102 protein-coding genes (1 of these 102 only partly in view) are annotated in these 113,848 nt (G+C 72.4%); 38 read left to right on the forward strand and 64 right to left on the reverse strand.

All coding sequences use genetic code 11. The features are described 5' to 3' along the window. Positions 1-25 precede the first annotated feature (25 nt). The gene (locus ACQEVJ_RS30140; RefSeq protein WP_433106845.1) at positions 26-1,582 is read left to right on the forward strand and encodes a bis-aminopropyl spermidine synthase family protein; all 1,557 of its coding nucleotides are present in this window, start codon (positions 26-28) and stop codon (positions 1,580-1,582) included. An 85-nt stretch (positions 1,583-1,667) separates the two neighbouring features. On the opposite strand, the gene ACQEVJ_RS30145 is transcribed toward ACQEVJ_RS30140, so the two are convergent. The 17 genes from ACQEVJ_RS30145 to ACQEVJ_RS30225 all read right to left on the reverse strand — a co-directional run bounded on the left by ACQEVJ_RS30145 (position 1,668) and on the right by ACQEVJ_RS30225 (position 15,279). Then, positions 1,668-2,597, reverse strand: coding sequence for a hypothetical protein (locus ACQEVJ_RS30145; RefSeq protein WP_433106847.1), 930 nt, complete (start codon positions 2,595-2,597; stop codon positions 1,668-1,670). Next, positions 2,594-3,313, reverse strand: a complete 720-nt coding sequence (locus ACQEVJ_RS30150) for a VIT1/CCC1 transporter family protein (RefSeq protein WP_433106849.1) — start codon at positions 3,311-3,313, stop codon at positions 2,594-2,596. Before ACQEVJ_RS30150 ends, ACQEVJ_RS30145 begins: the two co-directional genes overlap by 4 nt. Then, positions 3,310-4,353 carry a prolipoprotein diacylglyceryl transferase gene (gene lgt, locus ACQEVJ_RS30155; protein WP_433106851.1) on the reverse strand — a complete coding sequence of 348 codons (1,044 nt, stop codon included), beginning with the start codon at positions 4,351-4,353 and terminating at the stop codon, positions 3,310-3,312. Before lgt ends, ACQEVJ_RS30150 begins: the two co-directional genes overlap by 4 nt. 90 nt (positions 4,354-4,443) lie before the next feature. Continuing rightward, the gene (locus ACQEVJ_RS30160; protein ID WP_433106853.1) at positions 4,444-5,400 is read right to left on the reverse strand and encodes an ADP-ribosylglycohydrolase family protein; all 957 of its coding nucleotides are present in this window, start codon (positions 5,398-5,400) and stop codon (positions 4,444-4,446) included. 70 nt (positions 5,401-5,470) lie between these two features. After that, positions 5,471-6,166 (reverse strand): hypothetical protein, encoded by a 696-nt coding sequence (locus ACQEVJ_RS30165; protein WP_433106855.1) that lies wholly within the window; start codon positions 6,164-6,166, stop codon positions 5,471-5,473. Positions 6,167-6,206: 40 nt separating this feature from the next. Then, on the reverse strand, positions 6,207-6,368 hold the full coding sequence (locus tag ACQEVJ_RS30170) for an alpha helical protein (protein WP_030509970.1): 162 nt from the start codon (positions 6,366-6,368) through the stop codon (positions 6,207-6,209). Positions 6,369-6,578: 210 nt separating this feature from the next. Further along, positions 6,579-7,325: a DsbA family protein gene (locus ACQEVJ_RS30175; protein WP_433106857.1), complete on the reverse strand. Its 747-nt coding sequence runs from the start codon at positions 7,323-7,325 to the stop codon at positions 6,579-6,581. 50 nt (positions 7,326-7,375) lie between these two features. Then, positions 7,376-7,945: a DoxX family protein gene (locus ACQEVJ_RS30180; protein WP_433106859.1), complete on the reverse strand. Its 570-nt coding sequence runs from the start codon at positions 7,943-7,945 to the stop codon at positions 7,376-7,378. A gap of 137 nt (positions 7,946-8,082) precedes the next feature. Beyond that, positions 8,083-8,877, reverse strand: coding sequence for a tryptophan synthase subunit alpha (trpA, locus tag ACQEVJ_RS30185; protein ID WP_433106861.1), 795 nt, complete (start codon positions 8,875-8,877; stop codon positions 8,083-8,085). 22 nt (positions 8,878-8,899) lie between these two features. Next, complete coding sequence (trpB, locus tag ACQEVJ_RS30190) at positions 8,900-10,120, reverse strand: tryptophan synthase subunit beta (RefSeq protein WP_433113047.1); 1,221 nt, start codon at positions 10,118-10,120, stop codon at positions 8,900-8,902. Between the two features lie 50 nt (positions 10,121-10,170). After that, entirely contained in the window at positions 10,171-10,995 is an 825-nt protein-coding gene (trpC, locus tag ACQEVJ_RS30195; protein ID WP_433106863.1) for an indole-3-glycerol phosphate synthase TrpC, read from the reverse strand. Positions 10,996-11,139: 144 nt separating this feature from the next. After that, positions 11,140-11,565, reverse strand: coding sequence for a DUF2752 domain-containing protein (locus tag ACQEVJ_RS30200; RefSeq protein WP_433106865.1), 426 nt, complete (start codon positions 11,563-11,565; stop codon positions 11,140-11,142). A 10-nt stretch (positions 11,566-11,575) separates the two neighbouring features. Next, positions 11,576-12,262, reverse strand: a complete 687-nt coding sequence (locus ACQEVJ_RS30205; protein WP_433106867.1) for an RDD family protein — start codon at positions 12,260-12,262, stop codon at positions 11,576-11,578. 439 nt (positions 12,263-12,701) lie between these two features. After that, positions 12,702-13,328, reverse strand: a complete 627-nt coding sequence (locus tag ACQEVJ_RS30210; RefSeq protein ID WP_433106869.1) for a Trp biosynthesis-associated membrane protein — start codon at positions 13,326-13,328, stop codon at positions 12,702-12,704. After that, positions 13,325-13,675 (reverse strand): phosphoribosyl-AMP cyclohydrolase, encoded by a 351-nt coding sequence (gene hisI, locus ACQEVJ_RS30215; protein WP_433106871.1) that lies wholly within the window; start codon positions 13,673-13,675, stop codon positions 13,325-13,327. Before hisI ends, ACQEVJ_RS30210 begins: the two co-directional genes overlap by 4 nt. A gap of 63 nt (positions 13,676-13,738) precedes the next feature. Further along, positions 13,739-14,527, reverse strand: coding sequence for a PDC sensor domain-containing protein (locus ACQEVJ_RS30220; RefSeq protein ID WP_433106873.1), 789 nt, complete (start codon positions 14,525-14,527; stop codon positions 13,739-13,741). Between the two features lie 5 nt (positions 14,528-14,532). Continuing rightward, complete coding sequence (locus ACQEVJ_RS30225; RefSeq protein WP_433113049.1) at positions 14,533-15,279, reverse strand: FadR/GntR family transcriptional regulator; 747 nt, start codon at positions 15,277-15,279, stop codon at positions 14,533-14,535. Positions 15,280-15,425: 146 nt separating this feature from the next. On the opposite strand from ACQEVJ_RS30225, the gene ACQEVJ_RS30230 reads away from it, so the two are divergent. From ACQEVJ_RS30230 to ACQEVJ_RS30245, 4 genes are all read left to right on the forward strand, one after another. After that, a complete protein-coding gene (locus ACQEVJ_RS30230; RefSeq protein WP_433106875.1) occupies positions 15,426-16,478 on the forward strand; it encodes an ABC transporter ATP-binding protein in 1,053 nt (350 codons plus the stop codon). Between the two features lie 46 nt (positions 16,479-16,524). Then, positions 16,525-17,757 (forward strand): ABC transporter substrate-binding protein, encoded by a 1,233-nt coding sequence (locus ACQEVJ_RS30235; RefSeq protein ID WP_433106877.1) that lies wholly within the window; start codon positions 16,525-16,527, stop codon positions 17,755-17,757. A 73-nt stretch (positions 17,758-17,830) separates the two neighbouring features. Next, positions 17,831-18,700, forward strand: coding sequence for an ABC transporter permease (locus tag ACQEVJ_RS30240; RefSeq protein WP_433106879.1), 870 nt, complete (start codon positions 17,831-17,833; stop codon positions 18,698-18,700). 10 nt (positions 18,701-18,710) lie between these two features. Then, positions 18,711-19,511 carry an ABC transporter permease gene (locus tag ACQEVJ_RS30245; RefSeq protein ID WP_433106881.1) on the forward strand — a complete coding sequence of 267 codons (801 nt, stop codon included), beginning with the start codon at positions 18,711-18,713 and terminating at the stop codon, positions 19,509-19,511. Between the two features lie 19 nt (positions 19,512-19,530). Here ACQEVJ_RS30245 and ACQEVJ_RS30250 read toward each other — a convergent pair whose 3' ends face one another. Together ACQEVJ_RS30250 and ACQEVJ_RS30255 are read right to left on the reverse strand one after the other, a co-directional pair. Beyond that, entirely contained in the window at positions 19,531-20,016 is a 486-nt protein-coding gene (locus ACQEVJ_RS30250) for a RidA family protein (protein WP_433106883.1), read from the reverse strand. Between the two features lie 49 nt (positions 20,017-20,065). Beyond that, positions 20,066-20,635, reverse strand: a complete 570-nt coding sequence (locus tag ACQEVJ_RS30255) for a TetR/AcrR family transcriptional regulator (protein WP_433106885.1) — start codon at positions 20,633-20,635, stop codon at positions 20,066-20,068. A gap of 86 nt (positions 20,636-20,721) precedes the next feature. On the opposite strand from ACQEVJ_RS30255, the gene ACQEVJ_RS30260 reads away from it, so the two are divergent. Further along, complete coding sequence (locus ACQEVJ_RS30260; RefSeq protein WP_433106887.1) at positions 20,722-21,129, forward strand: nuclear transport factor 2 family protein; 408 nt, start codon at positions 20,722-20,724, stop codon at positions 21,127-21,129. A gap of 90 nt (positions 21,130-21,219) precedes the next feature. On the opposite strand, the gene ACQEVJ_RS30265 is transcribed toward ACQEVJ_RS30260, so the two are convergent. After that, positions 21,220-23,082, reverse strand: a complete 1,863-nt coding sequence (locus ACQEVJ_RS30265) for an ABC transporter ATP-binding protein (protein WP_433106889.1) — start codon at positions 23,080-23,082, stop codon at positions 21,220-21,222. Further along, positions 23,063-24,841, reverse strand: coding sequence for an ABC transporter ATP-binding protein (locus ACQEVJ_RS30270; RefSeq protein WP_433113052.1), 1,779 nt, complete (start codon positions 24,839-24,841; stop codon positions 23,063-23,065). The genes ACQEVJ_RS30265 and ACQEVJ_RS30270 overlap by 20 nt, the downstream gene beginning before the upstream one ends. A gap of 297 nt (positions 24,842-25,138) precedes the next feature. Here ACQEVJ_RS30270 and ACQEVJ_RS30275 point away from each other — a divergent pair, with 297 nt between their 5' ends. The 3 genes from ACQEVJ_RS30275 to ACQEVJ_RS30285 all read left to right on the forward strand — a co-directional run bounded on the left by ACQEVJ_RS30275 (position 25,139) and on the right by ACQEVJ_RS30285 (position 26,414). After that, a complete protein-coding gene (locus ACQEVJ_RS30275; protein WP_433106891.1) occupies positions 25,139-25,774 on the forward strand; it encodes a TIGR03085 family metal-binding protein in 636 nt (211 codons plus the stop codon). Positions 25,775-25,876: 102 nt separating this feature from the next. Beyond that, positions 25,877-26,041, forward strand: coding sequence for a hypothetical protein (locus tag ACQEVJ_RS30280; protein ID WP_433106893.1), 165 nt, complete (start codon positions 25,877-25,879; stop codon positions 26,039-26,041). Positions 26,042-26,252: 211 nt separating this feature from the next. After that, positions 26,253-26,414: a hypothetical protein gene (locus ACQEVJ_RS30285; protein WP_357051924.1), complete on the forward strand. Its 162-nt coding sequence runs from the start codon at positions 26,253-26,255 to the stop codon at positions 26,412-26,414. 291 nt (positions 26,415-26,705) lie between these two features. Here the strand turns inward: ACQEVJ_RS30285 and ACQEVJ_RS30290 are convergent, their stop codons facing one another. Beyond that, complete coding sequence (locus ACQEVJ_RS30290; protein ID WP_433106895.1) at positions 26,706-26,993, reverse strand: chorismate mutase; 288 nt, start codon at positions 26,991-26,993, stop codon at positions 26,706-26,708. A gap of 212 nt (positions 26,994-27,205) precedes the next feature. Between ACQEVJ_RS30290 and ACQEVJ_RS30295 the strand changes: the two genes are divergently transcribed. Next, a complete protein-coding gene (locus tag ACQEVJ_RS30295) occupies positions 27,206-27,436 on the forward strand; it encodes a hypothetical protein (RefSeq protein ID WP_433106897.1) in 231 nt (76 codons plus the stop codon). Between the two features lie 43 nt (positions 27,437-27,479). On the opposite strand, the gene hisF is transcribed toward ACQEVJ_RS30295, so the two are convergent. The 9 genes from hisF to hisD all read right to left on the reverse strand — a co-directional run bounded on the left by hisF (position 27,480) and on the right by hisD (position 33,709). After that, entirely contained in the window at positions 27,480-28,250 is a 771-nt protein-coding gene (hisF, locus tag ACQEVJ_RS30300; RefSeq protein WP_433106899.1) for an imidazole glycerol phosphate synthase subunit HisF, read from the reverse strand. A gap of 3 nt (positions 28,251-28,253) precedes the next feature. Next, a complete protein-coding gene (locus ACQEVJ_RS30305; protein ID WP_433106901.1) occupies positions 28,254-28,673 on the reverse strand; it encodes a RidA family protein in 420 nt (139 codons plus the stop codon). Then, complete coding sequence (gene priA / locus ACQEVJ_RS30310) at positions 28,670-29,395, reverse strand: bifunctional 1-(5-phosphoribosyl)-5-((5-phosphoribosylamino)methylideneamino)imidazole-4-carboxamide isomerase/phosphoribosylanthranilate isomerase PriA (protein WP_433106903.1); 726 nt, start codon at positions 29,393-29,395, stop codon at positions 28,670-28,672. The genes ACQEVJ_RS30305 and priA overlap by 4 nt, the downstream gene beginning before the upstream one ends. A gap of 4 nt (positions 29,396-29,399) precedes the next feature. After that, complete coding sequence (locus ACQEVJ_RS30315) at positions 29,400-29,771, reverse strand: hypothetical protein (RefSeq protein WP_139574375.1); 372 nt, start codon at positions 29,769-29,771, stop codon at positions 29,400-29,402. Positions 29,772-29,945: 174 nt separating this feature from the next. After that, entirely contained in the window at positions 29,946-30,578 is a 633-nt protein-coding gene (hisH, locus tag ACQEVJ_RS30320) for an imidazole glycerol phosphate synthase subunit HisH (protein ID WP_433106905.1), read from the reverse strand. Further along, positions 30,575-30,727: a hypothetical protein gene (locus tag ACQEVJ_RS30325; protein WP_433106907.1), complete on the reverse strand. Its 153-nt coding sequence runs from the start codon at positions 30,725-30,727 to the stop codon at positions 30,575-30,577. Before ACQEVJ_RS30325 ends, hisH begins: the two co-directional genes overlap by 4 nt. Then, positions 30,727-31,332, reverse strand: a complete 606-nt coding sequence (gene hisB, locus ACQEVJ_RS30330; RefSeq protein WP_433106909.1) for an imidazoleglycerol-phosphate dehydratase HisB — start codon at positions 31,330-31,332, stop codon at positions 30,727-30,729. Before hisB ends, ACQEVJ_RS30325 begins: the two co-directional genes overlap by 1 nt. Continuing rightward, positions 31,329-32,405 (reverse strand): histidinol-phosphate transaminase, encoded by a 1,077-nt coding sequence (locus ACQEVJ_RS30335; RefSeq protein ID WP_433106911.1) that lies wholly within the window; start codon positions 32,403-32,405, stop codon positions 31,329-31,331. The genes hisB and ACQEVJ_RS30335 overlap by 4 nt, the downstream gene beginning before the upstream one ends. Beyond that, complete coding sequence (hisD, locus tag ACQEVJ_RS30340) at positions 32,402-33,709, reverse strand: histidinol dehydrogenase (protein ID WP_433106913.1); 1,308 nt, start codon at positions 33,707-33,709, stop codon at positions 32,402-32,404. The genes ACQEVJ_RS30335 and hisD overlap by 4 nt, the downstream gene beginning before the upstream one ends. 198 nt (positions 33,710-33,907) lie before the next feature. Between hisD and ACQEVJ_RS30345 the strand changes: the two genes are divergently transcribed. The 9 genes from ACQEVJ_RS30345 (at position 33,908) to ACQEVJ_RS30385 (ending at position 43,483) form a co-directional block, all read left to right on the forward strand. Further along, positions 33,908-34,672: a DeoR/GlpR family DNA-binding transcription regulator gene (locus ACQEVJ_RS30345; RefSeq protein ID WP_433106915.1), complete on the forward strand. Its 765-nt coding sequence runs from the start codon at positions 33,908-33,910 to the stop codon at positions 34,670-34,672. A gap of 75 nt (positions 34,673-34,747) precedes the next feature. Beyond that, on the forward strand, positions 34,748-36,226 hold the full coding sequence (locus ACQEVJ_RS30350) for an amino acid permease (protein ID WP_433106917.1): 1,479 nt from the start codon (positions 34,748-34,750) through the stop codon (positions 36,224-36,226). Beyond that, complete coding sequence (locus ACQEVJ_RS30355; RefSeq protein ID WP_433106919.1) at positions 36,223-37,662, forward strand: FGGY family carbohydrate kinase; 1,440 nt, start codon at positions 36,223-36,225, stop codon at positions 37,660-37,662. Before ACQEVJ_RS30350 ends, ACQEVJ_RS30355 begins: the two co-directional genes overlap by 4 nt. Next, entirely contained in the window at positions 37,659-39,116 is a 1,458-nt protein-coding gene (locus ACQEVJ_RS30360) for an NAD(P)/FAD-dependent oxidoreductase (protein ID WP_433106921.1), read from the forward strand. Before ACQEVJ_RS30355 ends, ACQEVJ_RS30360 begins: the two co-directional genes overlap by 4 nt. Next, on the forward strand, positions 39,113-40,372 hold the full coding sequence (locus ACQEVJ_RS30365; protein ID WP_433106923.1) for an NAD(P)/FAD-dependent oxidoreductase: 1,260 nt from the start codon (positions 39,113-39,115) through the stop codon (positions 40,370-40,372). The genes ACQEVJ_RS30360 and ACQEVJ_RS30365 overlap by 4 nt, the downstream gene beginning before the upstream one ends. A 108-nt stretch (positions 40,373-40,480) precedes the next feature. Further along, positions 40,481-40,780: a hypothetical protein gene (locus ACQEVJ_RS30370; RefSeq protein ID WP_433106925.1), complete on the forward strand. Its 300-nt coding sequence runs from the start codon at positions 40,481-40,483 to the stop codon at positions 40,778-40,780. A gap of 321 nt (positions 40,781-41,101) precedes the next feature. Then, positions 41,102-41,458, forward strand: a complete 357-nt coding sequence (locus tag ACQEVJ_RS30375) for an arsenate reductase family protein (RefSeq protein ID WP_433106927.1) — start codon at positions 41,102-41,104, stop codon at positions 41,456-41,458. 55 nt (positions 41,459-41,513) lie between these two features. Beyond that, the gene (gene ybaK, locus ACQEVJ_RS30380; protein ID WP_433106929.1) at positions 41,514-42,011 is read left to right on the forward strand and encodes a Cys-tRNA(Pro) deacylase; all 498 of its coding nucleotides are present in this window, start codon (positions 41,514-41,516) and stop codon (positions 42,009-42,011) included. Positions 42,012-42,088: 77 nt separating this feature from the next. Then, on the forward strand, positions 42,089-43,483 hold the full coding sequence (locus ACQEVJ_RS30385) for an amidase (protein WP_433106931.1): 1,395 nt from the start codon (positions 42,089-42,091) through the stop codon (positions 43,481-43,483). Between the two features lie 60 nt (positions 43,484-43,543). Here the strand turns inward: ACQEVJ_RS30385 and ACQEVJ_RS30390 are convergent, their stop codons facing one another. Together ACQEVJ_RS30390 and ACQEVJ_RS30395 are read right to left on the reverse strand one after the other, a co-directional pair. Continuing rightward, complete coding sequence (locus tag ACQEVJ_RS30390; protein ID WP_433106933.1) at positions 43,544-44,515, reverse strand: ArsR/SmtB family transcription factor; 972 nt, start codon at positions 44,513-44,515, stop codon at positions 43,544-43,546. A gap of 431 nt (positions 44,516-44,946) precedes the next feature. Continuing rightward, positions 44,947-45,432, reverse strand: a complete 486-nt coding sequence (locus tag ACQEVJ_RS30395; protein WP_433106935.1) for a hypothetical protein — start codon at positions 45,430-45,432, stop codon at positions 44,947-44,949. A 97-nt stretch (positions 45,433-45,529) separates the two neighbouring features. Here ACQEVJ_RS30395 and murA point away from each other — a divergent pair, with 97 nt between their 5' ends. From murA to ACQEVJ_RS30415, 4 genes are all read left to right on the forward strand, one after another. Beyond that, positions 45,530-46,834 carry a UDP-N-acetylglucosamine 1-carboxyvinyltransferase gene (gene murA, locus ACQEVJ_RS30400; protein WP_433106937.1) on the forward strand — a complete coding sequence of 435 codons (1,305 nt, stop codon included), beginning with the start codon at positions 45,530-45,532 and terminating at the stop codon, positions 46,832-46,834. Between the two features lie 52 nt (positions 46,835-46,886). Next, positions 46,887-49,694: a transglycosylase domain-containing protein gene (locus tag ACQEVJ_RS30405; protein WP_433106939.1), complete on the forward strand. Its 2,808-nt coding sequence runs from the start codon at positions 46,887-46,889 to the stop codon at positions 49,692-49,694. Between the two features lie 75 nt (positions 49,695-49,769). Then, the gene (locus ACQEVJ_RS30410; RefSeq protein ID WP_433106941.1) at positions 49,770-50,147 is read left to right on the forward strand and encodes a hypothetical protein; all 378 of its coding nucleotides are present in this window, start codon (positions 49,770-49,772) and stop codon (positions 50,145-50,147) included. 4 nt (positions 50,148-50,151) lie between these two features. Continuing rightward, entirely contained in the window at positions 50,152-52,614 is a 2,463-nt protein-coding gene (locus tag ACQEVJ_RS30415; protein WP_433106943.1) for an ATP-binding protein, read from the forward strand. A 22-nt stretch (positions 52,615-52,636) separates the two neighbouring features. Here ACQEVJ_RS30415 and dnaE read toward each other — a convergent pair whose 3' ends face one another. Further along, positions 52,637-56,158 (reverse strand): DNA polymerase III subunit alpha, encoded by a 3,522-nt coding sequence (gene dnaE, locus ACQEVJ_RS30420; protein WP_433106945.1) that lies wholly within the window; start codon positions 56,156-56,158, stop codon positions 52,637-52,639. A gap of 81 nt (positions 56,159-56,239) precedes the next feature. Further along, on the reverse strand, positions 56,240-57,214 hold the full coding sequence (locus ACQEVJ_RS30425) for a chorismate mutase (protein ID WP_433106947.1): 975 nt from the start codon (positions 57,212-57,214) through the stop codon (positions 56,240-56,242). Between the two features lie 363 nt (positions 57,215-57,577). Here ACQEVJ_RS30425 and ACQEVJ_RS30430 point away from each other — a divergent pair, with 363 nt between their 5' ends. Next, positions 57,578-60,001: a protein kinase domain-containing protein gene (locus ACQEVJ_RS30430; protein ID WP_433113055.1), complete on the forward strand. Its 2,424-nt coding sequence runs from the start codon at positions 57,578-57,580 to the stop codon at positions 59,999-60,001. Positions 60,002-60,032: 31 nt separating this feature from the next. Here the strand turns inward: ACQEVJ_RS30430 and ACQEVJ_RS30435 are convergent, their stop codons facing one another. Next, entirely contained in the window at positions 60,033-60,806 is a 774-nt protein-coding gene (locus tag ACQEVJ_RS30435) for a MerR family transcriptional regulator (RefSeq protein ID WP_433106949.1), read from the reverse strand. 346 nt (positions 60,807-61,152) lie between these two features. Here ACQEVJ_RS30435 and ACQEVJ_RS30440 point away from each other — a divergent pair, with 346 nt between their 5' ends. After that, the gene (locus ACQEVJ_RS30440; RefSeq protein ID WP_433106951.1) at positions 61,153-61,857 is read left to right on the forward strand and encodes a GNAT family N-acetyltransferase; all 705 of its coding nucleotides are present in this window, start codon (positions 61,153-61,155) and stop codon (positions 61,855-61,857) included. A gap of 63 nt (positions 61,858-61,920) precedes the next feature. Here ACQEVJ_RS30440 and ACQEVJ_RS30445 read toward each other — a convergent pair whose 3' ends face one another. Further along, positions 61,921-62,481 (reverse strand): RICIN domain-containing protein, encoded by a 561-nt coding sequence (locus ACQEVJ_RS30445; protein ID WP_433106953.1) that lies wholly within the window; start codon positions 62,479-62,481, stop codon positions 61,921-61,923. A gap of 417 nt (positions 62,482-62,898) precedes the next feature. On the opposite strand from ACQEVJ_RS30445, the gene ACQEVJ_RS30450 reads away from it, so the two are divergent. From ACQEVJ_RS30450 to ACQEVJ_RS30460, 3 genes are read left to right on the forward strand one after another with little or no spacing between them, the layout of a single operon-like run. Further along, positions 62,899-63,399 (forward strand): hypothetical protein, encoded by a 501-nt coding sequence (locus tag ACQEVJ_RS30450; RefSeq protein WP_433106955.1) that lies wholly within the window; start codon positions 62,899-62,901, stop codon positions 63,397-63,399. A gap of 5 nt (positions 63,400-63,404) precedes the next feature. After that, positions 63,405-64,325 (forward strand): hypothetical protein, encoded by a 921-nt coding sequence (locus ACQEVJ_RS30455; RefSeq protein ID WP_433106957.1) that lies wholly within the window; start codon positions 63,405-63,407, stop codon positions 64,323-64,325. A 21-nt stretch (positions 64,326-64,346) separates the two neighbouring features. Further along, positions 64,347-65,723 (forward strand): hypothetical protein, encoded by a 1,377-nt coding sequence (locus ACQEVJ_RS30460; protein ID WP_433106959.1) that lies wholly within the window; start codon positions 64,347-64,349, stop codon positions 65,721-65,723. A gap of 49 nt (positions 65,724-65,772) precedes the next feature. Here ACQEVJ_RS30460 and rpsD read toward each other — a convergent pair whose 3' ends face one another. Next, positions 65,773-66,387, reverse strand: a complete 615-nt coding sequence (rpsD, locus tag ACQEVJ_RS30465; protein WP_433106961.1) for a 30S ribosomal protein S4 — start codon at positions 66,385-66,387, stop codon at positions 65,773-65,775. Between the two features lie 68 nt (positions 66,388-66,455). Between rpsD and ACQEVJ_RS30470 the strand changes: the two genes are divergently transcribed. The 4 genes from ACQEVJ_RS30470 (at position 66,456) to ACQEVJ_RS30485 (ending at position 71,115) form a co-directional block, all read left to right on the forward strand. Beyond that, on the forward strand, positions 66,456-67,172 hold the full coding sequence (locus tag ACQEVJ_RS30470) for a DUF2470 domain-containing protein (protein ID WP_433106963.1): 717 nt from the start codon (positions 66,456-66,458) through the stop codon (positions 67,170-67,172). Positions 67,173-67,338: 166 nt separating this feature from the next. Next, the gene (locus ACQEVJ_RS30475) at positions 67,339-69,168 is read left to right on the forward strand and encodes a cellulose binding domain-containing protein (RefSeq protein ID WP_433106965.1); all 1,830 of its coding nucleotides are present in this window, start codon (positions 67,339-67,341) and stop codon (positions 69,166-69,168) included. 154 nt (positions 69,169-69,322) lie between these two features. Then, positions 69,323-70,468 carry a sensor histidine kinase gene (locus tag ACQEVJ_RS30480; RefSeq protein WP_433106967.1) on the forward strand — a complete coding sequence of 382 codons (1,146 nt, stop codon included), beginning with the start codon at positions 69,323-69,325 and terminating at the stop codon, positions 70,466-70,468. Beyond that, positions 70,465-71,115 carry a response regulator gene (locus ACQEVJ_RS30485; protein WP_433106969.1) on the forward strand — a complete coding sequence of 217 codons (651 nt, stop codon included), beginning with the start codon at positions 70,465-70,467 and terminating at the stop codon, positions 71,113-71,115. Before ACQEVJ_RS30480 ends, ACQEVJ_RS30485 begins: the two co-directional genes overlap by 4 nt. Before the next feature lie 38 nt (positions 71,116-71,153). Here ACQEVJ_RS30485 and ACQEVJ_RS30490 read toward each other — a convergent pair whose 3' ends face one another. Together ACQEVJ_RS30490 and ACQEVJ_RS30495 are read right to left on the reverse strand one after the other, a co-directional pair. Further along, entirely contained in the window at positions 71,154-72,584 is a 1,431-nt protein-coding gene (locus ACQEVJ_RS30490; protein WP_433106971.1) for a M1 family metallopeptidase, read from the reverse strand. Between the two features lie 60 nt (positions 72,585-72,644). After that, positions 72,645-75,467 (reverse strand): M14 family zinc carboxypeptidase, encoded by a 2,823-nt coding sequence (locus ACQEVJ_RS30495; RefSeq protein WP_433106973.1) that lies wholly within the window; start codon positions 75,465-75,467, stop codon positions 72,645-72,647. A 362-nt stretch (positions 75,468-75,829) separates the two neighbouring features. Here ACQEVJ_RS30495 and ACQEVJ_RS30500 point away from each other — a divergent pair, with 362 nt between their 5' ends. Together ACQEVJ_RS30500 and ACQEVJ_RS30505 are read left to right on the forward strand one after the other, a co-directional pair. Further along, positions 75,830-77,797, forward strand: coding sequence for a protein kinase domain-containing protein (locus tag ACQEVJ_RS30500; protein WP_433106975.1), 1,968 nt, complete (start codon positions 75,830-75,832; stop codon positions 77,795-77,797). Between the two features lie 96 nt (positions 77,798-77,893). Beyond that, positions 77,894-79,486 (forward strand): serine/threonine-protein kinase, encoded by a 1,593-nt coding sequence (locus ACQEVJ_RS30505; RefSeq protein WP_433106977.1) that lies wholly within the window; start codon positions 77,894-77,896, stop codon positions 79,484-79,486. 138 nt (positions 79,487-79,624) lie between these two features. On the opposite strand, the gene ACQEVJ_RS30510 is transcribed toward ACQEVJ_RS30505, so the two are convergent. From ACQEVJ_RS30510 to ACQEVJ_RS30520, 3 genes are read right to left on the reverse strand one after another with little or no spacing between them, the layout of a single operon-like run. Then, the gene (locus ACQEVJ_RS30510; protein WP_433106979.1) at positions 79,625-80,554 is read right to left on the reverse strand and encodes an RluA family pseudouridine synthase; all 930 of its coding nucleotides are present in this window, start codon (positions 80,552-80,554) and stop codon (positions 79,625-79,627) included. After that, positions 80,547-81,188, reverse strand: coding sequence for a signal peptidase II (lspA, locus tag ACQEVJ_RS30515; protein WP_433106981.1), 642 nt, complete (start codon positions 81,186-81,188; stop codon positions 80,547-80,549). Before lspA ends, ACQEVJ_RS30510 begins: the two co-directional genes overlap by 8 nt. Further along, a complete protein-coding gene (locus ACQEVJ_RS30520) occupies positions 81,152-81,547 on the reverse strand; it encodes a TraR/DksA family transcriptional regulator (RefSeq protein ID WP_433106983.1) in 396 nt (131 codons plus the stop codon). The genes lspA and ACQEVJ_RS30520 overlap by 37 nt, the downstream gene beginning before the upstream one ends. A 702-nt stretch (positions 81,548-82,249) precedes the next feature. Here ACQEVJ_RS30520 and ileS point away from each other — a divergent pair. Continuing rightward, positions 82,250-85,408 (forward strand): isoleucine--tRNA ligase, encoded by a 3,159-nt coding sequence (ileS, locus tag ACQEVJ_RS30525; protein WP_433106985.1) that lies wholly within the window; start codon positions 82,250-82,252, stop codon positions 85,406-85,408. Positions 85,409-85,430: 22 nt separating this feature from the next. Here ileS and ACQEVJ_RS30530 read toward each other — a convergent pair whose 3' ends face one another. The 19 genes from ACQEVJ_RS30530 to mraZ form a co-directional block, all read right to left on the reverse strand. Next, entirely contained in the window at positions 85,431-85,727 is a 297-nt protein-coding gene (locus ACQEVJ_RS30530; RefSeq protein WP_433106987.1) for a hypothetical protein, read from the reverse strand. 92 nt (positions 85,728-85,819) lie between these two features. Further along, positions 85,820-87,847 carry a hypothetical protein gene (locus ACQEVJ_RS30535; protein ID WP_433106989.1) on the reverse strand — a complete coding sequence of 676 codons (2,028 nt, stop codon included), beginning with the start codon at positions 87,845-87,847 and terminating at the stop codon, positions 85,820-85,822. A gap of 45 nt (positions 87,848-87,892) precedes the next feature. After that, positions 87,893-88,753, reverse strand: a complete 861-nt coding sequence (locus ACQEVJ_RS30540) for a DivIVA domain-containing protein (protein WP_433106991.1) — start codon at positions 88,751-88,753, stop codon at positions 87,893-87,895. Positions 88,754-88,802: 49 nt separating this feature from the next. After that, complete coding sequence (locus ACQEVJ_RS30545; protein ID WP_205829672.1) at positions 88,803-89,069, reverse strand: YggT family protein; 267 nt, start codon at positions 89,067-89,069, stop codon at positions 88,803-88,805. 104 nt (positions 89,070-89,173) lie between these two features. After that, positions 89,174-89,701 carry a cell division protein SepF gene (locus ACQEVJ_RS30550; RefSeq protein WP_079318306.1) on the reverse strand — a complete coding sequence of 176 codons (528 nt, stop codon included), beginning with the start codon at positions 89,699-89,701 and terminating at the stop codon, positions 89,174-89,176. A gap of 134 nt (positions 89,702-89,835) precedes the next feature. Continuing rightward, positions 89,836-90,549, reverse strand: coding sequence for a YggS family pyridoxal phosphate-dependent enzyme (locus tag ACQEVJ_RS30555; protein WP_433106993.1), 714 nt, complete (start codon positions 90,547-90,549; stop codon positions 89,836-89,838). A 48-nt stretch (positions 90,550-90,597) separates the two neighbouring features. Further along, complete coding sequence (gene ftsZ / locus ACQEVJ_RS30560; RefSeq protein WP_433106995.1) at positions 90,598-92,058, reverse strand: cell division protein FtsZ; 1,461 nt, start codon at positions 92,056-92,058, stop codon at positions 90,598-90,600. 247 nt (positions 92,059-92,305) lie between these two features. Further along, positions 92,306-92,977 carry a cell division protein FtsQ/DivIB gene (locus ACQEVJ_RS30565; RefSeq protein WP_433106997.1) on the reverse strand — a complete coding sequence of 224 codons (672 nt, stop codon included), beginning with the start codon at positions 92,975-92,977 and terminating at the stop codon, positions 92,306-92,308. Between the two features lie 31 nt (positions 92,978-93,008). Then, a complete protein-coding gene (murC, locus tag ACQEVJ_RS30570) occupies positions 93,009-94,433 on the reverse strand; it encodes a UDP-N-acetylmuramate--L-alanine ligase (protein WP_433106999.1) in 1,425 nt (474 codons plus the stop codon). After that, complete coding sequence (gene murG, locus ACQEVJ_RS30575; protein WP_433107001.1) at positions 94,430-95,509, reverse strand: undecaprenyldiphospho-muramoylpentapeptide beta-N-acetylglucosaminyltransferase; 1,080 nt, start codon at positions 95,507-95,509, stop codon at positions 94,430-94,432. The genes murC and murG overlap by 4 nt, the downstream gene beginning before the upstream one ends. 1 nt (position 95,510) lies before the next feature. Beyond that, positions 95,511-96,938 (reverse strand): putative lipid II flippase FtsW, encoded by a 1,428-nt coding sequence (gene ftsW / locus ACQEVJ_RS30580; protein ID WP_433107003.1) that lies wholly within the window; start codon positions 96,936-96,938, stop codon positions 95,511-95,513. Then, positions 96,935-98,311, reverse strand: coding sequence for a UDP-N-acetylmuramoyl-L-alanine--D-glutamate ligase (murD, locus tag ACQEVJ_RS30585; protein WP_433107005.1), 1,377 nt, complete (start codon positions 98,309-98,311; stop codon positions 96,935-96,937). The genes ftsW and murD overlap by 4 nt, the downstream gene beginning before the upstream one ends. After that, entirely contained in the window at positions 98,293-99,369 is a 1,077-nt protein-coding gene (gene mraY, locus ACQEVJ_RS30590; RefSeq protein WP_433107007.1) for a phospho-N-acetylmuramoyl-pentapeptide-transferase, read from the reverse strand. The genes murD and mraY overlap by 19 nt, the downstream gene beginning before the upstream one ends. After that, the gene (locus ACQEVJ_RS30595) at positions 99,366-100,733 is read right to left on the reverse strand and encodes a UDP-N-acetylmuramoyl-tripeptide--D-alanyl-D-alanine ligase (protein WP_433107009.1); all 1,368 of its coding nucleotides are present in this window, start codon (positions 100,731-100,733) and stop codon (positions 99,366-99,368) included. The genes mraY and ACQEVJ_RS30595 overlap by 4 nt, the downstream gene beginning before the upstream one ends. Before the next feature lie 63 nt (positions 100,734-100,796). Next, complete coding sequence (locus tag ACQEVJ_RS30600) at positions 100,797-102,368, reverse strand: UDP-N-acetylmuramoyl-L-alanyl-D-glutamate--2,6-diaminopimelate ligase (RefSeq protein WP_433113058.1); 1,572 nt, start codon at positions 102,366-102,368, stop codon at positions 100,797-100,799. A gap of 94 nt (positions 102,369-102,462) precedes the next feature. Further along, complete coding sequence (locus ACQEVJ_RS30605) at positions 102,463-104,193, reverse strand: peptidoglycan D,D-transpeptidase FtsI family protein (RefSeq protein WP_433107011.1); 1,731 nt, start codon at positions 104,191-104,193, stop codon at positions 102,463-102,465. Between the two features lie 854 nt (positions 104,194-105,047). Beyond that, a complete protein-coding gene (locus ACQEVJ_RS30610; protein ID WP_433107013.1) occupies positions 105,048-105,944 on the reverse strand; it encodes a hypothetical protein in 897 nt (298 codons plus the stop codon). After that, positions 105,941-106,864, reverse strand: coding sequence for a 16S rRNA (cytosine(1402)-N(4))-methyltransferase RsmH (gene rsmH, locus ACQEVJ_RS30615; protein ID WP_433107015.1), 924 nt, complete (start codon positions 106,862-106,864; stop codon positions 105,941-105,943). Before rsmH ends, ACQEVJ_RS30610 begins: the two co-directional genes overlap by 4 nt. Positions 106,865-107,147: 283 nt before the next feature. After that, positions 107,148-107,579: a division/cell wall cluster transcriptional repressor MraZ gene (gene mraZ, locus ACQEVJ_RS30620; RefSeq protein ID WP_079318531.1), complete on the reverse strand. Its 432-nt coding sequence runs from the start codon at positions 107,577-107,579 to the stop codon at positions 107,148-107,150. 491 nt (positions 107,580-108,070) lie between these two features. Here mraZ and ACQEVJ_RS30625 point away from each other — a divergent pair, with 491 nt between their 5' ends. From ACQEVJ_RS30625 to ACQEVJ_RS30635, 3 genes are all read left to right on the forward strand, one after another. Then, entirely contained in the window at positions 108,071-109,051 is a 981-nt protein-coding gene (locus ACQEVJ_RS30625; protein WP_433107017.1) for an AAA family ATPase, read from the forward strand. Positions 109,052-109,113: 62 nt separating this feature from the next. Beyond that, positions 109,114-110,355, forward strand: a complete 1,242-nt coding sequence (locus ACQEVJ_RS30630; protein WP_433107019.1) for a DUF58 domain-containing protein — start codon at positions 109,114-109,116, stop codon at positions 110,353-110,355. Positions 110,356-110,390: 35 nt separating this feature from the next. Next, entirely contained in the window at positions 110,391-112,832 is a 2,442-nt protein-coding gene (locus tag ACQEVJ_RS30635; protein WP_433107021.1) for a transglutaminase TgpA family protein, read from the forward strand. Positions 112,833-112,993: 161 nt separating this feature from the next. On the opposite strand, the gene ACQEVJ_RS30640 is transcribed toward ACQEVJ_RS30635, so the two are convergent. Then, complete coding sequence (locus tag ACQEVJ_RS30640) at positions 112,994-113,371, reverse strand: DUF3040 domain-containing protein (protein ID WP_433107023.1); 378 nt, start codon at positions 113,369-113,371, stop codon at positions 112,994-112,996. 147 nt (positions 113,372-113,518) lie between these two features. Further along, a protein-coding gene (locus ACQEVJ_RS30645; protein ID WP_433107025.1) for a DNA polymerase IV crosses the window boundary here: on the reverse strand, positions 113,519-113,848 show its 3' portion. Its footprint extends 915 nt past the window's final position; only the last 330 of its 1,245 coding nucleotides appear in the window; its start codon lies beyond the right edge, outside the window; it ends in the stop codon at positions 113,519-113,521.

The raw sequence follows: 113,848 nt of genomic DNA on the forward strand, positions 1-113,848 counted from the left end.
TCAGCGCCGTGGATATGGTTTGCGCATGGGTGGTCATGAGGCGATCGACGAACTGCTGGCGGAAGCCGGCGTGGACGGCCTGCGCCTGCGCGGAGCGCTGGCGCTCCTGTCCGGAGGCCGCTGGTGGACCTTGTCCGACCTGGTCAGGGAGACCGCGACGTCGCGGCGGACGATGGAGTCGCTGCTGCGGGTGCTCCCCCTTGAGCACAGCGGCGACCGGGTCCGTATTCCTATTGATCAGGTCAACCGCTACAACGTCGGGATTGATACGGATATTTCCGGTCTTGGGAATCCGGTCGCCGGAATGGTCGCGGCGCACGCCGAGACGCTCGAACATCTGGAGACGCTGATCGCCGGGGCCCCCCGGGGACGGCACGCGCTCGACCACGTCTCCGCGACCGCCGAGACCGTGCTCCGCCGCGCCCTCCTGCTGGGGCGGCGGTTCTGGCTGCCCGGCGCCCGCCTGTTGTGCGTCGGCGACCACGACCTGACCTCGCTGGCCGTGCGGATGATCCACCCCGAGGTCGAGGTCGCCGTGGCCGACATCGACGACCGCATCCTGGAGTACATCGACGCCCAGGACCTGGGGGTGCGCACCCGCTGGGCCGACCTGCGCCTCGGCCTGCCGCCGTCGCTGCGCGGCTGGGCCGACCTCGCGATCACCGACCCGCCGTACACACCCGAGGGGATCGGGCTGTTCGCCGCCCGCGCCGCCGAGGGACTGCGCGACCGCGACCAGGGACGGATCCTCGTGGCGTACGGTGCCTCGGAGCGCACCCCGATGCTCGCGCTGAAGGTGCAGAAGGCCCTCTTCGACCTCAACCTGCTGAACGAGGCGATATTTCCGCACTTCAACCGGTATCACGGGGCGGAGGCGATCGGCAGCGCGGCGGACCTGTACGTGCTGCGCCCCACCACGAAGACGTGGCCGGCGATCGCCGCCCGGCTCGACCGCCTCGCCACGGCCATCTACACGCAGGGCCCCCAGGCCGTCGAGTCCGCTCCGGCGGCGCCGCCGGACGAGGCGGCCGTGACCGCGTTCGGGCCGGACCTGCTCGCCGGCGACTGGCCGCGCGGCCTGCTGCCGCAGGTGCCGCGCACCCGGCTCGCCACCCTGCTGGCCAAGCCGTACGCCGCCGATCCCGAGCGGGTGGCGATCGCCGTGCCGGCCGGGCTGGAGGCGGCGCTGCCCCGCCTGCTGCTCGCGACGCGCGCCCGGCACGTGCGCGTGCTCACCGCGGGCCCTGTGGTGGACACGGTGGCGGACCTGCCCGCGCTGGCCGCGCTGCTGGCTCCCGTCTATCGCCTGGCCGCCGAGGGCCACGTCCTCGACGCCGTACGGCTCGCGCCGCCGGACAGCGGCCAGGACCGGGCGGTGCACAGGATCTTGGACAGCGCCCACGGGAAGGTCGCCAACGCCTGGCGCGAGGCGTTGACCGAGACGGCCGGGCTCACCAAGCGGCAGGCCAGGGCGGCCGTCGAGGAGGCCGCGCCGTGGGCCCTCGACGCCACCCCGCTGGAACTCCCCCTCCACCGCCTCGCCCAGATGAGGGCGCGGATCGGCGCTCCCACCACGGCCTGACGAGGACCGGCCCGGGTCTGTCGCGCCGGATCTATCGCACCGGTCTGCCGCGCTGGTCTGCCGCGCCGGATCTACCGCGCCGGATCTACCGCGCGGCGGGGACGGACGGCTGCGCGGACGTGCTCGCGCCGGGCGCGGACACCGCAGGAGAGGCGCCGGGATCGGAGGGAGGCTCCTCGGAGGGCTGGGCGGTGTCGGCCGGGCCCGGCGGTTGCGCGGGGTCCGACGGCACCCCGGCCACCTTGACCACGCGCCGGAAGACCGCCTTCTCGGTCTCCCGCACGGCCAGGCCGAGCATGATGAAGTCGTCCTTCTCCCCCGGTTCCGCGCCGTCGGCCCGGCCGATCCATGCCACCCCGAGGTAGTGCCCCAGGACGTAGGCGTTTCCCTCGCTGTAGGCGCCGAACTTCGCCCGCGGCGACTCGAGCGGCTGCACCCAGGCGCCCCGGTAGAGCGACGCCAGCGACTTCGCCAGCGACTCGGCCGCCGCGACGTCCGCGAGGTTGAACAGGGTGTACTGCGCGACGTACACCCCGTCGGCGGTGGCGTACAGGCCGCGGACGGCCTGGCCGCATCCGGCCTCGGCCAGGGCGTCGGCGAGGTCGGCCCCCCACACGGCGCCCGCGCAGGCCTGGTCAAGGCGGGTGGCCAGCCTGCGCAGCGTGACCTTCCCGGCCGTGAGCGTCCGCGTGCCGAACACCTCCTGGACGGTCAGCGGCGCGGTGTCGGCCTTCCTGCCGGCGATCGGGGCCAGTTCCTTCAGCGACGGCCAGGACTGGAAGGACGCGGGCAGGCCCTCCCCGGACACGTCGCCCGACGCCTGCGCCGGCGGCGACTGCCCGCCGCCGATCGCGTTGACCACCAGCGTCAGCACCAGGGCGATCGCCAGCACCCCCACAGCGGTGACCGACCACACGAACACACGCTGCTGCCGGTCGTCCAGCCCCAGCTCGGCGAGGGCGGCCCCGGTCCGCCCCTCGGCCTGCGCGGACGACCGGCGCTTGCGCTTGGTCATAGACCGCCGGTTCCAATCAGCGAGCCCAGGCCCCAGGTCAGCGCCGCCGCCACGGCCCCCACCACGAGCTGGCGCAGGCCGCTGAACCACCAGCTGCGGGCCGTCACCCGGGAGACCACGGCGCCCGCGACGAACAGCGCCGCCATCGACACCGCGGCGGAGACCCACAGCCCCCGCACGCCCAGCAGGTAGGGCAGGAGCGGGACCAGCGCGCCGAGGCTGAACGACAGGAACGACGACACGGCGGCCAGCACGGGCGAGGGCAGGTCGCCGGGGTCCACGCCCAGCTCGGCCCGCGTGTGGACCGCCAGGGCCTCCTCCGGGTTCCGGGAGATCTGCCGGGCGACCTCCCTGGCGGTCTCCGGGTCCACGCCCCGCTGCTCGTACATCCGGGCGAGCTCGGCCTCCTCGGCCTCGGGGTGCCGCTCCAGCTCCCGGCGCTCGACGTCGATCTCCGCCTGGGCGAGCTCACGCTGGCTGGCGACCGACACGTACTCACCGCCCGCCATGGAGAACGCTCCGGCGGCCAGGCCGGCGATGCCGGCGAGGGCGACGATCCTGGTCTCCGCTGTGCCGCCGGCGACGCCCGCGATCAGCGCGAAGTTGGAGACCAGTCCGTCCATCGCACCGAAGACGGCGGGGCGTAACCAGCCGCCGTTGACGTCCCTGTGCTCATGGTGGATCTCGGCCCGCGCCCCCGTCGTGGCCTTGGTCATCGCTGGCCGGCCTCCGGTTCCGCCGCGGTGCCGTCGCTCGCGGCGCCCGCTCCCGCGGCCGCCGTCTCCTTGCCTGAGCCCGCGCCGCCCGGCGATGGCGGGTCCTCGGCCTCGCCTCGGGCTTCCTCGTCCCGTTCGTCGTCACGCAGGAGTTCCGGCTCGTCGGCCTGGTCCCGCCCGTGGGCGGGGTCGGCGTGGTCTCCGCCGTTGTCGCCGATCTGCGCGCCCAGCGGCTCCTCGCCCGTACGGTTGCGGGCGAGCCACAGGTACGCCAGCGCGCACAGGAAGATGACGATCGAGGTCCACTGGTTCAGCCGCAGGCCGAGGACGTGGTGGGCGGGGTCCACCCGCAGCCCCTCGATCCAGAACCGGCCGAGCGTGTAACCCGCGACGTACAGTGCGAACACCCGGCCGTGCCGCAGGCTGAACCGGCGGGCGGCCAGGATCAGCACGACGGCGAGCGCGAGGTCCCACAGCGACTCGTACAGGAACGTCGGGTGGTAGGTGGTCGCGCCGGGGACGGTGCCCGGGCGGCCCGGCTCGATCTCCAGGCCCCACGGCAGGTCGGTGGGGCCGCCGAACAGTTCCTGGTTGAAGTAGTTGCCCCACCGGCCGATGGCCTGCGCCACGGCGACGCCGGGGGCGAGGGTGTCGGCGACGGCGGTGAAGGAGATGCCGCGCCGGCGGCAGGCGATCCAGACGCCGAGCGCGCCGAGGGCGATCGCGCCCCAGATGCCGAGGCCGCCCTCCCAGATGAACAGGGCGTCGATCGGCCGCTTGGGCGCTTCCGAGCCGAAGTAGATCTGCCAGTCGGTGATGACGTGATAGAGGCGTCCGCCGACGAGGCCGAACGGCACCGCCCAGACCGCGAGGTCGGTGATCGTCCCCGGGGCGCCGCCACGGGCGCGCCAGCGGCGTTCGCCGATCCAGACCGCGACGATGACGCCGAGCACGATGCACAGCGCGTACGCGCGGATCGGGATCGGTCCGAGATTCCAGACCCCCTGTGACGGGCTGGGAATCGAGGCGAGGAGGGGCATGTAACGTGACGTTACCGCAAGAGTGGACGGGTCCGGAGCGAGGCGCGGGCATCCGTCCCGCGACCTGCGCCGACCATCCGCCGCACCCGATCAGAGCCCGGCGTCCGGCGTCTCGCGGAGGGCGGCCAGGCGCGCGGCGAGGTCCCCCAGGCCCGGGTATTCGCCGAGATCCACCAGCTCCAGCCAGCCGAGAGCGGCGACCCCCTCGGGGTCCCGGGCGCCGAGGACGCCGCCGACGAGCGCCGCGACCGTGTCGGTGTCCCCGCCGAGCGACACGGCGTACGGGAGCGCCGCGACCAGGTCCTGAGCCTCGCGGATCACGTGGACCACCGCGGCGGCCGTCTCCACGGCGTCCAGGGAGACGCCCTCGGGCGGGGGCGACCACCGGCCTCGGGCGGCGTCCGCCACGGCGTCCATCGGCGCGTAGTGCGCACCCGCCCAGCGGGCCTCGGCCGCCGCAGCGTCCAGCAGATCGGCCGCGCCCGCGCCCTCCACCGCGTACGACGCCATGGCCGCGATCACGCAGGCCGCCGCCACGGCCGCCGGCGCGCGGTGCGTCGCGGCGGACAGCGCCTCGCACAGGCTCCGGCGGCGCTCCTGCCGATGGGGCGGCACGGCCCAGCCGACCGGGGCGATGCGCATCGCCGCGCCGTTGGTGGGCAGGTCGCCGGCCGAGGGCGCCGGGAGCTCCCCCGTGGCGTGAAAGTGCGCGAGGGCCCGCCGAGTCGTCGGACCGAGGCCGCGCACCCCAGGCGCCGCGTCGGCCAGACGGGCCAGGAAGTCCATGGAGGCGGGCCGTCCGTCCGTGTCGGCCAGGCACCGGGCGACCAGCACCATCTGCGCGGTGTCGTCGGAGGTCGAACCGCGCGGCCACCCCCGGTCCGGAGCCGGCAGCCGGACGACCCCGGCCGCGTCGACGCTCTCCGGCGGGCGTCCCTCCCAGGGCACGCCGAGCGCGTCGCCCGCCGCGAATGCGATCATCGCCCCGTGGATCCGCCTCGCGGCGCCCGCGGGTTCGGTGAGGGGAGACCGGTCGTCGTACGGCATGCGGGCATGCTAACCACGGCTCCGGAGGCGAAACCCGGCGTACGCGGCCGTCCCGGCGGTTCGTGGAGCGTCAGAGCTGCTCGCGCACGCCCGCCTCGCGCGCCAGCCCCTTCGTCTGGTCGTGCAGGTCGCCCCGGACCGCCGTACGGGCCCGGCCCCGGCGGGCCACGGGGAGGAGCGCGCGCCCGTGCGCGTCCTCCAGTTCGAACGCCAGGGCGGCGTAGTAGGCGACGACCGCGAGCACCAGACCGGCGACGCCCGACGTGGTCCTCCACCCCGCGGACGCGGTGAGCTCGTAGACGCCGGTGATCGCGAACCTCGTGGCGGACATCGCCATCACGGCGGCGGCCACCAGCTTGGGCAGGCCCGCGAGGGCCGGGACGAGCATCGACGCGGCGGCCGTGAGCAGGACGACGCCGAGCGCCGCGCTCGTCGAGCCGGGCGCGGAGGTGAGCGTGACGCCGCCGATCACCGCCCACGTGCCGGAAAGGACGCCCATCGCGGTTCCGGCGGCCGGATCGCGGGCGAGGAAGCCGAGGACCGAGACGAGGAACTGCAGCGGCGCGGTGAACAGCAGTGCGGCCAGGGCGACGGCGCGCCCCTGCGCGGCGGGCACCCAGCCGAGCTCCATCGCGGCGAAGGCGGTCGTGGCCAGGGCGAGACCGAGGAACCCCAGCGGCAGCGGGCTTCCCATGGGCCGCAGGACGACACGGGCGACACCGGCCTGTCCGCCGGCCTGCTCGCCGGGGAGGTCGCGCCCGCTCATCGGCCCGGCGGCACCACTCCGCTGCGGCCTCGCCGTACCGTCACGACCGGTTGTCCGGCTCTTGGGTGCGGCTGTCGAACTCGGTGTGGCCGTTCGGGCACTTCGGGATCGTGTCGCCCTCGTGGACCGACACCTTCTCCCCGCACACGGCGCAGTGGAAAACGCCGGTCTTGCGGGCCTTCTCACCGGTGTGGGCCGGCACGGCGCCCCCTCGCTCAGCTCATCGCGGCGGATTCGCTCGTGGCAGGCGCGGGCGGGACTCCGGTCGGACCGGCCTCTCCCCCGCCCTGTGCGGAGCTTGTGACATCGCGCTCGATACCCCCGTCGCGGGAGAACCACGCGGTCCTTGCCCGATTCTTGGCGGCGGCCGGGCCGCGGGACGGCCCGCGTGGGGGGCCGTCCCTGCGGGAGGTCACTTGCCGGCGCTCTCCACCGCGTCACGCAGCGAGCTCGGCACGAAGGCGACGTTGGTCTCGAGCTCCTTGCCGTCGAGCTTGATGGTCGGCGTGCCGGTCAGCTTCTGCGTGCTCATGGTCTGCTCGGAGAACTGCTGGTGCGCGGCGACGTTGCGCTGCTGCCGTACGCAGTTGTCGAAGTCTTCGGCGGTGACGCCGGCCTGCTTGCCCCACTTGATCAGCTCGTCGACGGTGAAGCCGGTCACGGTCTCACTCGGCTGGTTCTTGTAGAGCTCGTCGTGGAACGCCAGCCACTGCCGGCCGTCGGTGATGCAGCGGGCCGCGGAGGCCGCGCGCAGCGAGTTCCCCTTGGTCGGCTCCTGCGTGAAGATCGTGATCGGGTGGTACACGACCTTGGCCTTGCCCTCGGAGGCGAGGTTCTTCAGCGTGGAGCCGCTGGTCTCCTCGAACTGCTTGCACGCCGGGCACTGGAAGTCCTCGTACACGTCGACCACGGGCTTGGTCACGCCGGACTTGGCCATCACGACCGTCCCGTCCTTCTCCACGGTGACGGGAGCGACGCCCCCGGAGGCCTCCTCCGCGGTTCCCTGCCGCACCGACCACACCGTGAAGGCGGCGGCGATCACGACGATCACCGCGATGGTGACGATCATCGTGATGCGCTTGCGCTGATCCTGCTTGCGCAAGGCCTCCCGCTGGGCCGCGATCCGGGCCCTGGCCGCCTCGCTCGTCCGCTTGCTCACGAACCTTCCCCCCTGGCTTTCCTCACGGTGACGTCCGCGGTCGTCCGCGGTCACGCACCGTCGTCCTCGCCGCCGTCCGAGTCGTCCTCGTCCGCCGTTTCCCGCTCCCCCGTGAAGCCCAGCGCGGAGTCCAGCGACAGGCGGCTCGCCGGCCTGGCCACGATCCACGCCGCGCAGACCAGCAGCCCGAGGTCGCGCATCAGCTCCCAGAAGTAGTTGGGGTCCTGTCCCGTGGCGAGCGTGCCGTCGCCGCCGAAGCAGCCGCAGTCGATGCGCAGCCCCCTGGCCCAGGCCGACGCGATGCCGATGACGAACGCCACCATCAGCACCCCGCCGACGGCCGCCACCGCCCGCGTGAACAGGCCGACGAGCAGCAACAGGCCCGCGATGATCTCCAGGACGGGCAGGCCGTATCCCACGACCTGCGCGACGGAGTCAGGCAGGAGCTGATAGGCCCGCACCGCCTGCACCGACAACGCGGGCGCTCCGATCTTGAGCGCCCCGGCGACGATCAGTACGCCGGCGAGCACGACCCGTGCGGCGGTCGTGACCCAGGAGAGTACGGGTTTCGCGGGCTGTAACCGTTCGGACACCGAGGCGCCGGATGCCAACTGAACCATGAGTCTCCTCGCCCGGTAGGCAACACCGACTGAACAGTACCGGGACCCAACCTCACCATGTGCTGGATAAGAGCATGGTAAGCCGTCTTATCTCGGCTGGTCGCGGCGCATGTGCAGGAAGGAAACCCCGGGGCGGCTCAGCGCCGGACGCCCCGGGCGAGTTCGGACGCGAGCTCGCGTACCGCCGCAAGACCAGACTTCTCGTCCGGCGCGTCGAGCAGGCGCCGGATGAAGGCGGACCCGACGATGACGCCGTCGGCGTACGCCGCGACCTCGGCTGCCTGGGCGCCGTTCCCGACGCCGAGCCCGACGCAGACGGGCAGCGACGTGTTCGCCTTGGTCCGCTTGACCAGGCCCTCCGCCGCCGAGCCTACGCTCTCTCTGGCACCGGTCACGCCCATCAGCGAGGCCGCGTACACGAAGCCCGTGCAGCAGGCGGCGACCCGGGCGATGCGCTCGTCCGGCGAGCTGGGCGCGACGAGGAAGACCGTGTCGATGCCGGCCTCCTTGCTCGCGGCGAGCCAGGGCTCGGACTCCTCGGGCGTCAGGTCCGGCGTGATGGTCCCGACGCCGCCCGCCGAGGCGAGGTCGCGCGCGAAGCGCTCGGCGCCGTAGCGGTCGATCGGGTTCCAGTACGTCATGACCAGCGTCGCGGCCCCCGACTTCGCCACACCCTCGACGGTGCGCATCACGTCGGCGATGCGGGTGCCGTTGGTCAGCGACCGGTGCACCGCGTCCTGGATGGTCGGGCCGTCCATGAGCGGATCGGAGTACGGCAGGCCGATCTCGATCACGTCGCAGCCGGCCTCGACCATCGCGGTCGCCGCGGCGACCGCGCCGTCCTTGGTCGGGAAGCCCGCCGGCAGGTAGCCGACCAGCGCGGCCCTGTCCTCGGCGCGGGCCTTGTCGAACACCGCTTGGAGTGTCGTCATCGGGATGCCCTATCGATGCTGATCAGAGGTTGAAGTACTTCATGGCGGTGCCCATGTCCTTGTCACCGCGGCCCGACAGGTTCACCAGGATGACGGCACCGGGGCCGAGCTCGCGGCCCAGCCGCAGCGCGCCCGCGAGCGCGTGCGAGGACTCAATGGCCGGGATGATGCCCTCGGTGCGGGCGAGCAGGGCGAAGGCCTCCATGGCCTCCTCGTCGGTCACGCCCTCATAGGTGGCCCGGCCGGTGTCCTTGAGCCACGCGTGCTCGGGGCCGACGCCGGGGTAGTCGAGACCGGCCGAGATCGAGTGCGACTCGATCGTCTGGCCCTCCTCGTCCTGCAGGACGTAGGTGCGGGCGCCGTGCAGCACGCCGACGCTGCCCTCGGTCAGGGTCAGCGCGTGCTCGCCGGTCTCCACGCCCCGGCCGCCGGCCTCGTAGCCGTACAGCCGGACGCCCTCGTCCTCGATGAAGGCGTGGAAGACGCCGATGGCGTTCGACCCGCCGCCGACGGCGGCGCAGACCGCGTCCGGCAGCTCGCCGGTGAGCTCCAGCACCTGGCGGCGCGCCTCGACCCCGATGATCCGGGCGAAGTCCCTGACGATCTCGGGGAACGGGTGCGGCCCGGCGACCGTGCCGAACAGGTAGTGGGTGTGGTCGACGTTGGTGACCCAGTCGCGGAACGCCTCGTTGATGGCGTCCTTGAGGGTCTGGCTGCCGTTGGTCACCGGCACGACCGTCGCGCCGAGGAGCTTCATCCTGGCGACGTTGAGCGCCTGGCGCTCGCAGTCGACGGCGCCCATGTAGATGACGCACTCCAGGCCCATCAGCGCCGCGGCGGTGGCGGTGGCGACGCCGTGCTGACCCGCGCCGGTCTCCGCGATGACGCGCCGCTTGCCGAGCCGCTTGGTCAGCAGGGCCTGGCCGAGCACGTTGTTGATCTTGTGGGCGCCGGTGTGGGTGAGGTCCTCGCGCTTGAGCAGGATCCGCGCGCCGCCCGCGTGCTCGGCGAAGCGCGGCACCTCGGTCAGCGTCGTGGGACGGCCGGCGTACGTGCGCAGCAGGTGGTCGAACTCGCGCAGGAAGTCCAGGTCGGTCTTGGCCTTCTCGTACTCCGCGGCGACCTCGTCGAGGGCCGGGATGAGCGCCTCCGGCACATACCTGCCGCCGAACCTGCCGAACTTGCCGTGGACGTCCGGGTCGTCGCCGCGGACCCCGTTGCCGGCCAGATCGGCGGGGGTGATGATGGTCCCTTCCGTCGGGGTCACGCGGCCTCCCTCTGCAGCGCTGTCGTTCACGAGTGCCTCTCGGAGCCGCTGTCCTGCCGCGAGGCAGGGTGGGCGCCCGCGGTCACCAGGTCGTTGACCGCCGCCTTGGGGTCCCTGCCGGTGACCAGGCTCTCGCCCACCAGCACGGCGTCCGCGCCCGCCCGCGCGTACGCGAGCAGGTCGTGCGGGCCGCGCACCCCGGACTCGGCGATCTTGATGACGCCGTCCGGCACCTTGGGCGCGAGCTTGGCGAACACCTCGCGGTCCACCTCGAGCGTCTTGAGGTCGCGGGCGTTGACACCGATGATCTTCGCGCCGGCCTCGACCGCGCGGCCCAGCTCCTCCTCGGTGTGCACCTCGACGAGCGGGGCGAGCCCGATCGACTCGGCCCGCTCGATCAGCGAGACGAGCGCCGGCTGGTCGAGGGCCGCCACGATGAGCAGGGCGAGGTCCGCGCCGTGCGCCCTGGCCTCCCACAGCTGGTAGGAGGTGACGATGAAGTCCTTGCGCAGGACGGGGATGTCCACGGTCGCGCGCACGGCCGCGAGGTCGTCGAGCGTCCCGCCGAACCTGCGCCGCTCCGTCAGCACGCTGATGACGTGGGCGCCGCCCTCCTCGTAGTCCGCCGCGAGGGCGGCGGGGTCGGCGATGGCGGCGAGCGCGCCCTTCGAGGGGCTCGACCGCTTCACCTCCGCGATGACCGACACCCGGTCGCCGCCGAGCGCGGCGTAGGCGTCCCGGGGCTCGGAAGCGCGGGCGGCGAGCCGCTTGAGCTCCTCGATCGGCACGTTGCGCTGCCGCTCCTCGAGGTCCTCCCGCACGCCCAGGATGATGTCCTCAAGAACACTCACGCGTCCTCCTCGCCTTCGGCTCGGAGCTCGCGCGATTTGCCTGTCCGCTCGCTCACGCGTAAGGGTCCCTCCGGTCGGCTGCTCTGCGTGTCCTGCCCTGCGATGGTATCGGCCCGTCTCGCGTCGATCCGCCACCGGGTCGATTCACGGTGCGAGGAATTGCCCGAAAGGCGTATTACGCACCACCCAGAAGACGGCCGCGACGGCGAGGAGTCCCCAGAGGTACGCGGGGCGCGCGATGTCTAGGCGCACGGGCCGTCCCTGCCATGATCGTAACGCCCAACGGGCCCACAAGGTGATTACGACAGGGACGCAGAAGACAAAGAGCAGGTTCATCCGCGCCGCCCCGGCGAGGTCGGCGTGGGCGAGGTCGTGCACGGCGCGCAGCGCGCCGCACCCGGGGCAGTACAGGCCGGTCAGGTAATAGAACGGGCAGACGGGGTAATGACCCGGCTCGTGCGGGTCGACCACCGCCAGGTACGTCACCGCCGCGGCCAGAACGGCCGCGGCGCCGAACGGCGCGCGCAGCGACCACACCCGGTCCCGCGCGCGCCGTCCGGTCACGTCCATACGGGTCAGCCTAACGCGGGGCGCGCACGACCACGGTGCCGACGATCTTGTCGGCGAAGGTCTGCCGCTTGGCGTCCCAGAGCGGCCACAGGTAGCCGATGTAGCAGGGCAGGCCGTCCACGATGTGGCAGATGTACCGGACGACGGCCATGCCGAATCCGATGTACTCGCCGGTCTGCTCCTTGACCGTCTGGATGCCGACGACCTTCTTGCCCACCGTCTGGCCGGTCGTGCCCTCCTTGTGCTTCAGCCACAGGCCGAGGCCGAGGCCGACGACGATGGCCACGAGGGAGAGCACCAGGCCGATCCCGAAGCCGGAGCTGACCTGACCGGTCTCCTGGTCCACCGAGCCCGCGCTCAGGGCGCTGCCGATAATGCTCAGGATCCAGGTGGGGACGCCGACGATGAGGCCGTCGATCAGCGTGGCGCCGACGCGCAGACCCCAGTGCGCGAGCTCGGGGGCCGGGTAGCCGCCGGCAGGCGGGCCGTACGCGCCGCCGTACTGGCCGCCGTACTGGTCACCGGCGGGCGGGGCCGGGTACGAGCCCTGCGGCGGCGGGTAACCGCCCTGCTGCGGGTAGCCGCCCTGGGAAGGCGGCGGGTAGCCGCCCTGCGGCGGCGGATACCCGCCCTGCGGGCCGGGCTGGTTCTGGGGGTTACCACCCGGGTTGTAGCCCGGGTCGTTGCCGTACGTCATGTGGTGCTCCTGCGTGAGTGGGGGAAAAGGAGTCTCGAATCTTCTTCAGCGCGACGAGACCGGAGACGACCACGAAGATCCGCGGAGCACCGCATGGGGACGGGCCGGGGATGCCGGGGAGGAGCGACGCGACGGCCGTGCCGTTCCCACTGGCGCCGGAGGGTGGCCGGCGCCGGTGCGGACCGGCAGGAGCGGACGGCGATGGCCGCCGGAGGTCGGCGGCCGGTCACCCCGGCCGGACGAGCAGCCATGGCCGCCCGTGCCGCCCGGCCGACTCCCGTGGCTCATGCGGTCTCCTGCTCGGTGATCAGAGGTCGGCGCGAAGCCTATCGGCAGCGGGGCACCCGGTCCGGGCAGTAATCAGGTTTGTGGACAATTTGTAACCTGAGGTGGGAACGATCCAAAGCGCGGGGAGGACGCTCCCCCGCCGGCGAACCGGCTACGCGGTGGGATCCTCGCCCTCGTCGATCGCGTCCCACATCGCCCTGTCGGCGTCCTTCACCCGGGCGGCTCCGCCCGTGCCCGCACTCCCGGCCCCCCGCTCGTACCTGCTCGACATGCCGGGCCAGCGCGCGCTCAGGACCGCCGCCGCCGCGCCCGCCCCGGCCAGGACGAGCCCGCCCACGGCGGCCAGCACCGGCCAGACCCAGGCGCGCGACTCCACGGAGATGTGACCGGCGGACGTCACCGCGGTCGTCATGTGCCCGGCGGCCGCGGCGGCGATCGTCCCGCCGCGCGTGCCGTCCCACGCCCCGGCCGCGACCGCCACGCCCAGGAGGGCGACGACCACGCTCGTCGCCCGCCGCGCGACCCCCCGGGTCGCCAGTACGGCCAGCACGGCGGCGAGCGCGGCCAGCGCCGCTGGGGTGAGCCAGGCGACCAGGTCGTCGCCGGTGAGGGAGCCGCCGCCCGCTCCGGCGGGGCTTCCCGCCGTGCCGAGCGTGACCCACACGCGGCCCGCGGCCAGCAGCGCGAGCCCGCCGCCCACGACGCAGGCGGCCAGCCAGGCGAGCAGCGGGCGCCGCGCCGTACGCGCCTCGTCGCGGGCGGGCGCGGGGGCGGTCACGGAGCGCCGATCACGTCGAGGACGTCGGCGTCGAAACAGGTGCGGTCGCCCGTGTGGCAGGCGGCCCCCACCTGGTCGACCTTGAGCAGGATCGTGTCGCCGTCGCAGTCGAGCGCCACGTGCTTGACCCACTGCACGTGGCCCGAGGTGTCGCCCTTCACCCAGTACTCCCCCCGGCTGCGGGACCAGTAGGTCGCCCGGCCGGTGGTGAGCGTGCGGTGCAGCGCCTCGTCGTCCATCCAGGCGAGCATGAGCACCTCGCCGGTGTCGTGCTGCTGGACGATCGCGGGCACCAGGCCGTCCGGCGTGCGCTTGAGCCGGTCGGCGATCTTCGGGTCGAGGGCCATAGGGCCAATTGTGCCGCAGGGCCCGGCCGCCCCCGCCGCCGCGCCCTGCCTCCCCCCGCTGCGCTATCCGGCCCCGCCGGCCGTCGTGGTCACCAGCGACAGCGGCAGGTCGCCCACCCGGCGTACGGCGTGGTCCCCGTCGCGCGGGCCGCCCCGGTAGACCGATCCCGCGACCCAGCTCGCGGTGTTGGACGCGATGACCCGGCCCTCGGCGTTGACCAGGAACGCCGGACCCGGGATCTCCCGCAGCGCCGGGAGCACCGCGGCCTCGAACCGCCGGACGAACACGTCGGCCGCCGCCACCCCGGCGAAGCTTCCCCCGGCCAGCACGGGCACCGACAGCGTGAGGCTGTACTCGTCGGTGCACAGATAGTCGACGTACGGGCCGCAGATCGTGCGCTCGGCGCCGGAGAACGGGCCGGCGTACCAGTCCCAGTGGGTGTAGTCGTAGAAGGCGCTGCTCGCCGGGTCCATGTCCCGCAGCAGTTGCACGGGGTCGCCGGAGGGGTTCTCCTGCCACCATTCGAGATACCACGGCGCGTCGGCCAGCAGACCGGGCGCGGCGATGAAGCCGATCCCCGCGATCAGCGCCGGCAGATGGGCCGGCAGATGGGCGGGCAGGCGGGCGGACAGCGCGCCGCCGCGCAGCCGGGCCCACAGCAGCGGGCGCAGCGCCGCGAGGTCGGCCACGACCGGGTGGCGCGTGCCGCCCGCGGGCAGGACGCAGGCGACGGCGGCGTCGCGGACCTCGCGCAGCGCCTCGAAGACGCCCTCGGCCGTCTCGCGCACCCGCGCCGTCGCCGCGGCGGCGTGGTCGTGCCCGGCCTGCACAAGTGACGCCGGTGTGCTCATGCTTGTTACTCCCGCAGCCGCAGCCGAAGCTCGATGAGGTGTCGTGTCGCGTCGAGCACATGCCGCTCGGCGACGGCCCTGGCCTGCTCGCCGTCGCCGCGCTCGACGGCCCCGGCGATGGCGCGATGCTGTGCCGCCGTCTCATCGTGCCCGCTCAGGCCCTCATGCGGAAGCCAGAGCAACGGTCCGATGTCAGCCTGTAACCGGATCTCCTCCTGAGTGAGGCGGGCCGACTGCGAGGCCGCCGCCACCTCGATGTGGAAGCGGCCGTCGAGCCTGCGCAGCCGCGCGCACGCCTCACCGGGAGACCCGGCGGCATCCGGCGCGGCGGCGACGATGTCCATCTCGTCCAGGGTGCGCCACAGGGGCGCGACGTCCGAGGGCAGCGAGCGCTCGGCGGCGAGCCGGGCCGCCGTCCCGGCGATGGCCGCGTAGTGGTCGCCGAAGTCGCGCAGTTCGTCGGCCGCGAACCCGCGCAGCCGCGCCAGGGGGTCGAGCTCGGCGGGCAGGCGTACGAAGCTGCCGCCGCCCCGGCCGCGCCGCGTCTCGACCATCCCCCGCTGCCGCAGCGCCATGAGCGCCTCCCGCAGGGTCACGGTGGAGACGCCGAGCCGGCCGGCGAGCTCCGCCTCGCTGGGCAGTTGCTCGCCGTCCGCGAGCAGGCCGACCGCGATCGCGTCGGCGAGCCGCCGGACGACGGCGTCCACCCTGGCGGTGCTGTCCACCGGCGAGAAGACGGCCAGGCGGGCCATGTTCACGGTCGCACTCCTGTTCGCCCAGGCCGTCCGCGACGGTTGACTCCGCGACGGCTCCGCGAAGGTGGACTCCGCGAAAGTTGACAACAGTGATACCGGATCGGGTCTTTACGCGAAACATTTAACTCCATATGTTTCAGGTCATGCCAGACCAAGCAGTCAGTCTCCGCGGCCTGCGCAAGAGCTTCGGGCCGGTCGAGGCGGTGGCCGGGATCGACCTCGACGTCGCCGACGGGGAGTTCTTCGCGATGCTCGGGCCGTCCGGCTCGGGGAAGACCACCGTGCTGCGCATGATCGCGGGGTTCGAGTCGCCCACCGCGGGGACGGTGGAGCTGGGCGGGCGCGACGTCACGCGGCTCGCGCCGTTCGAGCGGGACGTGAACACGGTCTTCCAGGACTACGCGCTGTTCCCCCATATGAGCGTGCTGGACAACGTCGAGTACGGCCTGCGGGTGAAGAAGGTGCCCAGAGCCGAGCGGCGCGAGCGGGCGCTCGCCGCGCTGCGCTCGGTGCGGCTCGAGGGCTTCGAGAAGCGGCGCCCGGCCCAGCTGTCCGGCGGCCAGCGCCAGCGGGTCGCCCTGGCCCGCGCGCTGGTCAACCGGCCCCGCGTGCTGCTGCTCGACGAGCCGCTCGGCGCGCTCGACCTCAAGCTCCGCGAGGAGATGCAGGTCGAGCTGAAGGCGATCCAGCGGGAGGTCGGCATCACGTTCCTGTTCGTGACCCACGACCAGGAGGAGGCGCTGACGATGAGCGACCGGATCGCGGTGTTCAACCAGGGCAGAATCGAGCAGGTCGGCACCCCCGCCGAGGTGTACGAGCGCCCGGCCACCGCCTTCGTCGCAGGGTTCGTCGGCACCTCCAACCTCATCTCCGGCGAGGCCGCGCGGGCCGTGCTGGGCAGGGAGGGGACCTTCAGCGTCCGGCCAGAGAAGCTGCGCGTCGTGCTCGGCGAGGAGGAGACCGGCCCCGACGAGCACGAGGCCGCCGGCGTGGTCCGCGAGGTCGTGTACGCCGGTCCGGCGACCCGGTTCGTCGTGGACCTCGACGCGGGCGGGCGCCTGATCGCCCTCCAGCAGAACCTGCAGTCGTCGTCCATGGACGTGACGGGCCTGCGCGGCGCACGCGTCCGCCTCGTGTGGCACCGCCGGCACGAGTTCCTCATCGACGCCCCCGCCGAGCCGGTCGCCGCCGGCTGACCCCGCCACCGCGCCCACAGCACCACTCACAGCAAGGAGAACCACGATGCGGTCCCCCCGTCCGCGTTTCGCCAGGCCTTCTCTCGTCGTCACCGCCGCGCTGGCGCTCGCCGCCGTCGCGGGCTGCGGCGGCGGGTCGTCCACCGCCACCGGCGGCTCGGGCGCGGCCCCCGGCGGCGGCGCGTTCACGCCGCCGAAGATCGAGGCCCTGAAGTCCCTCGGCTCCGGCGAGGGACAGGTCAACCTCGTCGCCTGGGCCGGGTACGCGGAGGACGGCTCCAACGACCCCAAGGTCGACTGGGTCCACCCGTTCGAGAAGGCCACGGGCTGCACGGTCAACACCAAGACGGCCGGCACCTCCGACGAGATGGTCAACCTGATGAAGACCGGCGAGTACGACGCCGTGTCGGCCTCGGGCGACGCCTCGCTGCGCCTGATCGCCTCGGGCACGGTCGCGCCGGTCAACACCGACCTCGTGCCCAACTACAAGGACGTGTTCGACGGGCTGAAGCTCAAGCCGTGGAACTCGGTCAACGGGGTCGCGTACGGCATCCCGCACGGCCGCGGCGCGAACCTGCTCATGTGGCGCACGGACACGGTGAAGCAGGCCCCCGACTCCTGGGGCGTCGTGTTCGATCCCGGCTCGCCGTACAAGGGCAAGATAACGGCGTACGACTCGCCCATCTACATCGCCGACGCCGCGCTCTACCTGATGTCGGCCAAGCCGGAGCTGGGCATCAAGGACCCGTACGCGCTGGACGACAAGCAGCTCCAGGCCGCGGTCGACCTGCTCAAGCAGCAGAAGCAGAACATCGGCGAGTACTGGTCCGACTACACCAAGGCGGTGCAGTCGTTCAAGTCCGGCGACACGGTCGTGGGCACGACCTGGCAGGTGATCGCCAACCTGGTGGAGGCCGACAAGGCGCCGGTCGAGACGACGCTGCCGAAGGAGGGCTCCACCGGCTGGTCGGACACCTGGATGGTCGCCGCCAAGGCCAAGCACCCCGACTGCGCCTACAAGTGGCTCGACTGGATCATCTCCCCCACGGCCAACGCGCAGGTGGCCGAGTGGTTCGGCGAGGCGCCGTCCAACGCCAAGGCGTGCGAGCAGACCTCCGACAAGTCGTTCTGCGACACCTACCACGCGACCGACGAGGAGTACTTCTCCAAGGTCCACTACTGGACCACGCCGATCGCGCAGTGCCTCGACGGCCGCACCGACGTCACGTGCACCGACTACTCCGAGTGGACCCGGGCCTGGACCGAGATCAAGGGCTGAGCGCACCCCCGGGGGACGGCCGCCCGGCCGTCCCCCTCGGCCGCACGGAGACAAGCCGCACGGAGAGAAGACGATGACGACCATCACGACGACGGCCGCCCCCGCCGGGGTGCGGAGGCGGGCCGCCTCATTCCTGCACCGGCACGCCGGGTTGCGGCTGTCGCTGCTGCTGTCGGCGCCCCTGGCCTGGCTGGGGCTCGCCTACCTGGGCGCGCTCGCGGCCCTTCTCGTCACCGCGTTCTGGTCGACGGACGTGTTCACCGGCGACGTGGTCAAGGTGTTCACCTGGGCCAACTTCACCGACCTGGTCACCGGCGAGGTCTACCGCACGGTCGCCCTGCGCTCGCTCGGGGTGGCGGCGGCGGTCACGCTGATCGACCTGGTGGTGGCCTTCCCCATGGCGTTCGCGATGGCCAAGCTGGCCTCGCCGCGGGCCCAGCGCTGGCTGGTGATCGCCGTACTCACCCCGCTGTGGGCGTCCTACCTGGTCAAGGCGTACGCGTGGCGGGTGATGCTGTCCTCGGACGGCGTGCTCGGCTGGGGCTACGGCCTGACCGCCACGGTGTTGACCTTGTCCTACCTGTGGCTGCCGTACATGATCCTGCCGATCTACGCGGGGCTCGAACGGCTGCCGAACTCGCTGCTGGACGCGGCCGGCGACCTCGGCGCGCGCGGGTGGCGGACCTTCCGCACCGTCGTCTGGCCGCTGACCTTCCCCGCCGCCGTGGCGGGATCGATCTTCACGTTCTCGCTCTCACTGGGCGACTACATCACTGTGAAGATCGTCGGCGGCAAGACCCAGCTCATCGGCAACGTGGTCTACGACAACATCGGCGCGGCCAACAACCTGCCCTTCGCGGCCGCCGTCGCCACCGTGCCCGTCGTGATCATGCTGGTCTACCTCGCGGCCGTACGCCGCACCGGCGCGCTGGAGAACCTGTGAAGGGGGCACCGTGAACCTCTCTCGTACGTCCCGCACGCTGCTGCGGGCGGCGCTGGTGGCCGGCCTGGCCGTCATCTACGTGCCGCTGGCCGTGGTGCTGCTCAACTCGTTCAACTCCGACCGGACCTTCTCCTGGCCGCCCGCCGGGTTCACACTGCGGTGGTGGAGCGCCGCCTGGGACTCGGCCGGCCTGCGCGACGCGCTGTGGACCTCGGTCCAGGCGGGTCTCGGCGCGACCGCGATCGCGCTCGTGCTCGGCACGATGGCCGCCTTCGCCGTGCAGCGCTACCGGTTCTTCGGCCGGGAGACGGTCTCGCTGGTGATCGTGCTCCCGATCGCCCTGCCCGGCATCGTGACCGGCATCGCGCTGAGCAACACCTTCCACACGGTGCTCGGCCTCCCCCTCGGGCTGCTGACCGTGATCGTCGGCCACGCGACGTTCTGCGTGGTCACCGTCTACAACAACGTGCTGGCCCGGCTGCGCCGCATGGGCCTGAACCTGGAGGAGGCGTCGGCCGACCTCGGGGCGGACACGTTCACCACGTTCCGCCTGGTGACGTTCCCGATGATGCGCTCGGCGCTGCTCGCGGGCGGGCTGCTCGCCTTCGCGCTGTCGTTCGACGAGATCATCGTCACGACGTTCACCGCCGGGGCCGGCGTCCGCACGCTGCCGATCTGGATCTTCGAGAACCTGTTCCGGCCCAACCAGGCGCCGGTGGTCAACGTGGTCGCCGCCGCGCTGATCCTGCTGTCGGTGATCCCGATCTACCTGGCCCAGCGCCTGTCCGGCGGCGACCCGCAGACCCACTGAGCACGCGGGAAACCCGGCGTCATCCCGGCACCACCGCCACCGAGGCTATCTCGACCAGCAGGTCCTCGCGGGCGAGCCCGGCCACCACGCACAACGAGTTGATCGGATAGTCCCCCTCCGGGAACCACTCGGCGAAGACCTCGCCGATGCCGCGGCGCACGCCGGGAAGCGCCTCCCGGCTCGCGACCATCGTGAACAGCGAGACCAGCCCCTCCGCCGGGGTGCCTCCGGCGTCCTCGACGACCGCGGCGATGTTGCGCAACGCCTGGACGGTCTGCCCGCACGCGTCCGGGGCGACCGTCCCGTCGGGGGCGTTGCCGACCTGTCCCGCGATGTGCAGGACGACGCCCTCCGGTGAGACGCGCGCCGCATGGCTGTACGCACCGAGGGGCGGGGCGATCCTGTCCGTACTACGCCGCTCGACCAGCACCCGCTTCCCCACGACGTCCTCCATGTCCCGCTCGCTCCCGCCCGTGCCGCCGCCCTGGCGGCGATCTTCTCTCATGAAGTCTGTCAAGATACGCAACGCCTCGCCGAGTACGTCGCGGCGTGGATCAGCCGTCCGCGCCCGTCAGGGACCGCAGGCAGGGTCGCAGCAGTTCGGCGATCTGCTCGGGAGGCGCGTCGCGCAGCTCTTCGAGCTTCAGCAGGTGCCGCCCGAGGACCACGCCGATGAGCACCGCGCTGATCACCGAAGCCCGTACGCCCGCGTCGGCGGCGGGGATGGCCTCGGCGAGCTGCGCCCGGTATCGGGCCGCCCCCTCGGAGGCGGCCTCGGAGGCTCCCGGATGGGTGAGCATCGAGCGCAGGACGGCCAGCGACTCGACCGGCTCGTCGGCCATCGAGGCGGCGAGCCGGTCGAGCAGTTCCTCGACGACCTGTTCCGGCTCGCCTCCGAGAGGCCCGGACGGCCGGGCCCGGGCGACGCTCAGGAAGAGCTCCTCCTTGGAGCCGAAGTAGTGCATGACGAGCCCGGGATTCACCCCGGCGGCCGCGGCGACGGCCCGGATCGTCGTGTCGGCGTATCCCGACTCGGCGAACAGGCGAGCCGCCGCCGCGAGGATCCGCGCCTCGGTCCTGCGGCGTCGCTCCGCCCGCGTCGGGCGGTCTCCGGCCTCGGTCACCGGTCGATTCTACGGCGTGATTGATCTCTTCCTGAATTTCGTTGTACGGTCGTTTAGTAAACGTCCGTTCAACGAATGGAGGGGCCATGGACCGGCCGACCCCGCGAGACGTCCTCGCCCGCAGACGCGCCCTGATCCTCGACGGCGACCTGGACGGCTTCGCCGCGCTGTTCGCCCCCGACGGGGTGATCGAGCTGCCGTTCGCCCCGCCGGGGATGCCCGTGCGCGTCGAGGGCCGCGAGGCCATCCGCGCCTTCTCCTCCGGGCAGGCGGCCGCGGCGATGCGGATCGAGGACATGTGGACCACGAGCGTCTACGAGACGACGGATCCGGAGGTGCTCGTCGTCGAACTCGAGACCAGGACCGTGGTGACCGCGACGGGCGCCCCCTATCAGGCCCGGTCCGTGCAGGTGTTCCGCATCCGCGACGGGCGGATCCTCCTCCTGCGCGACTACTGGAACCCGCTTACCCTCACCGCCGCGATGCGGGCCTGATCAGAGCCGGGGCACTCCAGCCCCACCCGCGAGGCGCTCCTTGAGACCGTCGTCTCGTTCCCCCGCCGAAGGCGCGGCCGCCGATACGCGTCAGCGGGCGGTGGTGGCGGTGGTCCAGGAGGCGTAGAGGTCGGCGTACACGCCGGGCTGCTCGACCAGGACCGCGTGCGGGCCGCGCTGGACGATCCGGCCGTGCTCGAACACCAGCACCTCGTCGGCCGCCTGGGCGGTGGAAAGGCGATGGGCGATCGAGATGGCCGTACGACCGCGGGTGACGCCGTCGAGGGCGCGGGCGAGGCGCACCTCGGTGGCGGGGTCCACGGCGGAGGTGGCCTCGTCGAGCAGCAGCAGGTCGGGGTCGGCGAGGTAGGCGCGGGCGAGCGCGACGAGCTGCCGCTCTCCGGCCGACAGGGACTCGCCCCGCTGGCCGACCGGGGTGTCCAGGCCGGCGGGCAGGCCGTCGAGCCAGTCGGCCAGGCCGAGCTCGGTCAGGGCCCGGGTGATCTCCTCCCGGGTCGCCGAAGGACGCCCGAAGCGGATGTTGTCGGCGAGCGTCGAGTCGAACAGGAACCCGTCCTGCGGGACCATGACGATCCGCTCCCTGAGCGAGGAGAAGCTGACCGTGCGCAGGTCGGTCCCGTCCACGAGGATCCGGCCGGAGGTCGGGTCCATGAGCCGGGTGAGCAGCTTGGCGAAGGTCGTCTTGCCCGAGCCGGTCTCCCCCACCACCGCGAGCCGCGTGCGCGGCGGGATCTCGACCGACACGTCGTGGAGCACCGGCGGTCCGCCCGGGTAGGCGAAGCCCACGCCGTCGAAGCGGACCGAGATCGGGCCGCGCGGCAGCGTCGCGCCGTTCTCCGGGTCGGCCACGTCGGCCGGGGTGTCGAGCACACCGAGGATGCGCCGCCATCCGGCGATCGCGTTCTGCGCCTCGTTCAGCACCTCGGTCGCGGTCTGCAGCGGGCTGATGAACAACGTGATCAGGAACAGGAACGCGATGAGCCGCCCCGCCGTGATCGACTCGGCGACGCCCAGCCAGACCCCGGCCACGACCACCAGCGCGACCGAGATCGAGGCGACCAGCTCGGTGGTCGGGAACGTGAACCCGACGATCTTCTGGGCCCGGGTCTGCGCCGCGCGCATCCCGTCCACCGCCGTGTCGATCCGCTCGGCCGTTCGCTCCTCCGAGCCGTACGCCCGGATCACCGCGCTGCCGACGACCGACTCGCTGACGGCGGCGAGGACGTCGCCGGCGCGCTCGCGCACGCGGGTGTAGGCCCCGGCCACCAGGCGCTGGAACCGGGGCAGAGCCAGCACCAGCGGCAGGAAGCAGGCCCACACGAGCAGCGTGAGCTGCCAGGAGTAGACGGCCATGAGCACGGTCGCCACCACCAGCTGGCCGACGGCCATGATGACCATGAGCCCGCCCCACTGCATGAACGTGCTGATCTGGTCGACGTCGCCGGTCACCCGGGAGACCAGGCCGCCGCGCCGCTCGGTGTTCTGCGTCAGCACCGACAGGTCGTGCACGTGCCGGAAGCCCTTGCCGCGCAGCGTCGCCAGGCCCGACTCGGTGGAGTGGTAGAGACGGACGTTCATCAGATAGCCGCACAGCGCGGTCAGCACCACGGCGAGCGCGCACAGGACTACCGCGTTCCGGATGAACGGCACGTCGGGCACGCCCGACCGCAGGCCGCGGTCGATCACCTGCTGGACCGCGATCGGCACGACGACCTTGCCCAGTGTGGCCAGCACGGCCAGCACGAGCGTCCCGGCGAGGCCGCGGCGGAACTCCGGCGACAGCCGCAGGCCCTGCCTGAGCGTCTCCAGGGCGCCCCGGTCGGCCGACCGGAGGGAGGAACTCTCCCCCGTGGGGGCGTCGGTCACGGCGGTCACCTGACCACACTCCTCGTCAAGGGCTTCGGACCGTGCGTCATGCGACGACCTCCTCATCGGTGTCGAGCTCGGCCCGCTCGGCCTCCTCGCGCTCGTAGGCGGTGACGAGGTCGCGGTAGCCCGCGCAGCGGGCCAGCAACTCCTCGTGCGTGCCGTGGTCGGCGACCACGCCCTGCTCCAGGTAGACGACCTCGTCGGCCAGCGCGATCGTCGCCATCCGGTAGGCGACCACGATCACCGTGGCCTCGGCGGCGCCGTCGCGCAGGCCGTACAGGATGCGCTTTTCGACCTGCGGGTCGACGCTGGAGGTGGCGTCGTCGAGGATCAGCAGCCGGGGCTCGCGCACGACCGCGCGGGCCAGTGCGAGGCGCTGGCGCTGACCGCCCGAAAGCGTCGCGCCGCGCTCGCCGATCCGGGTGTCCAGGCCGGACGGCAGCGCGCTGACGAAGCCGTCGGCCTGCGCGAGCCGCAGCGCGGCCCAGACCCGCTCGTCCGGCACCTGCCCGGCGAGCGCGATGTTGCCGCGCACGGTGTCGTCGAACAGGAACGTCTGCTGCGGGACGAGCGCCACCGAGGCGCTGACCTCGCCCCTTGCCACCTCGCGCAGGTCGACGCCGTCGACGCGGACCGCGCCCTCGGCGGGGTCGATCAGGCGCGCGAGCAGCTGGGTGAGCGTCGACTTGCCCGCCCCGGTCGGCCCGACGACCGCGATCGTACGGCCCGGCGCGACGGCGAAGCTCACGTCCCTCAGCACCGGGTTTCCCGGCACGTACGCGTAGGAGACGCCCTCGGCCTCCACCCGGGCCGGGCCGGAGGCGTCCAGACGGGCGGCGCCGTACTCCATGGAGCCGGAGGCGTCGAGGACGTCCTTGACGCGCGTCCAGCCGACGACGCTGCGCGGCAGCTCGGCGAGCACCCAGCCGAGCGCCCGGATGGGGAAGGCGAGGAGGGTGAACAGGTAGGCGACCTGGATCAGGTCGCCGGCCGCGACGCCGCCGGACTCCAGCCGCAGCGCCCCGACGAGCAGCACGGCCAGCACGCCCAGCGTGGGCAGCGCCTCGAGCATGGGGTCGAACAGCCCGCGGACCCGGCCGACGGCGACGTTCGCGTCCCGCAGCGCGTCGGCCTTCGCCTGGAACCGGGCGGCCTCCGCGTCCTCCCGGCCGAGGGTCTTGACGACGAGCGCGCCGTCGAAGCTCTCGTGCGCGACCTCGCTCACCTCGGCCCGCAGCTGCTGGGCCCGCATCGCGAGCGGTGAGAGCCTGCGCTGGTAGACCAGGTTGAGCACGGCCACGGCCGGGAAGATCAGGAAACCGACCACGGCGAGCACCGGGTCGACCAGCACGATCGCCGCGGCGGCCGTGACGAGCATCACGACCACGCCCACCGCCATCGGCAACGGGGCGAGCGGCGCCCAGGCCGCCTCGACGTCGGAGTTGGCGTTGGACAGCAGCTGCCCGGTCGGGTGGCGGTGGTGCCAGGCGAGGGGCAGCCGCAGGTACTGCCGGGTGACGGCGCGGCGGGAGTGGGCCTGCATGCGGTACTGGTGGATCCCGGCCATGATGCGCCGGCCCATGATCCCCGCGGCCTTGAGCACCGCGACGCCCACGATCAGCAGGGCCGCCGTGACCAGCGTGCCGGTGCTCGCCGCGCCGTCCCGGAACGCCGGCAGCACCGCGTTGTCGGTCGCCCAGCCGAGCGCCCAGGAGGAGGCGACGGTCATCGCGCCGTAGACGGCGCTGGCGAGGACCGCGCCGGTGAAGATCCTCGGCTCGGTTCTGATCGCCACGCCGATGACCTTGAGACCCTGGAGCATGACTGAGCTGCCGGGCCGCGCGGGGGGCTCCTTCGTCGGCACGCGGTGCGTTCCTTCCGATCGGGGGACCAGCCGGGGCCGCTCCCTGTGAGCGTCCCGGAGGGGGACGTTACTCACTTGGGGACGCCACCGGATCGGTCACCGGACCGACGCCACCCAAGCCCTTGGTCCTAGTCGTGTCTCGCAGATCAAGCCAGACACTCCTAGTTACTCCCTATCATCCTGATCAATCCGTTTATTCCTCGGACATGCTCGGCCGCCCGTCCGGACGGGACGGCGGACGCATAGGCTGATCACGTGACACACGCCCAGACGGAGCGCGCGGCGCTCTGCGACCTGCTCGACCGCCTCGGTCCTGAGGCGCCCACGCTGTGCGAGGGGTGGGCGACCGAGGACCTCGCGGCGCACCTCGTCCTGCGCGAGCGCCGGCTCGACGCCGCGCCCGGCATCGCGCTGCCGTTCCTGGCGGGCTACACCGCCGCCGTGCAGGACCGCGTCAAGCGGCGCCACCCCTATCCCGAGCTGGTCGGGCTCGTCCGGCACGGCCCGCCGCGCTGGACGCCGTACGGTCTGGTCCCTCGCCTGGACGAGATCGTCAACACCATCGAGCTGTTCGTCCATCACGAGGACGTGCGCCGGGCCCAGGCCGAGTGGGAGCCTCGCGTCATCCCGAGGGACCTGCAGGAGGCGTTCTGGAACCGGCTGCGCGGCGCCGCCCGGCTCTTCCTGCGCAAGGCTCCGGTGGGGATCGTGCTCCGCCGTCCCGACGGGGCCAAGGCCGCCGGGCGGAGAGCCGAGCCGGCGGTCGTGGTCACCGGCGAGCCGTCGGAGCTGCTGCTGTTCGCGTTCGGCCGGCAGGCGCACGCCCGGGTGACCTACGACGGGGACGCCGCGGCGGTCGCCCGGCTCAAGGAGGCCCGATTGGGGCCATGAGGAGGAAGTCGCGGGACTTGTCCGGAATCCCCCACGTAAACGTCGGGCAATGGGGCAGCATGGGACCAGCGCACGATGTGTGGGAGCGTTTGGGAGCCCCGGATGAACCTCAAAAAGGTCCTGACCTACCTGGCCATCGCGTTCGTGATCTTCTATTTGTTCACGCAGCCCGCGAACGCCGCCGGTGCGGTCAGGAACCTGTTCGGGGGCATCTCCACGGGAGCCGAACGCCTGTCCGCGTTCATCTCCTCGCTCGTCTCAGGTTGAGCCCCCCTCTTCTCAAGCTGAGTCCCGCTCTTTTCAAGCTGAGCCGGGGGCCCGGGCGGGCCCGCGAGGAGTCCGGACCACGCCGCGACGAGGCCGCCGATTCCGCCGTCTCACTATGAGGGCGGAACGGCCTCATGTCCTCTCGGCTAGTTATGATCATTACTGCCGCCGGGTACAAACGACCGGGATACCGACTGCAGGAGGCCCCCCGATGAAGGTGAAGAAGGTTCTTACGTACGCGGCCATCGCGTTCGTGGTCTTCTACCTCTACAGCCAGCCGCAAGCGGCGGCAGGCGCCGTGCGAGGCGTGTTCGACACGGTCAACACCGGAGCCAGCCGACTGGCGACCTTCTTCACCTCGGTCCTGAGTTGAGGCCGCGGACCGCCCGCCCCCGCTCTCCCTCAGGTAACCCCGACCACGACCACAGGCAGCGACAAGCGACAACCGAAACGTAACAACAGTCAGAGCCGCGAGGCTCTCCGCGCACAGGGCCGGCAGGGCATCCGCCCTTGCTCCGCCGGCCTCTCCTTTCGCATCCCCTCATGACCGGCGAGCGGCTCATCCCGGGGCCAATGCCTCTGCCCCCACATCCCGTTCTCACACCCGCCCGTTTCCCAAGGCTCCAGGGAACGGGAGCGGCCGGAGGCGCCGAGCGGCGACATGTTACCCGCGCTGCCGGTGCTCCGTGAGCTCGTACTCCACGAACGCTCCGATCATCGCCCGCCAGACGGCCTCGGCGACCTCCGGAGACAGCCCCTCGCGCTCCGCGCGCTCCCGCGCGGCCGTCACGACCCGCTCCACCCGGTCGGGGGCCCGCACGGCCTGCTCGTCCGTCTTGAAGGCGGCCGCCGCGCGTACGAGCCGCTGCCGCTCCGCCAGCAACGTCGTCAGACGGGCGTCGAGCTCGTCGATCCCGCGGCGGACGTCGTCGAGCGAGGTGGGGCCGGACACATGTTCCTCCTGGAGCGGCGTGATGATCACTGCCAACTCTAGGGGATCATCGGACACAACCGATAAAGGCCACATAATCGCCCATGCCGGTTTTCGCCCACTATCGCCCTATTTGCGGTGATTGGTGTGGACGGTTGCGCGATGTCCGGCTGACCATGGAGGAGGGCGGACTCCGGAGCGCCGCATGATCCCTCGACGGACAGGAGACAGCTATGCGTGCGAAGCGTTTCCCGAGCCTGCTGGGTCTGGCGTTCCTCGCCGCCGTCGGTCTCGCGGCGGCCCAGCCGACCCACGAGGCGTCCGCCGCCACGACCTGCTGGGGCGACCACGGGTGCGGCTCCGGCGGCGCCTTCCAGGGACAGTGGCAGTACCAGTCGATGGCGTCCTCCTCGCTCGGCACCGGCCCGGACGCCTACCCCACCGCGATCGTCGACATCGACTGAGGACCCACCGACCGGGGGCCGGATCCCGGCCCCCGGTGGCGTTCTAGCGGACCGGGTGACCGGCCTCGCGCAGCGCGTCCTTGACCTCGTGGATCTTGAGCTGGCCGAAGTGGAAGACCGAGGCGGCCAGCACGGCGTCCGCTCCGGCGTCCACCGCGGGCGGGAAGTCCTCCAGCCGCCCGGCGCCGCCCGAGGCGATCAGAGGGACGCTCACCGCCGCCCGTACGGCCCGCAGCATCTCCAGGTCGTATCCCGACTTGGTGCCGTCGCCGTCCATCGAGTTGAGCAGGATCTCGCCGACGCCGAGCTCCTCCCCGCGCCGGGCCCACTCCACCGCGTCGATGCCGGTCCCCCGGCGCCCGCCGTGGGTGGTCACCTCGAACCCGGAGGGCGTGGGCGGCCCGTCGACCACCCGGCGCGCGTCCACGGACAGCACGATGCACTGCGACCCGAACCGGCGCGAGGTCTCGGTCAGCAGTTCCGGCCGGGCGATGGCGGCGGTGTTGATGCCGACCTTGTCGGCGCCCGCGCGCAGCAGCCGGTCCACGTCGTCGGCCGACCGCACGCCTCCGCCGACCGTCAGCGGAATGAACACCTGCTCGGCCGTGCGGCGCACCACGTCGAGCATGGTCTCGCGCTCACCCGAGGAGGCGGTGATGTCGAGGAAGGTCAGCTCGTCGGCCCCCTCGGCGTCGTAGCGCGCGGCCAGCTCGACGGGGTCGCCGGCGTCCCTGAGGTTCGCGAAGTTGACCCCCTTGACGACGCGGCCCGCGTCGACGTCCAGGCAGGGGATCACCCGCACCGCTACGGTCATCGCTCAGCCCTCATCGTTGCCGCGTTCCACCGGCCGATACGCCTCGATCTCGACCTCGACCAGCATGCGCTCGTCGACGAGCCCGGCGACCTGCACGCTCGTGCAGGCGGGCCGTACGTCGCCGAAGATCTCGCCATGCGCCTTGCCGACGGCGTCGAAGTCGTCGGCGTTCACCACGTACAGACGGGTGCGCACCACGTCGGCCCGGGTGGTGCCGGCCTTCTCCACGGCGTCCAGCGCGATGGAGAAGGCGGTGAGCGTCTGCTGGTAGGCGTCACCCTCGTGCTGGACCTCGCCGCCCACGGTGGCGGTGCAGCCGGACACGAGCACGTGCGGCCCGGCGACGACCGCGCGGGCGTAGCCGTAACGGTCCTCCCAGGGGCCGCCGGAGGAGATCCGCCCCTCGGGCATTTGGGTACTCATGCGGTCTTCACCGCCGCGAGCGCCTCTTCCAGGGTGAACGCCTGGGCGTACAGCGCCTTGCCCACGATGGCGCCCTCGACGCCGTCCGGCACGAGCGTCGCGATCGCCCGCAGGTCGTCGAGCGAGGACACCCCGCCGCTGGCGACGACCGGGCGGTCGGTCCGCGCGCAGACCTCGCGCAGCAGGTTGAGGTTGGGACCGCGCAGCGTGCCGTCCTTGGTGACGTCGGTGACGACGTAGCGGGGGCAGCCCTCCGACTCCAGCCGGTCGAGCACCTCCCACAGGTCGCCGCCCTCCTGGGTCCAGCCGCGGGCGGCCAGCGTGGTGCCGCGCACGTCCAGTCCCACCGCGATGCGGTCGCCGTGCTCGGCGATCGCCTTGGCGCACCACGCGGGGTCCTCCAGCGCGGCGGTGCCGATGTTGACCCGGCGGCAGCCGGTGCTCAGCGCGGCCTCGAGCGAGGCGTCGTCGCGGATCCCGCCGGACAGCTCCACGTGCACGTCGAGCGCGCCGACGACGGAGGCGAGCAGCTCGCGGTTGCTCCCCCGGCCGAACGCCGCGTCGAGGTCGACCAGGTGGATCCACTCCGCGCCGGCCTTCTGCCAGGCCAGGGCGGCGGCGAGCGGATCCCCGTACGAGGTCTCCGTCCCCGCCTCGCCCTGCACGAGGCGGACGGCTTGGCCGTCGGCGACGTCGACGGCTGGGAGCAATACGAGCGACATGTGGTCATGACCTCCGGTCGAAGACGATGGTGACGAGCACCGGGAGCAGCAGGATCGAGCCGAGGAACACGCCCAGCCGGGCCATCCACGAGTCGAGCAGGATCCAGGCGAGCACCTGGACGAGGAACCACAGCACGACGACGACGGCGTTCTCGGTGCGGCGGCGACGGGCGAGATACCCGCGCTGCCGCGCCACCCGCACCGGCCTGGCCGGCCGCGGCAGCACCGCGGCCACGGCTCCGGCGACGGGCCCGACGAGCCGCTCGCGCATCTCGCGCCGCCTGGCGGCCCTCGCCTCGCGCTCGGCCCGGGCCGCCGCGAGGCGTTCGCGCTCGGCTTCGCGCTCCGCCCTCCGGCGGGCCCGTTCCTTGCTCATCGGGCCTCCCGCTCAGGTCCGGTCACGGCCTGGCCGGCCGTACGCGCCGCGGCCCCGACTCTGGAGACACCGTGTCCACGCACGGGGAACACCGTGTCCTCGGATGGGAGCTGTCGCGTGCCGTCGCCCCCCAGTGTCGCACCGCTGCCTCGAGATTTCGCGTGCCGGACACGCTCACAACGTGCTCAGCCAGTTGGACAGCAGCACGGCCCCCGCGTCCCCGGACTTCTCCGGGTGGAACTGCGTGGCCATGAGGGGACCGTTCTCGACGGCGGCCACGAACGGCACGCCGTGCTCGGCCCAGGCGACCAACGGCTGGCGGAAGCCGTCGCCGGCCTCCAGCCGCCAGTCGCGCACGCCGTAGGAGTGGACGAAGTAGAAGCGCGTCCCCTCCTCCAGGCCGCGGAACAGCACGCTGCCCTCGGGCACGGTCACGGTGTTCCACCCCATGTGGGGCAGCACGGGCGCGTCGAGCCGCTCGACCGTGCCGGGCCACTCGCCGCAGCCCTCCGTGTGGACGCCGTGCTCGACGCCCTTCTCGAACAGGATCTGCATGCCGACGCAGATCCCGAGCACCGGGCGCCCGCCGGCCAGGCGGCGGGCGACGATCTGGTCGCCGCGCACGCCCTTCAGCCCCTCCATGCACGCGGCGAACGCCCCGACGCCGGGGACGACGAGCCCTTCCGCATCGAGGGCCGCGTCGAAGTCGGCGGTGACGGTGACGTCCGCCCCCGCGCGGGCCAGCGCCCGCTCGGCCGAGCGGAGGTTGCCCGAGCCGTAGTCGAGCACGACCACGCGCTTGCTCACTGCCACCACATCACCCCCGCGGTGATCGCCAGGGCCGCGCCGACGCCGGTGAGCGCCGCCAGCAGCTTGGAACCCTGCCGGATGCCCGAGATGACCCCGCCGATCAGGAAGAGGCCGATGAAGATCATTCCTCCGGACGCGAAGGTCATCAGAGGATGCCCTTGGTGCTGGGCACGCCGGTCGCCCGCGGGTCCCGCTCCGACGCCTCGCGCAGCGCCCGCGCGAGCGCCTTGAACTGCGCCTCCACGATGTGGTGGGCGTTGCGCCCGTACGGCACGTGCACGTGGAGGCAGACCGCCGCCTGCGCGACGAACGACTCCAGGATGTGCCGGGTCATGGTGGTGTCGTAGTCGGGCCCGATCATCGGGGCCATGCCCTCGGGCTCGGTGTGGATGAGGTAGGGCCGGCCGGACAGGTCCACCGTGACCTGCGCGAGCGCCTCGTCCAACGGGCAGGAGGCGTTGCCGAACCGCCGGATGCCCGACTTGTCGCCGAGCGCCTCACGGAACGCCGCGCCGAGCGCGATCGAGGTGTCCTCGATCGTGTGGTGGGCGTCGATGTGCAGGTCGCCCTCGGTCTTCACGGTCAGGTCGAACAGGCCGTGCTTGCCGAGCTGGGCGAGCATGTGGTCGTAGAACCCGACGCCGGTGGACACGTCGACGATCCCGGTGCCGTCGAGGCACACCTCGACCAGCACCGACGTCTCCTTGGTCGTACGCTCGACCCGGCCGCGGCGCTCGTTGAGCTCGGTCATGAGAGGACCCCCTCCAGCGCGGCGCGGAACGCCGCCATCTCTTCCGGCGTGCCGATCGACACGCGCAGCCAGCCCGCGGGACCGGTCTCCCGGATCAGCACCCCGCGATCGAGCAGTCCCTCCCAGACGGACCGCCGATCCGCAAACCTACCGAACAGCACGAAGTTGGCGTCCGAGTCGGCGGCCACCAGGCCACGCCCGCGCAGCCATTCCACGGTGGCGTCCCGCTCGGCGCGCAGCGCGTCGACCGTGCCCAGCAGCTCCTCGCGGTGCGCCAGCGCCACCCGGGCCGCCGCCTGGGTCAGCGTGGACAGGTGGTAGGGCAGGCGGACCAGCAGCATGGCGTCGACCACCGCCGGGTCGGCGGCGAGGTAGCCGAGCCGGGTGCCGGCCATCGCGAACGCCTTGGACATGGTGCGCGTCACGATCAGCCGCGGGTTGCCGGGCAGCAGGGTCAGCGCCGACGGCGTGCCGGTGCGGGCGAACTCGGCGTACGCCTCGTCCACCACGACCATGCCGGGCGCGGCGGCGAGGATCCGCTCGATCACCTCCAGCCTCAGGGCCGTGCCGGTCGGGTTGTTCGGCGAGGTCAGGAACACCACGTCGGGGCGGTGCTCCTCGATCGCGGCCACGGCGGCGTCGGGGTCGATCGCGAAGTCCTCCTCGCGCAGGCCCTCGATCCAGCGGGTGTTCGTGCCGCCCGCGATGATCGGGTGCATCGAGTACGACGGCTCGAACCCGATGGCCGAGCGGCCGGGGCCGCCGAACGCCTGGAGGATCTGCTGGATGATCTCGTTGGAGCCGTTGGCCGCCCACAGCTGGCGGGCCGTCAGCCCGTGGCCGAGGTAGTCGGCGAGGTCCTTGCGCAGCTCGACGGCGTCCCTGTCGGGGTAGCGGTTCAGCGTCGCCGCGCCCTGCCGTACGGCACGGGCGAGGTCGTCGATCAGCGCCGCCGACGGGGGGTAGGGGTTCTCGTTGGTGTTGAGCTGGACCGGCACGTCGAGCTGCGGCGCGCCATAGGGCTGCTTGCCGCGCAGGTCGTCGCGGATCGGCAGGTCGTCGAGGGTCGTCATGCGGGCACTTCCCAGTCGAAGCGGGCGCGGACGGCGGCGCCGTGGGCGGGCAGGTCCTCTGCGTCGGCGAGCGCGCACACATGCGCCGCGGCGCCGGCCAGCGCCTCGCGGCTGTAGTCCACCACGTGGATGCCGCGCAGGAACGTCTGCACCGACAGCCCCGAGGAGTGGCAGGCGCAGCCGCCGGTCGGCAGCACGTGGTTGGAGCCCGCCATGTAGTCGCCGAGCGACACCGGCGCGTACGGCCCGACGAAGATCGCGCCGGCGTTGCGCACGCGGGCGGCGACCGCGCGCGCGTCGGCCGTCTGGATCTCCAGGTGCTCGGCGGCGTAGGCGTCCACGACCTTCAGCCCGTCGTCGATGCCCGAGACGAGCACGATGCCCGACTGGCGGCCGGAGAGCGCCTCGGTGATCCGCTCGCTGTGCCGGGTCGCGGCCACCTGGCCGGGCAGTTCCTTCTCCACCGCGTCGGCCAGCTCCACACTGGTGGTGACCAGCACGGAGGCGGCGATGACGTCGTGCTCGGCCTGGCTGATCAGGTCGGCCGCGACGTGCACGGGGTCGGCGGTCTCGTCGGCGAGGATCGCGATCTCGGTGGGCCCGGCCTCGGAGTCGATGCCGATGCGGCCCTTGAGCAGGCGCTTGGCCGCGGCCACCCAGATGTTGCCGGGACCGGTCACCATCGTGGCCGGGGGGCACTCCTCGGTGCCGTAGGCGAACATCGCGACGGCCTGGGCGCCGCCCACGGCGTACACCTCGTCGACGCCGAGCAGCGCGCAGGCGGCGAGGATGGTGGGGTGCGGGAGCCCGCCGAACTCCTTCTGCGCGGGCGAGGTGACGGCCAGCGATGGCACGCCCGCCTCCTGGGCGGGGACCACGTTCATGACCACGCTGGAGGGGTAGACGGCCCGGCCGCCGGGGACGTACAGCCCCACGCGGTCGACCGGCACCCAGCGCTCGGTGACCGTGCCGCCCGGCACGACCTGCGTGGTGGTGTCGGTGCGCCGCTGGTCGCGGTGGACCAGGCGGGTGCGGCGGATCGACTCCTCCAGCGCCGCGCGCACGGCCGGGTCCAGCTCCTCCAGGGCGCGCGTGAGGGCCTCGGCGGGCACCCGGGCGGACTCCAGCTCGACGCCGTCGAATCTCGCGGTCAGCTCCCGTACGGCTGCCGCGCCGCGATGGCGTACGTCCTCACAGATGGGCCGCACCTTCTCCAGGGCGGCCTCGACGTCGAGTTCGGCGCGGGGCAGCACGTCGCGCAGGTCGGCAGGAAGGGACCCGCGCAGGTCGATACGGGAAATCACCGTCCCAGTCTACGGATGACCAGGGACGGATCCGTGTGTGTCCAGCATTCGGGACGGGCGTTTCACCCGCGCGCGTACCGCTCGGGAGCTGGGAATCCTCTCCGCCGCACGTTTTACCGGCCCGACCCTTGACAGGTTTTCGGGCACTAATCCACACTCTCGGGCAATACCAGTCACATTCGGTCAAAGGCGGATCTCTTGCTTCCGGCACAGCGCCACCAGCGGATCATCGAAGCCCTCGGGCGTAAGGGGACCGTGCGCACCGAGGATCTGGCCGCGCTGCTCGGCGTCTCCCACGAGACCGTCCGGCGCGACCTGGCGATCCTGGAGCGCCGCGCGCTGCTCGTCCGCGTGCACGGCGGGGCGACCTCGGCGCCGTCCGGCACCGGCGAGGAGCTGTCCTACCTGGAACGCTCGACCAGCCAGTCGGAGGCGAAGGCCGTGATCGGCGAGCTCGCGGCGCAGCTCCTGCGGCCGGGCCAGACCGTGATCATCGACGTCGGCACCACGGCCGTCCACGTCGCCAGGGCCGTCCCCCCCTCCTTCCGGGGGGTGATCGCCACCTGCTCGCTGCTGGTGGCGGCCGAGCTCGCGGGCCGTCCGGGCGTCGAGGTGCTGGTGGCGGGAGGGCGCGTCCGGCAGGGCGACCTCGCCGTCTCCAACGCCCACACGCTGGGGTTCTTCCAGGACCTTCGCGCCGACGTGGCGTTCCTCGGCTCGGGCGGGGTGGATGCGGAAACCGGGCTCACCGACTACTTCCTGGACGAGGTCGCGACCAAGCGCGTGATCCTCGCCGACACCGCCCGGACGTACGTGCTCGCCGACAGCTCGAAGCACGGCAGGGTCGCCGCCTACCGGGTGTGCCCCCTGGACGGCCTGTCCGGTCTCATCACCAACGCGGAACCCCCGCAACCACTCGCGTCCGCCCTGGTCAGGGCGGGTGCCGAGGTAATCAACCCGTAGGGTGGCCCGGCGGCGCGGCCACGCCGCCAGGCCCGGACCGTTGCAATCTCCCCAGCTCCAGCCAGGAGACGATCCATGACCCATCCTTCCACGCGCCCGGCATCGCATGATCAGGCCGACGCGGCCATCTCCCACGCCGGGTACGCCCAGCAGTTCTCGCGCACGCTGAAGTCGTTCGAGTCCTTCGCCGTCGCGTTCTCCTTCATCTCGATCACCACGGGCCTGTTCACGACGTACGGCACCGTGCTCAACTCGGGCGGGCCCGCGGGCATCTGGACCTGGCCGATCGTCGGCGCGGGCACGGTCGCGGTCGCCCTCCTGTACGGCGCGCTGGCCAGCCGCATCCCGCTGTCGGGCTACAGCTACCAGTGGGCGAGCAGGCTCGCCTCGCCGGTGCTGGGCTGGTGGTTCGGCTGGGTGTCGTTCGCGTTCCTCGCGATCGTCGCGGTGGCGGTCGACTACGGCCTCGCCCAGGTGGCGCTGTTCCCGCTGTTCGGCTGGGAGTACACGCCCATGGCCGGCGCGCTGACCACGCTCGTCGTGCTGGTCGTCCAGATGGTTTTGATCATCTGGTCCACCCCGATCACCACGAAGATCAACAACCTCGCGGTGAGCGCCGAGGTGATCGCGATGATCGGGCTGACGCTGCTGATCGCCGGATTCGCGATCTTCGGCGGGCACGCCGAGTGGTCCAACCTCACCTCCACCGGCGCCGTCTCCGGCGACGGCTACTTCGGCTGGCTCGGGCCGTTCATGCTGTCGGCCCTGCTCGGCGCGTTCACGCTGGTCGGCTGGGAGTCGGCGGCCAACCTCGCCGAGGAGACGATCAACCCCAAGCGGGTGGTGCCCCGGGCGATGGTCCGTGCGATCCTGCTCAGCGTCGCCCTCGGCATGCTGTTCCTCGTCGTGGTCACCGCCGCCCTCGGGAACGACGTGGCGTCGATCACCGCCTCCTCCGCGCCCGTCGCCCAGGTGGTCGAGAACGTGCTCGGCGCCGGAGTGGCGCGGGCCTTCCTCGTCGTCGTGAGCCTCGCGATCTTCGCCTGCGGCCTGGTCATCATGGTGAGCTGCAGCCGCCTGGTCCACTCGATGGCCCGCGACGGCCGGCTGCCGTTCTCCGGGGCGCTGAGCCGGGTGCCGCGCGCCACCGGCGGCCCGACCTGGGCCACCGTGCTCGCGGCCGGCGCGTCGATCGCCATCGTGCTCGCCTTCTCCGGCAACGCCGACGCCCTGTCGCAGCTCCTCGGGGCCGGCACGCTCATGCCGGCCCTGCTCTACGCAGGCACGGTCGCGCTCTACCTCGGCACCCGCCGGCGGCACCGGCCGCGGCCCGACGACTTCCGCCTCGGGAAGTGGGAGCCGCTGGTCGTCGCGGGCGCGGTGATCTGGCTGGTGATCGAGCTGGCCATCTTCCTCATCCCGTCGGACTTCCGCACCGCGCAGGTGTACGCCCTGGGCTCGCTAGTGCTCGGCGCCGTCGTGTTCGCCGTCGTGTGGGTGCGCGGGCGGGACCGCCTGACCCGCGAGACCGGCGACTCCGCGGAGCTCCTGTGAGCGCGCCGGCCGTACTGGCGATCGACCAGGGCACCTCGGGCACGAAGGCGATCGTGGTGGGCGGCGACGGCGCCGTCCTCGCGCTGGCGGAGGCGCCGGTCCGCCCCGCGTACCTGCCGGGCGGGCGAGTGGAGCAGGATCCGCGGGAACTGCTCGGCTCGGTGCTGGCGGCGGGGCGGGAGGCCGTCGCGGCGGCGGGTGTGCCCGTGGGCGCGGTCACGCTGGCCAACCAGGGCGAGACCGTGCTGGCCTGGGACCCGGCGACCGGCGAACCGCTGACCACCGCGCTGGTGTGGCAGGACCGGCGGGCCGAGGAGGTGTGCGCCGGTCTCTCCGGGCACGCCGAGAGGATCGCCGAGCTGACCGGGCTCGTGCTCGACCCGTACTTCTCCGCGCCCAAGATGGCCTGGATCCGCCGCAACCTCACCCGCGAGGGAGTGGTGACGACCAGCGACACCTGGCTCGTCCACCACCTGACCGGGGAGTTCGTCACCGACGCCGCGACCGCGAGCAGGTCGGCGCTGCTCGACCTCGACGCGGTCGAGTGGAGCGGGGAGCTGCTCGGCCTGTTCGGCCTGGACGGCGAGCGGCTGCCCGCGATCGTCGCCTGCGACGAGGTCGTCGGGACGACCGGGGCCTTCGGCGGGGAGATCCCGGTCGGCGGCCTGGTCGTCGACCAGCAGGCCGCGCTGCTGGCGGAGGGCTGCCTGTCGGCCGGCGAGGCCAAGTGCACGTACGGCACCGGGGCGTTCCTGCTCGCCAACACCGGCGAGCGGGCCGTGCGCTCGGCCTCCGGCCTGACCACGTCGGTGGCATGGCGGGCCAGGGGGGCCACGCCGTACTGCGTGGACGGGCAGGTCTACACGGCGGCCTCCGCGGTGCGGTGGCTGAGCGAACTCGGCCTCGTCGGCGCCGCGTCCGAGCTGGACGCGCTGGCCGCGCCCGACGCCGAGGGCGCGCTGTTCGTCCCCGGACTGGCCGGGCTGGCCGCGCCCTGGTGGCGGCCGGACGCGACCGGCGCGTTCCTCGGCATGACGCTGTCCACCCGGCCCGGGCACCTGATCCGCGCCGTCCTGGAGGGCATCGCCGCCCAGGTGGCCGATCTGGCCGCGGTCGTCGCGGCCGACCTCGGCCGCCCGCTAGCCCGCCTGCGGGTGGACGGCGGGCTCACCCGGTCGGCCGCTCTCATGCAGGCCCAGGCGGACCTGCTGCAGGCGCCGGTGGACGTCTACCCGTCGCCGCACGCGACCGCCCTCGGCGCCGCCGCGCTGGCCCGCCTCGCCGTGACCCCCTCGCTCACGGTGGCGGACGCCGTGCCCGCGTGGGCCCCGGCGACGACGTACGAGCCGCGCTGGCCGGCGGAGCGGGCGGAGGAGTTCATGGCGCGCTGGCGGCGGGGCGTCCGCGCGGCGATCGAGACGGGGAGGGACACGTGAGCGCACGGGTGACAGGGGTGAGCAGGTCCGGGCCGCTGCCCGACGGGACGGTCGACGTGGCGGTGGTCGGCGGCGGCGTCGTGGGCGCCGCCGTGGCCCGCGAGCTGGCGGGGCGGCAGGTGACAGGGCGCGAATCGGATGGCCGCGCCCTGTCGGTCGCGCTGGTCGAGGCGCGTTCGGACGTCGGCGACGGCACCAGCAAGGCCAACACCGCGATCCTGCACACCGGCTTCGACGCGACGCCGGGCACGCTGGAGTCGCGCCTGGTGCGGCGGGGGTACGAACTGCTCGGCGGGTACGCCGAGCGCGCCGGGATCCCGGTCGAGCGGACCGGCGCGGTGCTGGTCGCGTGGACCGAGGAGGAGCTGGCCGCGCTCCCCGGGCTGGCGGACAAGGCGGTGAAGAACGGCTACCGGGAGAGCGAGATCGTCGGCGCGGACGAGGTCTACCGGCTGATCCCGGCCCTCGGCCCCGGCGCGCTCGGCGGGCTGACCGTGCCCGGAGAGTCGATCATCTGCCCGTGGACCACCACGCTGGCGTTCGCCACCGAGGCGCTGGCGCGGGGCGCCACCGTGCTGCCGAACACGCGGGTCGAGGGCGTCCAGCGCGACGGCGACGAGGAGATTGTGCTGCTGACGAGCAGGGGCCCGCTGCGGGCCCGCTGGGTCGTCAACGCGGCGGGGCTGGGCTCCGACGCCGTCGACGGGCTGTTCGGGCACGAGCGGTTCACGGTCACGCCGCGCCGGGGCGAGCTGCTGGTCTTCGACAAGATGGCCAGGCCGCTGGCGAACCGCATCGTGCTGCCGGTGCCCAGCTCGCGCGGCAAGGGCGTGCTGATCAGCCCGACGATCTACGGCAACGTGATGCTCGGCCCGACCGCGGAGGACCTGCGCGACCGCGCCGACACCTCCACCTCCGAGGAGGGGTTCGCGTTCCTGGTGGACAAGGGCCTCGCGCTCATGCCGGCGCTGCTGAAGGAGGAGGTCACCGCCTCCTACGCCGGGCTGCGGGCGGCCACCGAGCACGGCGACTACCAGGTGCACCTCGACGCCGGGCAGCGATACCTCGTGCTCGGCGGCATCCGTTCCACCGGGCTGACCTCGTCCATGGCGCTCGCCGAGCACGCCGCCGGGCTGCTGGCCGAGGCGGGCCTCGTCACCTCCGTACGCGAGGAGCTGCCCGAGCCGCCCCGGATGCCCAACATCGGCGAGGCGTTCCCCCGGCCGTACATGTGCGACGACCTCATCTCCGGGGACCCGGCGTACGGGACCGTGGTCTGCTTCTGCGAGCGGGTCACCGCCGGGGAGATCAGGGACGCCCTGGCCTCCCCGCTCCCCCCGGCCGACATCGACGGCCTGCGCCGCCGCACCCGGGCCATGATGGGCCGCTGCCAGGGCTTCTTCTGCGGAGCCGAGATCGGCCAACGCCTCGCTGCCATGGAGGAGTCGCGATGAACCTCACCACCGACGTCGCCGTCGTGGGCGGCGGCCCCTCCGGGCTGACCGCCGCCGCCGGTCTCGCCTCCGCCGGCCTGCGGGTCGTGGTGCTCGACCGGGAGCGCGAGGCCGGGGGCATCCCCCGGCACAGCGACCACACCGGCTACGGCCTGCGCGACCTGCGCACGGTGATGACCGGCCCGGCGTACGCCCGCCTGCTGGCCAACCGCGCGCTTGAGGCCGGGGCGCAAGTGCGCACCTCGGCCATGGTCACCGGCTGGGCTGGAGAGCACGCCCTCGACGTCACCACCCCGGAGGGCCGCCTGCGGGTGGACGCCCGCGCCGTCGTGCTGGCGACCGGCGCCAGGGAACGTCCCCGTACGGCCAGGATGGTGCCGGGCGACCGCCCGCCGGGTGTGCTGACGACCGGGCAGCTCCAGAACGTGGTGCACCTGCACCACGGCAGGGTCGGCACGCGGGCCGTCATCGTCGGGGCCGAGCTGGTGAGCTGGTCGGCCGTGCTCACGCTGCGCGAGGCGGGCTGCCGCACGGTGCTGATGACCAGCGAGCACGCCCGCGCCGAGTCGTACGCGGCGTTCAGCGTGCCGGGACGCGCCGTGCTGCGCGTGCCGGTCGCCACGGGCACCAGGGTCGTGCGGATCAACGGCCGCGACGCCGTGGAGTCGGTCGAGGTCGAGGACCTGCGCACGGGCGAACGCCGCACGGTGCCCTGCGACACGGTGGTGTTCACGGGCGACTGGGTTCCCGACCACGAGCTGGCCCGGGCGGCCGGACTGGCGATGGACCCGGGCAGCAGGAGCCCGGTCGTGGACAACACCCTGGCCACCAGCCGCCCCGGCGTGTTCGCCGTCGGCAACCTGGTCCACCCCGTGGACACCGCCGACGTGGCCGCCCTCGACGGCCGCCACGTGGTGCGGCACGTCCTGGCACACCTGTCCGGGCCTTCCGGCAATACGGGCTCGGGCGCGGACGGGAGCGCCGCGGGGATTGCGCTGCGCGCCGAGGCGCCGTTCCGATGGGTCTCCCCCGGCCTGGTCAGGCCCGGCGCGGGCGCGCCGCCACGCCGCCGGATCCTGCTGTGGCCGGACGAGCACCGCGCCGTCGCCAGGGTGGTGGTGACGCAGGACGGCCGCGAGATCGCCCGCCGCACCCTGCCGTGGCCGGTCTCCCCCGGCCGCGTGTTCCGGGTGCCGTCGTCCCTGCTGTCCGGCGCGGACCCGCGCGGCGGTCCGATCACCATTTCCCTGGGCTGACCACCGCCGCCCGCGGCCGGGGGCGGCGCGGCGATCGGGGGCGCGACCAGCGGGAGCGTCCTGGCCAGCACGAGGGCGAATCCGAGCTGGAACGTCGCCTCGCCGTGGATGAGGAGCCCCTCGGTCTGGAGCACGTACACCGCGGCGAGGACGCCACCGCCGAGCTGGACCAGGAGGAACGCGACGCCGGCGACGTCACCGTGGGCCCACGCGACGAGCCGCCCGGCCAGCAGGAGCTGGAGCACGAACAGGGCCGCGCCCAACCCCCGATGCGCCCAGTCGACCACCCCGCCCAGTGTGTACGGCGTCAGCACGATCCCGGCCAGCAGCACGACGAACGAGTCGGCCATCCGCCGCAGGCGGGCCGGGGACGGCGTGCGGGCCGCCGCGTCGCGCAGCGCCCGGTGAGTGAACAGCGCGGCCCCGGCGAGACCCGCCGCGTACGGCAGCACGGTCTGCCAGTGGACGCCGTAGTAGCTCATGCCGTGGTTGACCGCCAGGCCCTCCGGCCGCAGGGTGACGCACACCCCCAGTCCGCCGAACAGGCATGCCTGTCCCTTCGCGACGTCACCCGCGACCACACCTACCGTCTCCATCGCTGCCCTTCCGCGCCCGGCCACTCCCATCGACAAAGGCCACGTAAAGAGATTGTCCCCTTTAGATCGTTTTGCCATACGCCGGGTGGGCATGAGGAATGGTTTACGCGCAGCCGGGCGGGACAATGAGCGCATGGAGATCTGGATCAACCCGGCCTGTTCGAAGTGCCGGTCGGCCCTGTCGCTGCTCGACGCCGAGGGCGCCGGATACACGGTCCGGCACTACCTGGAGGACCCGCCGAGCGCGGAGGAGCTCGCCGAGGTGCTGCGCCGCCTCGGGCTGGAGCCCTGGGACGTCGCCCGGCTCGGCGAGCCCGTCGCGGCCGAGCTGGACATGGAGTCGTGGCCGCGCGACCGGGCGTCCCGTGAGCGGTGGATCGAGGCCATGGCCGCCCACCCGATCCTGATCCAGCGGCCGATCATCACCGCCGACGACGGCACCGCCGTGGTGGCCCGCTCCCCCGAGGCCGTGCGCTCCGTCCTGCCCTGACGGGTCGTCCGCAGCGGGCGGATCGGGGAGGAGCGTCCGCACTAGGCTTGCCGTCGTGAGCAAGACCAAGAGCAAGGGCGGCCAGAGCACTCCGGCGACGGTCGCCCTCACGCAGGCGAAGGCGGAGTTCACCCTTCACCCCTATGACCACGACCCGAACGCCCAGGCGTACGGTGAGGAGGCGGCCGACGCGCTCGGCCTGCCGTACGAGCGGATCTTCAAGACGCTGGTGGCGGAGACGGAGGCGGGCCTGGCGGTCGCGGTCGTGCCAGTGGCGGGCAAGCTCGACCTCAAGGCGTTCGCGGCGGCGCTGAAGGGCAAGCGGGCGGCGATGGCCGACGCGGCCAAGGTGGAGCGGGTCACCGGCTACGTGGTCGGCGGCATCAGCCCACTCGGGCAGCGCAAGCGGCTGCCGACCGTGGTGGACGAGTCCGCGCTCGGCTTCGAGACGATCTACTTCTCCGCCGGGCGGCGCGGCCTGCAGATCGAGACCGCGCCGGGCAACCTCGTCCGGCTCGCCCAGGCCGTGACCGCCCCCATCGCCAAGGTCTGAACCTGTCGAGTGTTGCCATCGCCCGTACGGCTCACAGGTCATAGAACTGGCCGGGAACCGCACCGAACGGGGGAAATGTGAACGAACTGGTCGACCTCACCGCGACGGAGATGGCCGCGCTGCTGCGGGCGCGCGAGGTGAGCGCGGTCGAGCTGACCGAGGCGTGCCTGCGGCGCGTCGAGGAGGCGAACCCGCGGGTCAACGCCGTCGTGACGCTGACCGCCGAGCGGGCGCTCGACCAGGCCGCACGCGCCGACGAGGACCTGCGGCGCGGCCTGGTGCGCGGCCCGCTGCACGGCATCCCGGTCGCGCACAAGGACCTCGCCGACACCGCGGGCGTGCGGACCACGTACGGCTCGCGGGCGTTCGCGGACCACGTCCCCACCGAGGACGACCCGCTCGTGCGGCGCATCCGCGAGGCGGGCGGGATCGCGCTGGGCAAGACGAACACCCCGGAGTTCGGCACCGGCTCGCACACGGTCAACGAGGTGTTCGGGGCGACCCGCAACCCCTACGACCTGTCGAAGAGCGCGGGCGGCAGCAGCGGCGGCGCGGCGGCGGCGCTGGCGTGCCGGATGGTGCCGCTCGCCGACGGCTCCGACATGGGCGGGTCGCTGCGCAACCCCGCGTCGTTCTGCAACGTGGCGGGCCTGCGGCCCACCCCGGGGCGGGTGCCGGCGAAGTCGGCGACGGCGGCCTGGTTCACGCTCAGCGTGCCAGGACCGATGGCCCGCACGGCCGGCGACCTGGCGCTGTTCATGTCGGCCGTCGCCGGGTTCGACCCGGTCTCGCCGTTCTCGATCCGCGAGGACGGCACGGCGTTCGCGGCGCCTCTCGACATGGACCTCGCCGCGGTCCGCGTCGCCTTCAGTCCCGACCTCGGCGGTCTCCCGGTCGACCCGCACACGGCCGCCGCGACGGCGCGGGCCGCCGAGACGCTGGCCGCGCTGGGAGTCAAGGTCGAGCAGGTGGACCTGGACCTGTCCGACGCCGAGGAGGCGTTCCGCGTCTACCGGTCGTGGTACTACGCGCTGAACTTCGGCGACCTCCCTGAGGCGGGTCCCAACGTGGCCTGGAACGTGGAGCAGGGGCGGAAGGTCACCGGGGCCGACCTCGCCCGGGCCGAGCGGCTGCGCACCGGGCTGTTCCACCGCATGCGGGAGTTCTTCGGCCGATACGACTTCCTGGTGGCGCCCGTCAGCCAGGTGCCGCCGTTCCCGGTCGAGCAGCCGTACGTCACGGAGGTGGCCGGGGTGGAGATGCCCGACTACCTGGCGTGGATGCGGTCGTGTTACTGGATCAGCGTGCTGCACGCACCCGCGATGTCGGTGCCGTGCGGTTTCACGCCCGACGGTCTCCCGGTCGGCCTGCAGATCGTGGGCAGGCCGTGGGCCGACATGGACGTCCTGCGCCTCGGGCACGCCTTCGAGCGGGCCACCGGCCTCTGGCGGACCGAGCCCCGGCTCTGCTGAGAGCACTTCCGCCGGAACCCGGGCGCGATTCCCCACCGGCCGTGCTCACCGGCCGCCGGCTCAACCGGCCACCGCGTCCCCCCGCAGGAGGGCCGCGCCCAAGGGGGTCAGCGCATGCAGGACGGCTCCGCCGATCCGGGTCGTGGAGACCAGCCCGGCATTCCGCAGGACTGTGGCGTGCTGGCTGGCGGAGGCGAGGGACACCCCGACCCGTTCGGACAGGGCGGTCGTCGTCGCCGGATCGCGCAGGGCGGCCAGGACGGCCGCCCGGGTGCGGCCGAGCAGAGGGCCGAGTGCGTCGGCGGAGCCGACCCGGTCGTCGTCGTGGCAGATCGGGTAGACCAGCACGGTGGACTGGCCGGGCCGCCAGGTCAGCAGGGACGTCGGCGCGAAGTACGAGGGGATCAGCAGCAGCCCTCGCCCGCACAGCGGGACGTCGTAGCTGAGACGTGACGGGATGTGCAGCACGGGAGGCTGCCAGTGCCAGCGGGTGTTGAGGGTGGCGAGCAGCGCGTCGACCCCGCCGCGAAGCAGGGTCTCGGCACGCAGGGAGCGGTCGGCGGCCGCGGCGGCCTGAACCGTCTGCCACACGGGCGCCAGTGACGAGCTGAAGTAGGTGCGGAGGTCGTCGGCGAGCGTCCGCCGCGCCGCGACGGCCCCGGACGCCAGCTCCCGGAACCAGCGGCTCGGCGTGGGGCACGGGGGCAGCTCGGACAAGTCGGCGGCGAACTGCGCCGCGGGCACCTGAGCCATCAGCTCCACTCCGGTGGCGAGGTCGCGGGCCGCCGGCTGCAGCAGGAAGTCCGGGAGGAAACCCTCCGACTGGACCACCTCGAGGAGCACCCCCGCCCGGGCCGCCAAGCTTCCGTTCACCAGGTGGTGCAGCTGCCGCAGACCCGGGAGTGACCGGCTCCCGCCGCGCGGCCCGGTGCGCAGCCGGCGCACGCTGAGGGCCGTCTCGAGCACCGCGTCCGGAGTCGCGGCCACGGTGATCTGGCGCAGATCGGCATCGGTGAACTCCAGTCTCAACATGATGATGATCATGGCAGTGCCGGACCTGCCGTCAAGGACTGAATGGCCTCACCTCCCGAACCCGGGAACCGCACGCCCGGACGCCCGGGCCGCGCGAAGGGACTCGTTCCCGCGCCCCGCACCCCCGGCCCTTTCAGGCAGGGATGAAACCCGTTGTCGTGCCGATCCGGCCCCGACAGGCTTTGCCCGTCGGCGATCGCATCAACGGAGAGGCGTCCGTGAGAGGAAGAGACTCGGCTGCGCGGGTGACCGCGCCGGTGACCATGATGAGCGGCCGGCGCACGAATGTCCGGTACGGCGACAACGACGGCACGGGCGACTCGACCTGATCGTTTCCCGGGCGGCTACCGGGGCCCGTCCGGAAACAGCACCACGGCCCGGTGGCGACTCGGCGGGAGGGGACCCGCCGGCCGACGGGCCGTGGTCAGGACTCAGCGGCCCCGCTGGTTGTAGGTCACGGCGAACTCGATGACCCAGAAGACCGCGGTGGCCACGAGCGGCCAGGCGAACAGCACGCCGTACGCGGTCAGGTCCAGCGACGTCGTGGTGGTGTAGCCACCCGGTCCCGCCGCCTGGATCCCGCCCTTGGCCGTGCCGCCGACCAGCATCGCGACGTATCCGGCGAGCAGCCCGCCGGCGGCGAGCCCGACGAGGACCTCGACCGGCCGGCCGCGCGACAGCACGTACCCCGCGATTCCGCAGACCAGGCCGAACACGCCGGTCACCACGGTGAACCAGCCGTCGGCCTCGATGAGCGACTGCGTCTCGGGATCGGCCAGATGCGGCGTCCCGTCGATCAGCACGTACTGCGTGGCGGGGGCGAGCGCCGACCACACGTATCCGGCGACCACGCCGAGGACGGCGAGCACGAGGACGGTAACGACGGTCGTCGCCAGATTGCCCCTCAGATGCCGCACCGTCCCGATAGTACCCACCTGGTTATCGGGTCCGGTCCCGTTACTCTTGCTGGAGCCGGGTGCAGGGGACACGCGGCATCGTGTGCGAGGAGGCCGAGTGAGCGAAGAGGTTTGGCAGATCGACCCGTCCGGCCCGCTGCGGGGGGACGTGGAGGTCCGGGGATCGAAGAACGCGGTCTCGAAACACATGGTGGCGGCGATGCTCGGCACAGGTCCGAGCACTCTGCACAACGCCCCCGAGGTCGGCGAGGTGGGGCTCACCGCCGCCATGCTCGAAGCCCTCGGCATCCACGTGGAGATCACTCCGGGTGAGATCGCCATCGAGCGGGGCACCGAGATCAGGCCGCGGGTGCCGGAGGAGTACACCGGGCTCAACCGCATCCCGATCCTGATGCTCGGACCGCTGCTGCACCTGGCGGGCGAGGCGTTCGTCCCCCTCGTCGGCGGCGACCCGATCGGCAGGCGGCCGGTCAACTTCCACGTCGAGGCGCTGCGGTCGATGGGCGCGGAGATCGAGGTCGGCGACAAGGGCATCACCGCCAAGGCGGCCCGGCTGCGCGGCAGCCGCATCTCGCTCCCCTACCCCAGCGTGGGCGCCACCGAGACGATCCTCATGACGGCGGTGCTGGCGGAGGGCAAGACCGTCATCAAGGGCGCGGCGATGGAGCCCGAAGTGGTGGAGCTGGCGCTGTTCCTCCAGCGCATGGGCGCGATGATCGAGCTGAGCCCCGACCGCCGCATCGTCATCGAGGGCGTCGAGCGCCTGCACGGCGCCTCCACCTGGCTGGCCGGCGACCGCATCGAGGCGTTCTCCTACCTCGTGGCGGGCCTGGTGACGGGCGGCGAGGTGCGCGTGCACGGCTGCCACCAGGACCGGCTCGTCACCGCCATCACCACGCTGGCGAGGATGGGCGCGCGGTTCGAGATAACCGACGACTGGCTGTGCGCCTCCGCCCCGGACGGCCTGCGCGCGGCGGCGGTGCAGACCGACACCCACCCCGGTTTCATGACGGACTGGCAGACGCCGCTGATGGTGCTGTTCACCCGCGCCGAGGGCATGTCGGTGCTGCACGAGACGGTGTTCGAGAACCGGCTCGTGTACGTGCCCGCGCTGCAGAAGATGGGGTGCGAGATCGAGGTGTTCGCCCAGTGCCTGGGCGGACCGGCGTGCCGCTACCACGACACCAACGCCAAGCACTCGGCGGTCGTACGCGGAGTCTCCAACCTGCGCGGGGCCGACGTCACGCTCCCCGACATCCGCGCCGGGTTCTCCGCGGTGCTGGCCGCCGCCGTGGCCGAGGGCACCTCGACCCTGCGGGGCGTCAACCACATCGAACGCGGTTACCACAGACCGTTCGAACAGTTCACCTCCCTCGGGTTGAAGATCAACAGACTCACGTAAAGCTTTGCGGCCCCCGGGTTTGGAGAAACGCCAGAGGTCGCACTGATATCCCGTGACCTCTCGTCTTCTCAGCACCGTCCTCGCGTTGGGCATGTGCGGCGCGGCCGGGGGCACGCTGGTCGCCGGGCTGGTCATGCCCTACGTGGGCGGGGCCGGCCTGGCGGCCAAGAGCGCGGCCTCCACCTTCACCGACCTGCCCACGCCCCTGCGCGAGGAGCCGCTGCCCGAGGTGACGCGGCTGCTCGACCGCAACGGGCACCAGATCGCCCAGTTCTACTACCAGAACCGGCAGTCGGTGCCGCTGAGCGCCGTCGCCCCGGTCATGCGCCAGGCCATCGTGGCCATCGAGGACGCCCGGTTCTACGAGCACGGCGGCCTGGACCTCAAGGGCACGCTGCGGGCCTTCGTCACCAACACCCGGGCCGGCGGGATCCGGCAGGGCGGCTCGTCCATCAGCCAGCAACTCGTCAAGAACATCATGCTGAACCAGGCCGAGTCGGAGCAGGAGCGGGCGCAGGCCCTCGTCCGCTCGTTCCGCCGCAAACTGGACGAGCTGCGGTACGCGCTGGCGCTGGAGCGCAAATACACCAAGGACCAGATCCTCGAGCGCTACCTCAACATCGCCTACTTCGGCGCGGGGGCGTTCGGCGTCCAGGCGGCGGCCAAGCGGTTCTTCGGCGTCGACGCCGCCGACCTCACGCTCACACAGGCCGCGACGCTCGCCGGCGCCGTGCGCACGCCGTACGACACCGATCCCTCGCTGGGCGACGAGCACAGAGACCGGCTGCGTGCCCGGCGCGACCTGGTCCTGGGCCGGATGGCCGAGCTGGGGGTGATCGGCAAGGACGCGGCGCGCACCGCCGCGGCCGAGCCGCTGGGGGTGCGCCTGCGTCCCGAGCCCGGCGGCTGCGCCGGCAGCGCCGACCCCTTCTTCTGCGTGTACGTGGAGCGCGAGGTGCTCACCAACCCCGCGTTCGGATACACCAGGGCCGACCGGGAGCGGCGCCTCCAGCGGGGCGGGCTGACCATCTGGACGACCATCGACCCGGTCGCGCAGCGGGCCGCGGAGCGTGCCATCGCCGCGCGGGTCAGGCCGCGCGACAACCAGGTGGCGTCGGAGACGATGATCGAGCCGGGCACGGGGCTCATCCGCGCGATGGCGGTGAGCAAGCGGTATGGGCGCAACCCGCACGACCGCGACCTCGGGCCGAGCACCACCTACAACCTGGCGGCCGACACCGCGCACGGCGGCGGGCTCGGCCTGCAGGCGGGCTCCACGTTCAAGGTGTTCACGCTGGCCACCGCGCTCAAGCAGGGGATGCGGTTCGGCGACGGCTTCACGATCCCCGGCGCGTACGTCCCGTCGTACGGCTACCGCGACTGCTCGGGCAGGGCCGTCAACGACCCGCACACGGTCATCCACAACGCCGGCGGCGAGGGCGGCGGCGGGCCGTACAGCCTGGAGATGGGCACCTGGCAGTCGGTGAACATCTTCTACATGCGGCTGGAACGCGAGGTCGGCCTGTGCGACGTCGTGCAGACGGCCAAGTCGCTCGGCATCAGGCGGGCGGACGGCACGCCCCTCCACGAGGTGCCGACGTTCACGCTGGGGGCCAACGAGATGGACCCGACGACCGTGGCGGCGGCGTACGCGGCGTTCGCCGCCCGCGGCCGCTACTGCCGGCCGATGGCCATCGGCGCCGTCGTGGAGCGCGACGGCACCCGCACCGAGATACCGCCGGTTTGCGTGACCGCGATCGAACCCGAGGTCGCCGACGCGGTGAGCCACGTGCTCACGGGAGTCTTCACCAAGGGCACGATGCGCGGCCAGTCCATCGGCCGGCCGGCCGCCGGCAAGACGGGCACGAACAACGGCTACACCTCGGCCTGGTTCGCCGGGTACACGCCCGGCCTCGCCGCCGCCGTCAGCGTGGGCGACATCCGCGGCTCCTACCGCTATCCGCTCACCGGCGTCACCATCGGCGGCCGTTACTACGGCGCCGTGCAGGGCGCATCACTGCCCGGTCCGATCTGGGTGGACTCGATGCGCGCGGCCCTGCGGGACACCCCGGCGTACGGCTTCGTCCCGCCGGACATGGCCCGGTTCGGCGGCGGCTTCACGCCCGGCCTGAAGGAGGCGCTGGAGAAGCAGCGCGAGAAGGAGAAGAAGAAGCGGGAGGCCGAGCACGGGAAGCACGACGACGGCGACAGCGCGTCGGCTCACAAGGAGGACGCGACGGACGGCGCGGCGAACGACGCCGAGGAGGCTTCCGGCACCGCCAGGACCACTCCCCTGGCCGCGGGCCACGCGAGCACCTCCACCTCCGCAGGCGGCAGTGCCGCATCCGGCGCCGGAGGCGTCCGGGCCGCTCCCGCCGCCCCTCCGAGCCGCCCCACCACGGTCACCCACACCCGCGGCTCCGCCCGTCACTCGCCGGTCACCACCGGAGCCCAGTCGGTGGCCCGTGGCTCCTCGCCCCGCGCGCCGGTCCGTACGGGCTCCGGCGGGGCGTCGGCGACGGCCGGCAGGACAAGCTGGACGAGCCTCGCCCGCCCCCGTGCCGGGACGAAGGGAGGCAGTCACCGGCCGGCGCGCGCCATCCCGCCCGCCACGTCCGGCCACCGGTCCGGTCGTCCCACGGCCGGAAGAGGGACCGGCACTCGCGCGGCGGACGGCCGGCACCACACCGTGAACCAGGACGGCCGGCACCACGCCGTAAACCAGGACGATCGGCACCCGCGGGCGGCCCGCGGCGCGGAGCACGCGGTGAAGCATCGGGCGGGGAACCGGGGAACCCGTCGAGCCGAAGCACCTGCTCGACGCCACCATCCTGTCCACCGCGTGCGGCGTCACGCCTGAGCGGATGATCGCCGTTCTCGGCGGCGGTCGCCGTCGTGCCTGCCGCGAAGGGGGGCGGAGGGCGATGATGGGGGCATGCGCGGACGTGTTCTCACACGTGTTCTCACATGGGCCGGCGGGATCGCCGCGCTCGGCGCCGGCTCGGCGCTCGCCGTGTACCTCTCCTCGGTGGGCCTCGACAAGGCCGACAAGCTCGCGAGCGTCATCGGGCTCTTCGTCGGCCTGGCGGGCCTGGGCGTCGGGGTCTGGGGACTGCTGCTGGCGCGCCGGCAGGAGGCGCACGCACCGGCGAGCGGCGCGGGAGCGGTGAGCGGCGACGTGCGCACCGCGGTGCACAACGAGATCAGCGGCGGCACGATCCACGGCCCGGTCATCCAGGGGCACACGATCACCGGGCCGGTCGTCTCCGGTCCCCGCCCGGCCGTGCCGGACGAGCGCGCGGGGAAGGACTGAACGCGTGGCCGCGACCCGCAACACGATCAGCGGCGGGCTCTTCCTCAACGCGGTGATCCAGGGCCACACCGTCACCGTCCGGCTTCCCCCGCAGGTGACCCCGGCACTGTCCGGGGCGCCCCCGCGGGCGGAGGCCTTCACCGGCAGGGACGACGAGCTGGCCACGCTGCTCGACCTGCTCGACCCGGCTGGGGACAGCACGCGCGCCGAGCCGGACCACCCGCGCACGGCCCTCGTCACGGGTCTCGGCGGAGCCGGCAAGACCGAGCTGGCCCTGCAGGCCGCGCACCTCGCGCGAGAGCGCGGCTGGTTCCCCGGCGGCGTGCTGTTCACCGACCTCCAGGGCTACGCCGACCTGCCGTGCCACCCCGAAGACCACAACCACCCCGGACAGCACGATCGGACCGGACAAGGGCGGCAATGCTGCGCACGGCCGGGCGAGGTGCTCGGAGAGCTGCTGCGGGCGCTGGGGCTGGACCCCGAACGCGTCCCTCCCGAGACCCAGGACCGGGCCCGGCTCTTCGCGACGGTGCTCGACGCGTACGCCGAGCAGGGCCGGCCGATCCTGCTGGTCCTCGACAACGCCTCCTCGGCCGAGCAGGTCAGGCCGCTGCTGCCGGGCGCAGGGAAGGTCCTGATCACCTCCAGGCACACGCTGGACGTGGGGGCGCGCATCCTCGACCTCGGCATGCTCGCGCCCGGCGCGGCCGTCGAACTCCTGGCCCGCGCGCTTCGCCTGGCGCTCGGCGACGCCGACACCCGGGTCGCCCGGGAGCCCGCCGCCGCGGCGGACATCGCCGGTCTGTGCGGAGGGCTTCCGCTGGCCGCGCGGATCGTGGCCGCGCTCCTGGCCGCCGATCCCGCCCGTCCCCTGCGGGCGATGGCCGAGGACCTGGAGGAGGCCGCGACCCGGCTCGACGAGCTGTCGTACGAGGACCGCGGGGTGCGCGCGGCCTTCGAGCTGTCCTACCGCCGCTTGGACGCGGAGGAGGCCCGGCTGTTCCGGCTGATGACCGCCGCCCCCGGCCCCGACCTGTCCACCGACGCCGCCGCCGTCGTCGCGGACCGCGAGCCGCGACGTGCCCGCCGCCTCCTGGAGGCCCTGCACCGCGCGCATCTCGTCGAGCGCGGCGGCGCGTACGGCCGGTGGCGCATGCACGACCTCGTCCGCCTGTACGCCGAGGAGCGGGCCCGCGACCAGGCGGGGCCCGACCGGCATGAGGAGGCGTCGGACCGGCTCCTCGGCCACTGCTGCTCCCGGGCCCGTGCGGCCGGAGCGTGGCTGTCCCTTCCGGAGGCCCAGGCACGGCGGGAAGGACACGCCCGGCGGGAGGCGACGTTCGCCTCCCGGGAGGAGGCCGTGACGTGGCTGGACGCCGAGGGACGCACGCTCGTGGCGGCCGTCACCGCCGCCGCCGGGCGCGGCGACTGGGCGCGGTCGCACGCACTCGCGGTGGACCTCGCCCCCTACTTCGAGTTCCGCCGTCGCACCGACGAGTGGATCGCCACGGCCCTGGCCGCCGTGGAGGCGGCGATGAGGCTCGGGCCCGGCGCCGCGCTCGCGGCGGCCGTGACTCTGGGCAACGCCTACCGCCTCGCTCACCGCTACGACGAGTCCGCCGCCCAGTTGCGCACGGCCCTCGGCCTGGCGCGCGACGACCGCGCCCGCAGCCCGGTGCTGCACAACCTCGGACTGACGTACCTGCGGATGGGAGCCCTGGCCAAGGCGGAGGCCTGCCACCGCCGCGACCGCCGCATCTGCGCCCTCGCGGGCGACCTTCGCGGCAGGGCGCAGGCGGCCGTCGCGCTGGGGGACGCGCTGCGCGCGAGGCGGCGTCACCCGGAGGCGGCCCGGGTGCTGACCGAGGCCGTCACGCTGCTCCAGCGGCTCGACGGACTCGGGCTGGGCAACCGGACCGCTCTCATGCACGCGCGGGTCAATCTCGCGCTCACCTACCTGGCGGGCCGCCCGGACCGCACGCCCACCTACATCCTCTGGCAGTTGTGCGCCGCCCTCGCCGCCGCACGGGACCTCGACGATCGTCACGCGCAGGCGATGATCTTCATGAACCTGTGCACGGCCTACCGGAACAGGTGCCCGGTCTGCCACGCACCGTCCGCTCTCGCGTGGGGCCGGCGCGCGGTCGAGCTGTTCGCGGAACTGGGCGACCCCTACCACCGGGCCCGGGCGCTGACGGCGCTCGGCCTGGCGGCCGGGCCGGAGGAGGCCGGCCGCAGCCTGGCCGAGGCGCTGTCGATCTTCGAGGATCTCGCCGCCGAGCGGGAGTGCCGGGAGGTGCGCGCCCTGTCGCAGGCGGGCCGTACGGAGCCACCCCGCCGGGAGGCGTGTACCGGCGACGAGTCCGAGCCGGTGCGCGACTGGGTGGACGACCTTCCGCACGCCGTGCTGCGCGGCGACGACGGACGCCTCGGCGACGTACTCATCCCCGGCTGCAACGTCGGCTGAGACGTGGGACGGCGGCGGCCGGTCAACCGGCGAGGCAGGCCGGGCCGAGCAGTTGCTTGAGGTCGCCCATCAGGGCGGCTGACGGGCTCACGCGGAGCCGGTCGTCCAGCCGCATGACCGTCGTACGCGGCCCGTTGTGCACCTGAAGGTGGACCTCCGTGGTCCCGGGGTGGGTGGTGAGCACCTCCTTGAGCCGGCCGACGACGGCCGGCGTGCAGCGGTTGATCGGCATGCTCACCACCAGCGGCCCGCCCGACTCGACGGTGAGGTCCGGCGCGGTCACCTCCATCGCGATGATCTTCGCGACGTCCTCCCGCTTGTCGATCCTGCCCTTGACGAAGACGATCGCGTCCTCGGCGAGCACGGTCGCGCAGAGCTGGTAGGCCGACGGGAAGATCATGACCTCGATGGAGCCCTCCAGGTCCTCCAGCATGGTGAGGACCCAGGTGTCGCCCTTCTTGGTCACCTTCCGCTGCAGGCCCGACAGGATGCCGCCGACCGTGACGACCTGCCCGTCGGGGCGGCTGTCGTCCTGCAGCGCGGCGATCGAGCAGTCGGCGCCCGCCGACAGGATGTGCTCGACGCCGAACAGCGGGTGGTCGGAGACGTACAGGCCGAGCATCTCCCGCTCGAACTGCAGCAGCGTCGTCTTGTCCCACTCCCCCGGCGGGATCTGCACGTCGAAGGTCTGGTCCTCGGCGCCGTCGATCGCGCCGAACAGCGAGTCCTGGCCGATCGCCTCGTTCTTCTTGATGTCGGTGATCGCGTCGACGGCCTGCTCGTGCACCATGAGCAGGCCCTTGCGCACGTGCCCGAACGAGTCGAACGCGCCCGACTTGATCAGCGACTCGATGACGCGCTTGTTGCAGACGATCGCAGGGACCTTGCGCAGGAAGTCCTTGAAGTCGGTGAACCTGCTCTTCTCCTTGCGCGTCGCGATGATCCCGTCCACGACGTTCGCGCCGACGTTGCGGATGGCCGACAGGCCGAACCGGATGCCGGTGCCGCGCGGGGTGAAGTCGAAGTCGGAGTCGTTGACGTCCGGCGGGAGAACCTTGACGCCCATGCGGCGGCACTCGTTGAGGTAGAGCGCCGACTTGTCCTTGTCGTCCTTGACGCTGGTCAGCAGCGCCGCCATGTACTCGGCCGGGTAGTTGGCCTTGAGATAGGCGGTCCAGTACGACACCAGGCCGTATCCGGCGGTGTGGGCCTTGTTGAACGCGTAGTCGGAGAACGGGAGAAGGATGTCCCACAGGGCCTTGACGGCCGCCGCGGAGAACCCGTTCTCCTTCATGCCCTTCTCGAAGAACTCGAACTGCTTGTCCAGCTCGGACTTCTTCTTCTTGCCCATGGCGCGGCGGAGCAGGTCGGCGCCGCCGAGCGTGTAGTCGGCCACCTTCTGCGCGATGGCCATGACCTGCTCCTGATAGACGATCAGGCCGTAGGTCGTGTTGAGGATGTCCTTGAGCGGTTCCTCCAGCTCGGGGTGGATCGGGATGATCTCCTGCTGGCCGTTCTTGCGCAGGGCGTAGTTGGTGTGCGAGTTGGCGCCCATCGGGCCGGGCCGGTAGAGCGCGAGGGCCGCGGAGATGTCCTCGAAGTTGTCGGGCTTCATCAGCCGCAGCAGCGTGCGCATGCCGCCGCCGTCCAGCTGGAAGATGCCGAGCGTGTCGCCCTTGGCCAGCAGCTCGTACGTCTTGGTGTCGTCGGGCGGGAGATCGAGCGGCTCGATCGTGTTCCCGGTGTTGCCCTCGATCATCTTCAGGCAGTCGTCGATGATCGTGAGGTTGCGCAGGCCCAGGAAGTCCATCTTCAGCAGGCCGAGCGTCTCGCAGGTCGGGTAGTCGAACTGCGTGATGATCGCGCCGTCGGAGTCGCGGCGCATGATCGGGATGTGGTCGGTCAGCGGCTCGGCCGACATGATGACGCCCGCGGCGTGCACGCCGGTCTGCCGGATCAGGCCCTCCAGGCCGCGCCCGAGGTCGATCGTCGACTTGACGTCGACGTCCTCCTCGTACAGCTTGCGCAGCTCGCCCGCCTCGTTGTAGCGCGGGTGGCCGGAGTCGAAGATGCCCGACAGCGGGATGTCCTTGCCCGTCACCGCCGGGGGGAACGCCTTGGAGATGCGGTCGCCCAGCGCGTACGGGTAGCCGAGGACGCGGCCCGCGTCCTTCACGGCCGCCTTCGCCTTGATGGTGCCGAACGTGGCGATCATGGCGACCTTGTCGGCGCCCCACTTCTCGGTCACGTAGCGGATCACGTCGGCGCGCCGGCGCTCGTCGAAGTCGACGTCGATGTCGGGCATCGAGACACGCTCGGGGTTGAGGAACCGCTCGAAGATCAGGCCGTGCGGGATCGGGTCGAGGTCGGTGATGCCCAGCGCGTACGCGACCAGCGAGCCGGCGGCCGAGCCACGGCCGGGACCGACCCGGATGCCGCTGTTCTTGGCCCACATGATGAAGTCGGCGACCACGAGGAAGTAGCTCGGGAAGCCCATCTGGAGGATGACGCCGAGCTCGTTCTCGACCCAGGTGCGGTGCTCCTCGTCCACGCCGCCGGGGAAGCGGCGCTTCATGCCCTCCCAGACCTGCTGCCGGAAGTACTCCTCCTCCGACAATCCCTCCGGGATCGGGTAGGTCGGCATCAGGTTGCGGTAGGGGAAGAAGCCCTCGGGCTCGATCTTCTCGGCCACCAGCAGCGTGTTGCGGCACCCCTCCTGCCAGATGCCGGAGGAGTCGAGCGCGCGCATCTCGTCGGCGGTCTTGAGGTAGTAGCCGGTGCCGTCGAACCGGAACCGGTCGGGGTCGCCGAGCTGCTTGCCGGTCTGCACGCACAGGAGGGCGTCGTGGCCGGCGGCGTCCGACTCGTAGGTGTAGTGGGAGTCGTTGGTGACCACCGGGGGGATGTCCAGCTCGCGGCTGATCCGGACCAGGCCGTCGCGGACCCGCCGCTCGATGTCGAGGCCGTGGTCCATGATCTCCAGGAAGTAGTCGTCCTTCCCGAAGATCTCCTGGAACTTCGCGGCGGCCTTGAGCGCCTCGTCGTACTGGCCGAGCCGCAGCCGGGTCTGCACCTCTCCGGACGGGCAGCCAGTGGTGGCCATCAGGCCCTCGGCGTGCTCGGCGAGGATGTCGGCGTCCATCCGGGCCCACTTGCGGACGAAGCCCTCGGTGTAGGCGCGCGAGCTGAGCTTCATCAGGTTGTGCAACCCGGTCTTGTCGCGCGCCCAGATGGTCATGTGGGTGTAACAGCCACCCGCCGACACGTCGTCGCTCTCCTGGTGGGGCTCGCCCCACAGCACCGGCTTCTTCTGCATCCGCGACTCGGGCGCGACGTACGCCTCGATGCCGAGGATGGGCTTCACCCCTGCGCCGGTCGCCTGCTTGTAGAAGTCGTAGGCGCCGTGCATGTTGCCGTGGTCGGTGATCGCGATCGCGGGCATCTCCAGCTCGCCCACGAGTTTGAACATCTGCTTCAGCCGCGCCGCTCCGTCGAGCATCGAATACTCGCTGTGGACGTGCAGATGAACAAACGAATCACCCATGCGACCCCCATCGTCACCGGGCCGCGGACCGGAGCCTACCGTCGTGATCGCGAACCAGTGGGATTCAGGTGAAACAGAATCCTATCTCCGTTCCTCGCCGTCCCGCTTCTCCTCCGACAGGCGCAACCCGGCCTCGATCACGGCGTTCATGATGGGGGCGAGCAGCCCCGCGCCGAGGCTGGGGGCCCGGCGGGCCATGGCCGCCACGAGGCGCCGCTCGCGCTCCATGTCCCGCCCCCGGAACCCGCCGACCGGCTTGAGCCGCTGGATCCGCCCGGCCAGCGCGGCCCGGCGTTCGAGGAGCGTGGCGAGGGCCGCGTCCACCCGGTCGATCGCGGCCCGGGCGGCGTCGAGGGTCTCGGGATCCCCCGGCCGTACGAGCGCCGCCATGACGGTCACCGCGTCCTGCGCCGCCGCGAGGGCCCCCGCGGGCGCGCCCGGGCCGACCAGCAGGCCGTCCGCCCCCGCCGCCACCGCCGCGTCCGCCAGCCCGCCGTCGCCGCCCAGCCCGGCGAGCACCGGGCGGCCGGCGCGCTCCCGCGCGGCGCGCATGAGCCCGAGGTCGGGCGCGGCGTCCTCCGGCTCGCTGCGCCCGCCGCTCTCACAGAGCACGACCGCCTCGTTGCCCTCGGCCGCGCAGTCGTCCACCGCGGCCAGCCACTCCTCCAGCGTCGCCGCGCGCCCGTGCTGGACGATTCCCCGCTGGAGGACGACGGGGAGCCCGAGCCTGGCCGCCGCGCGGACGAGATCGGGGTCGCCCGCCCAGGCCGCCCCGACCACCACCCCGTCGGCGTGCCGGGCCACGGCGGGCAGGTCGGCGACAGAGGCGGGCTCCACCAGCAGCGGGCCCGCCCAGCGCGCCCTGGCCTCGGCGATCGCTCCGTCCCCCGAGGTGTCCCGCGCCGGGCCCACCCCGTCGCCGGGAGGGCCGCCGTCGCCGCGCAGGCGCAGCCAGCGGGCGTCCTGCCCCCCGATGACCACAACGGGAAGCCCGTCGCCGATCACGAGATCGCCGATCCGTACGGCGTCGCGGTCGAGTTGGGCTGCCTTCGACATGTGGGCTCCTCCGTGGACCGGCCCCGCGGAACCGGCCGTCTGACATGGGGCTGAGATCGGACTTCCGAGAACGAAAAAGGCAGAGACGCTGGCGTCCCTGCCTCAGGCCGGCTCCGGATGGTCGCTAGCTCACGTCACGCGACCGGCCCTCCCGGAGCCGGCCTCGTAAACGAGCTGTACCTACCCATAACAAGGACCTTAGCAGCGACGGGCCACGACTCGAACCGATCTGTCTCGGATTCCGGGATCGCCCGTCATGGACGCGGTTGATCCCTTTGCCATCCGTGGGACGATTCATGGGTCCAGGAAGGGGTTCGAGTGTCGCGTGCGGAAGGCCGGCTCGTCGGAGGCCGGTACCAGTTGATGGAGCCGATCGGCCGAGGTGGCATGGGCGTCGTCTGGCGCGCCCACGACCAGTTGCTGGACCGCGCGGTCGCGGTCAAGGAGGTCCGCTACGACAGCGCCATGGGCGACGAGCTCAGCGACCTCAATCGCCGGACCATGCGCGAGGCCCGGGCCGCCGGCCGCCTCACCCACCCGAACGTGGTGGTCGTCCACGACGTGATCGAAGAGGACGACCGGCCCTGGATCATCATGCAGCTGGTGCCGTCCCGCTCGCTCGGGCAGGTGATCAGGGAGGACGGCCCGCTGCCCCCCGAGCGCACCGTCGAGATCGGCCTGCAGATCCTCGACGCGCTGCGCGCCGCCCACCGCCAGGGCGTGCTGCACCGCGACGTCAAGCCCGAGAACGTGCTGCTCACCGACGACGGCCGGGTGGTCCTGACCGACTTCGGCATCGCCAGGCTCGAAGCCGACTCCACCATGACCCGCACCGGCCTCGTCGGCACCCCCGCCTTCATCGCCCCGGAACGGCTCCGCGGCGAGGCCGCGCAGCGTGAGTCGGACCTGTGGTCGCTCGGCGCCACGCTCTACACGGCGGTGGAGGGCAAGCCCCCGCACGACCGGGGCATGGCGATGGCCACCATGCACGCCGTGCTGAACGATGCCCCGGCCCCGCCGCGGCGCGCGGGCGCGCTGGGTCCCGTGCTGCTGGGGATGCTCGGCAAGGAGCCCGCCGACCGGCCCGGCTACGACGAACTGACGCGGCTGCTCAAGCGGGCGTCGCGGGAGCTGACCCAGCCCGCCGCCGCGCCCGCCGAGCCTGCTTCGCCGCGGCCCACGACGCCGGAGGACGCGAAGCCGGAAACGCCCGCCTCCCGCCAGGGCAATGCGTCACGGGGCGCGGCGCCGTACCCGCCCGTGTCCTCCGCCCGCCGCGACGAGCGTCCCGCGACGCCCGCGGAGCGCGACGAGGCGGCGGGATCGGGCCGTACGCCCGCAGGCGAGGGAGCGGCGGCCGAGCGCGACGGCAGCGGGGCCGATGCCGGAAGCGACGCCGCGGGCCCCGGCGAGATCACCTCGCCCCTCCCGGTCATACGCGACGAATTGGCACCGGAGCAGGAGGGCGGCCCGGCTCAGGGAAAGGCCGGGAACGCGCCGGCGTCCATGCCGGAGACCGGCGCGCAGGCCGCCCCGCCCGCCCGTACGACGCCCTCCAGCGGCACCCCCGCGAGGGAGAAGCCCGGGAAGGAAGGCGGTCCGGCAGCGGCGGAAGCCGGCATCCAGGACGGCTCCACCAAGATCGCCCCCGCCGTCGCCTCCGGGAAGACGAAGGATTCCGGCACCTCCTCCGGCGAGGGGTCGCTCTCGGCGGCTTCCGTCACGAGCGCCACGCCGAAGGGCGCGGCGGGTTCGGCGTCGTCCGCCTCCACCGGCTCCGGGGCCGGGGGCGACAGCCGTACGGAGCGGACGGGCGACCGCGCCGGAGCGGACGGCACCGAGACGTCCCGGTCCCCCGCGAGCCGCGGGTCCGTGCCGGGCGCGGGCGATGAGCGGCGTGCCGCCACGGCGGACCGGGCACAGGACGCCTCGGGCGCCGCCGGGATCGCGGCCGCCGGGAGCCCGATCGCCGGGCTGAGGCAGGCGCCTGCGACGGTGCCCCCGCAGGGCGAGGCGGCGTGGCACGAGGTGCCCACCACCACCCCGGCCCCACCGCGGTCGTCGAACGGCACGCTGAAGGTCGCGTTGATCCTCATCCCCGCGCTGCTGGTCATCGCGGGCGTCGCGGGCTACCTCGGCCTGCTGGCGGGCGAGAACGGCTCGGGGGACGAGACCGCCGCCGGGTCGGGCCCGGCGACGACGGGGAAGACCACCAAGGATCCCTCCACCTCGGCGCCCTCCTCGGCCGCGCCTTCCTCCGGCGAGCCGTCCGCGTCCGCCTCGGACGGGGCGACGACGTCCCCGTCCCCCGAGTCCTCCCCGAGCCCCGAGACCTCCGAGCCGGCCGACGTCCCCGAGGGCTGGCACAAGTACAAGCACTCGAGCGGGTTCTCGCTCGCCCTGCCGAAGGGGTGGCACGTCGACGGCAGGGGCAACGGCGAGGTTCGCTTCCGCGGGGACGACCACACCTACCTGGAGGTTCACCACACCTCCAGTCCCGAGTCGGACGCTCTGAAGGTCTGGCGGCGCGATGTGCCGGGCATGAGCGGGAACTTCCCCGGCTACAAGCTCATCGAGATCAGAGAGGTCAAGGGTTACTGGAAGACCGCGGCCGACTGGGAGTTCACCTTCGGCGACAGCCGCTACCGGTCACGGGTGATCGATCGCGGCTTCGTCACCGACAAGCACAACGGCTACGCGCTGCTCTTCAAGACCCAGGACAAGGACTGGAAGAAGAAGAAGGAGCTCTTCGAGACCGTCGCCGCCACCTTCAAGCCGGCGAAGTAGCGGGGGCCGGGCGCGACATCCGCCAGGTCGCTCAACCGGCCTGGCGGGCCTGCTCCAGGTAGGCCACCAGGCCGGCCATCCGCTCGGCCGGCCAGGGCAGGCTCCGGCCGATCTCCGCGCTGTTGTCCCGCCACATCCTGCGGGCCGCCGCCCTGGTCCGCTCGCCGTCCGGTCCGTCGGGGTGGAACCCGGCCGCCAGCGCGTCCCAGCGGCGTACGAGGTCCCGGGCGCGCTCGTCCTCCGCGGGCACGCCGGTCTCGACGAGCCGCAGGCCCTCCTCGACCAGCCCCGCCCACTCGTGCTTGGCCGCTTCGACGCCCTCGCCGCCCAGCGCGTCCCTGCGCTCGGCCAGCCGCTCGCGCTGCTCTGCTGTGAAATACGTCTCGAACACCGACATCAACTCCAACGTGGTCATCAATTGATCCGGATCGGGGCGAGACGAGTCGCCGGCCTGCCGGAGCAGGCCGCGGATCCGCCGGCGCAGCTCCCCGATCAGCTCGGCGTGCTCGTCGAGCCTGCGCAACTGCGCCGTCAGCAGGTCGCGCATCGACTCGGGGTCGTCCGCCGCGCCGTCGAGAACACCCGCGATCTCCTCCAGCGACAGACCGAGCGCCCGCAGGGCGCGGACGCGGTACAACCGCCGCAGGTCGCGCTCGGTGTACCGGCGGTGCCCGGCGGGCGTGCGCTCGCTCGCGCTCAGCAGCCCGATCTCGTCGTAGTGGTACAGCGCGCGCACCGTCACCCCGGTCGCCCGCGCCAGCTCGCCGATCGACCATCGCCGTCCGGCGTCGTCTGCCCCGATCACGCCCGAAACGCTACGACCTCCCGCGGCGGGAGGTTCAAGCCCCGGGAGCGCCGATCAGCAGAGGCCCGTGAGATGGGCTCGGGCGTACGTGCGGAAGGCCGCCACGAGGCGGTTGCGGTCGCGGGCGCGGAGGCCCACTTCGGCTTCCTGGCCCGCTTCCTCGGGCTCGACATGCCCGCCTCGAACGCGCCGCGAACTGCTGGGCTGGCGGCCGACCCACCCCGGCCTCATCGACGACCTCGGCAGCGGCCACTTCCTCGACAGGTGACCTAGAGTGTGGGCTCGCGTGGCATAGCGCCGGCAGTCGCCGGCTCTCCCGCGCGCACGACACGAGAGGCACAGAACAATGCTCGACCGCGACGCCGTCGCACTCGACGACCCGGTCGGTGAGTCGCTCCGCGGCCACCACGCGCACCTGGCCCGTCGGATCGGCCGGGCGGCCGGCTACCTGCCGGAAGTCGCGACCTTCTCCACCGTGTCCGCCGACCCGGACCCGGCGGAGTGGGCCGACCTCGCGCGATTGCTCGGCCGCGGCGAGTTCGCCGATCTGTTCAGCTGCCCGGCGACCCCGCCCGCGGACTGGGAGCCGGTCTTCACTCTCGACGGTTTCCAGATGATCTATCTCGCGGGCGGCCACCCCGGTCCCGCCGACGCCGAGCCCGACTCGGGGGTAGTCGAGCTGGGCGTCGGCGACGTGCCTGAGATGCTCGATCTCACTGCGCGGACCCGTCCGGGACCGTTCTGGCCCCGCACTCACGAACTCGGCACCTATCTGGGTATCCGCGAGAACGGCACCTTGGTCGCCATGGCGGGCGAACGGCTCCGCCCGCCTGGATGGACCGAGATCAGCGCCGTCTGCACCGCCCCCGAAGCCCGCGGGCGAGGTCACGCCTCCCGCCTGGTGCGCGCCCTGGTCACACGTATCGCGGCTCGGAACGAGCGCCCGTTCATCCACGTCGCCGAAGCCAACACCCATGCGATCGCGCTCTACGAGCGTCTCGGCTTCGTGGTCAGAAAGCGCGTGACGTTCCGCGGGTTCCGGACGCCGTGATGGATGACACCGTGGTGGCAGCGTGGATGGCACCGTGCGGTAGCGGACCGACGTCCGGGGGTGTCACCACACGATGGCGTCGGGCCGGGTGAAGTGCCACAGCCTGTCGCTCGAGTTCTGGTCCTGGTCGAGGTAGATGTTGTCCCAGGTGCCGGAACCTTCGTAGGTTTGCAGTGTTATCGCAAGCGACGTGTTGGTACGCGGGCGCAGGCTGCCCCATTCGGTGTTGACGTTGGTCTCGGACACCTCGTCCCGGCGCGACCAGTCCTGGAGGGGGGAGCCGTCGCACGTCTTCACGACCACCGCGTCTCCCGCGTTCGGGGCGCCGGAGGCGGGCTGAAGACACTTGCCGGCGACCTCGTTTTTGATCAGCAGGAAGCCGTCGTCCTTTTCGATGATCGTCCAGCGGGCGGACCTGTGCTGAATGGCGGGAGATCGCAGTGTGACAGCACGCGTACCCTCCGCCACGGCGTCGCCCGAGAGCGAAAGACGACTGCCGTCCATTTTGTTAATTACGCGCATATTGAAGGTGGTCGTGTCCGCGTGGGCGGCCGCCGGGAACACCACGAGGATGGCTGACGCGACGGTCGAGGTCATCAGCGCGGAGCGCCTGATGTTCGGCATGGGCATATCTCCCTGTCTTTCGGTGGAAGCGCATGGAGGGATCCCGCTGGTGGATCACTGGCGGTAGTCAATCTTGGTCCCGGCTCGGATCGCGGTCTCCGGCCATAAAGGCGCGTGAAAGACGTGATCAAGGCCCGATGGCGCCGCTGAATGGGGGCCTTTGCCCCTCTGAGAGTGCCTTGTGAGAGATGCATCCCGCTTTCACGGTGCGTCGCCTCTTATTGGCCCCGCCTCAGGGCGTTGCGCCTCCTCCGAGGATTACCGAGTGAGGGCCCGACACACTCGGCGTGGTGATCTTACTTTTCGGCTGCGCGTGGTTACGGTCTGTGCCTGTGCGTCTGTTCGACGCCTGACTGATCCGTTCCGAATTGCCGGAAGAAGGACATGCGCAATCTTCGCCTGGCTGGCGCTTTCGCCATGCTCACATTGGCTTCGACGTTCGTCGCCGCCTCTGCCTTCGCCCCCGCTCACGCCGGGGTGACGACCGCCGCCCGAGCCGCCGTACTGGAGCCGGACCCACCGGAGGACGAGCCCTGCCCGAGCGGGGAACCGAAACCCTGCGGCGCCTCCGGGCAGGACCGGGAGGGCGTCGACTCCGGCCGCGAGGACGCCAAGAAGGATGCCGATGCGGCCAAGAAGGACATCGCCGCCGCCAAGGACAAGGCCGAGCAGTGCGCCCCGGGATCCGCGCAGGGCAAGCAGTGCATGCGGAACCTCATCGGCGACGGCGCCGAGCAGCAGACGGGGATGGACGACGTCCAGCAGGAACTGAACACCTTCCAGCCCGCGCCGGCCGACAACGCCACGTCGGCGCTGAACGCCACCTGTGACACCTTCGCCGCGGACCTGCCCGCCGCGTTCAAAGTCAGCGACGGCTCGGCCTCGCTGACCGGCCTGTGCGAGTTGATGAACAAGTGAGCGCCATGACACCTCTGACCCGGCGGCTGCCGGTGCTGTCCGCCGCCGCCCTGATCACGTTCCTTCCGGTGGCGGCGTCCGCCGGTTCGGAGCCGGACCTGCCGGCCGCGCAGGCGTTCGACGGCGACACGCCACTGCCGTCCGTGCGTCCGGTGACCCAATACTGCGCCGCGCACCCCGGCGCGTGCCGGTTCGCCGTCGACAAGGCCGGGTCCGGGGACTTCTACAGCGCCGTCAAGTCCCTGGGCAATGCCGCCGTCAACTGCACCGACGACGAGATCACCGTGACGCGCCAGATCACCCTGCGTACCGGCAGCACCGACAACCTCGGCGGCGAGATCACCGGAAAGATCGCAGTGGAGGGGCAGCTCAACGCCTCCGGCGAGGTCTCCGCCGGGGTGAACGCCGAAGGCAGCGGCAGCTTCGACACCCCCAACAAGCAGCAGGGCCCGAGCGCGACCTTCGGCGCCAAGGCCGGCGCGAACGGCAGCGGCAAGGTGGGCGGCTCCCTGGGGCTCAAGGGCGCCTTCGAGGGTGCGTTCAAGCTCGCCTACCAGCACACCTGGACCAGCGAGCAGACCGAGTCCACCACTTACACCACCGTCGTACGGCCCGGGGACGCCCTGGTGTTCGGCGCCAGCGCCGCCATGCAACGCGTCGCCGGAACGATCACCGTGCCGAACGGCCTGCAGATCCACAACGTCGTCGTCACCGGACCGTCGTCCGTCAACACCAGCACCTTCGTCGCCGAGACCTTCGTCGTGGGCGGGAACACCTGCGAGCAGGTGCATCCGCACGCCAAGACCGCCGCGGACGACAACGTCAATCAGACCGGTCGCCGCGTCGACGCGTTGACACCCGTCTCCGCGCTGCCGCCGGGAGCCCGGCTCAGGGAGCGGACCGTGCTTCCGTTCCGGCCGTCCTGACCGTCCCGCCAGCCTCTTGTGATGGAGATCATCGTGAACTTCGTGCAGACCCGTGCCGGGATCGGCATGGTCCCGGCCGCCGGCGTCGCCGCGGCCCTCTGCCTCGGCCTGCCCGCGGCTGTCCAGCCCGCGTACGCCGACGCACCAGGTAGTTGGGGCAGCGCGGGCAGTTCGGTAAACGCGGGCAGCCGGCCGGTCGCGGTCATCAACGGCGACTTCGCCCTGCCCGCCTTTCCCGCCGGGAGCGTGAACTGGAGCCCGGTGCAGGGCTGGTCCGTCGGTTCGACCGCCGGATCCGGCACCGCCGCAGGAGTCGGGCGTTACGCGGGCGCGGACTCAGGACATCCCGACGGCAAGACGGCCGTCATGCTGCGCTTCCCGGCCGCCGCCTACGGTTTCAAGCAGCGGCTGCGCGGGGTGCGCGCGGGCGCCCAGGTGACCGTCACCTTCGACGACAGCCCCGGAATCGCCGCCGCCTGCACACCGGCGTCGGTCGCCCAGGGCCAGTCGTACACGGTCGAGGGCGCGGGGGGCGAGGTCAGTGAGCGGACCACCGCCCCCGACCCGGACAAGAAGCTCAACACCCTCGGCAAGGGGGTGTGGCGCACCGGGCAGACCTACACCTTCACCGCCTCCGAGCACGAACCGCTGCTCACCTTCACCTCCAAGGTGCCGTCCAACGCCAACGCCAACGGCAACTGCGGCCCGCTGGTCGCCGACGTCAGGGTGGTCCAGGTCCCGCCACCGGTCGACAAGACCATTCCCAAGACCGCCCTGCCGCCCTCCCAGGCCTTCTACGGCAACGACGCCAGGCCGGTCAGCGAAGCGGTGAACTACTGCAACGGCGCTCCGGGCAGGTGCGTCTTCAAGCCGGAGAACGAGTATTCGTATGCGTACTACGAGCCGGCCCAGATCAACGGGGACACCTACATCAACTGCACCCGCAACGCGCTGACCCGCACGCGCCCGGTCACCTTCGCAGGCCGCTCCTACGGGGACCTGCCCGCGACCGCCGGCCTTCCCGGCACCACGGGCACGCCCGGCAACATGGCCCAGCAGTTCGCCGCCGGAACCGCGACCAGCCCGTCATGGACCACCACGAGCACCCACACGGTGAACGAGGCCCTCCAGTCTTCCGAGGCCTCCTGGATCGAGACCCAGGCCGGCCGCCGGCGCACCGAGGGCTGGTTCGTATCCGATCCCGCTCCCGCCGACCCGAACACCGAGTGGCGCCTGTACACCGTCCTGGACTACCCGGCCACCGAACTGTCCGACCGCGTCTACCAGCGCACCGGCCCGATGACCGCATCGGAGAAGCAGCGCTGCCAGGCCGACCGTCCCACGGCCTCCACACCCGTCGGCATGAACACCCCGGCGGGCACCAACCGCTCTTCCTGACCGTCACGGCGTAGCCGGCACGGCCGGCTACGCCGCCGTCATCAGCACGTCAGCGGGAGTAGTGCTCGACCACGAGCTGCTCGTCCACCGGGACCACGATCTCCTCGCGTGCCGGGCGCCGCAGCAGGGTGAAGCGCAGCCCCTGGTGGTCGACCTCCAGGTAGGGAGCGATCCGCTCGTCCGCGTACGTGCCCTCGGCGGCGGCCACGAACGGCTGCATCCTGACCGACCGTTCCCGTACGGCCACGGACTGGCCCGGCTTGACCAGGTAGCTCGGGATGTCCACCTTGCGGCCGTCAACCGTGATGTGCCCGTGGTTCACGTACTGCCGGGCGGCGTAGATCGACGGCGCCAGGCCGGCCCGCAGGACGAGCGAGGCGAGCCGGGTCTCCAGCAGCGCCAGCAGTTCCTCCCCCGACCGGCCGGGACGGCGGACGGCCAGATCCCAGTAGCGGCGGAGCTGGCGTTCCGACACGTCGTAGTACCAGCGGAGCTTCTGCTTCTCCAGCAGCCGCACTCCGTAGTCGCCGGTGTTGCGCCGGTTGGTCTTGCGGCCGTGCTCCCCCGGCGGGTAGGGCCGGGCCTCGAAGTACTTCACCGCCTTGCGGGTGAGCGGAACGCCCGCCCGCCGCGACAGCCGCACCTTCGGTCCCGTGTAACGCATGACACCCTCTTTTCAAGTTAGGTAAGCCTTACTAAGGTAAGCCTAACCTACTGAATCAAGGAGCTCCCATGCACCACCCGGTCACCGCCGCCCCCACCCCCGAACGGGTACGCACCCTCGCGGCCCTGGCGGCGCCCACGCACGTCTCCGTCGCCGGGTCCGACGTGCCCGCGTCCGCCGCCCGCGGCGGCGTGGACGGCAGAGGCCGTCCGGTCCTGCTGGTGAAGCCGGGCGAGACCCTGTACGGCGCGCCCGCGGAGACCCTGGTGACGGTCGACCTCACGGCGAGCAGGGAGGTCGGCGGGGTCGAGCGGCCCCGAGCCCTGCTGAAGGTGCGAGGGTGGACGCAGCCCGTGCCGGCGGCGGAGACGCGCGCCGCCGCCGTCGCCATCGCGGAGGCGTGCCCCGACGAGGACCTGTTCGCGGCCGTCGAGGGCGGCGCTCCCGCGCTGCTGCGCGTCGACGTCTGCCACGTGATCTATTTGACCGGCCAGGAGTCGGGCGTCCTCGAGGCCGAGAGCTACCTCGCCTCGGCCCCCGACCCGTTGCTCCCCCTGGCCGAACGCATGGTGCGCCACGTCAACGAGTCCCACGCGGGACAGCTGAGGGAGGCGGCGGAGAGGCTGACCGGGGAACCGGCCGAAGAGGTGTGGCTGTGGGAGCTGGACCGCTACGGCGCCACGTTGCGGCCCGGCCCCGGCCACCTGGTGAGGGTCCCCTGGCCGGCCCCCGTTGCGACGCCCGCGGCGCTCGAACGCGCCCTGGCCTGCCTGCTGTCCCCGTGACGGCACTGGGAGAAGACGATGAAAGTTGCAGGTCCATACGAAATCGGCCGCAGGTCAGGGCGTTGCGGACCGCCTGAGCGTTGACCGTCCGGCGTGGCGAGGAAAAGGATGCGGCTCGACCTGCGCCCGGAGAGGGCGACAGCGTGACCGCTCGAAGGAGCTCCCCATGCACGGCTCGCTCACCCGCCGGCGGCGCGCCGGCCTGGCCCTGCTGACGTCCGCGGCGCTCGCCGCCGCGTCGGCCCTCGTGGCGGCGACGGCCCTCACCGCGCCCGCCTCGGCCGCGACCTCCGCCACCGTGACGGTGAACACCGGCACGAGCCTCGGCACGATCCCGGCCGCCGGGCACGGCGTCAACGTCGCCGTCTACGACGGGAACATGAACAGCTCCCCCATCCCGGGCCTGCTGCGGGACGCCGGCTTCACCGCCGTCCGCTACCCCGGCGGGTCGTACGGCGACATCTACCACTGGAAGACGCACACCACCGAGGGCGGCTACGTGGCCCCGGGCACCGACTTCGACACCTATGTGAGCACGGTGCGCTCGGCCGGCGCGCAGCCGGTCGTCATCGCCAACTACGGCACGGGCACCGCCCAGGAGGCCGCCGACTGGGTGCGGTACGCCAACGTCACCAAGGGGTACGGCGTCAGATACTGGGAGGTCGGCAACGAGGTCTACGGCAACGGCCACTACGGCTCGGGCTGGGAGCAGGACAACCACGCCGACAAGAGCCCGAAGGCGTACGCGAACAACGTCCTGCAGTACATCTCGGCGATGAAGGCCGTGGACTCCTCGATCAAGGTGGGCGTCGTGCTCACCACCCCCGGCGGCTGGCCGGACGGCGTGGTGGGCTCGGGCGACAGCGCGGACTGGAACAACACGGTCATGTCCATCGTGCAGGACAAGGCCGACTTCGTGATCATCCATTGGTACCCCGGCGCCACGTCGGCGGCCGACAGCCTGACGAAGGTCTCGCAGATCGCCCCGATGGTCAGCACGATCCGCTCGCTGCTCACGAAGTACGCCGGGAGCAGGGCGTCGGGCATCGGCATCGCGGTCACGGAGGCGAACCTCAACTACCAGCTCAACAGCGCGACGACGGCCCTGGGCGCCGCGGACAGCTACCTCACCTGGTTCGAGAACGGGGTGATGAACGTCGACTGGTGGAGCCTCCACAACGGCACCAGCAGCAGCCCGAAGACCAACGACGACGGGACCCCCGACTACAACGACTTCGGCATCCTGTCCTCGGGCAGCTCCGGGGAGCCCGCGGTGAACACGCCCCTCCCGCCCTACTACGGCCTGGCCATGGTCGGCAGGGCCGGATCGCCCGGTGACACCCTGGTCAAGGCGTCCTCGTCCGACTCGCTGCTCGCCGCGCACGCGGTGAAGACCTCCGGCGGCGTCAACGTCGTGCTGGTCAACAAGGACCTGAACAACTCCACGACGGTCTCGCTGTCCTACTCCGGGTTCTCCCCGGGCGGCGCGGCCACCGTCGTGCAGTGGCGCAAGGGCGCCACCTCGATCAGCACGAGCAGCGCGTCGTCCGCCACCTCGATCACGCTCCCGCCGTACTCCATCACGGTCCTGAAGGCGTCCGGCGGCACCGCATCCCCCTCGCCGTCGCCCTCGCCGTCCGTCTCGCCCTCGCGTACACCGTCCCCGTCGCCCTCGGCCTCCCCCACGTCCGGCGGCCAGGGGTGTTCGGCGACGTACAAGGTGACCAACTCCTGGCCCGGCGGCTTCCAGGCCGATGTGACGGTCACGAACACCCGCACCACCGCGATCTCCGGCTGGACCGTCGGCTGGTCGTACCGGAACGGCCAGACGATCAGTTCCTCGTGGAACGCCTCGGTGTCCCAGTCGGGCGCCGCCGTCACCGCGAAGAACGTGAGCTACAACGGCAGCCTGGCCGCCGGAGCCTCCACGTCGTTCGGCTTCACCGCCAACGGCTCCGGTGACGTCCCGTCGCCGATCTCCTGCACCACCGGCTGACCCCCGCCCGCGCCCGCCCGTGCGCACGGGCGGGCGCGGCCCCGGCCATCGCCCTGTTCCCCGGCACATCGAGCGGCGGATAGACGCGGGCATGACCGCGGTCATGGTCCCGATGGGCGATTGCGTCCGACCCGAATCGCTCTAGGGTCGAGACATGGCGCGTTTCGACTGGCTTCGCGACGCCGACCGGCCGTCCCTTTTCAACGTCGTGTTCTGGGCGATGACGACACTCCTGACCGCCGGCCTCGTGCAGGCGATCGCGACCGCCTCCGCCACCCCGCTGGAGTACGTGCTCTTCGCCGCCAACCTCGCGCTGCTCGCGGTGCTCTGGCCGGCGCTGCCCTGGAGTCCGGCGCGGGGCCGCCATTGGGTGGCCCCGCTGTTCCTGGCGGCGACGATCCTGCTGGGGGTGACCGGTTCTCGGGCGACCCACATGCCGCTGATCCTCATCGCGGTGGCCAACCTCGCGTTCCTGTACGGCATGCGCGTCGCGACGGCCATCCTGTCCTGCGTCGTGGTCCTTTCCGTGTTCGTGCCCCCGTTTTTCGGGTCGACGGTCGCCGACGGTCTCGCCCAGGCCGCCGCGATGGCCGTGTTCTCCGCGTTCGTCCTGGGCATGGTGGCGTCCATCATCGAGGCGCGGCGCAGACGCGAGGAGGCCCAGGGCCTGCTGGAGCGGATCAGGGAGCTGGCCGTCGCCGAGGAGCGGGCCCGGATGGCGGCGGAGATGCACGACTCGGTCGGCCACCACCTGACCGTCATCAAGATGGGCCTGGAGAACGCCGAGCGCTTCCGCGAGCGCCGCCCCGAGGCCGCCTGGGCGGAGGTCCGCCAGGCCAAGGAGCTCACCGTGGAGGCGCTGGCCGACGCGCGGCGCTGGGTGCGCGCGCTGCGGCCGCTCGCGCTGGACGGCCGCGTCGGCAGCGCCGCGCTCGAACGGCTCGCGGCGTCGTTCGACGGCACCGGCATCAGCGTGAGCTTCGAGGTGCGGGGCGAGGAGCGGCGCCTGGAGGCCGACACCGAGCTCGTCCTCTACCGGGTGCTGCAGGAGGGGCTCACCAACGCGCTGCGGCACGCGAGGGCGGAGCACGTGCACGGCACGCTCACGTTCGGCGACGGCCAGGTGGCGCTCGTGGTCAGCGACGACGGAACGGGCAGGGACGACCGGGCGCGCTGCGGCTTCGGGCTGACGTCGCTGGCGGATCGGGCCAGGGCGCTCGGCGGCACGCTGGCCGGCGGCAACAGACCGGACGGCGGGTTCGAGTTGCGCGCCGAGCTGCCGCTGGGGGTGCGGGCATGACGCCGGTCAGGGTGGTGCTGGTGGACGACCAGGCGCTGCTGCGCCAGGGGCTGCGCAAGCTGCTGGAGGTCGAGGACGGCATCGAGGTCGTCGGCGAGGCGGCCGACGGCTACGAGGCGCTGCGGGTGATCGGCGACCGCCGCCCGCACGTGGCGCTCGTGGACATGCGCATGCCGGGCATGAACGGTGTGGAGCTGATCTTCCGCCTGGCCGCCGAGCATCCGGAGGTGGCGGTCGTCGTGCTCAGCACGTTCGACGAGGACGAGTTCATCTTCGGCGCGCTGCGCGGCGGCGCGACCGGCTACCTGCTGAAGGACTGCTCGCCGGAGGAACTGGTCTCGGCCGTCCACCGGGTGAGCCGCGGGGAGACCGTGCTGGGCAGTCCGGTGGCGGCCCGCCTGGTCGCCGAGCTGCGGCACCTGCCGGTGAGCCCGGTCGCCTTCCGCGGGCAGGAGTTGCTGTCGGCTCGCGAGGTGGAGGTGGCGCGGATGGTCGCCGCCGGGGCCGCCAACAGGGAGATCGCGGCACGCCTGTTCATCACCGAGGGCACGGTCAAGAACCACGTGTCCAGCGTGCTGCGCAAGCTGGGCCTGCGCGACCGCATCCAGCTGGCCCTGCATCTGCGTCCGTCAGCTTCTCGGCCGTGAAACCGGCGGCTCCCGCAACGGGAGCCGCCGGAAACGGGTTACCAGGAGGCGGGCTTGCCCTTCTGGTAGAGCCACACGTCGAAGAAGGCCTTCAGGTCCATGCCCGAGACCTTCTCCGCCGCCCGGATGAAGTCGGCGGTGCCCACGTTGCCGTGCCGGTGCTCGATCGTCCAGTCCTTGATCAGCTTGAAGAAGGCGGTGTCGCCGATCTTGCCGCGCAGCGCGTGCAGGGTCATCGCGCCGCGGTTGTACGGCACGTTGCCGAACATGTCCTCCGGCCCGGGGTCGGCCGTGACGGTCTGCCAGAACGACGAGGTCGCCGCGCGCCCGTAGTTGCTGGAGCTGTTGAACGTCTGCTGCGCGGTGCTACCGCCGGTGTGCTCGGTCCACAGCCAGGACGCGTACGTCGCGAAGCCCTCGTTCAGCCAGATGTCGGACCACTTGCGGATGCCCACGCTGTCGCCGTACCACTGGTGGGCGAGCTCGTGCGCCATCGTGCCGACGCTGGGCGCGCTGGCGAAGATCGGCTTGGTCTGGCTCTCCAGGGCGTAGCCCACGTTGGGCGCGCGGTCGATGATGGCGCCGGCCTGGTTGAAGGGGTACGGCCCGAAGATCGAGGAGAAGTAGTCCAGGATGTTGGGGATCTGGGCGACGGCCGCGGCCGACTGGGTCACCAGGCGCGGGTCCACCGCCGTGTAGACCGGGATGCCGCCGGGCGTGGTCGTCTCGTTGACGACGAAGTTCCCCAGGGTCACCGTGGCGAGGTAGGTCGCCATCGGCTCGGCCGAGTCCCAGACGAACGTCGTCTTGCCGTTCGCGGTCGTCTGGGACACCAGGCGGCCGTTGCCCACCACCGTGATGCCCTCGGGCACGGTCGCGTGGAAGGTGAACGTCGCCTTGTCCGCGGGGCTGTCGTTGGACGGCAGCCACGCGGGGGCGCCCTGCGGCTCGCCCGGCACGAAGGCGCCGTCGTCCGTCGGCACCCAGCCCTCGATCGAGCCGTCGGGGTCGGTGATGACCGGCGGCGTCCCCGCGTACGTCACCGTGACCGTGAAGGTCTCCCCGGTCTTGAGCTTCGGCCGCGGCGTCACGATCAGTTCCTGGCCGTTCCGGGTGAAGTCGGCCGGGTGCTTGCCCACCTTCAGCGAGGTGATCTGCGGGCCGCGGAAGTCCAGGTCGAACTGGTCCAGGTCCTGGGTGGCGACCGCGGTGATCACCGTCGTGGCGTCCATGACCTTGGTGGCGGGGTCGTACGCGAACGTGACGTCGTAGTGCCGCACGTCGTAGCCGCCGTTGCCCTGGTCGGGGAAGTACGGGTCGCCGAGCGAGGGGGCGCCCGCGGAGTAGCGCGGTTCCCCGGGGTTACCGGGAGCCGCGAGAGCGGTGGGCGCCTGGGTCGCGGTGAGCAGCGCGGCCGCGAGGGCCGCGCCGCCGAGCCGCGCCGCCCGGCGGGAACGGGACGATGTCATCGGAGTCCTTCCATGGACCGAGCGGCCGGGTCGGCCGCTCGGTCCGGTCTTCGTATGGGATCAGGCGACGACGGAGCGGAGCGGGATGCCCGCCGCGCCGAGGTCGCGGACCAGGTCGCGGACGAACGGGTGCTCGTCGGCGGACAGTCCATCCGGGTTCGGGATCGTGATGTAGGACGAGCCGTCGGCGGACGCGGTCAGCGCCGTGTCCGTGTAGCGCTCGACCACCGCCTGGGTCCGCGCGAGGTCGGCGTCCGCCACCTGGATGACGATCGGCCGCCACTCCCCGCCGAGGTTCGGCGGCTCCTCCGCCGTCGCCGCGGCGCTGCGCAGAGAGTCAGGGGCCAGGGCGGTCCGCTGCTTCGCCTGCGGCGCGCCCGCCGGGTACAGCAGCGCGTTGGCGAGGAGGTGGATGCCGTTCTCGTTGTACGCCCTGAACAGCGGGTTGTACGCGAAGAGCACGGCGTGTCCGGCGCCGGTCGGCTCGTCGACGAGAGAGGCCGTGCCCTTGAGCGCCTCGGCCCCCACGGTGTAGCCGTTGGACCAGAACGTGTCGTCCGACGGGTAGGTGAGCACGTTCACCCCGGTCTGGCTGGGGTTGAGGATCGGGTCGCCGTTGTTGAACTGGAAGTCCTCCGCCGGGCGGCCGAGCGACACCGGGCTGCCCTGGGCCACGTCCACCCGGAAGTGCGAGCCGATGACCTGGTAGCCGGTCGGCTTGGCCTTCTCGGTCGCGGAGGTGAGGCCGGCGGACCTGGCGACCCGGGTGCCCTCGTTGCGCAGCCCGACGTACGTGCCGCCCGCGGCCACCCACTGCTTGAGGTTGGCCATCCCCTGCGCGGTCAGCCCGCCGTTCGAGCTGCTGCCGTCCGGGACGAGCAGGACGGTCCGCTCGGTGAAGGCCGGGGTGTTGCCGTTGATGTCGGCCGTGGTCACCGGCGTGAGCCCGAGGCCCCAGCGGTCGCCGAGCACGTAGCGGGCCTCGCCGTACGACCCGGAGGTCGTGGAGACGCCGGTGCCGGCGAACAGGCCGACGTCGGGCGTGCGCAGCGCCTCGCCGGACGCCGGGGCGCGTCCGCCCTCGACGGTCACGCCCAGCGAGCCGGCCAGCTTGTCCAGCTCGCCGCGGTTCATCGCCGTGGCGGGCAGGCCAACGACCCCGGTCTGGGCGTCACGCGTGAGCGGCACGCCCGCGCCGAGCAGCCGGAAGGTCAGCTCCGACGCGGCGGCCGAGTCCATCGGGTAGGAGTACGACCCGCCCCGGGGCGCGGCGGAGACGACGCCGCCGTCGATGCCCTTGACGAGGTCGGCCTTCGGCGACAGCTTGTCGCCGGTGGAGATCGTGTTCACGCCCGCGAGCAGCGGGTTGCTCCACGAGGAGACGTCGTAGAAGTAGGGGAACGGGACGTACGGGTCCTCCCCCATGATCGCCTGGATCCAGTGCTTCTGCGGCTGGTCCATCGGGATCCAGTAGGCCCCCTCGGGGACCGTCACATTACTGGCCGTCCGGCCGCCGAAGACCCGCGCGGAGGGCACCTTCACGGGCTTGCTCACCCGGTAGACCTCCACGTCCATGTCGCGCAGCCGCTCGACCAGCCGGCGCACGTCGCCGAGCTGCCGGTCGGGCAGCAGGAAGTACGACCGGATCGCGATGTCGGGCACCGGGAAACGCACGGTGTTCGTCGGCTGGACGACCTCGTTCGGCTCCAGGGTGCCGGCGGCCCCCTCGGCGAGCGCGGTCTGCCAGATCGAGTAGTAGCCGTTCAGGACCTCGCGCCTGTTGTCGGCGGCCCAGCCGGTCGTCGCCCACTGGGTGTTGAACTGCTGCTGCACCCGGTCCTCGACCGCCGACGAGCTGCCCTTCTCGAACGTCATACCGGCGGCGCCGAAGCCCGCGGCCGGGACGCTGTCGCCGTAGCCCATGTAGAACAGGTCGTACGTCGCGTAGTTGAAGTAGCACTCGGTGGTGACCGCGCCGCCGCAGGCGCCGTTGTAGCCGAAGCCCGCCGCGTTCGCCGCGCCGATGCGGTTGATCCAGTTCACCGGCTGGTCGGCGATCTCATGGTGGATCGGGTCGGCGTTGGGCGGGAAGAAGTACTGCCGCCCGCCCATCTCGTGCGCGTCGACGAAGACCTGCGGCGGATAGCGGCGCAGCATGTCGATCTTGCCGTCGGTCTCCGGCTGGGTGCGGGCGAACCAGTCCCGGTTGAGGTCGAACCCGTACTCGTTCGTCCTGCGGCTCGCGTCGCGGCCGTCCGGGTTCTGGGTCGGCATGATGACCGTGACCAGGTTGTCGTTGCGCTTGACCACGTCGCAGGACAGGCCGCTGGCCAGCTCGTACAGGGTCTTGAGCGCGGCGTCGGCGCCGCTCTTCTCGCCGCCGTGCACGTTGCCGGCGATCCAGACGATGGCGGGCGAGTCGTCGGCGATGCGCGCCGCCTTGTCCGCCCGTAGCGACCTCGGGTCACGCAGCGAACGGATCTGGTCCGCGATCTTCTTGAGCTGCCCCGGGACCATGTTGTGGGAGTCGGACACGATGGCGTACGGCAGGTCCTGGCCGGTCACGCTGTGCGCCACGGTGCCCGTGACCACACGGTCCGAGGCGCCTCCCACCGCTTCCACGTACTTCTTGATCTCTTCGGTCGTGAGCACCCGGGGCTGTCCCTTGCCCAGCGGGAAGCCGAAGAACTGCTCGGGAGCCGGCACCTTGCCCAGGTGGGCGTTCTGGTCGGTGCTGCACCGTTCAGGTGCTTTGCGAGCGTCGGCCGGGTCGGCCTGCGCGGGGGACGCGGGCGTCAGCGTGAGCGCGGCCGACACCAGGATCGCGGCGCCGAGCGCCATGCCGTAGGTGGATCTTCCGCACAACATCGTGCGTAACTGCATCTCGCCTCCAGGCGGGGGGACGGGGGATGCCTCGGGGGGAGCACCCGTCCGGGAAACGACAAAGTCACTACGGACAGTATTAGAAGGGAATAAACCGGACAAGACGCCGCGAAATATAACCACGCCTGGGCGGAAACTGTGAGCAATGACGTTTCCGCATGTCAATGCGGCAGCACCTGACCGAATCATCCTTTTATAACGTCCGATAACAACTGGGCATCGGGTTCGCCCACCTCGGCGGTGGTCACAGTCCGCCCCCGCGGCGTTGAGTTCCACCGCCTGCGCGCAGTGCTCGTGAGATCGAATACGGACGGCCGCGCGCCGGGCTGTGGGACCATTCAGGGGGTTTCGAGGAGGACAGGGTGGACGAGGAGCGTCGGGTGGCGGGCAGGTATCACCTGCTCGAACCGATCGGCCGCGGAGGCATGGGCGTCGTCTGGCGCGCCCACGACGACTTGCTCGACCGCACGGTGGCCGTGAAAGAAGTGCTCTACCACCCCACCTCGGAAGAGGACAGGGAGACGTTCAACCGGCGCACCATCCGCGAGGCGCGGGCCGCGGGCCGCATCGACCACCCGAACGTCGTCGTCGTCCACGACGTGATCGAGGAGGACGGCCGTCCCTGGATCGTGATGCAACTGGTCCAGTCGCTGTCATTGGGCCAGGTGCTGCGCGAGCAGGGCTCCCTCCCGCCCGCCCGGGTCGCCGCGATCGGCCTCCAGGTGCTCGACGCGCTGTGCACCGCGCACGCCGCGGGAGTGCTGCACCGGGACGTCAAGCCGGAGAACGTGCTGCTCAACGGGGAGACCCGGGTGGTGCTGACCGACTTCGGCATCGCGACGATGCCGGAGGAGGCCGCGCTGACCATGACCGGCGGCATCACCGGCACCCCCGCGTTCATGCCGCCCGAGCGGCTCAACGGCGACCCGGCGACCCCGGAGTCCGACCTGTGGTCCCTCGGCGCGACGCTGTACGCCGCGGTCGAGGGCAGGACCCCCTTCGACCGCAACTCCGCCGTGGCCACGATGGCGGCCATCCTGCACGACGATCCGGCCCCGCCCCAGCGGGCGGGCGCCCTGACGCCGGCGCTCGAAGGTCTGCTGCGCAAGGACCCGGCCCGGCGCATCGGCGCGGCCGAAGCCGCCGCCCTGCTCAACGCCGCCATGACGGCCGGGCCGGGAGCCGCGACCCCCGGGCCCGAGCCCGGCTCGTGGAGCGGCACGCCGTCCGGGCCGCCGCATCCTCCCGCCGGGCCGTGGGCGCAGACCCCCTCCGGTTGGAACAGCATGGACAGTGCGCCGTCCATCCCGGCGCAGCCGGGGCAGCCCGGGTCCTGGAGCCAGAACCCGACCGGCTCCCCGCAGCCGTACGGTGTCCACCAGTCGTACGGCGGCCCGCACCAGTCCGGCGGTTCCGCCTCCTGGCCCGGGGTCGCCGGTCATCCGGGGCCGACCGGCCCTGGCGGCGGCCCGGGCATGGGAGGCTACCCCACCAGTCCGGGCGGCCAAGGGGCCCAGCCGGGCCACGCGGGTCCCGGCGGGCCGGCCGTCCCTCCGGGGAACCACCCCGGCGGGTACGCCGCACCGGGTGCGCGCCCTCCGGGGCGCGGCTCGGCCACCAAGGTGACGCTGCTCGTCCTGTTACCGCTGCTACTCGTGGCCGTCGTCGCGGGCGGCTGGTACGGCTATCGCACACTGGCCGGCGACGGGACCGTCGCCGAGGACCTCACGCCTTCGGGGACCGACGCCACCTCGGGCGACGCCGGTCCCACTCCGGGAGACACCGGGCCGAGCGCCTCCCGCGAGCCGTCCGCACCGCCGACGAAGGAGCCGTCAGAGAAACCGACGGAGGAGCCGTCGCCGGAGCCCCCCACGCCGACGGCGGCCACACTGCCCAAGGGGTGGAAGACCCACCGCGACCCGCTGGGCTTCTCGATCGCGCTGCCCGTCGGCTGGGTCCCGTACGGCAGGGAGGCCACCCGGGTACGCTTCCACGACCCGAGCGGGCGGGACTACCTGCAGGTCGACTTCACCCCTTGGGAGACCAGGGACCCGTGGGCCGCCCTGCACACGGTCGAGGCGGCCTCGACCAAGAAGGGCTACCTGCGCGGCTACGAGCGCATCAACATGACGTACCGGAGCTACCTCGGTGTTCCCTCCGTGGACTGGGAGTTCACCCACACGACCGACTCCGGCAAGGTGCGGGTGCTCGACCGCGCCTTCCGGCTCAGCGACGGCCGCTGTGTCGCCCTCTACTGGCAGGTCGCCGACTCCCGATGGACATCCGGTTTGTCCTACTTCAACGTCTTTGCGCGCACCTTCCAGCCGTAATAACGATTCGGTGAAGATCCGCAGGTCAAGGGGGATTTCGCCCCAGAACAGTAATGATGTCGCATGCGTTCGCCCAAGTCGGGTAGCGCGACAACCATGGCTGAAGCGCAGACCTCCGAACGTGTCGTGGCAGGACGCTATCGCCTGATCGAGCCGCTGGGGCGTGGCGGTATGGGCACCGTGTGGCGGGCCGTCGACCAGGTGCTCGAGCGGGAGGTCGCCGTCAAGGAGCTGCTCGCGTCGGCCGAGCTCACCGGTCCGGAGCGGGAGGTCTTCACCATCAGGACCTTCCGTGAGGCCAGGGCCGCCGGGCGGTTGAGCCATCCGAGCGTGGCGGCAGTGTACGACGCCTTCGAGGAGAACGGCTACCCCTGGATCGTCCTCGAACTGATCCCGTCCCGGACGCTGGGATCGGTCATCCGCGAGGAGGGCCCCCTGCCGCCGCGGCGGGTGGCGGAGATCGGGTCCCAGGTGCTGGCCGCGCTGCGCGTCGCCCACGCGAACGGGGTGCTGCACCGGGACGTCAAACCCGACAACGTGCTGCTCGCCGACGACGGCCGGGTCGTGCTGACGGACTTCGGCATCGCCGCGATGGAGGACGACTCGCCGGTCACCCGCACCGGCATGCTGATCGGCACCCCGGCGTTCATCGCCCCGGAGCGGGCGGCGGGACGGCAGGCGCAGCGGGCGTCGGACCTGTGGTCGCTCGGAGTGACGCTGTTCATGGCCGTCGAGGGGCGCTCGCCGTTCCACCGGGGTCACGCGCTGGCCACGCTGGCCGCGGTCATGTACGAGGAGGCGGGCCCGACGCACAACGCCGGGCCGCTGGCACCGGTGATCGAGGGTCTGCTGATCAAGGACCCGGCCCGCAGGATGACCGCGGACTACGCAGCGCAGCACCTGCACGCCGTGGCCACCGGCCAGGTCACCGACCCGGTCGTGCCGCGTCCGCGGCAGCCGCCCCGGCTCGCCCGGCTGATGCCCATCTTCGACACCACGCCTTCGGCTCCCGTGTCCGCGCCCGTGTCCCTCGGCGAGGGCACCCCGACGCCGGTCCCGGTGCCCGCGCCCGTACCGGTGGGCCGACGCCGCAGGCCCTGGGCGCTGGCGGCGGGCGCCGGGGCACTCGTCGCCTTCGTCGGGCTGGCGGCCGGCGCCGTGGCGTTCGCCACCGCCAGGCATCCGGCCGACCCGAGGGGGACCGCCGTGGTGAGCACGCCCACGGTGACGGTCTTCGCGACCAAGACCGCCGAACCCAGGACCGCCGAGGCCGCCAAGACCGGCCAGCGGACCGAGAACCGCGAGGCGGAGAAGACGGACACCCAGTGGGTGGCGAACGCCGGGAGCGACGCCGCCGGCGGGCACCGCACGGACAGGTTCAACGGGAGGTCTCCAGAGAAGCCCGGTAAGGGGAAGTCCAAGGAGAAGCCCACCGGGGCCCCGTCCAAGGGTGCAGGCAAGCCCAAGGGCGCCGCCGGCAAGCCCAAGGGGTCTTCCCAGGCGAATCAGACGGGCAAGGGATCCGGCAAGGGGAAGCCCTCCTCATCCAAGTCCGGGAACGGCGGCGGAAGCGTCGAGCCGTCCCAGGGCAAGGGTGGGGGCCAGGGAAAAGGCGCGGGCAAGGCCACGGACGACACCGGTGACATCCCCGACGGCTACACCCAGCCGGAAAACGACTGGGAGGCCTGACCCTCGGGCGAGACGCCCCTGCTCAGCGGGGCCGGACGGCCTGACCGCGTCACCGCGAAGCGCTCCAGGGCGGCCAGGACGGGCAATGAGACGGGGGCTCGGAGCGCCACTCGGCGTGATCGCGACCTGGAGGGCGCGTCAGCCCTCGTCCGCGAGGATCTCCAGCGCGCGGGCCAGGTCGGCGGGGTAGTCGCTGGTGAAGGTCATCCACTCCCCCGTCGCCGGGTGCTCGAACGACAGCGAGACCGCGTGCAGCCACTGCCGGCCCACGCCGAGGCGGGCGGCGAGGGTGGGGTCGGCGCCGTACAGCAGGTCTCCCACGCACGGGTGCCTGAGCGCGGCCATGTGGACCCGGATCTGGTGGGTCCTGCCGGTCTCCAGCTTGATGTCGAGCAGCGACGCCGCCCGGAACGCCTCGATCGTGTCGTAGTGCGTGACCGAGTCCTTGCCCCCGGCCACCACCGCGAAGCGCCCGTCGCCTGACGGATGGCGGTCGATCGGGGCGTCCACGGTGCCCCGCAGCGGGTCCATGTGTCCCTGGACGAGCGCGTGGTAGCGCTTGTCGACCGTGCGTTCCTTGAACGCCCTCTTGAGGTGCGAGTAGGCCCGCTCGCTCTTGGCCACGACCATGACGCCCGTGGTGTTGGCGTCGAGCCGGTGGACGATGCCCTGCCGCTCGGCCGCGCCGCTCGTGGACACCCGGTGGCCGCCGCCGAGCAGGCCGCCGATCACGGTGGGGCCGGTCCAGCCCACGGTCGGGTGCGCCGCCACGCCGATCGGCTTGCTCACCACGACGACGTCGTCGTCCTCGTACAGGATCGTCATGCCAGGCACGGGCTCGGCCACGGGCATCGGCGCGGCGGGGGGCGGCGGGATCGTGACGTCCAGCCAGGCCCCGGCGTGGACGCGGTCGGACTTCGCCGGGACGGCGCCGTCGACCAGCACGTCCCCCGAGGCGATCAGTTCGGCCGCACGGGTGCGGGAGAAGCCGAAAAGCCGGGCCAGAGCGGCGTCGAGGCGCTCGCCCTCCAGGCCGTCCGGCACGGGCAGGCTGCGCTGGTCACCCATCGGCCCGCTCCCCCGCCGGCTCGCCGGTCTGCTTGTCCGCCGCGCCCTCCGCGTGATCCTGGGCGTGGTTCTCGACCGGCTCGTCCGTCTGGCGGGTGCCGTCGATCTGGTAGCCGCGCCAGGCGAGGAACACGGCGAGCACCCCGCCGCACACGATGGCCGAGTCGGCGAGGTTGAACACCGGGAACCGAGTGACCGGGAACACCTGGATGAAGTCGACCACATGCCCCTGGAACGGGGCCGGCGACCGGAAGATGCGGTCGGTCAGGTTGCCGACCGCCCCGCCCAGCAGCAGGCCGAGCGTGATCGCCCAGGGCAGGCTGCGCAACTTCCGCGCCGTGCGCACGATCGCGACGACGACGCCCAGCGCGATCACCGTGAACACGATCGTCATGCCCGTGCCGATGCTGAAGGCGGCGCCGGCGTTGCGGATCACGGTCAGCACCAGCGCGCCGGGCACGACGGTGAGAGGCTCCTCGTGCTCAAGGAACTCCACGACGAGGAACTTGCTGACCTGGTCGAGCACGTACACGACCGCGGCGACGACGACGAGGAGAGCGATCCTCCGCGCCCGGCCGGACCTCGCCGGCTCACCGCTCAGCGGCGCTCCTCCCGCTGCTTGCACGCTACGCACAGCGTCGCCCTCGGGAATGCCCGCAGGCGCTCCTTGCCGATCGGCTTGTGGCACGATTCGCACTCTCCGTAAGTCCCTGCCTCGACGCGGGCGATCGCCCGCTCGTTCTGCGCGAGCAGGTCGCGCGCATTCAGGGTAAGGGCGATCTCACGCTCACGCTCATACGTCTTGGCTCCGGCGTCCGCCGGATCGTCCCCCGCGCCCTGGCTCACGTCCCCGGACGCGAGCTGTTCCTCCGCCCGGGCGATGTCGGCGCGCAACTCCTCGATCTCGTGCCGCAGCCGCTCGTGGACCTCGGCGAGTTCCTCGCCGGACCAGACGTCGTCACTGATGGCGGTTCTCGCTGTGCGCGTCGTCATTGCGGGCCTCCCCTTCGCCCAGAACCCTTCGAGCCCGGGACACCCTTCGAGCAGGGTGCGATTCGAGCCGGTCCGGGCAGAATAAGTCGCCGATAACGGATCGGCAACGGACTACCCGAGGCTTTTACCCCACCCGTAACCGGGTGGCGCATTCGGCCAGCTCCCCCTCGTCGGCCTCTATTTCGATCACTTTGTTACGGATGGTGCCGCCGAGACGCATGCCCCGAATGCCGAGGCGACGGCCCGCGAGGCCCACCTCCGTCGCCCTTCCGCCGGCCCCCGGGACCCACCCGCACACCCTCACAACAATCGCGGGGTCTCCGGGTGTTCCTCCCACGTATTCCCGCGACGGGCCGGGTCTCACTCGGGACGTCACCTCTATATCGGGAAGCCCTTCCGGCCCGGTTGCGTTATCGTCTTAGTCTGCAAGGCGTTGATGGGGACGAGTACCTCCGCATCCGCCCGCTCAGCGACCCGGGGACGGTGGAAGCCCGGGGCGGGCCGCGAAGGGAAGATCACCCCGGAGCCGCCGGAGGAAAGGCCGTCCAGGCCGAGTAGAACCGGCAGCGGAGAGAAAACGAGAGGGCGCCCGGCTCGGCCCGGGCGTCAAGAAGGGTGGTACCGCGGAGCCGTCCCAGGCTTCGTCCCTTCACGCCATGTCAACAGGCTGTCACAGCCACCGCGTGGAGGTCCCGCCCGACGATGTCTTCCCACTACTTCCGCTCACTTCCCGCGCAGGTCGACCTGCCGGCCCTCGAGCACGAGGTCCTCGAACGCTGGCGGGACGGGAAGGTCTTCGAGCGCTCGCTTGAGCAGAACGCCGACGGCCCCTCCTGGGTGTTCTACGAGGGCCCGCCGACCGCCAACGGCATGCCCGGCGTCCACCACGTCGAGGCCCGCGTCTTCAAGGACGTCTTCCCCCGCTACAAGTCGATGCGCGGCTACCACGTCCCCCGCAAGGCCGGCTGGGACTGCCACGGCCTGCCCGTCGAGGTCGCCGTCGAGAAGGAACTCGGCCTGTCCGGCAAGCCGGAGATCGAGTCGTACGGCATCGCCGAGTTCAACGCGCGCTGCCGCGAGTCGGTGCTCCGGCACGTGGACGCGTTCGAGGAGATGACCGAGCGGATGGGCTACTGGGTCGACATGTCCCAGGCCTACCGCACCATGGACCCCCAGTACGTCGAGGCCGTCTGGTGGTCGCTCAAGGTCGTCTGGGACAAGGACCTGCTCTTCCGCGACCACCGGATCACGCCCTACTGCCCCCGGTGCGGCACCGGCCTGTCCGACCACGAGCTCGGTCAGCCCGGCGGCTACGAGACCGTCTCCAGCCCGTCGGTGTACGTCCGGATGCCCGTCGTCTCCGGTCCTCTGGCCGAGATGGACGCCTCGCTGCTGATCTGGACCACCACTCCCTGGACGCTGGTCTCCAACACCGCCGTCGCCGTGCACCCCGACGTGACGTACGTCGCGGCCCGGCGCGGCGACGAGGTGCTGGTGGTGGCCGAGCCGCTGCTGCGGCGGGTCCTCGGCGAGGACGCCGAGGTGCTGGCCACCTACCAGGGCTCCGAGCTGGAGCACACCGCCTACCGGCGTCCCTTCGACCTGGTGGACATCGAGGGCGCCCACTACGTCGTGCTCGGCACGTACGTCACCGTCGAGGACGGCACCGGCCTGGTCCACCAGGCCCCCGCCTTCGGCGCCGACGACATGGCCGTCTGCAAGCGCTACGGCCTGCCGGTGGTCAACCCGATCGGCCCGGACGGGCGCTTCCTGCCGGACGTGCCGTTCGTGGGCGGCCTGTTCTTCAAGGACGCCGACGAGCCGCTGACGGAGAACCTGCGCGAGCGCGGCCTGCTGTTCCGCGGCGAGCACTTCGAGCACAGCTACCCGCACTGCTGGCGCTGCCACACCCCGCTGCTGTACTACGCGCTCCCGTCCTGGTACATCAGGACCACCGCGATCAAGGACCAGCTCCTCGCCGAGAACGAGCGCACCAACTGGTTCCCCGAGACGATCAAGCACGGCCGGTACGGCGAGTGGCTGCGCAACAACGTCGACTGGGCGCTGTCGCGGTCGCGCTACTGGGGCACCCCGCTGCCGCTGTGGGTCTGCTCCCAGGACGAGGACCACGTCACCTGCGTCGGCTCGCTGAAGGAGCTGGGCGAGCTGGCGGGCCGCGACCTGACCGGCCTCGACCCGCACCGCCCGTACGTCGACGACGTGACCTTGCCCTGCTCCGCCTGTGGGGCCGAGGCTCGGCGGGTGCCCGACGTGATCGACGTCTGGTACGACTCGGGCGCCATGCCGTTCGCCCAGTGGGGCGCGCCGCTGGTCAACAAGGAGGTCTTCGAGAGCTCCTTCCCCGGCCAGTTCATCTGCGAGGCGATCGACCAGACCCGCGGCTGGTTCTACTCGATGATGACCGTCGGCACGCTGGTGTTCGGCCGGTCGTCGTACGAGAACGTGCTCTGCCTCGGCCTGATCCTCGCCGAGGACGGCCGCAAGATGAGCAAGCACCTGGGCAACGTCCTGCAGCCGCTGCCGCTGATGGACCAGCACGGCGCCGACGCCCTGCGCTGGTACATGGCCACCTCCGGGTCCCCCTGGGCCCCGCGCAGGATCGGTCACGCCGTGCTGGAGGAGATCGTCCGCAAGGTCCTGCTGACCTACTGGAACACCGCGTCGTTCTTCGCGCTCTACGCCAACGCCGAGTCGTGGTCCCCGGCCCGGATGGCCGACGCCCCGGCGTACGCCGAGCGGCCGCTGATCGACCGGTGGGCGCTGGCGGAGCTGCACCGCACGGTGGCCGACGTCACCGCGTCGATGGAGGAGTTCGACACCGCCCGGGCCGGGCGACGGGTCACCGAGTTCCTGGACGACCTGTCCAACTGGTACGTCCGCCGCTCGCGCCGCCGCTTCTGGTCCGGTGAGGCGTCGGCCTTCGCGACGCTGTACGAGTGCCTGGAGACCGTCACCCGGCTCATGGCGCCGCTCGTGCCGTTCCTCACCGACTACCTGTGGGACGTGCTGCGCGACCCGGACGCCCCGGCCTCGGTGCACCTGGCCACCTGGCCGGAGGTGAACACCGCGCTGCTCGACCCCGAACTGTCGGAGCGGATGGCGCTGGTGCGCCGGCTCGTGGAGCTGGGCCGGTCGGCGCGTGCCTCGTCGTCGGTCAAGACCCGCCAGCCGCTCGGCCGGGCCCTGGTCGGCGCGCCCGGCTGGGCCGCGCTCCCCGGCGAGCTGCGCGAGCTGATCGCCGACGAGCTCAACGTCCAGCGGCTGGAGGACCTGTCCGGGTTCTCCGCCGACCTGGTGACGTTCACGGTCAAGCCCAACTTCCGCAGCCTCGGCAAGCGGTTCGGCTCGCAGACCAAGCTCGTCGCCGCGGCCGTATCGGCCGCCGACCCGGCGGAGCTGGCCCGCGCCCTGCGCTCGGGCGGGTCCGCGACGGTCGAGGCCGGGGAGCTGGGCACGGTGGAGCTGGGCGCGGACGACGTGATCGTGACCGAGCAGCCGAAGTCGGGCTGGGCCGTGGAGACCGGCGCGGTGGACACCGGCACCGGCGAGACCGTGGCGCTGGACCTGGCGATCACCGACGAACTGCGCCGGGCCGGCCTGGTGCGCGACGTGATCCGGCTCGTCCAGGAGGCCCGCAAGTCCACCGGCCTGGCCATCACCGACCGCATCCACCTGTGGTGGTCGGCCGACGGCGAGCTGGCCGAGGCGCTGCGCGAGGGCGGCTCCGCCGTCGCCGACGAGGTGCTGGCGGAAAGCCTCACCGAAGGCACTCCGGAAGAGGACCTGCCGGTCCACGAGGACGCCGACCTCGGCCTGTCCTTCCGCCTCCGCAAGGCCTGAACGGCCTACCGCCGGGGGCCGGTCACCCGACCGGCCCCCGGCGACTCGCCACGCCGATGCCGGCGAGGCAGTCGAAAGCTGGTCGAAGGCCGTCTCGTACATCGGCGAATCCGCGCTCTACGCGCGCAGGGCGGAACGCCACGAGGTGTTCCGTACGGACGAGCACTCGCGGAACCTCGCGGCGTACGCCTGGGCGCGGTTCGAGCAGCGCAACCACCTGGGCGTCGAGGCGCTCGGCTGTACGCGCGAGACCCTCCGGCAACTCCGGGAGCAACTCGAACGCTTCGATCAGGAGCTGAGCGTCGCCCAGTGGAGGCATGCCCGGCGACACTGCGCCGGGCCTGCGGCACTGGTGGTTTCCCGAGTCGCCGACGCTCGACCGCGGCCTGGTGCGGGGGCCTATGCCGCCTCTCAGCCGTTCTGGCAGACCGAGCAGGGGGTGAGGCCCGCCTCGTCGGCCTCGGCCCGTGTCATGGTCTCGATGCCCGAGTCGCCCATCCCGTTGATCAGGGGGCAGTCGGCCGCGTGGTAGCGCCGTGTGCCGACCATGACCCGCACCCGCGTGTCCCCGCCCGTGGACGGCTCCACCGCGTCGGAGGTGCTGCGGTCCTCTCCGGTCCCGCTCCCGGACTCACCGCGGTTCTCCCCGGTCTCGCCGCCCTTGCCCGCGCCATCGGGACCGGGCGTGGCCGCCCTTTCGGCGCGGGCCGCTGCGGCCGAGCCGTCGCCCTTGCGGGCGCCGTCCTCCTCGCGGGCGGGGCCGGTCTTCTCAGCGCTCGTCCCGGCGCTCGTCCCGGTGCCCGTCCCCGTGCTCTTCCCGGTGCTCTTCTCAGTGGTGCTCTCGGCGGCGGCTGCCGGGCCGGAGGTGGAGCCGGCCGAGGCCGCGGATCCGGCGCGCCCGGATCCGGGGGTCTCTGCCGGCTCCACCGGCTTTCCGGCCCCCACACGCGGGGGTGTGGGGGCGTCCTCCGGACGGGACGCCGCTTGCGCGTCCGCGTCGCCGGAGTCGCTCTGGTCGTCACGGGCCTGCTCGTCGTCCGCGCGGGAAGAGGAGGCCTGCCGCGGCGAGGGCGCAGCCGCACCGGGCGCCTTGTCCTCAGCCGCGGTTCCACCGGACTCGCCGTCCCCTGACGACGGGGTTTCCTTCTCCGCCTCCCCGGCGGCGGCCTTGGACCGCGCGGGGTCCCACGGCCGGGAGGCCCCGCCGGGCCTGAACCAGTCGTGCTCCGCGGTGTCGGTCATCGACTCGTCCGTCTCGTCGTCCGCCCGGCCCGACGCCGATCCTGCCGCCGGCGGAGACCAGGCCGGTGCGGACCATGACGTGGCAGAAGGCCAGGACGAAGCGGAGGATCCGGACGACGACCCGGATGACGCGGAGGAGGACGACCCGGAAGGCGATGACGGCGGCGTCGAGGCGGCGGGCGGCTGCGCCGTTGGGTCGGCGCCGGACTCCGGCGACGCGCCCTGGCCGAACCAATTCACCGGTGTGTGCCCGTCGCCCTCGGTCCCGGCCTCGGCCGCGGGGGCCGTGTCACCCGCGGAACCGTCCTGCTCGTCCGTCTCGGCGGCCTCTCCGGACGCCTTTTCCGCCGTCTCGCCGGGCTCTTCGCGCGCTTCGTCATCGGACGGCTTGCCACCGGACGGCGTGGACGGGCCGGACGACTCGGGCAGGCGCGGCCCCGGGACGCCGGGCTGAGGGAACCGCGCGACGGGCGGCTCGCGATCAGCGGGCGTGGGACGGGGTGCTTCCTGGCCGGTCGTGCCGGAGGTCCCGGCCGAAGGCGTGGTGATCGTGGGAGCGGCTTCCGCGCGCAGGCTCTCGTCGCGGAGTGGGGCCTCTTCCGGCTCCCCCATACGGGCGGAGGTCTCGGGGAGACAGGTGGTGCAGGGGGTGAAGCCCTCCTCGCGGGCCTCCTCGTGCGTGAGCTCCTCGGTCTCGCGCCCGGCGAGCTGGCGGCAGGTGGCCAGATGGAAGCGCTTGCGCCCGGGGATCACGAGGACGATCGCGTCGGGGGCCAGGCCACGGCCGGAACCGGCCGGCGGCCGCGTGATCGGCGCCGTCCGCTGGAGCGGCGGAGGCGGGAAAGTCTGCGGGGGCAATGCCCCGTGATGTGTGACCGGCGGTGCCGCCACCATCGGCGTCGCCACCGGATGCGCCGGTGCCCCGGCGAGGGCTCCGCCGTACGCCCCGCTCACGGCACCGACGTGCGCGAGCTGGGGCACGGACGAACCCTGGGGGGTGGGAGCGGTTCCCTCGGCGGCACGCCCACCGGCAGGGAACAGCTCGTGGCGCCTCAGCAGTGCCCCGATCAGCAGGCAGACCGCCGACAGCACGCTGACGACGATCGACCACATCACGAGAGGTGGCGTCCCCAGCACGACGCCCGCGATGAGCAGGACGATTGCGGCGAGGACCAATGCGGCACTGATGAGGATCACGGGGGGTTCTCCGAGCTATCGGGTCCCTGTGGGACCCGCCACTGCTTACCGGCGGTCGTTGTGGGGGCCGTCGGGTCCGGGGAAGGCGCCGGAGTGCTGCGAGGGCTCCTGGCCGAACGGGTTGGGGGCGGCGGTCATCTGCTGGGGGGCGGGGGCGACGGCGTGGGCCATGGCCGGGGGGGCCACGATCGGGAAGCCTCCGCTGCCCTCACCCGCGACGTTCAGCTCGGCGAGCTGGTTCTCCAGGTACAGCTTGAGACGGCTGCGGTACTCACGCTCGAAGCTGCGCAGCTCCTCGACCTTACGCTCCAGCTCGTCGCGGGTCTGCACGAGGGTGCCCATGGCCTGGCGGTGCCGCTCCTGGGCGTCGCGCTCCAGCGTCTCGGCGCGGGCGCGGGCGTCACCGATGATCTGCTCGGCCTGGCGGCGGGCCTTGCCGAGGATGTCGTCGGCCTCACGCCGGGCGCGGGTCACGGTCTCGTCCGCCTCGCGACGGGCGTCGGCGATCGCCTGGTCGGCCGTCTGCTGGGCGAGGGCGAGCACGCGGGCCGCGGTGTCCATGTTGTCCTCGGCGGGCGGCAGGCCCATGCCGACGGGCACCGGCTCGGGGCGGGCCGGCTCCGGAGGCTTGATCGGCTCCGGCTGGGGGACCATCATCTCGGGCTTCGGCTCGGCCACAGGAGCGGGCGCCATCTGCATGGAGCCGGGCATGCCCATGCCCCCGGGAACCTTGCCCCTGAGGCACTCGGCCAGCTTCGCGCGGAGTTCCTCGTTCTCCTGGATGAGGCGGTCCAGTTCGGCCTCGACCTCGTCGAGGAACGCGTCGACCTCCTCCTCGTCGTACCCCGGCCTCAGCCGGGTGGTACTGAACTGCTTGTTCCGCACATCGGCGGGCGTCAACGGCATTTGGGTCTCCTTGGCGCGCTTGGAGTCTGTCCGGTCGGACGGTACCCGATCAACGAAGCGCGTTCACGACTTGGATCAAGACCAAAACCACAATGAACAGCACTGTGAAGCTCAGGTCAAAGGCCACCGTACCCAACCTGAGGGGCGGAATGAAACGGCGGAGGAACTTGAGAGGCGGGTCGGTCACTGTGTAAACAACCTCCGCCAGCACCAGGACGACCCCGGTGGGTCGCCAGGCGCGGGCGAACGCCTGCACCGTATCTATGATCATTCTGCCGATCAGCAGAACCAGGAAGAGGGTCAGGGCGATGACCAAGATCTCGCTAATGATCCCCACGGTCGAGCCCCGCCTCCCCTCGGTCCAGCCGCCCTCGGGCCGCACGGGCACCGCTCAGCCGGTCTCTGTTCATGTATGGAACTCTAGCTCTGGTTGAAGAAGCCGCGTTCCGCGATTCTGGCCTTGTCCTCGGCGGTCACCTCAACGTTGGCGGGGGACAACAGGAACACCTTGTTGGTAACACGTTCGATGCTGCCGTGTAGGCCAAAGACGAGACCTGCCGCGAAATCGACAAGGCGCTTGGCGTCGCTGTCGACCATCTCTGTCAGATTCATGATGACCGGCGTGCCCTCGCGGAAGTGCTCGCCGATCGTCCGCGCCTCGTTGTACGTGCGGGGATGCAGGGTGGTGATGCGCGCCAGATCGGTCGTACGGCGCTCCAGCACGGTCGTGGGGGGACGCGGCGCGGGGACGGCCGTCTCGGTGTCGTCCTCGCGCTCCAGGGGCCCGGAGTGCGTACCCGAGGGCCCGGCGAAGCCGCGCCGCGGCGACTCGTACTCCTCGTCGCCGTACTCCTCGTCGGTGCCGTACTCTGCCGCGTACCTGTCTTCGTAGCGGTCGTCCTCCACGAGACCGAGGTAGACCGCCATCTTGCGCATCGCGCCGGCCATCGCTCGTCGTCCTCCGCGTTACTGGTGCCTTCAAGGTCCCTTCGGAAGGCCAGGGCGGTAGCCGTACCCCCCTTGGAGCTCACCGCTGATCGACCTCTACCTGAGCGCGGACACCATGGTCCACTCGGGGGACATTACCTGACGAAGGGCTTTCTGCGGCCGAGCAACGCCGTACCGACTCGCAGGTGTGTCGCGCCGTTCGCCACAGCCTGGGGGATGTCTCCACTCATCCCGGCCGATATCACGTCGGCCGTGGGGTGTTCCTCTCTGACCCGCTCGGCGACGGCCCGCAGCCGGGCGAACGCGGCGGCCGGGTCCTCCCCCAGCGGGGCGACCGCCATGACGCCCCGCAGGCGCAGCCCCTCCGCCTTCGCGACGAGCCCCGCGAGCGCCGGCACCTCCTGCGGCGCGACGCCGCCCCGTCCGGCCCCGCTCTCGCCCGGTGCGGCGTCGAGGGCGACCTGGATGAGACAGTCCACCTCGCGCCCGGCGCGTACGGCCTCGCGGCTGAGCGCGTCCACCAGGCGGGGGCGGTCCACCGAGTGGACCATGTGGGCGTAGGAGACGACCGACCGGACCTTGTTCGTCTGTAACTGGCCGATGAAGTGCCACGTCAGGCCGAGACCGGCGCAGTCGGCCGCCTTGGCCGCCGCCTCCTGGTCGCGGTTCTCGCCGACGTGCGACACGCCCAGCTCCGCGAGCAGCCGCACGTCGGAGGCCGGGTAGGTCTTCGTCACCGCGATGAGGGTGATCTCCGACCGCGACCGGCCCGCGGCCCGGCAGGCGTCCTCGACACCCCGCTCCACCTCGGCCAGCGCCGCGGCCAGCTCCTCGCGCCGGTCACCCACGGACCGCGCCCCCAGCCGTACGGACGCGCGGTGTCACGTGAGGCAGCGTCACTTGAGGAAGTCCGGCACGTCGAGCTCCTCCTCCTGCTCCTCGAACACCACCGGACGCCGGGGAGCCGGCTGCGTGGTCCTGGAGGTGATCGGGGTCGGCGGCTCGGGAGTGGGACGCGGGATCGACAGCGGCCCGGTCGCGCCCTGGTCCCGCCCGCCGTCGGCCCCGGTGTCGCGCGGGAACGGCGTGACCGCCTCGGCCTGGTGGGCCTGCGGCGCGGACGCGGCCTGCGACGTCGCCTGCTGGACCGGCTGGCTCGCGGGCTGGGCCGGCGGCGGCACAGGGTTCGCCGGAAGCGCGTTCACCGGAAGCTGGGTCACCGGCGGAGTCGCGGGCTGCACCGGCGCGGGAGCCGGGGCGGGCTGCGCCACGCTGCTCACCGGGCGCACGGGCGGCTGCGCGGGCTCCGGCTTGGCCGGGGCGGGCGCGGGGCGGGCCGCGGGCGCGGCCGCCGCCGGACGGGCCGCCTGCTGGGGCCGCGACAGCGGTGCGGCCACCGGCGTGGCCGATTCGGGCTCGTCGAACCCGGCCGCGATGACCGTCACCCGCACCTCGTCGCCGAGCGCGTCGTCGATGACCGTGCCGAAGATGATGTTGGCGTCGGGCGCGGCGGCGTTGCTGACGAGCTGGGCCGCCTCGTTGATCTCGAACAGGCCCAGGTCGGAGCCGCCCGCGATGGACAGCAGCACGCCGTGGGCGCCGTCGATGCTCGCCTCCAGCAGCGGGCTGGAGACCGCCATCTCGGCGGCGGCGACCGACCGGTCGTCGCCCCTGGCGTGGCCGATGCCCATGAGGGCCGAGCCCGCGCCGGACATGACCGACTTCACGTCGGCGAAGTCCAGGTTGATCAGACCGGGCGTGGTGATGAGGTCGGTGATGCCCTGCACACCGGACAGCAGCACCTGGTCGGCGGCCTTGAACGCGTCGAGCACGCTCACCTGGCGATCGGAGATCGACAGCAGCCGGTCGTTCGGGATGACGATCAGCGTGTCGACCTCCTCGCGGAGGGTCTCGATGCCGGCCTCGGCCTGCATGGCCCGGCGCTTGCCCTCGAAGCTGAAGGGCCGGGTGACCACTCCTATCGTGAGCGCGCCGAGCGAGCGGGCGATGCTGGCCACGACCGGCGCGCCGCCGGTCCCGGTGCCGCCGCCCTCGCCCGCGGTCACGAAGACCATGTCGGCGCCCTTGATGACCTCCTCGATCTCCTCCCGGTGGTCCTCGGCGGCCTTGCGGCCCACCTCCGGGTTGGCGCCCGCGCCGAGGCCCCGGGTGAGCTCGCGCCCCACGTCGAGCTTCACGTCGGCGTCACTCATCAGCAGCGCCTGGGCGTCAGTGTTTATGGCGATGAACTCGACGCCCTTGAGTCCCTCCTCGATCATCCGGTTGACGGCGTTCACTCCGCCGCCGCCGATGCCGACGACCTTGATGACCGCGAGGTAGTTCTGCGGTGCTGCCACGACGAGGGGCCTTTCCGCTCGTTTGCGTTTCATGCGGGCAGGGCCCGCCGTCTTCTGAACTCTCAACCTCAAGTTGAGGTTTAGCGTTATGTCAACCTGAGGATTGATACGGACAGTAGGGTTGTGCGTCCCCCAGGGTCAACTAACCGCGCCGCAAGGCCGTCCGGCGTGTCGCGTGCTGTCCTATTCGCAGGATGCCCTGCTGAAAGGCGGTCCCGGATCACGCGTCCACGGCCCGTGAGATATCTCACCTGACCGTCACCACCTGCGGCGAGCTGACATCGTAGCTGGTTCCCGGCTTGGCGAGGGCGGCGAGCAGGACACGTCCCTTCTGCGCCGAGCGCCCCGCGTCCCCCCACACGACCGTGCGGCCGTCCGTGAGTTTGAGCGTGATCGACCGGGGCGAGGGGACGCGCAGCTCCCGCAGGCGCTGCAGGACGCTCTCCGGCAGCGCCCGCAGCACGGTGAGCCCGGCCCTGGTGGCGGGGTCGTCCACGGCGGCCCGCTGGACGCGCAGCACCGGCAGCCGGGGCGGGGCCACGGTCACCTGCTGCAGGACGACCCCGTACCGGTCGATCACCGCGGTCGTCACGCCCATGGGCACGGCTGCGGCGGGAACGCGCTCGACCACGCTGATGCGCAGCGTCCCCGGCCAGCCGCGGTCGACGGTGGCCGACTCGACCGCGCGCATCGCCCGCACCCGCCGTTCGACATCGGCGAGGTCCACGGTGGCGAGCGGCGTGCCGGTACGCACCCCCGCGGCCTGCCGCAGCTGCTCGGCGGGGATCCGGCTGTTGCCGGCGATCTCGACCTCCCGCACGCCGAGGACGGGCGAGAAGAACACCACCCACGTGGCGACGCCCACCACCCCGCCGGTCAGCAGGGTGGCGAGGGCCGAACGCCAGACGGCCCGCCTCACCGCTCCCCCACGCTCCGGATCACGGCCCGGGTCACTGGGCGGACAGCTCCGTGACGATCTTCGGGCCGAGCTCCGTCACGTCTCCCGCGCCCATCGTCAGCACGATGTCCCCGGTGCGGGCCCGGCCGGCGACGAGCGCCGGCACGGCCTGCCGGTCGGGCGCGTAGACGACCCGCTCGGCGGGAAGCGGGATCTTCCCCGCGACGAGCGCGCCGGAGACCCCGGGCTCGGGGTCCTCGCGCGCGCCGTAGACGTCCAGCACGATCACCTCGTCGGCGAGGCCGAGCGCCGCGCCGAACTCGTCGGCGAAGAACCGGGTGCGCGAGTACAGGTGCGGCTGGAAGACCGCGATGACCCGGCCGTCGCCGGTCACGACGTCGCGGGCGGCACGCAGGTCCGCGGTCAGCTCGGTCGGGTGGTGGGCGTAGCTGTCGAAGACCGTCACGCCCGCGGCCTCGCCCTTGGACTCGAACCGCCGCTTGGCCCCGGTGAAGGCGGCCAGGCCCTCCTTGACGTCGTCGAAGCGCAGGCCGAGGTGGAGCGCCACGGCGATCACCGCGGTGGCGTTGAGCGCGTTGTGCCGGCCCGGCACGGCGAGGCGCACCTCGCCGCGTCCCGGACCCCCGGGCGCGGCGGGGCCGAGCTCCACCGCGAACTCCACGCCGAGACCGCGCGGCACCACGTCGGTCGTGCGCAGGTCGGCGCCGGCGCTCTCGCCGTACGTGACGACGGCGAGGCCCCGCTCGCGCGCGATGGGCACGAGGGCGGCGGCGCCCGGGTCGTCGGCGCACACCACGAGCAGCGACCCGATCCGCTCGACGAAGCGGGCGAAACTGTCGTAGACAGCCTGGGGATCGCCATAGTTGTCGAGGTGGTCGGCCTCGACGTTGGTCACCACGGCGATGCGCGGCGCGAGCATGAGGAACGAGCCGTCGCTCTCGTCGGCCTCCGCCACGAACACCTCGCCCGCGCCGTCGTCGGCGCCGAGCCCGGTCGTCACGAGCTGCCCGCCGACGCAGTACGACGGGTCCTCGCCGCACTTCTGCAACGCCACGGTCATCATCGAGGTGGTCGTGGTCTTGCCGTGCGTGCCGGCGACGGCGATGCCGGTGCGGCCGGTCATGACCGAGGCCAGCGCGGCGGCACGCGGGATCACCCGCAGGTTCTGCCGCAGCGCCTCCCCCAGCTCGGGGTTGGAGTCACGGATGGCGGTGGACACCACGACCGTGTCCACGTCCTTGATGTGAGAGCCGGCGTGGCCGACGTGGATGACGGCGCCCAGCTCGCGCAGCTCGGCCAGCAGCTCGGAGGGGCGCGCGTCGCTGCCCGACACCGGCACGCCCCGCTTGAGCAGGATCCGGGCGATGCCGGACATCCCGGCGCCACCGATGCCGATGAAGTGCACCCGCCCCAGGTCGGCTGCCGGGACGGGATCCACGAGCTTGACGAGACTCATCGGTGAGCGATCTCCAGCACCTTGCGGGCGAGCGCCATGTCGGCGTCCTTGCGGCCCATCCGCGATGCGGCCTCGGACATCGCGACCACGCGCTCGGGGTCGTTCAGGATCGGCAGCAGCGTCTGGACGATCCAGGCGGCCGACAGGTTCGCGTCGTCGACCATCAGGCCGCCCCCGGCCCGCACGATGGGCTCGGCGTTGAGACGCTGCTCGCCGTTGCCGTGCGGCAGCGGCACGAACGCCGCGGGCAGCCCCACGGCGGTGAGCTCGGCGCAGGTCATGGCGCCCGCGCGGGACAGCACGAGGTCCGCGGCGGCGTAGGCGAGGTCCATCCGGTCGACGTACGGCAGGATGACGTACTGCGGGTCGCCCGGCGGGGGCTCCACCTCGACGGTGTTCTTGGGCCCGATCACGTGCAGCACCTGGACTCCCGCCGCCCGCAGGTAGGGCGCGGCCTCCAGCGCAGCCTGGTTGACCGAGCGGGCGCCCTGCGAGCCGCCGAACACGAGCAGCGTCACCCGGTCGGACTCCAGCCCGAAGTAGGACCGCGCCTTGTCGCCCATCGACAGGCGGTCCATCATGCTGATCTCGCGGCGCAGCGGGATGCCGATGTACTCGGCGTTCGGGAGCACGGCGTCCGGGTGGCCGGTGAAGACGTGCTCGGTGAGACGGGCGCCGAGCCGGTTGGCCAGGCCGGGCCGCGGGTTGGCCTCGTGGACCACGATCGGCACGCCGCGCCGCCGGGCGCCGAGGTAGCCGGGCGTGGCGACGTACCCGCCGAAGCCGACCAGGACGTCCGCGCCTACCTTGTCGAGGATGCCCGCGGAGCTGCCGATGGCCCCGGCGAGGCGGCCGGGCACGGTGAGGAGCTTAGGGCTGAGCGAGCGGGGCAGCGGCACGGCAGGCACGAGTTCGAGCTCGTAGCCCCGGGCGGGCACCAGGCGGGTCTCCAGGCCGCGCTCGGTGCCGAGGCAGGTGATGCCGATCCTCGGGTCGAGCCGGCGAAGCGCGTCGGCCAGCGCGAGCGCCGGCTCGATATGGCCGGCCGTCCCGCCGCCGGCGAGGACCACCCTCATGTCACTCCCTGTGTTCTCGCGGATGTTCTCGCGGATGTTCTCGCGGTTCTTCTCGCGGATGTTTCCGCGTCCGTTCCCCCGTCGTTCCGTTTCGTGCGGCCTGCTGCCGGGCCGGTGCCCGCGAGGCCGCGGGCCGCCGCCCGGCGCGGCCGTTCAGGCCAAGCCAGCTTAGAGCCCGCGCGACCGGTCCCGGGCCACGGGTCGCCAGCGCCTCGGCCGCGCCGGGCTCCTGCTTGGCGAACGACAGCAGCATCCCGAGCGCGGCGAGCGTCGGCAGCAACGCCGATCCGCCGTACGACACCAGGGGCAGCGGGATGCCGGTGACCGGGAAGACCCCGATGACCGCGCCGATGTTGACGACGGCCTGCCCGGCGATCCAGGCGGTGACGGCGGCGGCCGACAGCCGGATGAAGGGGTCATTCGTCCGGATGGCGATACGCAGCCCGGCGTACCCGAGCAGACCGAACAGCGCGACCACCACGAGCGTCCCCATCAGCCCGAGCTCCTCGCCCAGGATGGAGAAGATGAAGTCGCTCTCCGCGTGCGGAACGTAGTTCCACTTCTGCCGGCCGGCGCCGAGCCCGAGGCCGAACCAGCCGCCGGAACCGATCGCCATCAGCCCCTGGGCGGACTGGAACCCCTCGTCCTGCGCGGTCTCCCACACGTGCATGAAGCCGGTGAGGCGGCCGAGCCGGTACGGCTCGACGATGATCATAGTGGCGGTCGCCAGCGCGAGCAGCGCGAGGATCCCGCCGAACAGCCGCACCGGCGCGCCGACCACCCACAGCAGCGCCAGGAAGATCATCATGAGCACGAGCGTCGTGCCGAGGTCGCGCCCGAGCATGACCAGGACGGCCAGCAGGGCCACGCCGGGCATCAGCGGGATCAGCAGCTGACGCCACTCGATGCGGCCGACGCGCGCCCGCGTCGCGAGCAGGTCGGCGCCCCACAGCACCAGGGCCAGCTTCGCCGGCTCCGACGGCTGGACCGAGAACGGGCCGATGACGATCCACCGCTGGGCTCCCAGCAGCTCCTGGCCGAGGAAGATGACCATCAGCAGGCCGAGGATCGACAGGCCCATCAGCGGATAGCCGGCCAGGCGGAAAAACCGCTGCGGCAACCGGGAGCAGACCCACATCAGGGGGAGCCCGATCGCCACCGACGTGACCTGCTTGAGGAACCAGTAGAACGGGTCGCCGGTCCGCTGCAGCGCCTCGATGCTCGACGCCGACAGCACCATCATCAGCCCGAGCGCCAGCAGCAGCGCGCTGCAGCCGAGCACCAGGTGGTAGGAGGTCAGCGGGCGGGCGAGCAGCTCGCGCACGGCGGCGAGCTGGGCGCCTGCCCAGCCGACGGGCTCGGGCCCCTGACGCTCCGCCTTCCGCGCGGTCGCGGCACCGGCGGCGGGGCCGGTCGCCGGGCCCGTCACCGGGCCGCCAGCCGCCGCACGGCTCGGGCGAAGGCCTCCCCACGCGCTCCGTATCCGGCGAACATGTCCAGTGACGCCCCTGCGGGGGCGAGCAGCACGGTGTCACCCGGGGTGGCGAGCCGGGCGGCTTCGGCGACGACACGGTCCATGACCCCAGTGTCTTGCCCGGGCACGTCCACGACGGGGACATTCGCGGCGTGTCGCGCCAATGCGCTGTGGATCACGTCCCTGTCGGTCCCCAGCAGCACCGCGCCGCGCAGCCGGGGCGCGGCCTGCCGTACGAGGTCGTCGACCTCGGCGCCCTTGAGCTGACCGCCCGCGATCCACACGATCGACTCGTAGGCGGCCAGCGACGCGGCGGCCGCGTGCGGGTTGGTGGCCTTGGAGTCGTCCACGTAGTCGACCTCGCCGACCCGGGCCACGTGCGCGATCCGGTGCGGGTCGGGCGTGAACTCCCGCAGGCCGCGCCGTACGGCCTCGGGCGGCACGCCGTAGGCACGGGCCAGCGCAGCGGCGGCGAGCGCGTTGGCGACGTTGTGCGGCGCGAACGGCCGCACGTCGGCGAGGCAGGCCAGCTCCTCAGCCGAGGTCGCCGGGTCGGCCACGAAGGCCCGGTCGACCAGCAGGTCCTCCACGACCCCCAACTGCCCGGGCCGGGGCACGGCGAGCGTGAAGCCCACCCGCGAGGCGTACGGCTCGGCCAGGCGGGACGACCAGGCGTCGTCGGCGTTGTAGACCACCGTCCCCGCTCCCGCGAAGACGCGCGCCTTGGCCGCGGCGTACTCCTCCATCGAGCCGTGCCAGTCGATGTGGTCGGGTGCCACGTTGAGCACGGCCGCCCCGAGCGGGGCCAGGGTCGAGGACCAGTGGAGCTGGAAGCTCGACAGCTCCACGGCCAGCACGTCGTAGGGCCCGTCCACGGCCTCCACGATCGGGACGCCGACGTTGCCCACGGCCAGGGCCTTGTGCCCGGCGGCGGACAGCATGGATGCGAGCATGCGGACGGCGGTGGTCTTGCCGTTGGTGCCGGTCAGCGCCAGCCAGGGGGCCGCGGACTCCGCCCGCAGCCGCCAGGCCAGCTCGACCTCCCCGATGACCTCGACGCCCGCGTCCGCGGCGGCGACGAGCAGCGGGTGGGCAGGACGCCAGCCCGGCGAGGTGACCAGGAGCGAGGTCCCGGCGGGCAGGGCCGGCTCGCCGAAGCGCACCTCCACGCCCAGCTCGGCGAGCTCGGCGGCCGACGCGCGCTGCCGCTCGCCGTCCGCGGCCTCCAGCACGGTCACGCGCTTGCCGCGCGCCGCCAGGGCCCGCGCCGCGGCGGCGCCCGACACGCCGAGGCCGGCGACGACGACGTTCACTGTTTCGGCATCCATTCGAGGTAGAACAGTCCGAGACCGGCGGCGACGCACAACGCGGCGATCAGCCAGAAGCGCACCACGATCGTCGTCTCGGCCCAGCCCGACAGCTCGAAGTGGTGCTGGAGGGGTGCCATCCGGAACACGCGTCTGCGGGTCAGCTTGAAGGATCCGACCTGGATGATCACCGACATCGTGATGATCGCGAACAGGCCGCCCAGGATGACGAGCAGGAGCTGGGTCCGGGTGGTGAAGGCCAGGCCGGCGATCACGCCGCCGAGGGCGAGCGAGCCGGTGTCACCCATGAAGATCTTGGCGGGCGGGGCGTTCCACCACAGGAAGCCCAGACAGGCGCCCAGCACCGCCGCAGCGACCACCGCCAGGTCGAGTGGATCTCGCACCCAGTAGCAGTTGGGGCCGAAGCCGACCGTCGTGCAGCTGTTGCGCAGCTGCCAGTTGCCGATCAGCACGTACGCCGCGAGGACCAGGCAGGTGGCGCCGGAGGCCAGGCCGTCGAGACCGTCGGTCAGGTTCACCGCGTTAGAGAAGCCCACGATGAAGAACACGACCCAGATCATGAACCCGATCAGCCCGATCGACGGTCCGATGTCCCGCAGGAACGACACCCGCGTCTCCGCGGGGGTCACGGCGTAGGCGTTGGGGAACCGCAGGACGAGCACCGCGAAGATCGCGCCGATGACGAGCTGCCCGCCCGCCTTGGCGCCGCTGCGCAGGCCGAGGCTCCGCTGCTTGTAGATCTTGATGAAGTCGTCGAGGAAGCCGACCGCGCCGAGGCCCGTCATCAGGAACAGCACCAGCAGTCCCGAGGCCGTCGGGGGGTCGCTGACCGCCGAGAAGACGGTCACCCCGTGGGCCACGAAATAGCCGATCAGCGACGCGATGACGATCACCGTGCCGCCCATCGTGGGAGTGCCCTTCTTGTCGTAGTGTCCCGACGGGCCCTCCTCCCGGATGTTCTGGCCGTAGCCCCTGCGGGCGAACAGGCGGATGGCCAGCGGCGTGCCGACCATGGACAGAATCAGCGAGATCGCCCCCGCGATGAGGATGTTCCTCATCGGGCGTCACCTCCGAGGATCGCGTCGGCGACCCGCTCGAGTCCGGCCGCACGCGGCCCTTTCACCAGCACCACGTCGCCCGGCGCGAGCCGGTCCGACAACTCCCGCGCCGCCGCCGCGGCGTCCGGGACGTGGATCGCGCCGGGCGCGCCCCGGAGCACCGGCCCGGCGTCCTCCCCCACGACGACGACCGCCTCCAGGCCCGCGCCCGCGGCCAGCCGCCCGAGGTCCTCGTTCAGCGCCGGGCCGTCCTCGCCCAGTTCGCGCAGCGCGGCGATCACCGCGAACCGCCGCCGCCCCTCCCCCATCACCGCCAGGCTGCCGAAGGCGGCCCGCATGGAGTCGGGGTTGGCGTTGTAGGCGTCGTTGATCACGGTCACGCCGTCGGGCCGCTCGGTGACCTCCATCCGCCAGCGGCTGCGCGGCTCGGCCGCCGACAGCTCCTCGGCGATGGCGGCCACCGGCAGCCCCAGCTCGTGCGAGGCCGCCGCCGCGGCGAGGGCGTTCTCCACCGTGTGCGTGCCGTACAGGCGCAGCCGGACCGGGGCGGCGCCGGACGGCGTGCGCAGCGTGAACGAGGCGCGGCCGGTCGCGTCGACCGTCTCGTCCTCCGCCCGCACGTGCGCCTCCGGCGAGCGCCCGAAGTAGGTGACCCGCGCACTCGTACGGCCGGCCATCGCGCGCACCAGCGGGTCGTCGGCGTTGAGCACGGCGACCCCGTCGGCGGGCAGCGCCTCGACGAGCTCGCCCTTGGCCTGCGCGATCGCCTCCTTGCCGCCGAACTCCCCGAGGTGCGCGGTGCCGACGTTGAGCACGACGCCGATGCGGGGCGGGGCGATCCTCGCGAGGTAGGCGATGTGGCCGATGCTGCGCGCGCTCAGCTCAAGGACCAGGAACCGGGTGGCCTCGTCGGCCTTGAGCACGGTCAGCGGGTGGCCGATCTCGTTGTTGTACGAGCCGACGGGGGCGACCGTGGGGCCGAGCCGGGCGGCGAGACCGGCCAGCAGGTCCTTGGTCGTGGTCTTGCCCGCGGATCCGGTCACGCCGACCACGGCCGTGCCGGGCAGCTCCGACAGCACGGCGGTGGCCAGCGAGGCCAGGGCCGCGAGCGGATCACCCACGATCACAGCCGGAGCATCGACGGGCCGGGTGGCGAGGACGGCGACGGCGCCGGCGTCGCGGGCCTGCCGGGCGAAGTCGTGCCCGTCGGCCCGCTCACCCTTGATCGCCACGAACAGCGAGCCCGGTCCGGCCGCCCGTGAATCGATCACGACGGGGCCCCGGACCACGGCTGCCGGGTCGGCCGCCCCGTTCAGCGTTCCGGACGTGATCTCGGCGACCCGGGCCAGCGGCAACGGGATCATGGTGTCTTTCCTGCTCTCTTTCGCGTCGCTAACTCGGCCGCCAGGGCACGGCCCGGCATCGGCTCACGCATCGGCGGCCTTCCGCGCCGCCCGCCGCGCCCGGCTCCGCTCGGCGATGGCCGCAGCGGCCACCTCGCGGTCGTCGAAGGGAATGACCTCGCCCCCGACGTACTGCCCCTGCTCGTGTCCTTTGCCGGCCACAACTACCACATCTCCGGGCGTGGCACCGCCGACGGCCAGACGGATGGCGGCCGCCCGGTCCGGCTCCACGACCACGTGGGCCCGCTCCTGGATGGGTACCCGCAACGCGCCCTCCAGCATCGCGCCGAGGATCGCGAGCGGGTCCTCCGTCCGAGGGTTGTCGCTGGTGAACACGGCCAGGTCGGCGAGGCGGACGGCGGCCTCGCCCATCATCGGGCGCTTGCCGCGGTCGCGGTCGCCGCCGCAGCCCAGCACGATCACCAGGCGGCCTCCCGGCCCGTCGTCCAGCACGGCGCGCAGCGAGCGCAGGACCGACTCCACCGCGCCCGGCTTGTGCGCGTAGTCCACGATCACCTGGACGTCGTCCGCGCCCGGCACCCGCTCCATCCGGCCCGGCACGCCGGCGAACTCGCCGACGCCGGTCACGGCGGCCTGCAGCGGGACCCCGGCCTCCACCAGCGCCACCAGCGCGCCGAGCGTGTTGGCCACGTTGAACGGGCCGGGCAGGGCCACCGACACCTCGGCCTCGACCCCGCCGGGACCGACCAGGCGGAACGCGCTGCCCGCCGCGCCGAGACGCACCTCCTCGGCGCGCCAGTCGGCCTCCGGCGCCCCGGTGGCGGAGAACGTGGTGATCGGGATCTTGGCCGTGGCGGCCAGCTCCCTTCCGTGGGCGTCGTCGATGTTGACCACGCCCGCCCGGCTGAACTCGGGGGTGAACAGGCGCGCCTTGGCCGCGAAGTAGTCGTCCAGGTCGCGGTGGAAGTCCAGGTGGTCCTGGGAGAGGTTGGTGAAGATCGACACGTCGTAGAACAGGCCGTCCACGCGGCCGAGGGCCAGGGCGTGGCTGGAGACCTCCATGGCCGCCGCGCTCACGCCCCGCTCGCGCATCAGCGCGAACAGCCCCTGCAGGTCGGTCGCCTCAGGAGTGGTGAGCTCGGGGGTGAACCGCACGTCGCCCGCGCGGATCTCCACGCCGCCGACCAGGCCGGTGCGGTGGCCCGCCGCCCGCAGGCCGGCCTCAAGCAGGAACGTCGAGGTGGACTTGCCGCTGGTGCCGGTGACGCCGATGAGCGAGATGCCGGCCGCCGGCTTGCCGTACACCCAGGCGGCGACCTGTCCGAGCACCGCCCTCGGGTCGGGCACGACGAGCACCGGCAGCCCGGTGGCGACGGCCCGGTCGCGGCCCTCCTCGTCGGTCAGGATCGCCGTCGCGCCGGAGGCCAGGGCGTCGCCGGCGAACTCCGCGCCGTGCCGGGCCTTGCCGGGCGCGGCCACGTACAGGTCGCCGCGCCGCACCCGGCGCGAGTCGAGGGTGATGCCGGTGACCGTGCCGCGGACCGCCCGCGCTCCGGGGGACGGGACGGCCGACGACGTGCCGAGCAGGGACGCCAGCGCGGACAGCGGACGGGCCTGGGCGGTCTCGGGACGCATGGACGACGGGGAACGCACGGCGAGAGCGTACCCCCCTCCGCCGCTCACCCCGGCCACTCCGGCCCCGGCCGCTCCGGCTCCGGTCACGCCGCCGTCACTCCGACGGGCGAAGGACCATCGTGGGCGCCTTCGTGCCGGTCGGGGGGATCTTCCTGTTCTTCAACGCGAAAGTCATGACGTCCTTGAACACCGGGGCGGCGACGGCGCCGCCGTAGTGGCCTTTCTTCGGGTCCTGGATGACCGCCAGGGCCATCAGCCGGGGCTGGTCCGCGGGGGTGAAGCCGACGAACGTGGCGGTGTACCCGCAGTATCCCGCGCACTTCTCGTCGTACCGCATGGCGGTGCCGGTCTTGCCCGCGACGCGGTAGCCCTCGATCGAGGCCTCCTCTCCCGTGCCCTCGCGGCCCACCGCGGCCTCCAGCATCAGCGCGATCTGCCTGGCGGTGGTCTCGCCGATCACCCGTGCGCCCTTGGCCGCGGGGCTGGGGACGAACGCGCCGTGCGCGTCGGTGGTGCCCGCCACGATCGAGGGGGCCATCCGCACTCCGCCGTTGGCGATCGTCTGGTAGACGCTGGCCATCTGCAGCGCGGTGACCGAGATGCCCTGGCCGTAGGCGATCGTACAGCGCTGGCTGCCCGACCACGTCTGCCACTGCGGCAGCAGGCCGGCCTGCTCTCCGGGGACCCCCGACCCGCTGCGCGCGCCGAATCCGAAGGACCGGAACATGTCATACAGCCGCTCACTGGAGATCTTGTCGGATACCATGATCGTGCCGACGTTGCTCGACTCGGCGAGGATCCCGGTGAACGTCAGCGGCTCGGCCTTGTGCGGGTGGGCGTCCCTGAGCTGCCGGTCGGCGCACTGGATGTGGTCGGGCACGCGGAAGACGGTGTCGGGGGTGACCGCGCCCGCCTCCATCGCCGCCGCTGCCGTGATCACCTTGTTGGTGCTGCCCGGCTCGAACACCTCGGACGCCGCGCGGTTGGCGCGGTCTTCGGCCGGGGCCGACTGCCAGTCGTTGAGGTCGGCCTGGGGCGCGTTCGCCATGGCGAGGATCTGGCCGGTCCGTACGTCCATGACGATCACGCTGCCGCTGCGCGCCCCCGTCGCGCGGACCTGCCGGGCCAGCGACTGCTCCGCGGCCCACTGGATGTCCCTGTCGATGGTCAGGCGCACGTCCCGTCCGGGCACCGGCGCCTCGCGCTGGCTGCGCGTCATCGGGATGCGCTGCCGGTTCGCGCCGAGCTCGACGCTCTGCTTGCCGTCCTTGCCCGCCAGGATGTCGTCGTACGCGCTCTCCAGGCCCTCCAGGCCCCTGCCGTCGACGCCGACGAAGCCGAGCAGGCCGCCCGCGAGCGAGCCTCCGGGGTAGAGGCGGCGGTAGGTCTCCTTCATGCCCACGCCCTTGAGCTCGAAGCCCATGATGCGCTTGGCCCTCGGCGGCTCGATGTCTCGGGCCAGCGGGATGTACCGCTGGGTGGTCTTGGCCAGCGCGGCGGCGATCTCCTCCTTGGGCTTGTTCAGCTCCCGCGCCAGCGTGGTGGCGACCAGGTCGCGCTTGTCCGGGTCGACGTCCTTGGGGTCGACGTAGATCTCCCTGGCCTCGACCGTCACGGCGAGGTCGTGGCCGCCGGCGTCGGTGATCGAGCCGCGCCGCGCCGGCAGCGTCTCGGGCCGTACGCGCTGCTCCGCGGCCCTCGCCTGGAGCACCTTGGAGTCGAAGCCCTGGAGCTGAACCAGCCGGCCGGCGAACAGCGACAGCACGATCGCCATCACCACCAGCGCCGCCCTCAGCCGCCGGGAGGGGTTGCCCAGCCGGAGCACGGCGGGCGGACGCGGCGGGCCCGGCGGACCCGAAGAACGCTGCGGACCCGGCGAGCGCTGCGGACCCGGCGAGCGCTGCGGACCCGGCGCACGCTGGGGGCGCGGCGGGACGCCTCCGGCACGGGGACGGCCCGCGCCGGTCGCGCCGGGTGCTCCCGGTGCGGAGGGCCGCGGCGCGCCGGTCCTGCCCGGGGCTCCTGCCTTCGCCGAAGCGCCGTCTCCGGGGGCATTAGGTGTCCCCTGGGCACCGGGCCTGCCGGGAGCGCCGGTCCTCCCGGAAGCGCCGGACTTTCCTGAAGCGGCGGACCTTCCGGAGGCGCCGGACTTTCCAGGGGCGCCGGACTTTCCAGGGGCGCCGGACTTTCCAGGGCCGGCGGAACGCCCCTCGCCGGGGGCCGGGTGCTGCGCGACGACGCGGCGCGGGCCGCCGCCGGGCACGCCGGACTCGCCCCTTCGCGTCGTGCCTGCGGGTGGGGCGGGTGTGCGCGGCGCGGACCGGCGTTTCCCGGGAGACTCGCCGGTGCGGCCGTTCCTGGCGTCGTCACGCCCGGCCGCCGCGTCGCGTGCGCCGTCCGGCCTACCGCCGTCCGCCCGGCCGCCGCCCTGCCTGCCGCCGCCCTGCCTGCCGCCGCCTTCCGGGGCACCGCCGGCCCGGCCGCGCCTGGCCGGGCCGCCCGCGGCGTCGTCAGGTCCGGGATCGGACGGCCTGGCGGGGCGGCCGGGCCTCGGCGGCCCGTCCTGCCGGGACGGCCGCCCCGGCGAGCCCGGGCTCCTCCTGTCACCGCCCGGGCCCTGGCCACCGCCTCGCCCGCTTGGACCGCCGCGGCCGGGACCCGGGTTCCGGCCGCTGTCTCTCACCGGTCCGTGCCCTCCTTCTGGGCCTGCTCCTGCGCCGCCGCGCCGCCGCCCGCGTCGATGAACTTCGGCGCGGACGTGTCGGGTTCGAGGTTCTGCGCCGCGGCCTGCTCCTGCACCGCGTTCGGCTGCGTCCACTGGCGGAGCTGGTTCTCCTGCTCCGCGGCCTGCTCGTGCAACTCGTCGATGCTCGACTGCAGGTCGCTCAGCCTGAACGAGTCCTGCGAGAGGACCACGTTCAGCAGCAGGAGGGTCACCAGGCCGCCGCACATGAGGCCCACGACGAGCAGCACGAACGGCGCACGCGGCGGCCGCCGGAACGCCCGCCGCGCCATTGTGACACGCGGGGGCGCCGCCGGCCGGGTTTCCGCGCTGCCGCGCCGGACGCGCCGCGGAGCGGGCACGACCTCGGTGAGGCTCCGGGCCTCGCGGGACGGCGCGGGGCGGGTGGCCGTGCGGGACGTGGCCGTTCGGGATGTGGTCGTGCGGGACGTGGCCGTGCCGGAAGTGGCGGGGGTGGAAGTCGCAGGGGCGGCCGTACGCGTCCGGGCGCCGTCGCGTTTCGGGGCCGTGACGGATCCCGCGGACGCCGCCGGCGCGCCACCCGGACGGGCGGCCGCAGCCGCCTCACCCCGGCGCGCGTCCGTGCGAGCCTTCCGGGGAGCCGGGGCCGCCTCACGACGGGGACGGCCGTCCGCGCCCGGCCGGGGAGCCGGGACGGCCTCGCGCGAGCGGTCGTCGCCCGCGGTGGGCGCGCCGGGGCGGACGCGGCGCTTCTCCGGAGCGGCGCCTGCCTCGCCCGCCGTCGCGGCGGTCCGGCCCGGCGTGCGGCCGGGCACGCGGGGCGGCACGGCCGTGCGCCCGGCCGCCCTCCTGCTCTCCTGCTCTGTCCTCATCCCTCGCGGATCCTCTCTGCCGCCCGCATGCGGGCCGAGGCCGCCCGCGGGTTGCGGGCCACCTCCTCGTCGTCCGGGAGCTCCGCTCCCCTCGTCAGAAGGCGGAACCTGGGCTGGTGAGCCTCCAGGGGGACGGGCAGCCCGGGGGGGCTGGTGTCCTTGGTTCGCGCCGCGAGGACCCGCTTGGTGAGCCGGTCCTCCAGGGAGTGGTAGGCGAGCACGACCACGCGCCCGCCCAGCGCCAGCGCGCCGAGCGCGGCGGGGAGCGCGCGCTCGAGCGCCGACAGCTCTCCGTTCACCTCGATGCGCAGCGCCTGGAACGTTCTCTTCGCCGGGTTGCCCCCGGTCCGCCTCGTGGCGGCGGGTATCGCCGCGCGGACGAGGTCGGCAAGCCGTTTCGTGCTGGTGATGGGGTCCTTGGCGCGCTCCTTGACGATGAGGTTCGCGACGCGTGCCGCGAAGCGTTCCTCGCCGTAGTCGCGCAGGATGCGGATGAGGTCCGCGGCGGAGTACGTGTTCACCACGCGCTCGGCGGTGAGCTCCTGCTCGCGGTCCATCCGCATGTCGAGGGGGGCGTCGTACGAATAGGCGAAACCGCGCTCGGCCTCGTCGAGCTGAGGGGAGGACACGCCGAGGTCGAACAGCGCGGCGTTCACGCGGGGCCGTCCGGCGTCACGGAGCACGTCGGCCAGTTCGTCGGAGACGGCGCGCACCAGAGTGATCCGGTCCGCGTACGGCGCGAGCCGGGCGGTGGAGCGCTCGATGGCGGTGGGGTCGCGGTCGATGCCGACGAGGTGGAGGGAGGGGTGGGCGGCCAGGAGCGCCTCGGCGTGCCCGCCGAGACCGAGGTTGGCGTCCACGGCCACCGGCTCCGGTCCGGACAACGCCGGAGCGAGCAACTCCAGCACGCGATCGAGCATGACCGGAACGTGACCACCCGGCTGACCGGGCTCTTGCGACAACGCTTCCAACCCCCATTTACGCCGCAGTACTCGCGGATTCGCGGCTGTGCCGCCGGTGACTACCCAACGGACCCCCACCCATGCCGGTTCCCGGGGAACCGACCCGTCCGGCCAGGTCCCCATCCGCGTCGCCGGCCGTGGCGTCTGACACCGGGGAAGGTGCATCAGCTGCCACATGGGAGCGGGTGGAGACCTCGCCGAACGTCACCGACGGGTCAATTGATCAAAAGAATGGACCGATCTACAGAATCCCGGGCAGCACCTCCTCCGACAGATCAGAGAATGCCTGCTCCTGGGCCTCCAGGTAGGTGTCCCATGCCTGGGCGTCCCAGATCTCCAGCCGCGTGTTGGCGCCGATCACGACGCAGTCACGTTCCAGCCCGGCGTATCGCCGCAGCGTCTGGGGAATCGTGATGCGTCCCTGCTTGTCGGGCACCTCGTCGGACGCGCTGGCGAAGAAGACACGGCTGTAGTCGCGGACCGCCTTCGCCGTCACCGGCGCGGTACGCAGGGCCTCGGTGATGCGCTGGAACTCCTCTACGGGGAAGACGTAGAGGCAGCGCTCCTGGCCTTTGGTGATCACCAGACCCTCCGCCAGCTCCTCGCGATACTTCGCCGGCAGGAACAGCCGTCCTTTGTCGTCGAGGCGCGGGTGGTGGGTGCCGAGGAACACCGGACCCACCTCCTGTGCCTTGTGGAGCGCTCAAGCGCTATAGCCCCTGCCCTCCACTGCGCACCACCATACTCCACTTCTCCCCACCGTCAACTGATTCCGAGCGCGTCGGCATTCAAAATCGGCGGCGTTTCCGCAGGTGAAATGGGGTGGGTCGGAGTGGGGCGCCGCGGCGCCCCCCGGCCCTCGCACGGGCGTGTCGGCGCCCCGGAAACCACGGCGCGTACGGGGTTCCCGGCGGCGGGCGGGGGCCGGTGGAGGAAACCGGTGGGGGGAAGTGGAGCGCGCCGGGGCGCCCCGGGGTTCATGTGTCACGGGATTCGGACGAGCGCGCCACGCGACCGTGAAGAGATGCCACAACACTGTGGGCAGTTCACCCGGATTTCCGGACAAAGTCGCCGTAGAACCACATGGGACATAGGGTCAGTACACAGAATGGAAAAGGAACGTTTATCGCCCCATTCTCGGGGACGCACCTTCATGGAGGCCTGGTGGCAGTAACTCCCGACGTCACCGATGCTTCAGCTCGGCTCGAGGATCTGATCGACACCGCCCACCGGATCCGCAACTCGATCGAATCAGTGATCGAGGGCAAGAGCGACGTCGTCCGCCTCACTCTCACCGTGCTCCTGGCGGAGGGCCACCTGCTGATCGAGGACGTGCCCGGCGTGGGCAAGACGATGCTCGCCAAGGCGCTGGCGCGCTCCATCGACTGCCCGGTCAAGCGCGTCCAGTTCACCCCCGACCTGCTGCCGAGCGACATCACCGGGGTCAGCGCGTACAACCAGCAGACGCGCGAGTTCGAGTTCAAGCCCGGACCGGTCTTCGCCAACATCGTCGTCGGCGACGAGATCAACCGCGCCTCCCCCAAGACGCAGTCCGCCCTCCTGGAGTGCATGGAGGAGCACCAGGTCACGGTCGACGGCGTGACCTACGCGCTGGAGTCGCCGTTCATGGTGATCGCGACGCAGAACCCGATCGAGATGGAGGGCACCTATCCCCTCCCCGAGGCGCAGCGCGACCGCTTCACCGCCAAGATCGCGATGGGGTATCCGGAGCCGGTCGCCGAGCTGGAGATGCTCGACGTGCACGGCGCTTCCCAGCCGCTGGACAAGATGGAGCCGGTCGCGAACACGGCCGAGGTGGCCGCGCTGATCGAGGCCGTCCGCGCCGTCTACGTCTCCCAGCCGGTCAAGCGCTACGCCGTCGACATCGTGGCGGCCACCAGGAACTCCCCCGACCTGCGGCTGGGCGCCTCCCCGCGGGCCACCCTCCATCTGGTGCGCAGCGCGCGGGCCCACGCCGCGATGTCCGGCCGCGACTACGTGATCCCGGACGACCTGCAGGACCTGGCCGTCCCCGTGCTGGCCCACCGCCTGCTGCCGAGCCTGGAGGCGCAGGGGCAGCGCCGCCATCCCGAACAGCTCGTCGGCGAGCTGGTGCGGCGCGTCCCCGTCCCCGACGCCAAGTAGCGGACGCGAGTGAGCCGGGCACGCGCCCGGCGATGTGACAGTGAGCAAGTGACGGAGGGCCCATGATCGGGCTGAAGGCTCTGACCCCGCGGGGACGCTCGTTCCTCGCCTCCGGCGTGGCGGCCCTGCTGTGCGCCCTCGTCCTCGGGGAGCAGGACCTGCTGCGCGTGGCCGTGCTGATCATCGCGATGCCGTTGATCGCGTCGATGGTCGTGGCGCGCACGCGCTACCGTCTGGCCTCCGCCAGGCGGCTCAGCCCGGCGCGGGTGCAGGCCGGCGAGGAGAGCACGGTCACCCTGCGGCTGGAGAACGTCACCCGGCTGCCCACCGGGCTGCTGCTGGTGGAGGACACCCTGCAGTACGCGCTGGGCACGCGGCCGAGGTTCGTCCTCGACCGGATGGAGTCGCGCGGAGTCCGGGAGATCGACTACAAGGTGAGCTCGGACCTGCGCGGGCGCTTCCCGATCGGGCCGCTCTCGGTGCGGATCGCCGACCCGTTCGGGCTGGTCGAGCTGACCCGCTCGTTCACCATCACCGACACACTCGTGGTCACCCCCGAGGTGGTGCCGCTGCCGCCGGTGCGCCTGTCGGGCGAGCACAGCGGCGGCGGCGACAGCCGTACGCGGTCGGTCGCGGCGGCGGGCGACGACGACGTGGCACCCCGCGAGTACCGCCAGGGCGACGACCTGCGCCGGGTCCACTGGCGCTCGACCGCGCGGCACGGCGAGCTGATGGTCAGGCGCGAGGAGCAGGAGTTGCAGAGCCGGGGCGCGCTGCTGCTCGACACCCGCAGGCACGCCCACCGGGGCGAGGGGCCGCGCTCGTCGTTCGAGGTCGCGGTCTCGGCCGCCGCGTCCATCGGCGTGCACCTGTCCGCGGAGGGGCTCGCCCTGCGCCTGGTCACCGACCAGGGCGCGCGGCACGTGGTGGACACCGGCCAGTCGTGGTCGCTGCTCGACACGCTCGCCGTCATCCGGCAGAGCACGGCGCGCTCGCTGGAGCACGGCGTCGGCGCGCTGCGGCAGGGCGGCGGGGACGGGCTGATCATCGCGGTCCTCGGGGCGCTCGACCCGGAGGAGGTCCGCGCGCTCGCCCAGCTCAGGCGCCCGGGCGTGACCGCCGTCGCGGTCCTGCTCGACCTCGCGTCCTGGGACGGCGCCTCCTGGGACGACGTCGCCGCGGAGAACGCGCGGGCGGCGCGGTCGGTGCTGACCGGCAGCGGGTGGCGGGTGCTCGACCTGCCCGCCGGCGCCTCGCTCGCCGACGTGTGGCCGCAGGCCGGAAACAAGAGGAGCGCGGCCTGAACCGGCCGCTCCGGCGTGACGGAAGGTAAGAAGCGATGAAACTGCCGGTTGCGGCGGGGCTGGCCACGGCGGCCGTCACGATCACGCTCTACCCGCTCTTCGAGGGCGGATCCTGGTTCTGGTCCTGCGTGGGGGCGATCCTCGTCACCACCGTGGCCGGGGTGGTGGCCTCCCGCCTGGGCGCCCGCCCGTGGGTGGCGCCCGCCGTGACACCCGTGGCGGTCCTGCTCTACCTGACGTTCGTCTTCACGCCGGAGGAGGCGTGGCTGCGGATTGTCCCTACCAAAGACTCGCTCGTCCGGCTCGCCGAGCTGATCGGCTCCGGGTTCGACGACATCCAGCGGTACGCAGCCCCGGTGCCGGACAACCCCGGCATCACGCTGCTCACCACGGCGGGCGTGGCGCTGATCGCCCTGCTCGTGGACGTCTTCGCGGTGCGGCTACGCCGGGCGGCGCTGGCCGGGCTGCCGCTGCTCGCCCTGTTCACCGTGCCCGCGGCGGTGGTCACCGACCCGATCGGGTGGATCGCGTTCGTCATCGCGGCGTTCGGCTACATCGGCCTGCTCGTCGCCGACGGGCGGGAGCGGCTGAGCCGCTGGGGCCGGGTCGTGGTGGTGCGCCGTTCCTCGGGCCCCGCGCGCGGCGCCGCCCCCGACACCGAGCGGCTCGCCCTGTCCGGCAAGCGCATCGGCGTGACGGCGATCGCGCTGGCGGTCCTGGTGCCCGCGGTGCTGCCGGCGCTCTCCCCCGATCCGCTGTTCGGCTTCGGCGTGGGCAACGGCCTGGGCGGGGGCGGCGGCAACATCGGCATCCCCGACGCCATCGCCAAGCTCGGCGGCCAGCTCAGGCAGCAGAGCAACGCGACCGTGCTCACCTACACCAGCAGCGACAACGTGCCGCGCTACCTGCGGATCTACTCGCTCGACATCTTCGACGGGACGAAGTGGACGCTCGCCCCGCTGCGGGGGCTCGTGGAGGACCGCGTGTCGGAGGGGCCGCTGCCGCCCGCTCCCGGGCTCCGTCCCGGGGTGTCGGTGAAGCGGGCCGAGATGCGGGTCACGATGAGCGATGACATCGACAAGCTCAACTTCCTGCCGCTGCCGTACCCGGCCCGGCAGGTGGACGTGGACGGCGACTGGCGCGCCGACCGGTCCTCGCTCATGGTCTTCTCCACCGCCGACGAGGCGGCCGGGCTGGAGTATCGAGTGGTGACCGAGGAGCCCGAGCCCACCACGACCGAGCTGCGGACGGCGGTGACGCTCCCGGAAAGCGACCGCTATCTGCAGCTGCCCGACGGGCTCGACCCCCGGGTGGCCGCCCTCGCGCGCCGGGTCACCGCCGACGCCGCCACGCCGTACGAGGCCGCGGTCGAACTGCAGGAGTGGTTCACCCGGGCCGGCCGGTTCACCTACGACGTGCGCGCGTCCGGCTCGGGCGCGCAGGCGCTGTCCCGCTTCCTGCTTCGCGACCGCACCGGCTACTGCGAGCAGTTCGCTGGGGCGATGGCCGTGATGGCGCGTCTGCTCAACATCCCGGCGCGGGTGTCGATCGGCTACACGGGCGGCACCAAGATCGACGATGTGTGGGCGGTCCGCACCCACGACGCCCACGCGTGGCCGGAGCTGTTCTTCGACGGCATCGGCTGGCTGCGGTTCGAGCCCACCCCCGCCGGGGCCGCCGGGCAGGGCACGGCCCAGGTGCCGACGTACTCGCTGCCCGTCACGCCGACGGCCGATCCCTCGGCGGGCCCGTCCGACGGGCCGTCGTCGGATGAGCAGGACGACGCCGGCCAGAGCGCCGGGCCGGCCCGGCCGAACCCGCGCCAGCTCGACCGCGACCTCGACGGCACGGCCATCGCGGCCGACCCCGGCACGCCCGCGGCGGTCAAGATCGGGATCGGTGCCGCCGCCGCGCTCGCGCTGCTGTTGCTGCCCGCCGCCGCGCGGCTCGTGGTGCGCCGCCGGCGCCTTCGCCGGCTGACGCGGACGGCGACGGGAGGCCACGCGGCCTGGGCCGAGCTGCGCGACATGCTCACCGACCTGGGAATGGCCGGGGAGCCGAGCGAGACGCCGCGCGCGCTCGGCCGCCGGATCTCCGAGCGGTACGCGCCCGGGCCGCAGGCCGCCGAGTCGCTCGCCCGCGTCGTCACGTCCGAGGAGCGGCTCAGGTACGCTCCCACGCCCTCGGCGTCGGGACCCGTCCCGGCGGACCTGCGCCGGATCAGGCGCGATCTGGCGCCGAAAGCCTCACGGTGGCGGCGCCTGGGGGCCGTGCTGGCCCCGATGTCCGTCCTGCTGCGGGTGCGGGCGGCCGGCGAGGGCGCGCTCGACGTGTTCGACCGGCTGGAGGGACTGCGGCCCCGGCTCTGGCGGGCACGGCCCGGCGGGACGGCCGCGACGCCGGAGGGTCCCGGCGCGGCACCGGCCGGAGCCGGCGATTCCGGGAGGGAGCGGACCCTGACCGGCGCCCGCCGCTAATCGGTCGACCCCCGGCAGCCGGACGACGCGGGGCCGGGGCAGGCGGGGCGGCGCACGCGGCCGGCGAACGGCCGCAGGCGACGCGGGGGAAAAGCGCCGGTCGCCGCAGACGACTCGGTGGGCCCGCTTCGCGGGCCCACCGGCGGTGGCTCAGATGGGGATCAGTGCTCGTCGTGGCGGCGGCGCCAGCGCTCTTCCATGCGCTCCATGAAGCTCTGGCGCTGGGGGCGGCGGCCGCGGCTGCGGGACGGCGGGGAGTCACCGAACCCGTTCATGCGCTTCCAGCTCGACAGGCCCCACAGGCAGGTGGCCAGCATGACCACGAAGCCGGCGGCACCGAGCCAGATCTGGGCCGCGACGACGCCGACCATCAGCAGGACCACGCCGAGTGCGAAGCCTATGGAGGCCTTCACCAGGCGGCGCTTGTAGTGGCTGCGCGGATCGCTGATCCGTACGGTGTTCGCCCACTTCGGGTCCTCGGCATAGAGGGCCTGCTCGATCTGGTCGAGCAAGCGCTGCTCGTGCTCAGACAGCGGCACGGCGCCTCCCAAGGACGGCCCCATTCAGGGGAAGACGGCAACGGACGACACGGGGTGTCCGAACCTCGCGGTCGGTTATCCCCAGAATACGAGGCCTCAGACGTAGGCGAAAGAAAACGTCCAACGCGGTCCAAACCGGAGGTGACGTCATGGACCTATTGGACCAAACGGACGCCGAACAAGCGATGCCGGTTTCACCGCGTCCGGACCGAAGCGGCGGGCCGCCCGGTCCATGGCCTGTTCGGCCTCCCGCCAGCCGGTCTCCCGCTCCCCCAGGCCCAGCTGACGCGTCGCCGCGGCGGCCGGAATCAGGTTCTCCACGCGCACGCCGACCAGCCGCAGCCTCACCCGCTCCAGCCCGGCGGCTTCGTAGAGCTCGCATGATGTGTCGAAAATCTCCTTCGCGACGTCGGTCGCCTCGCGCAGCGTACGCGACCGGGTGATGGTCGTGAAGTCGGATCGGCGGAGTTTGACGCT

The organism is Microbispora sp. CA-102843, assembly GCF_050936215.1.
Classification (GTDB): Bacteria; Actinomycetota; Actinomycetes; order Streptosporangiales; family Streptosporangiaceae; genus Microbispora.

Bases quoted from the DNA above. Each gene is read 5' to 3' on its own strand.
- ACQEVJ_RS30140 (WP_433106845.1), top strand. From the start codon at position 26: ATGGGTGGTCATGAGGCGATCGACGAACTGCTGGCGGAAGCCGGCGTG.
- ACQEVJ_RS30145 (WP_433106847.1), bottom strand. From the start codon at position 2,597: ATGACCAAGCGCAAGCGCCGGTCGTCCGCGCAGGCCGAGGGGCGGACC.
- ACQEVJ_RS30150 (WP_433106849.1), bottom strand. From the start codon at position 3,313: ATGACCAAGGCCACGACGGGGGCGCGGGCCGAGATCCACCATGAGCAC.
- lgt (WP_433106851.1), bottom strand. From the start codon at position 4,353: ATGCCCCTCCTCGCCTCGATTCCCAGCCCGTCACAGGGGGTCTGGAAT.
- ACQEVJ_RS30160 (WP_433106853.1), bottom strand. From the start codon at position 5,400: ATGCCGTACGACGACCGGTCTCCCCTCACCGAACCCGCGGGCGCCGCG.
- ACQEVJ_RS30165 (WP_433106855.1), bottom strand. From the start codon at position 6,166: ATGAGCGGGCGCGACCTCCCCGGCGAGCAGGCCGGCGGACAGGCCGGT.
- ACQEVJ_RS30180 (WP_433106859.1), bottom strand. From the start codon at position 7,945: ATGGTTCAGTTGGCATCCGGCGCCTCGGTGTCCGAACGGTTACAGCCC.
- trpA (WP_433106861.1), bottom strand. From the start codon at position 8,877: ATGACGACACTCCAAGCGGTGTTCGACAAGGCCCGCGCCGAGGACAGG.
- ACQEVJ_RS30200 (WP_433106865.1), bottom strand. From the start codon at position 11,565: ATGGACGTGACCGGACGGCGCGCGCGGGACCGGGTGTGGTCGCTGCGC.
- ACQEVJ_RS30205 (WP_433106867.1), bottom strand. From the start codon at position 12,262: ATGACGTACGGCAACGACCCGGGCTACAACCCGGGTGGTAACCCCCAG.
- hisI (WP_433106871.1), bottom strand. From the start codon at position 13,675: ATGGCCCTCGACCCGAAGATCGCCGACCGGCTCAAGCGCACGCCGGAC.
- ACQEVJ_RS30220 (WP_433106873.1), bottom strand. From the start codon at position 14,527: ATGAGCACACCGGCGTCACTTGTGCAGGCCGGGCACGACCACGCCGCC.
- ACQEVJ_RS30225 (WP_433113049.1), bottom strand. From the start codon at position 15,279: ATGGCCCGCCTGGCCGTCTTCTCGCCGGTGGACAGCACCGCCAGGGTG.
- ACQEVJ_RS30230 (WP_433106875.1), top strand. From the start codon at position 15,426: ATGCCAGACCAAGCAGTCAGTCTCCGCGGCCTGCGCAAGAGCTTCGGG.
- ACQEVJ_RS30235 (WP_433106877.1), top strand. From the start codon at position 16,525: ATGCGGTCCCCCCGTCCGCGTTTCGCCAGGCCTTCTCTCGTCGTCACC.
- ACQEVJ_RS30240 (WP_433106879.1), top strand. From the start codon at position 17,831: ATGACGACCATCACGACGACGGCCGCCCCCGCCGGGGTGCGGAGGCGG.
- ACQEVJ_RS30250 (WP_433106883.1), bottom strand. From the start codon at position 20,016: ATGAGAGAAGATCGCCGCCAGGGCGGCGGCACGGGCGGGAGCGAGCGG.
- ACQEVJ_RS30260 (WP_433106887.1), top strand. From the start codon at position 20,722: ATGGACCGGCCGACCCCGCGAGACGTCCTCGCCCGCAGACGCGCCCTG.
- ACQEVJ_RS30265 (WP_433106889.1), bottom strand. From the start codon at position 23,082: ATGAGGAGGTCGTCGCATGACGCACGGTCCGAAGCCCTTGACGAGGAG.
- ACQEVJ_RS30270 (WP_433113052.1), bottom strand. From the start codon at position 24,841: ATGCTCCAGGGTCTCAAGGTCATCGGCGTGGCGATCAGAACCGAGCCG.
- ACQEVJ_RS30280 (WP_433106893.1), top strand. From the start codon at position 25,877: ATGAACCTCAAAAAGGTCCTGACCTACCTGGCCATCGCGTTCGTGATC.
- ACQEVJ_RS30285 (WP_357051924.1), top strand. From the start codon at position 26,253: ATGAAGGTGAAGAAGGTTCTTACGTACGCGGCCATCGCGTTCGTGGTC.
- ACQEVJ_RS30295 (WP_433106897.1), top strand. From the start codon at position 27,206: ATGCGTGCGAAGCGTTTCCCGAGCCTGCTGGGTCTGGCGTTCCTCGCC.
- hisF (WP_433106899.1), bottom strand. From the start codon at position 28,250: ATGACCGTAGCGGTGCGGGTGATCCCCTGCCTGGACGTCGACGCGGGC.
- ACQEVJ_RS30305 (WP_433106901.1), bottom strand. From the start codon at position 28,673: ATGAGTACCCAAATGCCCGAGGGGCGGATCTCCTCCGGCGGCCCCTGG.
- priA (WP_433106903.1), bottom strand. From the start codon at position 29,395: ATGTCGCTCGTATTGCTCCCAGCCGTCGACGTCGCCGACGGCCAAGCC.
- ACQEVJ_RS30315 (WP_139574375.1), bottom strand. From the start codon at position 29,771: ATGAGCAAGGAACGGGCCCGCCGGAGGGCGGAGCGCGAAGCCGAGCGC.
- ACQEVJ_RS30325 (WP_433106907.1), bottom strand. From the start codon at position 30,727: ATGACCTTCGCGTCCGGAGGAATGATCTTCATCGGCCTCTTCCTGATC.
- hisB (WP_433106909.1), bottom strand. From the start codon at position 31,332: ATGACCGAGCTCAACGAGCGCCGCGGCCGGGTCGAGCGTACGACCAAG.
- ACQEVJ_RS30335 (WP_433106911.1), bottom strand. From the start codon at position 32,405: ATGACGACCCTCGACGACCTGCCGATCCGCGACGACCTGCGCGGCAAG.
- ACQEVJ_RS30350 (WP_433106917.1), top strand. From the start codon at position 34,748: ATGACCCATCCTTCCACGCGCCCGGCATCGCATGATCAGGCCGACGCG.
- ACQEVJ_RS30365 (WP_433106923.1), top strand. From the start codon at position 39,113: ATGAACCTCACCACCGACGTCGCCGTCGTGGGCGGCGGCCCCTCCGGG.
- ACQEVJ_RS30370 (WP_433106925.1), top strand. From the start codon at position 40,481: ATGAGGAGCCCCTCGGTCTGGAGCACGTACACCGCGGCGAGGACGCCA.
- ACQEVJ_RS30375 (WP_433106927.1), top strand. From the start codon at position 41,102: ATGGAGATCTGGATCAACCCGGCCTGTTCGAAGTGCCGGTCGGCCCTG.
- ACQEVJ_RS30390 (WP_433106933.1), bottom strand. From the start codon at position 44,515: ATGTTGAGACTGGAGTTCACCGATGCCGATCTGCGCCAGATCACCGTG.
- ACQEVJ_RS30410 (WP_433106941.1), top strand. From the start codon at position 49,770: ATGCGCGGACGTGTTCTCACACGTGTTCTCACATGGGCCGGCGGGATC.
- dnaE (WP_433106945.1), bottom strand. From the start codon at position 56,158: ATGGGTGATTCGTTTGTTCATCTGCACGTCCACAGCGAGTATTCGATG.
- ACQEVJ_RS30425 (WP_433106947.1), bottom strand. From the start codon at position 57,214: ATGTCGAAGGCAGCCCAACTCGACCGCGACGCCGTACGGATCGGCGAT.
- ACQEVJ_RS30430 (WP_433113055.1), top strand. From the start codon at position 57,578: ATGGAGCCGATCGGCCGAGGTGGCATGGGCGTCGTCTGGCGCGCCCAC.
- ACQEVJ_RS30440 (WP_433106951.1), top strand. From the start codon at position 61,153: ATGCTCGACCGCGACGCCGTCGCACTCGACGACCCGGTCGGTGAGTCG.
- ACQEVJ_RS30445 (WP_433106953.1), bottom strand. From the start codon at position 62,481: ATGCCGAACATCAGGCGCTCCGCGCTGATGACCTCGACCGTCGCGTCA.
- ACQEVJ_RS30450 (WP_433106955.1), top strand. From the start codon at position 62,899: ATGCTCACATTGGCTTCGACGTTCGTCGCCGCCTCTGCCTTCGCCCCC.
- ACQEVJ_RS30455 (WP_433106957.1), top strand. From the start codon at position 63,405: ATGACACCTCTGACCCGGCGGCTGCCGGTGCTGTCCGCCGCCGCCCTG.
- ACQEVJ_RS30460 (WP_433106959.1), top strand. From the start codon at position 64,347: ATGGAGATCATCGTGAACTTCGTGCAGACCCGTGCCGGGATCGGCATG.
- rpsD (WP_433106961.1), bottom strand. From the start codon at position 66,387: ATGCGTTACACGGGACCGAAGGTGCGGCTGTCGCGGCGGGCGGGCGTT.
- ACQEVJ_RS30470 (WP_433106963.1), top strand. From the start codon at position 66,456: ATGCACCACCCGGTCACCGCCGCCCCCACCCCCGAACGGGTACGCACC.
- ACQEVJ_RS30475 (WP_433106965.1), top strand. From the start codon at position 67,339: ATGCACGGCTCGCTCACCCGCCGGCGGCGCGCCGGCCTGGCCCTGCTG.
- ACQEVJ_RS30480 (WP_433106967.1), top strand. From the start codon at position 69,323: ATGGCGCGTTTCGACTGGCTTCGCGACGCCGACCGGCCGTCCCTTTTC.
- ACQEVJ_RS30485 (WP_433106969.1), top strand. From the start codon at position 70,465: ATGACGCCGGTCAGGGTGGTGCTGGTGGACGACCAGGCGCTGCTGCGC.
- ACQEVJ_RS30490 (WP_433106971.1), bottom strand. From the start codon at position 72,584: ATGACATCGTCCCGTTCCCGCCGGGCGGCGCGGCTCGGCGGCGCGGCC.
- ACQEVJ_RS30495 (WP_433106973.1), bottom strand. From the start codon at position 75,467: ATGCAGTTACGCACGATGTTGTGCGGAAGATCCACCTACGGCATGGCG.
- ACQEVJ_RS30505 (WP_433106977.1), top strand. From the start codon at position 77,894: ATGGCTGAAGCGCAGACCTCCGAACGTGTCGTGGCAGGACGCTATCGC.
- ACQEVJ_RS30510 (WP_433106979.1), bottom strand. From the start codon at position 80,554: ATGGGTGACCAGCGCAGCCTGCCCGTGCCGGACGGCCTGGAGGGCGAG.
- ACQEVJ_RS30520 (WP_433106983.1), bottom strand. From the start codon at position 81,547: ATGACGACGCGCACAGCGAGAACCGCCATCAGTGACGACGTCTGGTCC.
- ileS (WP_433106985.1), top strand. From the start codon at position 82,250: ATGTCTTCCCACTACTTCCGCTCACTTCCCGCGCAGGTCGACCTGCCG.
- ACQEVJ_RS30530 (WP_433106987.1), bottom strand. From the start codon at position 85,727: ATGCCTCCACTGGGCGACGCTCAGCTCCTGATCGAAGCGTTCGAGTTG.
- ACQEVJ_RS30540 (WP_433106991.1), bottom strand. From the start codon at position 88,753: ATGCCGTTGACGCCCGCCGATGTGCGGAACAAGCAGTTCAGTACCACC.
- ACQEVJ_RS30550 (WP_079318306.1), bottom strand. From the start codon at position 89,701: ATGGCCGGCGCGATGCGCAAGATGGCGGTCTACCTCGGTCTCGTGGAG.
- murC (WP_433106999.1), bottom strand. From the start codon at position 94,433: ATGAGTCTCGTCAAGCTCGTGGATCCCGTCCCGGCAGCCGACCTGGGG.
- murG (WP_433107001.1), bottom strand. From the start codon at position 95,509: ATGAGGGTGGTCCTCGCCGGCGGCGGGACGGCCGGCCATATCGAGCCG.
- murD (WP_433107005.1), bottom strand. From the start codon at position 98,311: ATGGATGCCGAAACAGTGAACGTCGTCGTCGCCGGCCTCGGCGTGTCG.
- mraY (WP_433107007.1), bottom strand. From the start codon at position 99,369: ATGAGGAACATCCTCATCGCGGGGGCGATCTCGCTGATTCTGTCCATG.
- ACQEVJ_RS30595 (WP_433107009.1), bottom strand. From the start codon at position 100,733: ATGATCCCGTTGCCGCTGGCCCGGGTCGCCGAGATCACGTCCGGAACG.
- ACQEVJ_RS30600 (WP_433113058.1), bottom strand. From the start codon at position 102,368: ATGCGTCCCGAGACCGCCCAGGCCCGTCCGCTGTCCGCGCTGGCGTCC.
- ACQEVJ_RS30610 (WP_433107013.1), bottom strand. From the start codon at position 105,944: ATGAGGACAGAGCAGGAGAGCAGGAGGGCGGCCGGGCGCACGGCCGTG.
- rsmH (WP_433107015.1), bottom strand. From the start codon at position 106,864: ATGCTCGATCGCGTGCTGGAGTTGCTCGCTCCGGCGTTGTCCGGACCG.
- ACQEVJ_RS30630 (WP_433107019.1), top strand. From the start codon at position 109,114: ATGATCGGGCTGAAGGCTCTGACCCCGCGGGGACGCTCGTTCCTCGCC.
- ACQEVJ_RS30635 (WP_433107021.1), top strand. From the start codon at position 110,391: ATGAAACTGCCGGTTGCGGCGGGGCTGGCCACGGCGGCCGTCACGATC.